The sequence below is a fragment of the Brevibacterium jeotgali genome (genome assembly GCF_900169175.1).
Lineage (GTDB): Bacteria > Actinomycetota > Actinomycetes > Actinomycetales > Brevibacteriaceae > Brevibacterium > Brevibacterium jeotgali.
Genome location: NZ_FXZM01000005.1, coordinates 56,564 through 169,450 on the forward strand (window position 1 = coordinate 56,564; position 112,887 = coordinate 169,450).

107 protein-coding genes, 2 tRNA genes and 1 pseudogene (2 of these 110 only partly in view) are annotated in these 112,887 nt (G+C 68.8%); 51 read left to right on the forward strand and 59 right to left on the reverse strand.

The features are described 5' to 3' along the window. From BJEO58_RS06255 to BJEO58_RS15330, 4 genes and pseudogenes are all read left to right on the forward strand, one after another. On the forward strand, positions 1–1,127 hold the final stretch of the coding sequence (locus tag BJEO58_RS06255; protein WP_101588628.1) for a helicase-associated domain-containing protein. Its footprint begins 1,198 nt before the window's first position; the window shows 1,127 of its 2,325 coding nt (coding positions 1,199–2,325); the start codon falls outside the window, past its left edge; the stop codon is at positions 1,125–1,127. After that, positions 1,124–2,797 carry a DNA repair helicase XPB gene (locus BJEO58_RS06260; protein WP_101588629.1) on the forward strand — a complete coding sequence of 558 codons (1,674 nt, stop codon included), beginning with the start codon at positions 1,124–1,126 and terminating at the stop codon, positions 2,795–2,797. Before BJEO58_RS06255 ends, BJEO58_RS06260 begins: the two co-directional genes overlap by 4 nt. A gap of 45 nt (positions 2,798–2,842) precedes the next feature. Next, positions 2,843–3,643: a MerR family transcriptional regulator gene (locus BJEO58_RS06265; protein WP_101588630.1), complete on the forward strand. Its 801-nt coding sequence runs from the start codon at positions 2,843–2,845 to the stop codon at positions 3,641–3,643. A 121-nt stretch (positions 3,644–3,764) separates the two neighbouring features. Beyond that, a pseudogene (locus BJEO58_RS15330) lies at positions 3,765–3,965 on the forward strand (MmcQ/YjbR family DNA-binding protein); the annotation flags it as partial. Between the two features lie 50 nt (positions 3,966–4,015). Here BJEO58_RS15330 and BJEO58_RS06275 read toward each other — a convergent pair. Then, positions 4,016–5,074, reverse strand: a complete 1,059-nt coding sequence (locus tag BJEO58_RS06275; RefSeq protein ID WP_308297855.1) for an EamA family transporter — start codon at positions 5,072–5,074, stop codon at positions 4,016–4,018. 119 nt (positions 5,075–5,193) lie between these two features. Between BJEO58_RS06275 and BJEO58_RS06280 the strand changes: the two genes are divergently transcribed. The 11 genes from BJEO58_RS06280 to BJEO58_RS06330 all read left to right on the forward strand — a co-directional run bounded on the left by BJEO58_RS06280 (position 5,194) and on the right by BJEO58_RS06330 (position 16,669). Beyond that, a complete protein-coding gene (locus tag BJEO58_RS06280; protein WP_101588631.1) occupies positions 5,194–5,742 on the forward strand; it encodes a CGNR zinc finger domain-containing protein in 549 nt (182 codons plus the stop codon). An 84-nt stretch (positions 5,743–5,826) separates the two neighbouring features. Further along, on the forward strand, positions 5,827–7,443 hold the full coding sequence (locus tag BJEO58_RS06285) for an FMN-binding glutamate synthase family protein (protein WP_101588632.1): 1,617 nt from the start codon (positions 5,827–5,829) through the stop codon (positions 7,441–7,443). Between the two features lie 66 nt (positions 7,444–7,509). Then, complete coding sequence (locus BJEO58_RS06290; RefSeq protein WP_101588633.1) at positions 7,510–8,274, forward strand: response regulator transcription factor; 765 nt, start codon at positions 7,510–7,512, stop codon at positions 8,272–8,274. 28 nt (positions 8,275–8,302) lie between these two features. Further along, positions 8,303–10,231, forward strand: coding sequence for a sensor histidine kinase (locus BJEO58_RS06295; RefSeq protein ID WP_101588634.1), 1,929 nt, complete (start codon positions 8,303–8,305; stop codon positions 10,229–10,231). Next, positions 10,228–11,940 carry a S1C family serine protease gene (locus tag BJEO58_RS06300; RefSeq protein WP_101588635.1) on the forward strand — a complete coding sequence of 571 codons (1,713 nt, stop codon included), beginning with the start codon at positions 10,228–10,230 and terminating at the stop codon, positions 11,938–11,940. The genes BJEO58_RS06295 and BJEO58_RS06300 overlap by 4 nt, the downstream gene beginning before the upstream one ends. 243 nt (positions 11,941–12,183) lie before the next feature. Further along, positions 12,184–12,474 (forward strand): WXG100 family type VII secretion target, encoded by a 291-nt coding sequence (locus BJEO58_RS06305; RefSeq protein ID WP_101588636.1) that lies wholly within the window; start codon positions 12,184–12,186, stop codon positions 12,472–12,474. A 124-nt stretch (positions 12,475–12,598) separates the two neighbouring features. Continuing rightward, positions 12,599–13,393 (forward strand): PspA/IM30 family protein, encoded by a 795-nt coding sequence (locus BJEO58_RS06310; RefSeq protein ID WP_101588637.1) that lies wholly within the window; start codon positions 12,599–12,601, stop codon positions 13,391–13,393. Further along, positions 13,390–13,674: a PspA-associated protein PspAA gene (gene pspAA / locus BJEO58_RS06315; RefSeq protein WP_101588638.1), complete on the forward strand. Its 285-nt coding sequence runs from the start codon at positions 13,390–13,392 to the stop codon at positions 13,672–13,674. Before BJEO58_RS06310 ends, pspAA begins: the two co-directional genes overlap by 4 nt. 153 nt (positions 13,675–13,827) lie before the next feature. Beyond that, on the forward strand, positions 13,828–14,712 hold the full coding sequence (htpX, locus tag BJEO58_RS06320) for a zinc metalloprotease HtpX (RefSeq protein ID WP_101588639.1): 885 nt from the start codon (positions 13,828–13,830) through the stop codon (positions 14,710–14,712). A gap of 12 nt (positions 14,713–14,724) precedes the next feature. After that, a complete protein-coding gene (gene pspAB / locus BJEO58_RS06325; protein WP_246076133.1) occupies positions 14,725–15,363 on the forward strand; it encodes a PspA-associated protein PspAB in 639 nt (212 codons plus the stop codon). A 187-nt stretch (positions 15,364–15,550) separates the two neighbouring features. After that, the gene (locus BJEO58_RS06330; RefSeq protein WP_101588640.1) at positions 15,551–16,669 is read left to right on the forward strand and encodes an alpha/beta fold hydrolase; all 1,119 of its coding nucleotides are present in this window, start codon (positions 15,551–15,553) and stop codon (positions 16,667–16,669) included. A gap of 95 nt (positions 16,670–16,764) precedes the next feature. Here the strand turns inward: BJEO58_RS06330 and BJEO58_RS06335 are convergent, their stop codons facing one another. The 3 genes from BJEO58_RS06335 to BJEO58_RS06345 all read right to left on the reverse strand — a co-directional run bounded on the left by BJEO58_RS06335 (position 16,765) and on the right by BJEO58_RS06345 (position 18,787). Next, the gene (locus BJEO58_RS06335; RefSeq protein ID WP_308297856.1) at positions 16,765–16,995 is read right to left on the reverse strand and encodes an RNA-binding S4 domain-containing protein; all 231 of its coding nucleotides are present in this window, start codon (positions 16,993–16,995) and stop codon (positions 16,765–16,767) included. A 69-nt stretch (positions 16,996–17,064) separates the two neighbouring features. Then, positions 17,065–17,895: a hypothetical protein gene (locus BJEO58_RS06340; protein ID WP_101588641.1), complete on the reverse strand. Its 831-nt coding sequence runs from the start codon at positions 17,893–17,895 to the stop codon at positions 17,065–17,067. A gap of 145 nt (positions 17,896–18,040) precedes the next feature. Continuing rightward, positions 18,041–18,787, reverse strand: a complete 747-nt coding sequence (locus tag BJEO58_RS06345; protein ID WP_101588642.1) for a sulfite exporter TauE/SafE family protein — start codon at positions 18,785–18,787, stop codon at positions 18,041–18,043. Positions 18,788–18,856: 69 nt separating this feature from the next. Between BJEO58_RS06345 and BJEO58_RS06350 the strand changes: the two genes are divergently transcribed. Next, positions 18,857–19,657: a DUF1707 SHOCT-like domain-containing protein gene (locus tag BJEO58_RS06350; protein WP_101588643.1), complete on the forward strand. Its 801-nt coding sequence runs from the start codon at positions 18,857–18,859 to the stop codon at positions 19,655–19,657. 126 nt (positions 19,658–19,783) lie between these two features. On the opposite strand, the gene groL is transcribed toward BJEO58_RS06350, so the two are convergent. The 4 genes from groL to BJEO58_RS06370 all read right to left on the reverse strand — a co-directional run bounded on the left by groL (position 19,784) and on the right by BJEO58_RS06370 (position 24,152). Next, positions 19,784–21,418, reverse strand: a complete 1,635-nt coding sequence (gene groL, locus BJEO58_RS06355; RefSeq protein WP_101588644.1) for a chaperonin GroEL — start codon at positions 21,416–21,418, stop codon at positions 19,784–19,786. 185 nt (positions 21,419–21,603) lie between these two features. Next, entirely contained in the window at positions 21,604–22,263 is a 660-nt protein-coding gene (locus BJEO58_RS06360; RefSeq protein ID WP_144573896.1) for a LytR C-terminal domain-containing protein, read from the reverse strand. An 11-nt stretch (positions 22,264–22,274) separates the two neighbouring features. Then, positions 22,275–22,565, reverse strand: coding sequence for a DUF3263 domain-containing protein (locus tag BJEO58_RS06365; RefSeq protein WP_101588646.1), 291 nt, complete (start codon positions 22,563–22,565; stop codon positions 22,275–22,277). Positions 22,566–22,685: 120 nt separating this feature from the next. Next, a complete protein-coding gene (locus tag BJEO58_RS06370; RefSeq protein WP_101588647.1) occupies positions 22,686–24,152 on the reverse strand; it encodes an aldehyde dehydrogenase family protein in 1,467 nt (488 codons plus the stop codon). A gap of 252 nt (positions 24,153–24,404) precedes the next feature. Here BJEO58_RS06370 and BJEO58_RS06375 point away from each other — a divergent pair, with 252 nt between their 5' ends. Then, complete coding sequence (locus tag BJEO58_RS06375; RefSeq protein ID WP_101588648.1) at positions 24,405–25,100, forward strand: uracil-DNA glycosylase; 696 nt, start codon at positions 24,405–24,407, stop codon at positions 25,098–25,100. 3 nt (positions 25,101–25,103) lie between these two features. On the opposite strand, the gene BJEO58_RS06380 is transcribed toward BJEO58_RS06375, so the two are convergent. Both BJEO58_RS06380 and BJEO58_RS06385 read right to left on the reverse strand, forming a co-directional pair. After that, positions 25,104–26,906: a threonine/serine exporter family protein gene (locus BJEO58_RS06380; protein WP_246076132.1), complete on the reverse strand. Its 1,803-nt coding sequence runs from the start codon at positions 26,904–26,906 to the stop codon at positions 25,104–25,106. Between the two features lie 41 nt (positions 26,907–26,947). Beyond that, positions 26,948–28,240, reverse strand: coding sequence for an amidohydrolase (locus tag BJEO58_RS06385; protein ID WP_179207187.1), 1,293 nt, complete (start codon positions 28,238–28,240; stop codon positions 26,948–26,950). 92 nt (positions 28,241–28,332) lie between these two features. On the opposite strand from BJEO58_RS06385, the gene BJEO58_RS06390 reads away from it, so the two are divergent. After that, positions 28,333–29,199: an SGNH/GDSL hydrolase family protein gene (locus tag BJEO58_RS06390; RefSeq protein WP_087008820.1), complete on the forward strand. Its 867-nt coding sequence runs from the start codon at positions 28,333–28,335 to the stop codon at positions 29,197–29,199. Positions 29,200–29,292: 93 nt separating this feature from the next. Here BJEO58_RS06390 and BJEO58_RS06395 read toward each other — a convergent pair whose 3' ends face one another. The 7 genes from BJEO58_RS06395 to BJEO58_RS06425 all read right to left on the reverse strand — a co-directional run bounded on the left by BJEO58_RS06395 (position 29,293) and on the right by BJEO58_RS06425 (position 36,672). Further along, complete coding sequence (locus BJEO58_RS06395) at positions 29,293–30,792, reverse strand: NCS2 family permease (protein WP_101588650.1); 1,500 nt, start codon at positions 30,790–30,792, stop codon at positions 29,293–29,295. A 41-nt stretch (positions 30,793–30,833) separates the two neighbouring features. Then, positions 30,834–31,283 carry a hypothetical protein gene (locus BJEO58_RS06400; protein WP_144573895.1) on the reverse strand — a complete coding sequence of 150 codons (450 nt, stop codon included), beginning with the start codon at positions 31,281–31,283 and terminating at the stop codon, positions 30,834–30,836. Positions 31,284–31,340: 57 nt separating this feature from the next. Then, a complete protein-coding gene (locus BJEO58_RS06405; RefSeq protein ID WP_101588652.1) occupies positions 31,341–32,033 on the reverse strand; it encodes a response regulator transcription factor in 693 nt (230 codons plus the stop codon). Further along, positions 32,030–33,580 (reverse strand): sensor histidine kinase, encoded by a 1,551-nt coding sequence (locus tag BJEO58_RS06410; RefSeq protein ID WP_101588799.1) that lies wholly within the window; start codon positions 33,578–33,580, stop codon positions 32,030–32,032. The genes BJEO58_RS06405 and BJEO58_RS06410 overlap by 4 nt, the downstream gene beginning before the upstream one ends. Positions 33,581–33,674: 94 nt before the next feature. After that, positions 33,675–33,748 (reverse strand) — tRNA-Thr (locus BJEO58_RS06415). A 95-nt stretch (positions 33,749–33,843) separates the two neighbouring features. Continuing rightward, the gene (locus BJEO58_RS06420; protein WP_101588653.1) at positions 33,844–34,719 is read right to left on the reverse strand and encodes a DsbA family protein; all 876 of its coding nucleotides are present in this window, start codon (positions 34,717–34,719) and stop codon (positions 33,844–33,846) included. 96 nt (positions 34,720–34,815) lie between these two features. After that, positions 34,816–36,672, reverse strand: coding sequence for a serine/threonine-protein kinase (locus tag BJEO58_RS06425; RefSeq protein ID WP_246076163.1), 1,857 nt, complete (start codon positions 36,670–36,672; stop codon positions 34,816–34,818). Positions 36,673–36,764: 92 nt separating this feature from the next. Here BJEO58_RS06425 and BJEO58_RS06430 point away from each other — a divergent pair, with 92 nt between their 5' ends. Both BJEO58_RS06430 and otsB read left to right on the forward strand, forming a co-directional pair. Then, positions 36,765–38,324: an alpha,alpha-trehalose-phosphate synthase (UDP-forming) gene (locus BJEO58_RS06430; RefSeq protein WP_219617082.1), complete on the forward strand. Its 1,560-nt coding sequence runs from the start codon at positions 36,765–36,767 to the stop codon at positions 38,322–38,324. Continuing rightward, positions 38,321–39,229 (forward strand): trehalose-phosphatase, encoded by a 909-nt coding sequence (gene otsB, locus BJEO58_RS06435; RefSeq protein WP_180951852.1) that lies wholly within the window; start codon positions 38,321–38,323, stop codon positions 39,227–39,229. The genes BJEO58_RS06430 and otsB overlap by 4 nt, the downstream gene beginning before the upstream one ends. Here otsB and BJEO58_RS06440 read toward each other — a convergent pair. Both BJEO58_RS06440 and BJEO58_RS06445 read right to left on the reverse strand, forming a co-directional pair. After that, positions 39,216–40,235: a LacI family DNA-binding transcriptional regulator gene (locus tag BJEO58_RS06440; protein ID WP_101588656.1), complete on the reverse strand. Its 1,020-nt coding sequence runs from the start codon at positions 40,233–40,235 to the stop codon at positions 39,216–39,218. The genes otsB and BJEO58_RS06440 overlap by 14 nt on opposite strands. Further along, positions 40,232–41,215 (reverse strand): LacI family DNA-binding transcriptional regulator, encoded by a 984-nt coding sequence (locus tag BJEO58_RS06445; protein WP_101588657.1) that lies wholly within the window; start codon positions 41,213–41,215, stop codon positions 40,232–40,234. Before BJEO58_RS06445 ends, BJEO58_RS06440 begins: the two co-directional genes overlap by 4 nt. A 125-nt stretch (positions 41,216–41,340) precedes the next feature. Between BJEO58_RS06445 and BJEO58_RS06450 the strand changes: the two genes are divergently transcribed. Beyond that, on the forward strand, positions 41,341–42,132 hold the full coding sequence (locus BJEO58_RS06450) for an SDR family NAD(P)-dependent oxidoreductase (RefSeq protein ID WP_101588658.1): 792 nt from the start codon (positions 41,341–41,343) through the stop codon (positions 42,130–42,132). Between the two features lie 142 nt (positions 42,133–42,274). Here BJEO58_RS06450 and BJEO58_RS06455 read toward each other — a convergent pair whose 3' ends face one another. The 3 genes from BJEO58_RS06455 to BJEO58_RS06465 all read right to left on the reverse strand — a co-directional run bounded on the left by BJEO58_RS06455 (position 42,275) and on the right by BJEO58_RS06465 (position 44,728). Further along, entirely contained in the window at positions 42,275–42,739 is a 465-nt protein-coding gene (locus tag BJEO58_RS06455; protein WP_101588659.1) for a Zn-ribbon domain-containing OB-fold protein, read from the reverse strand. Then, entirely contained in the window at positions 42,736–43,893 is a 1,158-nt protein-coding gene (locus BJEO58_RS06460; RefSeq protein WP_101588660.1) for a thiolase family protein, read from the reverse strand. Before BJEO58_RS06460 ends, BJEO58_RS06455 begins: the two co-directional genes overlap by 4 nt. 103 nt (positions 43,894–43,996) lie before the next feature. Further along, positions 43,997–44,728 (reverse strand): IclR family transcriptional regulator, encoded by a 732-nt coding sequence (locus tag BJEO58_RS06465; RefSeq protein ID WP_101588661.1) that lies wholly within the window; start codon positions 44,726–44,728, stop codon positions 43,997–43,999. Between the two features lie 270 nt (positions 44,729–44,998). Here BJEO58_RS06465 and BJEO58_RS06470 point away from each other — a divergent pair, with 270 nt between their 5' ends. Both BJEO58_RS06470 and BJEO58_RS06475 read left to right on the forward strand, forming a co-directional pair. Next, complete coding sequence (locus tag BJEO58_RS06470) at positions 44,999–47,023, forward strand: TRAP transporter permease (RefSeq protein WP_101588662.1); 2,025 nt, start codon at positions 44,999–45,001, stop codon at positions 47,021–47,023. Between the two features lie 22 nt (positions 47,024–47,045). Beyond that, on the forward strand, positions 47,046–48,176 hold the full coding sequence (locus BJEO58_RS06475; protein WP_180951853.1) for a TAXI family TRAP transporter solute-binding subunit: 1,131 nt from the start codon (positions 47,046–47,048) through the stop codon (positions 48,174–48,176). Between the two features lie 108 nt (positions 48,177–48,284). On the opposite strand, the gene rlmB is transcribed toward BJEO58_RS06475, so the two are convergent. Then, positions 48,285–49,241 (reverse strand): 23S rRNA (guanosine(2251)-2'-O)-methyltransferase RlmB, encoded by a 957-nt coding sequence (rlmB, locus tag BJEO58_RS06480; protein WP_101588664.1) that lies wholly within the window; start codon positions 49,239–49,241, stop codon positions 48,285–48,287. Positions 49,242–49,307: 66 nt separating this feature from the next. After that, a complete protein-coding gene (cysS, locus tag BJEO58_RS06485) occupies positions 49,308–50,804 on the reverse strand; it encodes a cysteine--tRNA ligase (protein WP_246076131.1) in 1,497 nt (498 codons plus the stop codon). A 213-nt stretch (positions 50,805–51,017) separates the two neighbouring features. Between cysS and BJEO58_RS06490 the strand changes: the two genes are divergently transcribed. The 5 genes from BJEO58_RS06490 to BJEO58_RS06510 all read left to right on the forward strand — a co-directional run bounded on the left by BJEO58_RS06490 (position 51,018) and on the right by BJEO58_RS06510 (position 56,324). After that, a complete protein-coding gene (locus BJEO58_RS06490; RefSeq protein ID WP_101588666.1) occupies positions 51,018–52,640 on the forward strand; it encodes a sodium-dependent transporter in 1,623 nt (540 codons plus the stop codon). Beyond that, positions 52,637–52,756 (forward strand): methionine/alanine import family NSS transporter small subunit, encoded by a 120-nt coding sequence (locus BJEO58_RS06495; RefSeq protein ID WP_101588667.1) that lies wholly within the window; start codon positions 52,637–52,639, stop codon positions 52,754–52,756. The genes BJEO58_RS06490 and BJEO58_RS06495 overlap by 4 nt, the downstream gene beginning before the upstream one ends. 227 nt (positions 52,757–52,983) lie before the next feature. Next, positions 52,984–54,078 (forward strand): S-(hydroxymethyl)mycothiol dehydrogenase, encoded by a 1,095-nt coding sequence (locus tag BJEO58_RS06500; RefSeq protein ID WP_101588668.1) that lies wholly within the window; start codon positions 52,984–52,986, stop codon positions 54,076–54,078. After that, on the forward strand, positions 54,078–54,758 hold the full coding sequence (locus tag BJEO58_RS06505) for an MBL fold metallo-hydrolase (protein ID WP_101588669.1): 681 nt from the start codon (positions 54,078–54,080) through the stop codon (positions 54,756–54,758). Before BJEO58_RS06500 ends, BJEO58_RS06505 begins: the two co-directional genes overlap by 1 nt. A 243-nt stretch (positions 54,759–55,001) precedes the next feature. Next, a complete protein-coding gene (locus tag BJEO58_RS06510; RefSeq protein ID WP_101588800.1) occupies positions 55,002–56,324 on the forward strand; it encodes an amino acid permease in 1,323 nt (440 codons plus the stop codon). 1 nt (position 56,325) lies between these two features. Here the strand turns inward: BJEO58_RS06510 and ispF are convergent, their stop codons facing one another. The 4 genes from ispF to BJEO58_RS06530 form a co-directional block, all read right to left on the reverse strand. Further along, positions 56,326–56,835, reverse strand: coding sequence for a 2-C-methyl-D-erythritol 2,4-cyclodiphosphate synthase (gene ispF, locus BJEO58_RS06515; RefSeq protein WP_101588670.1), 510 nt, complete (start codon positions 56,833–56,835; stop codon positions 56,326–56,328). Then, positions 56,832–57,668, reverse strand: coding sequence for an IspD/TarI family cytidylyltransferase (locus BJEO58_RS06520; protein WP_246076130.1), 837 nt, complete (start codon positions 57,666–57,668; stop codon positions 56,832–56,834). The genes ispF and BJEO58_RS06520 overlap by 4 nt, the downstream gene beginning before the upstream one ends. Before the next feature lie 4 nt (positions 57,669–57,672). Then, entirely contained in the window at positions 57,673–58,257 is a 585-nt protein-coding gene (locus tag BJEO58_RS06525) for a PaaI family thioesterase (RefSeq protein ID WP_180951854.1), read from the reverse strand. Between the two features lie 112 nt (positions 58,258–58,369). Beyond that, the gene (locus BJEO58_RS06530; protein WP_101588672.1) at positions 58,370–58,852 is read right to left on the reverse strand and encodes a CarD family transcriptional regulator; all 483 of its coding nucleotides are present in this window, start codon (positions 58,850–58,852) and stop codon (positions 58,370–58,372) included. Positions 58,853–59,121: 269 nt separating this feature from the next. On the opposite strand from BJEO58_RS06530, the gene BJEO58_RS06535 reads away from it, so the two are divergent. Continuing rightward, positions 59,122–59,733 carry a hypothetical protein gene (locus tag BJEO58_RS06535; RefSeq protein ID WP_101588673.1) on the forward strand — a complete coding sequence of 204 codons (612 nt, stop codon included), beginning with the start codon at positions 59,122–59,124 and terminating at the stop codon, positions 59,731–59,733. A 130-nt stretch (positions 59,734–59,863) separates the two neighbouring features. Here the strand turns inward: BJEO58_RS06535 and BJEO58_RS06540 are convergent, their stop codons facing one another. Both BJEO58_RS06540 and BJEO58_RS06545 read right to left on the reverse strand, forming a co-directional pair. Continuing rightward, positions 59,864–60,544, reverse strand: a complete 681-nt coding sequence (locus BJEO58_RS06540; protein WP_101588674.1) for a response regulator — start codon at positions 60,542–60,544, stop codon at positions 59,864–59,866. Then, on the reverse strand, positions 60,541–61,794 hold the full coding sequence (locus BJEO58_RS06545; protein ID WP_219617083.1) for a sensor histidine kinase: 1,254 nt from the start codon (positions 61,792–61,794) through the stop codon (positions 60,541–60,543). Before BJEO58_RS06545 ends, BJEO58_RS06540 begins: the two co-directional genes overlap by 4 nt. A gap of 172 nt (positions 61,795–61,966) precedes the next feature. Between BJEO58_RS06545 and phoU the strand changes: the two genes are divergently transcribed. After that, a complete protein-coding gene (phoU, locus tag BJEO58_RS06550) occupies positions 61,967–62,629 on the forward strand; it encodes a phosphate signaling complex protein PhoU (protein ID WP_101588675.1) in 663 nt (220 codons plus the stop codon). 153 nt (positions 62,630–62,782) lie between these two features. On the opposite strand, the gene BJEO58_RS06555 is transcribed toward phoU, so the two are convergent. The 6 genes from BJEO58_RS06555 to BJEO58_RS06580 all read right to left on the reverse strand — a co-directional run bounded on the left by BJEO58_RS06555 (position 62,783) and on the right by BJEO58_RS06580 (position 67,838). Continuing rightward, positions 62,783–63,529 (reverse strand): phosphoglyceromutase, encoded by a 747-nt coding sequence (locus BJEO58_RS06555; protein WP_101588676.1) that lies wholly within the window; start codon positions 63,527–63,529, stop codon positions 62,783–62,785. A gap of 87 nt (positions 63,530–63,616) precedes the next feature. Then, a complete protein-coding gene (locus BJEO58_RS06560) occupies positions 63,617–64,171 on the reverse strand; it encodes a dihydrofolate reductase family protein (protein WP_101588677.1) in 555 nt (184 codons plus the stop codon). 115 nt (positions 64,172–64,286) lie between these two features. Further along, entirely contained in the window at positions 64,287–64,841 is a 555-nt protein-coding gene (locus tag BJEO58_RS06565; protein WP_101588678.1) for a YbjN domain-containing protein, read from the reverse strand. Then, positions 64,838–66,226 (reverse strand): glycosyltransferase, encoded by a 1,389-nt coding sequence (locus BJEO58_RS06570; RefSeq protein ID WP_101588679.1) that lies wholly within the window; start codon positions 66,224–66,226, stop codon positions 64,838–64,840. Before BJEO58_RS06570 ends, BJEO58_RS06565 begins: the two co-directional genes overlap by 4 nt. Positions 66,227–66,235: 9 nt before the next feature. Further along, positions 66,236–66,982 carry a hypothetical protein gene (locus tag BJEO58_RS06575; RefSeq protein ID WP_101588680.1) on the reverse strand — a complete coding sequence of 249 codons (747 nt, stop codon included), beginning with the start codon at positions 66,980–66,982 and terminating at the stop codon, positions 66,236–66,238. 4 nt (positions 66,983–66,986) lie between these two features. Continuing rightward, complete coding sequence (locus tag BJEO58_RS06580; protein ID WP_101588681.1) at positions 66,987–67,838, reverse strand: alpha/beta fold hydrolase; 852 nt, start codon at positions 67,836–67,838, stop codon at positions 66,987–66,989. 252 nt (positions 67,839–68,090) lie between these two features. On the opposite strand from BJEO58_RS06580, the gene BJEO58_RS06585 reads away from it, so the two are divergent. Next, positions 68,091–68,648: a GNAT family N-acetyltransferase gene (locus BJEO58_RS06585; RefSeq protein ID WP_101588682.1), complete on the forward strand. Its 558-nt coding sequence runs from the start codon at positions 68,091–68,093 to the stop codon at positions 68,646–68,648. A gap of 7 nt (positions 68,649–68,655) precedes the next feature. Here BJEO58_RS06585 and BJEO58_RS06590 read toward each other — a convergent pair whose 3' ends face one another. The 3 genes from BJEO58_RS06590 to BJEO58_RS06600 form a co-directional block, all read right to left on the reverse strand. Next, complete coding sequence (locus tag BJEO58_RS06590; protein WP_101588683.1) at positions 68,656–68,970, reverse strand: DUF2516 family protein; 315 nt, start codon at positions 68,968–68,970, stop codon at positions 68,656–68,658. A gap of 100 nt (positions 68,971–69,070) precedes the next feature. Next, the gene (locus BJEO58_RS06595; protein WP_101588684.1) at positions 69,071–69,412 is read right to left on the reverse strand and encodes an AzlD domain-containing protein; all 342 of its coding nucleotides are present in this window, start codon (positions 69,410–69,412) and stop codon (positions 69,071–69,073) included. 1 nt (position 69,413) lies between these two features. After that, the gene (locus BJEO58_RS06600; protein ID WP_101588685.1) at positions 69,414–70,139 is read right to left on the reverse strand and encodes an AzlC family ABC transporter permease; all 726 of its coding nucleotides are present in this window, start codon (positions 70,137–70,139) and stop codon (positions 69,414–69,416) included. A gap of 81 nt (positions 70,140–70,220) precedes the next feature. On the opposite strand from BJEO58_RS06600, the gene BJEO58_RS06605 reads away from it, so the two are divergent. Further along, a complete protein-coding gene (locus BJEO58_RS06605; RefSeq protein ID WP_246076129.1) occupies positions 70,221–70,796 on the forward strand; it encodes a helix-turn-helix domain-containing protein in 576 nt (191 codons plus the stop codon). Positions 70,797–70,825: 29 nt separating this feature from the next. On the opposite strand, the gene BJEO58_RS06610 is transcribed toward BJEO58_RS06605, so the two are convergent. Next, positions 70,826–72,247: an FUSC family protein gene (locus BJEO58_RS06610; protein WP_246076128.1), complete on the reverse strand. Its 1,422-nt coding sequence runs from the start codon at positions 72,245–72,247 to the stop codon at positions 70,826–70,828. 194 nt (positions 72,248–72,441) lie between these two features. Between BJEO58_RS06610 and pepN the strand changes: the two genes are divergently transcribed. Continuing rightward, entirely contained in the window at positions 72,442–75,177 is a 2,736-nt protein-coding gene (gene pepN / locus BJEO58_RS06615) for an aminopeptidase N (RefSeq protein WP_101588686.1), read from the forward strand. A gap of 83 nt (positions 75,178–75,260) precedes the next feature. On the opposite strand, the gene BJEO58_RS06620 is transcribed toward pepN, so the two are convergent. Both BJEO58_RS06620 and BJEO58_RS06625 read right to left on the reverse strand, forming a co-directional pair. Next, positions 75,261–76,340, reverse strand: coding sequence for a C40 family peptidase (locus BJEO58_RS06620; protein WP_101588687.1), 1,080 nt, complete (start codon positions 76,338–76,340; stop codon positions 75,261–75,263). A 120-nt stretch (positions 76,341–76,460) separates the two neighbouring features. Next, positions 76,461–77,552, reverse strand: a complete 1,092-nt coding sequence (locus tag BJEO58_RS06625) for an LLM class flavin-dependent oxidoreductase (protein WP_101588688.1) — start codon at positions 77,550–77,552, stop codon at positions 76,461–76,463. 154 nt (positions 77,553–77,706) lie between these two features. Between BJEO58_RS06625 and BJEO58_RS06630 the strand changes: the two genes are divergently transcribed. After that, complete coding sequence (locus BJEO58_RS06630) at positions 77,707–78,723, forward strand: bile acid:sodium symporter family protein (RefSeq protein WP_373270409.1); 1,017 nt, start codon at positions 77,707–77,709, stop codon at positions 78,721–78,723. Between the two features lie 77 nt (positions 78,724–78,800). Here the strand turns inward: BJEO58_RS06630 and gabT are convergent, their stop codons facing one another. From gabT to BJEO58_RS06655, 5 genes are all read right to left on the reverse strand, one after another. Then, positions 78,801–80,165: a 4-aminobutyrate--2-oxoglutarate transaminase gene (gene gabT / locus BJEO58_RS06635; RefSeq protein WP_101588689.1), complete on the reverse strand. Its 1,365-nt coding sequence runs from the start codon at positions 80,163–80,165 to the stop codon at positions 78,801–78,803. A 96-nt stretch (positions 80,166–80,261) separates the two neighbouring features. Continuing rightward, positions 80,262–81,443, reverse strand: coding sequence for a CAF17-like 4Fe-4S cluster assembly/insertion protein YgfZ (gene ygfZ / locus BJEO58_RS06640; protein WP_101588690.1), 1,182 nt, complete (start codon positions 81,441–81,443; stop codon positions 80,262–80,264). 38 nt (positions 81,444–81,481) lie between these two features. After that, the gene (locus tag BJEO58_RS06645) at positions 81,482–82,264 is read right to left on the reverse strand and encodes a hypothetical protein (protein ID WP_144573894.1); all 783 of its coding nucleotides are present in this window, start codon (positions 82,262–82,264) and stop codon (positions 81,482–81,484) included. A 15-nt stretch (positions 82,265–82,279) separates the two neighbouring features. Next, on the reverse strand, positions 82,280–82,897 hold the full coding sequence (locus BJEO58_RS06650; RefSeq protein ID WP_101588692.1) for a heme-binding beta-barrel domain-containing protein: 618 nt from the start codon (positions 82,895–82,897) through the stop codon (positions 82,280–82,282). Positions 82,898–83,071: 174 nt separating this feature from the next. Further along, complete coding sequence (locus tag BJEO58_RS06655) at positions 83,072–83,869, reverse strand: ammonia permease (RefSeq protein ID WP_101588693.1); 798 nt, start codon at positions 83,867–83,869, stop codon at positions 83,072–83,074. Positions 83,870–84,272: 403 nt separating this feature from the next. Between BJEO58_RS06655 and mshD the strand changes: the two genes are divergently transcribed. The 7 genes from mshD (at position 84,273) to pstB (ending at position 92,888) form a co-directional block, all read left to right on the forward strand. Further along, complete coding sequence (gene mshD / locus BJEO58_RS06660) at positions 84,273–85,262, forward strand: mycothiol synthase (protein ID WP_180951855.1); 990 nt, start codon at positions 84,273–84,275, stop codon at positions 85,260–85,262. After that, positions 85,252–87,450: an RNA degradosome polyphosphate kinase gene (locus BJEO58_RS06665; RefSeq protein WP_101588694.1), complete on the forward strand. Its 2,199-nt coding sequence runs from the start codon at positions 85,252–85,254 to the stop codon at positions 87,448–87,450. Before mshD ends, BJEO58_RS06665 begins: the two co-directional genes overlap by 11 nt. A gap of 11 nt (positions 87,451–87,461) precedes the next feature. Then, positions 87,462–88,421, forward strand: a complete 960-nt coding sequence (locus tag BJEO58_RS06670) for an NUDIX hydrolase (RefSeq protein ID WP_308297858.1) — start codon at positions 87,462–87,464, stop codon at positions 88,419–88,421. 204 nt (positions 88,422–88,625) lie between these two features. Further along, positions 88,626–89,717, forward strand: coding sequence for a phosphate ABC transporter substrate-binding protein PstS (locus tag BJEO58_RS06675; protein WP_101588696.1), 1,092 nt, complete (start codon positions 88,626–88,628; stop codon positions 89,715–89,717). Between the two features lie 153 nt (positions 89,718–89,870). Beyond that, positions 89,871–90,842 carry a phosphate ABC transporter permease subunit PstC gene (gene pstC / locus BJEO58_RS06680; RefSeq protein WP_101588697.1) on the forward strand — a complete coding sequence of 324 codons (972 nt, stop codon included), beginning with the start codon at positions 89,871–89,873 and terminating at the stop codon, positions 90,840–90,842. Beyond that, entirely contained in the window at positions 90,842–92,047 is a 1,206-nt protein-coding gene (pstA, locus tag BJEO58_RS06685) for a phosphate ABC transporter permease PstA (protein WP_101588698.1), read from the forward strand. Before pstC ends, pstA begins: the two co-directional genes overlap by 1 nt. 61 nt (positions 92,048–92,108) lie before the next feature. Then, on the forward strand, positions 92,109–92,888 hold the full coding sequence (gene pstB / locus BJEO58_RS06690; protein ID WP_101588699.1) for a phosphate ABC transporter ATP-binding protein PstB: 780 nt from the start codon (positions 92,109–92,111) through the stop codon (positions 92,886–92,888). 182 nt (positions 92,889–93,070) lie between these two features. On the opposite strand, the gene BJEO58_RS06695 is transcribed toward pstB, so the two are convergent. The 3 genes from BJEO58_RS06695 to BJEO58_RS06705 all read right to left on the reverse strand — a co-directional run bounded on the left by BJEO58_RS06695 (position 93,071) and on the right by BJEO58_RS06705 (position 95,552). Continuing rightward, positions 93,071–94,081 carry an inorganic phosphate transporter gene (locus tag BJEO58_RS06695; RefSeq protein ID WP_101588700.1) on the reverse strand — a complete coding sequence of 337 codons (1,011 nt, stop codon included), beginning with the start codon at positions 94,079–94,081 and terminating at the stop codon, positions 93,071–93,073. A 9-nt stretch (positions 94,082–94,090) separates the two neighbouring features. Next, the gene (locus BJEO58_RS06700; RefSeq protein ID WP_101588701.1) at positions 94,091–94,711 is read right to left on the reverse strand and encodes a DUF47 family protein; all 621 of its coding nucleotides are present in this window, start codon (positions 94,709–94,711) and stop codon (positions 94,091–94,093) included. Positions 94,712–94,895: 184 nt separating this feature from the next. Further along, positions 94,896–95,552, reverse strand: a complete 657-nt coding sequence (locus BJEO58_RS06705; protein ID WP_246076126.1) for a hypothetical protein — start codon at positions 95,550–95,552, stop codon at positions 94,896–94,898. Positions 95,553–95,775: 223 nt separating this feature from the next. Here BJEO58_RS06705 and BJEO58_RS06710 point away from each other — a divergent pair, with 223 nt between their 5' ends. Continuing rightward, a complete protein-coding gene (locus BJEO58_RS06710) occupies positions 95,776–96,723 on the forward strand; it encodes a hypothetical protein (RefSeq protein WP_101588702.1) in 948 nt (315 codons plus the stop codon). A gap of 106 nt (positions 96,724–96,829) precedes the next feature. Here BJEO58_RS06710 and poxB read toward each other — a convergent pair whose 3' ends face one another. Continuing rightward, positions 96,830–98,545: a ubiquinone-dependent pyruvate dehydrogenase gene (poxB, locus tag BJEO58_RS06715; protein ID WP_101588703.1), complete on the reverse strand. Its 1,716-nt coding sequence runs from the start codon at positions 98,543–98,545 to the stop codon at positions 96,830–96,832. 208 nt (positions 98,546–98,753) lie between these two features. On the opposite strand from poxB, the gene BJEO58_RS06720 reads away from it, so the two are divergent. After that, complete coding sequence (locus BJEO58_RS06720) at positions 98,754–99,236, forward strand: VOC family protein (RefSeq protein ID WP_101588704.1); 483 nt, start codon at positions 98,754–98,756, stop codon at positions 99,234–99,236. A 116-nt stretch (positions 99,237–99,352) separates the two neighbouring features. After that, positions 99,353–99,428 (forward strand) — tRNA-Lys (locus tag BJEO58_RS06725). Positions 99,429–99,732: 304 nt separating this feature from the next. Here BJEO58_RS06725 and BJEO58_RS06730 read toward each other — a convergent pair. Then, positions 99,733–100,764, reverse strand: a complete 1,032-nt coding sequence (locus BJEO58_RS06730; protein WP_144573893.1) for a lipid II:glycine glycyltransferase FemX — start codon at positions 100,762–100,764, stop codon at positions 99,733–99,735. 314 nt (positions 100,765–101,078) lie between these two features. On the opposite strand from BJEO58_RS06730, the gene BJEO58_RS06735 reads away from it, so the two are divergent. Both BJEO58_RS06735 and BJEO58_RS06740 read left to right on the forward strand, forming a co-directional pair. Continuing rightward, positions 101,079–101,765 (forward strand): sugar transferase, encoded by a 687-nt coding sequence (locus BJEO58_RS06735; RefSeq protein ID WP_281284826.1) that lies wholly within the window; start codon positions 101,079–101,081, stop codon positions 101,763–101,765. Continuing rightward, entirely contained in the window at positions 101,762–102,598 is an 837-nt protein-coding gene (locus BJEO58_RS06740; protein WP_101588706.1) for a GNAT family N-acetyltransferase, read from the forward strand. Before BJEO58_RS06735 ends, BJEO58_RS06740 begins: the two co-directional genes overlap by 4 nt. On the opposite strand, the gene BJEO58_RS06745 is transcribed toward BJEO58_RS06740, so the two are convergent. Next, the gene (locus BJEO58_RS06745) at positions 102,589–103,533 is read right to left on the reverse strand and encodes an SDR family oxidoreductase (RefSeq protein ID WP_101588707.1); all 945 of its coding nucleotides are present in this window, start codon (positions 103,531–103,533) and stop codon (positions 102,589–102,591) included. The genes BJEO58_RS06740 and BJEO58_RS06745 overlap by 10 nt on opposite strands. A 90-nt stretch (positions 103,534–103,623) precedes the next feature. Between BJEO58_RS06745 and BJEO58_RS06750 the strand changes: the two genes are divergently transcribed. Next, positions 103,624–104,646 carry a helix-turn-helix transcriptional regulator gene (locus BJEO58_RS06750; protein ID WP_101588708.1) on the forward strand — a complete coding sequence of 341 codons (1,023 nt, stop codon included), beginning with the start codon at positions 103,624–103,626 and terminating at the stop codon, positions 104,644–104,646. 4 nt (positions 104,647–104,650) lie between these two features. Here BJEO58_RS06750 and BJEO58_RS06755 read toward each other — a convergent pair whose 3' ends face one another. The 3 genes from BJEO58_RS06755 to BJEO58_RS06765 are packed head-to-tail and all read right to left on the reverse strand — an operon-like array spanning position 104,651 to position 106,325. Continuing rightward, on the reverse strand, positions 104,651–105,112 hold the full coding sequence (locus tag BJEO58_RS06755; RefSeq protein WP_101588709.1) for a VOC family protein: 462 nt from the start codon (positions 105,110–105,112) through the stop codon (positions 104,651–104,653). Further along, a complete protein-coding gene (locus BJEO58_RS06760) occupies positions 105,109–105,705 on the reverse strand; it encodes a DinB family protein (protein WP_101588807.1) in 597 nt (198 codons plus the stop codon). The genes BJEO58_RS06755 and BJEO58_RS06760 overlap by 4 nt, the downstream gene beginning before the upstream one ends. Positions 105,706–105,737: 32 nt before the next feature. After that, complete coding sequence (locus tag BJEO58_RS06765) at positions 105,738–106,325, reverse strand: dihydrofolate reductase family protein (protein WP_101588710.1); 588 nt, start codon at positions 106,323–106,325, stop codon at positions 105,738–105,740. Positions 106,326–106,420: 95 nt separating this feature from the next. On the opposite strand from BJEO58_RS06765, the gene BJEO58_RS06770 reads away from it, so the two are divergent. Further along, on the forward strand, positions 106,421–107,617 hold the full coding sequence (locus tag BJEO58_RS06770) for a PQQ-dependent sugar dehydrogenase (RefSeq protein WP_101588711.1): 1,197 nt from the start codon (positions 106,421–106,423) through the stop codon (positions 107,615–107,617). A gap of 29 nt (positions 107,618–107,646) precedes the next feature. Here BJEO58_RS06770 and BJEO58_RS06775 read toward each other — a convergent pair whose 3' ends face one another. Then, positions 107,647–109,293 (reverse strand): SulP family inorganic anion transporter, encoded by a 1,647-nt coding sequence (locus BJEO58_RS06775; RefSeq protein WP_101588712.1) that lies wholly within the window; start codon positions 109,291–109,293, stop codon positions 107,647–107,649. A 41-nt stretch (positions 109,294–109,334) separates the two neighbouring features. Next, complete coding sequence (locus BJEO58_RS06780; RefSeq protein ID WP_101588713.1) at positions 109,335–109,823, reverse strand: ArsR/SmtB family transcription factor; 489 nt, start codon at positions 109,821–109,823, stop codon at positions 109,335–109,337. A 134-nt stretch (positions 109,824–109,957) separates the two neighbouring features. Between BJEO58_RS06780 and BJEO58_RS06785 the strand changes: the two genes are divergently transcribed. The 3 genes from BJEO58_RS06785 (at position 109,958) to BJEO58_RS06795 (ending at position 112,534) form a co-directional block, all read left to right on the forward strand. Then, complete coding sequence (locus tag BJEO58_RS06785; protein ID WP_101588714.1) at positions 109,958–110,911, forward strand: malate dehydrogenase; 954 nt, start codon at positions 109,958–109,960, stop codon at positions 110,909–110,911. A gap of 420 nt (positions 110,912–111,331) precedes the next feature. Continuing rightward, entirely contained in the window at positions 111,332–111,847 is a 516-nt protein-coding gene (locus BJEO58_RS06790; RefSeq protein ID WP_101588715.1) for a MarR family winged helix-turn-helix transcriptional regulator, read from the forward strand. Between the two features lie 225 nt (positions 111,848–112,072). Further along, the gene (locus BJEO58_RS06795; RefSeq protein WP_101588716.1) at positions 112,073–112,534 is read left to right on the forward strand and encodes a DoxX family protein; all 462 of its coding nucleotides are present in this window, start codon (positions 112,073–112,075) and stop codon (positions 112,532–112,534) included. Positions 112,535–112,574: 40 nt separating this feature from the next. Here BJEO58_RS06795 and BJEO58_RS06800 read toward each other — a convergent pair whose 3' ends face one another. Next, positions 112,575–112,887, reverse strand: the final stretch of a protein-coding gene (locus BJEO58_RS06800; RefSeq protein WP_101588717.1) for a threonine/serine dehydratase. 614 nt of this gene lie beyond the right edge of the window; 313 of the gene's 927 nt are visible here — the last part of the coding sequence; its start codon lies beyond the right edge, outside the window; its stop codon occupies positions 112,575–112,577.

The following is a 112,887-nucleotide window of genomic DNA, read 5'->3' on the forward strand; positions in this document are numbered from 1 at the left end:
GATCGAGCCCGGTGGATGCGCAGGGGCTGACGGCCGGTCCGCCCGCGGCCCTGCGCGAGCAGATCGCCGCACTGCTGCCCCCGCTGGAGGCCACTGTGACGCTCCAGTCCGATCTCACCGGCGTGGCGTTCGGGCCCCTCGACCAGAGGGTGCGACTGCGCCTCGAGCGGATCGCGGACGTCGACACCCGCGGGCAGGGCACCGTCTACCGCTTCACGGACGCCTCGGTGACCCGCGCGCTCCGCACGGGCGAATCGGTCGAGTCGATCCTCGCCGTCCTGCAGGAGACCTCTGCGACCGGCGTCCCCACGACGCTCGAGCATCTGGTGCACGCGGCCGGCGCCCGGCTGCACAGGATCCGCGTGGCACGCGCGCGGTCGGTCGTCGTCGTGGACGACCCGACCGATCTGGACGTCCTGCTCGACGACCCGGTGGCGTCCGCGATCGGTCTGCGCCGGCTCGCGCCCACGGTCGCGGTCGCCGACGCCTCCTCCGATCGGGTGAGCGCGCTGCTGGAGACGGAGGACCGTCCGATCCTCCGCATCGACCCCGACGCCGAGGACCCGGCCGGCGCGCGCGCTCCCGTCCCCAGCCGCGCCGCGCCTCCCACCACGCGGACGACGCGGGTGCCGGCGGCACGGATCGAGGCGCATATCAACGGCCTCGACGCCGCACGTGCGCAGTCCTCCCGCACCGGTTCCCCTGACCGGCGGAGGACCTCACGCGGCATGTCCGGGGCATCAGCCGCCGGACGTGGAGCGACCTCGGGATCGTCCGGCGGCGCGGGCGCCTCTGGGAACGCGACGGGGAACGCGACGGGGAACGCGGCAGGGAATACCGGCACGGGTGCGGCCGTTGGCCAGGAAGCCGCCGCGGGTGCGGACGGAGACGCGCAGACGGTGCTCGCGGAACTGGGCGAAGCAGCGGCTGTGTCGGCACCGATCGACGTGATCCTCACGACCACCGACGGGACCCAGCGGACTGTCCGCATGGTCCCGCAGTCGGTGAGCGGCGGACGCGTCCTGGGCCGCACGGATGCGGGGAAGGCTCTGCGGATATCGGTGGCGCGCATCGTGAGGGTGCGGCGCTCCGGCAGTCGGGACGACGAAGGGAACAGACACGGATGACGATCGACCGGCACGGCGAGGTGACGACGAGGGGACCCCTCATCGTGCAGTCCGACAGGACTGTGCTGCTCGAATCCGACCATCCGGACGCGGCGGAGGCCGCCATCGCGATCGCACCCTTCGCCCAGCTGTCGAAGACCCCGGAGCACGTCCACACGTACGCGATCACGCCGCTGGGACTGTGGAACGCACGTGCTTCGGGACACGACGCGGAATCCGTCGTCGACGTGCTGCTCGACTATGCGAAGCATCCCGTCCCGCACGAGCTGCTTCTCGACATCGTCGACGTCATGGACCGGTGGGGCGTCCTCTCGCTCAGTCGCTCCCCCGTCCACGGCCTGATCCTCGAGACCACGGACTCCGCACTGCTCGAGCACCTGCTGCAGCAGCCCGACCTCGCGGGGAAGACCGGGGCGCGGATCGACGCCTCGACGGTGGGAGTCCACCCGTCGGAGCGGGGCGAGCTCAAACACGTCCTGCTCAAGCTGGGACACCCCGTCGCCGACCGGGCGGGCTACGTCGACGGAGAGGCGCACGAGATCGCGCTGGCGCACGAGGCGCACGCGGAGCAGGAGTCCACGTGGTCGCTGCGGCCCTACCAGCAGCGGGCGGTCGACACGTACCTCGCCGGTGAATCCGGCGTCGTCGTCCTGCCCTGCGGTGCCGGGAAGACGATCGTCGGAGCGGCGGCCATGGCGAAGGTGTCGACGACGACGCTCATCCTCGTGACGAACTCCGTCGCCGCGAAGCAGTGGAAGGCAGAACTGCTGCGCCGCACCTCACTCACCGAGGACGAGATCGGTGAGTACTCCGGGACGGCCAAGGAGATCCGGCCGGTGACGATCGCGACGTACCAGATGCTCACCACCCGCAGGAAGGGCTCCTACCTGCACCTCGAGCTGCTGGACGCCCGCGATTGGGGACTCGTGATCTATGACGAGGTCCACCTGCTGCCGGCGCCCGTGTTCCGGCTGACGGCGAGTCTGCAGGCCAGGCGCCGCCTGGGGCTGACTGCGACTCTCGTGCGCGAGGACGGGCGCGAGGACGAGGTGTTCTCCCTGATCGGGCCGAAGAGCTTCGAGCTGCCGTGGAAGGAGATCGAGCGCGACGGCTTCATCGCCTCCGCCACCTGCCACGAGGTGCGAGTGCCGCTGGGCGCGGACATGCGCCGCGCATACGGCTCCTCCGAAGGCGAGGACAGGTACCGGCTGGCGGCGACCGCCGACACGAAGGTGCCCGTGGTCCGCAGTCTGGTGGAGGACCACCCGGACGCGCAGATCCTGGTCATCGGGCAGTACATCGACCAGCTCGAGGAGCTCGGTGAGGCACTGGACGCCCCCGTCCTCACCGGCAAGACACCGGAGAAGGAGCGCGAGGAGCTCTACGCCGGATTCCGCGACGGCTCCGTGCGCGTGCTCGTCGTGTCCAAGGTCGCGAACTTCTCCGTCGACCTCCCGGAGGCATCGGTGGCCGTGCAGGTGTCCGGCGCCTTCGGGTCGCGCCAGGAGGAGGCGCAGCGGCTGGGCCGGATCCTCAGGCCCAAGGCGCAGTCCCAGGCAGCGACCTTCTACACCGTCGTGACCGCCGACACCGTCGACGAGCGGTTCGCGGAGCACAGGCGCCGGTTCCTCACCGAACAGGGCTACTCGTACACGATCGAGACCCGGTGAGGCAGCGCTTGACCCTCCTGTGAGGGGAGGCCGGATTCTGGACCCATGATGAACATCGGAGAGTTCGCCGCCCTCACCGGGCTGAGCGTGAAGGCCCTGCACCATTACCACGAGCGCGGAGTGCTCTCGCCCGATTCGGTCGACCCCGTCACCGGGTACCGGAAGTTCGCCGAGGACCAGGTGCGCAGGGGAATCGTGCTGGGGACGCTGCGGGACGCGGGAGTGTCCGTTCCCGAGGCCGCAGTCGCGACCGCATCGCCCCAGCGAGCGCTGCGTGACCATCGCGCCCGGGTGCTCGCGGAGAGAGATGCGGAGGATCGGGCATTCGAGCGCGCGCAGTCCCTGCTGCGATCGCTTGACCAGCCGGTCGACGTAACCGAAGTGGCGAAGCCCGCCCAGCCCTACGTCGCCACAGTGCTCACCGCGGACCACGACACGTCGGACGAGCTGGTCGAGCAGGCGATGGCCGATCTCTGGCAGCTGCTCGCTGCAGACGGTGTCCAGCCGACCGGCCCTCTGTGGATCTCCATGCGCATCCATGACCGGGAGACCATCCAGCTCGCCTGCTGCCTGCCGACACCCCGTCGCCTTCCCCCGGGATGGGGCGGAGAGTCCGTCGAGGTGGGCGAACTCCCCGCGCGCACGGAGCTGTGCGCGGACTGGAGTCCCGCGCCCGGTGAGGATGTTCCCGACGGCGTGACCCACCCCGCCCTGGTCGGCCTGCTCGACGCCGTCGCAACGCATCCCTCTGCGGAGGGTTTCGCAGACTCTCGCGAGCTTCGCCAGACGGCGACCGGCACCTCGCCCGAGGACTGGAGGGTGGAGATCGCCGTTACCGTGGGGTGAACCCGACCGACGAGAGGAGCCGGACGTGAATGGTGACGAGCTGCACGGATTCGCACGCAGCCGTGCGCTGGAGCTGCCGGGGGCGTCGGCGGAGTGGCCGTTCGGACCGAACCACGAAGTGATGAAGGTCCGCGAGAAGGTCTTCCTCATGCTCACGACCGTGCCGGCGGCCAGCAGCGGATACGGCGTCGACGACACCCAGCGCGGTCAGCCCGTCATCACTCTCAAGGCGGAACCGGAGGACGGGGAGGCGCTGCAGAGGCAGCACCCTTCGATCGCGCCGGGCTATCACATGAACAAGCGCCACTGGGTCAGCGTGGCGACCGGCGCTTCGATCGATGCAGACCTCGTACGGGAGCTCGTGACGGATTCCTATCGGCTCGTCGTCGAATCCATGCCGCGGCACGTCCGACCGTTCGGCTGGGACGAGCCCGACGCGGTGTCCGCAGCGCGACCGTCGGGCTCCTCGATGATCGACAGGGGGCCCGTGGCGGGATCGGACAGCATCACTGCACGTCGTCGGATCCGGCGCTCCTGACGCACTTCGCCCCACTTGATGAACACGACGCCCCCGACGATGCCGATCCCGCCGTACAACTGGATCGCCGACGGCAGCTCTGCGACGACCAGCCACGCGACGATGACGGAGAACGGCACCTCGGTGAGGTTCACGAACGACCCGACGGTCGCGCCGACCATCCGCAGGCCGAGGATCCCGCACACGTAGGCGCCGACCGTGGTGAAGACGATGATGAGGAGCGGGACGACCCAGCTGTACGGCGACGCCCCCAGCGTCACGTCCGCCGTGGAGAAGTCTGCGGGGAGGACCCCGAACAGCAGGAGGCCTGCGACCACGAGTGTGCCGACGGTCATTCCCAGGCCGGTGAGCGCGACGGGCGGGACATCCACCTCGACTTTCGCGGAGACCATGAAATAGCTCGCCAGGCACACGGCCGCGCCCAGTGCGAACACGACGCCCGCCAGGGACAGCTCAGAACCGCCCGGATCCAGCACGAGCACCAGCCCGACGAGCGACACCGCCATTCCGATGAAGGTGACGGTCGCGGGACGTATCCGAGTCGTCCCCCACAGCCAGAACACGATGAGCAGGGGGGCCGTCATCTCGAGCAGCAGCGCGACGGCCACCGCCAGGTGCTCGACGGCGAGGAAGTACAGCAGCTGGACTCCCGCCATCGACACCACGCCGTACGAGACGACCGTCCGCCATCCCCGCACCACCTCGCGCCACCGGCCGCGCAGGCTGACGAGCGTCGGGACGAGAAGGACGAGCGCGCACCCCAGCAGGCGCAGCAGGACGACCGCACCGGGCGACCAGGCGGACGCGTACATGGCTTTCGCATACGGACCCGATGCGGCGAAGAAGAACGCGGAGAGGAGCACGAGCACGAAGCCCACGGCTGTGCGGTTCACGACGACGTCCTCCTCAGGCGACCAGCGGCGGTGCACCCATATCGAACACGAGGCGGCCGTCACGAGTCAAGCACGCGACGGTCATGACATCGACCACGTTCTGTGCCACCATCGTCGGCATGCCCCTCTCCGTCCACACACAGTCGATCCTGAGGCTGATCACCGCGCTCGCGAACTCCGACCTGGAGGGCGAGACGATCGCCACGCAGGCCGACGTCCGCACGTTCGCACTGGCCCACGACTTCTCTCCCCCCGTGCACATCACCGCTGATGACGTCCCCGGCCTGCAGTCCCTGCGACACCGCATCCGCGCCGTCTTCGCCGACGTGGACGGACCCGCAGACGCACGCGCCGCCGACCTGGCGAACGCACTCCTCCAGGAGACGCATGCCCTGCCGCAGCTGCAGCGCCACGACGGGTGGGGCTGGCACCTCCACGCCGTGCCGAACGAGGCGGGGATCGCCGTCCGCACGGCCGCGGACATCGCGATCGCCCTGGCGGACGCAGTGATCGACGAAGAGGTCTCCCGCATCGGCCGCTGCGCAGCCGATGACTGCGGCGCCCTCTTCGTGGACCTGTCGCGCAATCGGTCCAAGAGGTTCTGCGATCGCGGAAACTGCGCCAACCGCACCCACGTCGCCGCGTACCGCGCACGCCTCACGCCGTAGCGGCGACCGCCCCCACAGCGCGAAGAGCGCTCCGGATCCTCCGCCCCCACACCCATCCCGCACTCCGATCGCTACGCTGGACCCATGTCACCCCTGGGATTCGCAGCACTGCCGGCCATCCTCACCGTCGCAGGAGTGGTGCTCGCACTGACGATCAGCCCGTGGTGGTGGATCCTCGCAGCAGCGGGCGTCGCACTGGTCGTCGTCGCGATCGTCGACTACACGCAGGCGCAGAACTCGATCCTCAGGAACTTCCCGCTGCTGGGCCACGGCCGCTTCATGCTCGAGGAGCTGCGGCCGATGATCCAGCAGTACTTCATCGAGCGGAACTGGGACGGCAAGCCGTTCGATCGCGACGCCCGCGCGCTGGTCTACGACCGCGCAGACGGGAAGACATCGGTCAAGAGCTTCGGCACGGAGCTCGAGGTCCGCCAGCCCGGCTACGAATACCTCACTCACGCCACCCTCCCCGCGCCCGCCGCCTCGAGCGAGCACCGCGTGACGATCGGGGGCCCACAGTGCTCGCAGCCCTATGACGCCAGCCTCTTCAACATCTCCGCCATGAGCTACGGGTCGCTGTCCGTGAACGCGGTCCGCGCGATGAGCCACGGCGCCGCGAAGGGCGGCTTCCTCCACGAATCCGGAGAGGGCGGCCTCACCTCCTACCACCTGGACAGCGGGGCGGACATCCTCTGGGAGTTCGGCAGCGGCTACTTCGGATGCCGCACCCCTGAAGGCGACTTCTCCCCGGAGGAGTTCCGGAAGAAGGCCCTCCACCCCCACGTGAAGATGATCAACGTGAAGCTGTCACAGGGCGCCAAACCGGGCCTCGGCGGCGTCCTCCCCGCACCCAAGGTGACAGAGGAGATCGCACTGATCCGCGGAGTCCCCGCCTTCCAGGACTGCGTCTCGCCCCCGGGCCATACTGCGTTCTCCACGCCGCGACAGCTCATGGAGTTCATCGGCCGACTGCGGGAGCTGTCCGACGGCAAGCCCGTGGGCTTCAAGCTGTGCATCGGCACACGGGTGGACGTCCTCGCGATGTGCAAGGCGATGCACGAGACCGGCATCCGCCCGGACTTCATCATCGTCGACGGGTCCGAGGGCGGCACCGGGGCCGCCCCGCTCGAATACCAGGACCACATGGGCACACCGCTGATCGAGGGGCTGCACATCCTGCACAACGCGCTCGTGGGCGCGGGACTGCGCGACGGGATCAGGATCGGCGCCGCGGGCAAGATCGCCAGCGGCCACGACGTGGTGCGCAGGCTCATCCAGGGGGCTGACTTCTGCATGTCGGCGCGCGCGATGATGATGGCGGTCGGCTGCATCCAGGCGCAGAAGTGCCACACGGACCACTGCCCCACCGGCGTCGCGACGCAGAATCCCCGCTTCTACCGCGGCCTCGATCCGGTGTCCAAGGGCGAGCGCGTCTACCGCTTCCACCGAGCGACGATCACGGAAGTCGCACAGATGATCGCGACGCTCGGCGCCCATGGCCCGCAGGACCTGTCACCGACGATGCTGCGGAGGCGGATCTCACAGACGGAGGTCGTCTCCTACGCCTCCCTCTACAACTGGCTCGAGCCCGATCAGCTCCTCACCGACCCTCCGCGCGGATGGGCGGGCGACTGGGAGCGCGCGGACGCGGACAGCTTCGGTGCCACCCCAGAGCCCGTCACACCGACGGGCTTCATGTGAAGAAGCGCACACTCGCATCCAGCTTGGATCCAGCCGACTCCCAGACTCGGTCGTCACACTGAAGACATGAAGAGCCCACAGCAGAACGCACACGCAGACATCGAGGCAACACTCCTTGTCGTCGACGATGAACCGAACATCCGCGAACTCCTGTCCACCAGCCTCCGCTTCGCCGGTTTCGACGTGCTCTCCGCAGCGAACGGCACCGACGCCCTGCGCATAGCCGAGCAGAAGGAGCCGGACCTGCTGGTCCTCGACGTCATGCTTCCCGACATGGACGGGTTCGCCGTGACGCGCCGCCTCCGCCAGGCGGGCAAGCACATCCCCGTCGTGTTCCTCACGGCCCGCGACGACACCTCCGACAAGATCACCGGACTCACGGTGGGCGGCGACGACTACGTCACGAAGCCGTTCAGCCTCGAAGAGGTCGTCGCCCGCATCCGCGCCGTCCTCCGCCGCACCCACAGCGCAGAGGACGAGGAGACGGCCGTCATCGAGGTCAGCGAACTCGAACTCGACGACGACACCCACGAGGTGCGTCGCGGCGGCATCCTGATCGACCTGTCTCCGACGGAGTTCAAGCTGCTCCGCTACCTCATGCTCAATGCCAACCGCGTGCTGTCGAAGTCGCAGATCCTCGACCACGTGTGGGAATACGACTTCGGAGGCGACACCGGCATCGTCGAGTCCTACATCTCGTACCTGCGCCGCAAGATCGACGTCGCGCCCACATCGGATGAGGCGGGCAACCCGATCGACGTCGAGTGGACGCCGATGATCCAGACCAAGCGCGGCGTCGGCTACATGCTGCGCACTCCGGACTCCAAGTGATCACTGCTCTTCGCGAGCTCCCTGTCACGTGACCAGACACACCAAGCGCCGACGTCGGGTGATCTGGGAGGAGTGGTCGCTCACTGCGAAGCTCCTCACGATCATGATGACGCTCATGCTCGTCGTGCTGACCGGCACGAGCGCATGGGTGCTCGAGAACCTCCGGTCGAGCCTCATCGAGCGCACGGACGCCCAGCTCATCCAGGCGTCGGAGGCACTCGCGATCCAGGCGGCGGAGACCGTCCTCACGCCCTCTCCGCTGGCCAGCTCCGAAGACCGGTCCCCCACGGAGGACTCGCTGCGTCAGCTGCTGCCCGGAACGTACTACGTGCAGTTCTACGACGGCGAGGGCAGCGAGGTCTACAGCCCCGTCGCCCCGATCGACGGGAACGAACCGCAGCTCCCGGTCATCGACGAGCAGACCGTCTCGACGATGCAGGGCGCACCCTTCACCACGGACGGCTCGGAGTCCCAGTGGCGCGTCCGCGCCCTGCGCGTGGAGAACTCGCAGCTGCTCGTCGCGATCGCCGTCCCGTTCGACCAGGACATCGACGCGGTCGGCGAGCGCGCCCGCAACACCGTGCTGGGGATCGGCATGCTCGCCCTCGCCCTGGTCGCCGGCGTGGGCTACTTCGCGATCACCAACACCTTCCGCCCACTGCACGACATCGAGAACACGGCGTCGAAGATCGCCGCCGGCGACCTCTCCCAACGCGTGTCGACGTACCCGTCGAACACAGAGCTCGGCAGGCTCTCCGCGGCGCTCAACACGATGCTCGGCCATATCGAGGATTCCTTCGACGGCCGCAAGCAGTCGGAGAAGCGCATCCGGCAGTTCGTGTCCGACGCCTCCCACGAGCTGCGCACCCCGCTCGTGACCATCCGCGGGTACGCGGAGCTGTACCGACAGGGCGCGATCACGGACCCGGACCAGGTCGGGCAGGCGATGGAGCGCATGGAGTCCGAGGCGAAGCGGATGACCGTGCTCGTCGAGGACCTCGTGCAGCTGGCGCGACTGGACGAGCGCCGTCCCACGGAGATCGGTCCGGTCGACATGACGCGGCTGGTCCGCGACGGCGCCGCGGATGCACTCGCCCAGGCCCCGGACCGCGACATCAGCCTCATCGGACTCGACGGCGAGGATGCCCCGCAGACACCGATGGTCCTGGGGTCTGAAGCTCGCCTCCGACAGGTCATCGTGAACCTGGCGGGCAATGCCGTGAGGCACACGACGGAGGGCACCGAGATCGAGTTCGCAGTGGGCGTCGTCGATGTGCCCCACCAGCCTCAGATGCCACAGGCACCGGCGGACGCGCGCCGTCCGGAGGCACGGAAGAGGGGGCTCCCCGTCCCGAACTTCCTGCGCCTCACCGCCCCGTGGGGCCAGAAGCCCCCCGCCGAGGCCCCGCAGCAGGACGCCCCCTGGCCGGCCCAGTCCGCGAAGTCGGCTCCGACAGGTCCGCACGGACCCCACGCGGACGAGGGTCCGGCTGCGGGCGGGAGCACCCGCACCGACGGAAGCACCGCCTCGGCGTCGGTGCCGCCCGGCGACGCGCCGTCGCAGACGATCCCGACCAGCGGCCTCACGCATTCGAGTCCCTTCGTCACGGGCCCGCTGGAATTGGGCGAGGACCTGTCCGGTTTCCCCTACGGTCGCGTTCGGTTCGAACTGCGCGACCACGGCGAGGGCATCGCCCCCGACCAGGTCGCGCGGATCTTCGAGCGGTTCTACCGGCTCGATTCCTCGCGCGGACGCGACACGGGGGGATCCGGGCTGGGGCTGTCGATCGTCAAGGCGATCGTCGACTCCCACTCCGGTGCGATATCCGTCCACCCCACCCCCGGCGGCGGCGCGACATTCCGCGTCGACATGCCGATCCCCGGCCCTGACTCGGTCCGCCGACAGGCCAACCGGGCCCCTTCCCAGGCCACACCCCGAAAGGACGACATCCCATGAGTCAGCCCACGGACCCCGCGCGCCCCTCCGTCCCGCGCGATCCGAGCGCGCAGACGCCGCCGCCGGGTCGTCGGGTGAGCGACTCACGGCATACGTTCCCGGCGGACGCCCCCGCGCCGCCGTCTGCTCCTCCGCCGGCCGCGCCCCCGATGGGGAGCGGTGCCGCCGCGGGCGGCCCGCAGACTCAGCGCTCACCCCTCGTGCCGCAGATCGGCTCGCCGGCCGGCGACAGGGCCGGTGGCAGCGCGCAGAATCCGTACGGTGCTGCAGGCGCGCGCTACTCCTCGGAGACTCCTCCCCCGGCCGCCGGGCTGGCGACCGGAGCGATCCCGCGTGTGAACCCTGCACAGAGCGGCGGGGGGCAGAGCAGCGGCAGCGGTGAGCAGAGCAGTGCACAGTACGGCCCGGCACAGCCGCAGGCAGGTGCACCAGGAATGCAGCAGCCGGGTCAGGCTGGGCCTGGCGATCACCTGGGGCACGGAGCGCACGCTCCGGCGACGGGACCGATCCCCCACTCCGCGCACACCGGCCAGATGCCTCCGGGCGGACCCGACCAGCGCGCGTCGACGACCCGCCGCCGAGGCCCCGGCTGGGGCGCGCTCATCGCGGCCGCCGTCGCTGCGGCCGTCGTGGGCGGCGCACTCGGCGGAGGGGGCGCGTGGCTCCTGTCCGACGATGCGTCACCGGTCGCCTCCCAGCCCTCGGAGAACTCGCCGCAGCAGTCGGACCGCTCGATCAGCCAGTCGACGGAGACGCCCGACTGGGCGCAGATCGCCGACCAGACCGCCCCCGGGGTCACCGCGATCCAGGTGGGCGTGGACGGCGAGGTGGCGGGCCTCGGCTCCGGGTTCGTCTACGACGACCAGGGCCACGTCATCACGAACAACCACGTCGTGGCGCCCGCCGACACAGAGGGCGGCCAGGTGGAGGTCGTCATGACCGACGGCTCGATGATCAGTGCCGCGATCGTGGGGCGCGACCCGCAGACGGACGTGGCGGTCCTCGAACTCGAGACCATCCCGGACGACCTCACACCGCTGCCCGTCGGATCGTCCACGGACATGTTCGTGGGCGACCCGGTGATGGCGCTCGGCAATCCCCTGGGCCTCGCGGACAGTGTGACGACGGGCATCGTGTCCGCGCTCGATCGGCCCGTCTCCACGGAGAACATCGGCGATGTGAGCGAGCAGGAGATGGCGATGACGATCACCAACGCCATCCAGACCGATGCAGCCATCAACCCGGGCAACTCCGGCGGGCCGCTGGTCAACGGCAACGGTGAGGTCATCGGCGTCAACTCCTCCGCCGCCACTCTCTCCGACCCGTCATCCAGCGAGGCGCAGAGCGGTTCGATCGGCATCGGATTCGCCATCACCATCGAGCAGGCCACGAACATCGCCGACCAGCTCATCCAGACCGGTGAGGCGAGGCACCCGTTCCTCGGTGTGACGATGGTGAACTCCACCGTCGACGCCCAGGGCGTCACCCGGGGGTCCGCCCGGGTCGAGACGGTGGAGGACGGCTCGCCGGCCGCAGCCGCCGGATTCGAAGAGGGCGACGAGATCATCGCGATGGGCGAGAAGCCGGTGAACAACGGAGTGTCCCTGCAGGCGCTGGTCCGGTCCACTCCAACCGGCGACCCCGTCGAGTTCACCGTCATCCGCGATGGCCAGGAGCAGACGCTGCAGGCGTCCCTCGCCGCGCAGTGATGCGATGACGCGGTGGGTGACGTGCGGAGTCGGCCCCCGCGCGTCACAGGGGCGACGCAGCACGGGACTGTGATGCGCACGCGTGCCCTGTGGATTCGCATGCGACGTCCACAGGTGTGGAGCATCCCTTCCTCTGCAGACAGCCGGCTCCCAGCATGGTCACGACGGCGACCGTCGCCGTGGACCCGACCGGCCCTGCGAACAGACTGCGGCCGGGAGGTGCCCTGTCCTCGAGGAGGCCCCATGTCCCTGTTCCACGTCGACTCCGACCGGGTGCTCGCCACCGCGTCATCCGCCCAGACCAGGTCCGATGAGATCTCCACGAGCGTCGATGCGCTCATGCACGACCTCGCGTCGCTGGCGGACACCTGGCAGGGCACTGCGGCGTCGAGCTTCCAGGCGGCTGCGGAGGAATGGCGCAGTGTCCAGACGAGCGTCCATGACTCACTCCGCTCCATCAATGAAGCGCTCAGGATGGCCGGCCAGCAGTATCAGGAGGTCGAGGCGGCGAACACGCGGATGTTCTCACCCTGAGTGGTGGACAGGCCGCAGAAATTGCCAGACACACCGACTAGTGTGGGGGCCAAGAAGCATACGCGCTTGCACGCGGCTCCTCCGTCGCGGAGTTGCGAGACGTCAGAACGGAGACCCCACGCACATGAGCATCTTCCAGCGCATCAAGACAATATTCGGTGCGAAGACGGACAAGGCCCTCGACCGGATGGAGGACCCGAACGAGACTCTCGACTACTCGTACAAGAAGCAGCTCGAACTCCTCCAGAAGGTGCGCCGCGGTGTCGCGGACGTCGCGACGAGCCGCAAACGGCTCGAACTGCAGATGGGACAGCTGGAGCAGCAGCAGAACAAGCTGAAGGGCCAGGCGCAGAAGGCGATGGAGGTCAGCCGCGAGGACCTCGCCCGCGAAGCGCTGAGCCGCCGGTCGGGCCTCACACAGCAGATCAGCGATCTGCAGGCGCAGCACCAGAACCTCGTGCAGGAGGAGCAGAAGCTCACCACGGCTTCCCAGCGACTGCAGGCGAAGGTCGATTCGTTCCGGACCCGCAAGGAGACCCTCAAGGCGACGTACAACGCTGCAGAGGCGCAGACGAAGATCGGCGAGGCCTTCAGCGGCATCTCCGAGGAGTTCGGCGACGTGGGCATGGCGATCCAGCGGGCGGAGGACAAGACCGCGAACCTGCAGGCGCGTGCGGGCGCGGTCGACGAGCTGCTCGCCTCCGGTGCGCTGGACGACCTGTCCGGCACTCCGCGGGACGACATCGGCTCACAGCTGGATTCGCTGTCCTCCGAACAGGACGTCGAGATCGAGCTGCAGCGGATGCGCGAAGCGCTCCCCGGCGGCTCCGCAGGGGGCCCGCGGGCCGCGCTCGAGGCGGAGGACGCTGATGTCACCGAAGCAGGCGAGCAGACCGGCCGGGGAGGTGCGCAGGCATGATCATCCGCATCATGGGAGAAGGCCAGTTCGACCTGTCCGACGTCGAGCAGACCACTCTGCAGAGCTTCGACGACGAAGTGGAGCGGGCTGTTGAAGTGGGCGACGAGACCACGGTCCGCGACGCCCTGCACCGACTGCACGACTTCATCACCTCGAAGGGGGCGCCGGTGGCCGACGACTACCTCGGCGCGTCCGACGTCCTCGTCCCCGGCGAAGACGCGACGGTCGAGGAGATCCGAGAGATGCTGAGCGGTGAGGGCTTCATCCCCAACGGAGTCTGACGGACGCTGGGCCGAGCTCTTCGGAGCCCGGCCCAGCCGGTTCCGTCCGGCGGTCCCGCCGGAGTCGCCCGTCATCCGCGACCGGCAGCGGGACCACCGCCGCCCAGCACCCGCAGCAGAAGTTCTCACCGACACACGCGAAAGGAGCCGCTGATGGCGCGCACGCGCTTCACGAAGGACGCGGGGCTGTCCGCCCGCATGGGTCTCACGATGTTCTTGAACGGGCTCATCTACGTCGTCCTCATCGCGGCCATCTGGTGGATCCTCGGGGGCAGCACGGGCGGCGTCGTGCTCGCGGTCCTCCTGTCGGTCGGCATCTTCTGGTTCCAGTGGTACTTCTCCGACAAGGTCGCGATCAAGGCGATGGGAGCTCGTGTCGTCACCCCGGAGCAGGCACCGGAGCTGCACAGCCTCGTCGACCGGCTCTGCCAGCAGGCCGATATGCCGAAGCCGCAGGTCGCGTTCTCCGACACGCGGGTCCCGAACGCGTTCGCGACGGGCCGCTCGCCCGAACACTCCGTCATCGCGGTCACTCGCGGGCTGCTCGACGAACTGGAGCCCAAAGAGGTCGAAGCGGTGCTCGCCCATGAGCTCTCCCACGTCGCGCACCGCGACGTGACCGTCATGACCATCGCGGGTGTGACCGGCATCGTCGCGAGCCTCATGATGCGGTCGTTCCTCTTCGCCCGCGGCGGACGGAACAACAACGGCGTCCCGATCCAGCTGCTGCTCATGCTCGTCGGAGTCGTCGTCTATGCGCTCAGCTTCGTGCTGATCCGCGTTCTGTCGCGGTACCGGGAGCTCGCCGCGGACCGCGCGGCCGCGCTGCTGACCGGCAGCCCCTCGACGCTCGCCTCCGCTCTCGTGAAGATCAGCGGTCAGACGCAGAAGATGCCGCAGAAGGACCTCAGGCAGACCGCCGGCGCGTCCCATCTGGCGTTCTTCAACGTCGGCAGCATGTTCTCCACGCACCCCAGCCTGGAGAAGCGCCTCGCCCAGCTCGACAAGATCAGCAACCAGCTCTCCACCGAACTCTGACGTGAGCGGGCGGTGGCGCCACTGCATCTGCTCACCCCTGCTCGTTCCGCCGTCCTCGACATGAAAGCCTCCGCGATGGGATTCCTCGACGCCCTGTTCGGCCGTTCCAAGCCGAAGGAACCGAACCTCGACGACCTCTTCGCCGTGCCGTCCGCGGCGCTCACGCTCGAAGCCCGGTCAGGGATCACTCCCACCGGCGTGGGTGCGGTGGCGTTCCGCGAGGTCGAGGGCGGCGCGTTCGACCGCGCGGAGCAGGAGTCGCGAGCGCTGATCGCCGCAGACCCCAACACGGACGTCACGCAGGTGAACGACGGCTTCGGATACACCTGGCAGGTCGTCGAGCAGCAGGCTGCGAGCACCTCTGACCTCGTGACCAGCCTCCACGCGGTCAACGCCGCGCTCGAGTCCCAGGGGTTCGGGCCCATGCTGCTGTGCTCCAACGTGTACTTCCGTGCACCTGACGGGCGCACGATCGCAGTGGTGTACCTCTACAAGCGCGGAACGTTCTATCCCTTCGTCCAGCGCGGACGTCACCAGCGCGACAGCCCCTTCGAGATCCAGCTGCGCGGCGTGCTCGACGAGGACCTGCCGGTGGAAGAGGACATGACGAAGTGGTCCCCGCTGTGGGACGCCCCCGGCATGGACCGCTGACCACCGGTCTCCGCCCGACGACGGCTCCTTCGCGGCCGGGCTCGGGTCAGCGCCGACGTCTTGGGCAGCGAGGCCCCAGGGCCGATCCGGACCACCATCAGCACGCTGTTCCGCAGTGATCTGCACGGAGACGACAGGCCTGTGTGCGATAGCCTGGCCGTGAACGACCTCTCGTGAAGGGCACCGCATGCCGGCTGCAGACCGAACGACCCTGTCGATCCACCCCTCATCCCGACCGTCACCGCTCCACGCACTGGGAGCCACCGCGGGACTCCTCGCCGGAGCGGTCGTGGGCGCTGCGGCACTCTGGACCACGCGCAACGCCCTCCACTCCCGCCTTGCCCGCATGGCCTGCGACCGCGCCGGATTCGTCACCCGCACGACGATGGTGAATGGGCACGCCCTCCGCTTTGCCGAAGGGCCTGCGTCCGGGCCGCCGCTGCTCCTCATCCACGCCCAGAGCACGGACCTGTGGTCATGGGCACCCGTCATGCCCGCGCTCGCACGCGACTTCCACGTCTTCGCGATCGACGTCCCCGGGCACGGAGCCTCCGACTGGGATCCGGAGCTCTACAACGGCCCGGTGCTCGGAGAGCTGTTCGCCGACTTCATCGCAGGCGTGGTCGGTGAGCAGACGATCGTCGCCGGACACTCCTCGGGCGGCCTCATCGCCGCGTGGATCGCTGCCGCGCGGCCCGATGAGACGGTTGCGGCGATCCTCGAGGACCCGCCCTTCTTCTCCTCCGTTCCGCCCCGCTCCGAAGCGACGTGGAACCACGTCGAACTCGCACGGACGTGCCGCGACTTCCTCGCGTCGGACGCGGCTGACTTCACCGAGTTCCTCATCGAACGCAGCCGGCTCTTCGAGCTCCTCGGGCCCGCGGGGGAACGGATCCGCTCAGACGCGCTGCGCAGGCGGCGCGCACATCGTGACAGGCCACCGACGCTGCCGTACATGCCGCCGGCGATGAATGAGGCCTACCGCGCATTGGACTCATACGACCCGATGTTCGGCCTCGCGTTCTTCGACGGAGCATTCCACGACCTCTTCGACCACGCGGACACGCTCTCCGCGATCTCCCGTCCGACGCTGCTCTTCCACTGCGACTGGCAGACGCGGGACGGGGTCCTCCTGGGCGCGATGGACGATGCTGACGCGACGCGTGCAAAGATGCTGATCCCCGACGTCCGCGCGGAGAGAGTGGCAGCCGGTCATGGCTTCCACGTCGAGCGTCCCCGGGAGTTCGTGCAGCGCGTCCGCGCATTCGTGCGTGATGTGGTCGGCGAGGTCGACCTGCTCGAATAGGGTTCCGACCGACCAGGTCCTGCTCGACCAGGTACTCGTCGAGCAGTGCGGCACCGCGCCGGCAGGACGGTGCCGCCCCGGTGGAGCAGAGTGGCTCAGTCTTCGCGCGCCACCACGGTGAAGATCTCACCGGCAGCGTCGACGATGTCCCCGGGGCGCACCTTCGCGCCGCGTCTGGTCTCGAGCTCGTCGTTGACGCTCACAGCTTCCGCGGCGAGCATGTCCTTCGCCTCTGCGCCGGTTCCGGCGACTCCCTGGAGCTTGAGCAGCTGGCCCAGGGTGATGGCGTCGTCACTGATCTCGATGTGTTCCATATCGTCGTGCACACCCTCCAGGGTATCTCCCCACGACACTGCACGACGATCCGTCCGCAGCGAGGAGCGCGGCCGAGGCTCTCAGAAGTCGAAGCCGCCGAAATCGAAGCCCCCGCCGTCGCCTCCGCCGAAGTCACCGAATCCGCCGCCCATGTCGCCACCCATGTCACCGCCGGCGTCGGCTCCCTCCATGCCTCCGCCATCCATACCGCCGCCGTCCATACCGCCGTCCCAGCCTCCGCCGAAGCCGCCGAACATCATGGCGCCCATGAGGACTCCGGGAAGCAGACCGGAGCCCGCGTAGGAGTTGAAGTAGCCGCGGTTGTACTCCGCGTAGGCGGGACCGGCCTCCCAGTACGCACGCCGCTGCAGGCCGTTGCCCACCGGCACAGTGCGCACCGCGGGCTCAGCTCCGCAGCTGACGCGCTCTGCGTCGGCGGCACAGACCGGCACCGGACGCAGCTGGCCGCCGGCCGGCGCCCAGTCGACGTCTTCGACGGAGGGCCCGTGCTGGGGATTGAAGAAGCACGGGGGACGACGGACTGGGAGGGGGCGGCCCTCCACCCGGGCGCGCACGCACTTCGCCGCGTACCGACCGTCCTCGATCGCTTCGGTCACGTGGCTGATCTCGCCTGCGGACTGGATACGGTCCAACAGGTCCTTGGAGCGGTCGTACGCATCGATCGCACGGGAGTAGTCCTGGCGGCCGCCTTCGTCGAGCTCAACGCCGCCGGTGACGACGTCCAGGTCTGCGACCTCTTCGCCGAAGGCGACGACGTCCTCTTCGACGGTCGTCTTCACACGCTCGAGCTCCTCCGCCTTCTCCTCGATTTCGCGAGCTTTCTGCCTGCGGGAGCCGATGAGGAACGCCGCGGCGATCGCCGCCAGCAGCAGGAGGAACACGAAGGTCATGCTGACTCACCTTTCCGATGGTGTGCGCGATGGTCTCCAACGCCCCGAACGGGCGTGCGGACCGGCGTCATTCCGCGTTCAAGTATCGCAGTCCATCCTGGAAGCGCTCTGAGCAATGTCCCCGAAAAGACCTCCGTGAGTCGTCTCAGAGAACCCCGAGACCACGGCCGATCGTGAGCAGCCCGCCGAGGAACGCGAGCGTGAGCATCCCGACGCGCGCCGCCTGCACGGGCGTGATCGTCGACAGCCACTCCCCCAGCACCTGCCCACCGACCAGTGCGCCGAGCAGGAGTGCCCACGTCGCCCCGTCCAGGCTCGGCCATCCGGCCGGGTCGAACACCAGCTTCGAGACGACGGCAGCGGACGACGTCGCCACGAAGACCGGCTGGATCGTCGCAGCGAACGATCGCTGCTCCCATCGGGACAGCAGGGCGAGGGCCGACAGGGCAGGTCCGCCGACTCCAGCGGACGAGCTCATCGCACCCGAGACGAGACCGGTGATGCCCACGGCCGCCTTGTTGCGGGGCATGGGCGGCGCGAAGCGGTTGAGGACGAGAGAGCTCGTCAGCGACAGGACGATGAGCGAGCCGATGAAGATCTCCAGCGCGCGGGCCGGCATCACCACCGCGAACAGCGCACCGGGAACGGTCCCGAGCGCGGAGGTGACGATCAGACCCGCGGCGAGCTTCCAGTCGACCTCCCGGTACGTGCGCCACAGCACGATGAGGGAGGACGCCAGCCCGCAGAGGTTCACGAGGACGACACCGGAGAGCGGATCGAGGAGGAGGACCAGGAAGGGGCCGGACACCATCGCGAAACCCATGCCCGTCACCCGTTGTGCCAATGCACCGACGAAGACGGCGAGGAGGATGAGGATGATGACGATGCCCATGCCCTCAGGCTAGACGGCGAGCCGACCGGCCGTGTGCCCGTCCCACCCCATGCGGACTATGGTTCTACTATGTCGCAGGAAAACGTCTGGCCGCGCTTCCGCCTCGATCCACGACTGCATACACGCCTGCGCGCAGCGGACGAGGACCGCGACATCGTCCGAGAATGCCTGGGCGAGGCATTCGCAGACGGCCGCCTGAATCGCGAAGAGCTGGATGAGAGGCTCGCAGCTGTGGGCGATGCTCGTCTGCTGGGCGACCTGCTGGACGCTCTCGCAGACCTGTTCCTGGACGCGCACCCGATCGACCCGGACTCCGACGAGGCGAAGGCCCTGGGTGCAGACGCAGGACGTGGGCCCACGCCGGGGAACGGGATGGCGCGAACCGGCTCCGGCTCCGGCTCCGGCGAGGGCGGCACCCTCTCGCATCACGCGGACCGCGATCCGCTGTCGCCTCCTATGCCCCTGACGTACGACGAGATCGACACAGCCGCCCGCGAGCACTACGCGAAGCTCGTCCGCGCGAGCCTCGGCAGCTTCGTCGGAGCCAGCGCGATCACGACGCTCGTCTGGCTGGCGATCGGGCTCTACAGCGGAGGATTCTCCCTCTTCTGGCCGATCTTCGTCATGCTGGGCACTGGCATCAACGTGATCTCCACGATCAGTGCTCGGCAACGGACCATCGAGGACCGGCGGCGGAAGCTCACGCGGAAGGCCCGGGAGCGCAGAGCCCTCGACGGGGACCCCGGAGCGGACGGCGGCGGAAGCGGCCCGCGCTCACGCAGCGACGAGCGCCGTGAGATCCGCCGGAACAGGAACCGCGATCGCGGAGACGACCACGGCTCCGGCGACCCTGACGCACGCGACGTCTGAGCAGCACCCCCGCTGAGGAACGCTGAAGGGCGGGAGGGGTTCCGTGTGGAACCGCTCCCGCCCTTCATCCAGGCGCTCAGCTCTGCAGCCGTGCGACCCGGCGATCAGCCGGGCCGCTGCAGGGGATCAGAAGCCCATGCCGCCCATGTCGCCCATGCCGCCCGACGGGTCGGCCATCGGAGCAGCCGGCTCCGGCTTGTCCGCGACGACCGCTTCGGTCGTGAGGAACAGGCCCGCGATCGATCCGGCGTTCTCCAGTGCCGAACGAGTCACCTTGACCGGGTCGTTGATGCCCGCGGCCAGCAGGTCCTCGTACTCGCCGGTCGCGGCGTTGAGGCCGTGTCCGGCGGTGAGGCCGCGCACCTTCTCTGCCACGACGCCCGGCTCGAGCCCGGCGTTGAAGGCGATCTGCTTGAGCGGAGCGTCGATCGCAACCTTCACGATCGATGCGCCGGTCGCCTCATCGCCCTCGAGGGCCAGCGAGTCGAACGCGGAGAGGCCCGCCTGGATGAGCGCCACGCCGCCACCGGCGACGATGCCCTCGTCCACCGCTGCCTTCGCGTTGCGCACTGCGTCCTCGATGCGGTGCTTGCGCTCCTTGAGCTCGACCTCCGTCGCCGCGCCGGCCTTGATGACGGCCACGCCGCCGGCCAGCTTCGCGAGGCGCTCCTGGAGCTTCTCGCGATCGTAGTCGGAGTCCGAAGCCTCGATCTCCGCACGGATCTGCGAGACGCGGCCCGCGATCTCCTCGGAGTCACCGGCGCCCTCGACGATCGTGGTCTCGTCCTTCGTCACGACGACCTTGCGCGCCGTGCCCAGGAGATCGACCGTGGCGTTCTCGAGCTTGAGGCCCACCTCTTCCGCGATGACCTGGCCACCGGTCAGGATCGCGATGTCGGCCAGCTGCGCCTTGCGGCGGTCGCCGAAGCCCGGAGCCTTGACGGCGACGGACTTGAACGTGCCGCGCATCTTGTTGACGACCAGCACGGCCAGAGCCTCGCCCTCGACGTCCTCGGCGATGATGAACAGCGGCTTGCCCGACTGCTGCACCTTCTCGAGGACCGGGAGCAGGTCCTTCACGTTCGAGATCTTGGAGTTGGCGATGAGGATGTAGGGATCCTCGAGCACCGTCTCCTGGCGGTCCGTGTCAGTCACGAAGTACCCGGAGATGTAGCCCTTGTCGAAGCGCATGCCCTCCGTGAGCTCGAGCTCCAGGCCGAAGGTGTTCGACTCCTCGACGGTGACGACGCCTTCCTTGCCGACCTTGTCGATCGCTTTCGCGATGAGCTCGCCGATCGCAGGATCACCGGCGGAGATGCCGGCGGTCGCAGCGATCTGCTCCTTCGTCTCGACCTCGGTGGCCGTGGCCAGCAGCACGTCGGAGACGGCCCTGACAGCCTTCTCGATGCCGCGCTTGAGGCTCAGCGGATCCGCGCCGGCCGCGACATTGCGCAGGCCTTCGCGGACGAGTGCCTGTGCAAGCACGGTCGCCGTGGTGGTTCCGTCACCCGCGACGTCGTCCGTCTTCTTGGCGACCTCCTTGACGAGTTCCGCGCCGATCTTCTCGTACGCGTCGTCGAGTTCGATCTCCTTGGCGATGGAGACGCCGTCGTTCGTGATCGTGGGGGCGCCCCACTTCTTCTCCAGGACGACGTTGCGACCGCGCGGCCCCAGCGTCACCTTGACTGCGTCGGCCAGCGTGTTGAGGCCGGTTTCGAGGCCGCGACGGGCCTCTTCGTCGAATGCGATGAGCTTTGCCATAGTGGCTTGCTGCCTCCCTTTTCGGGGTGGATGTGCTCCTCAGATCGACATGCCCGCGACGGCGGGGCTCCGTCCACTGCTCCATTCCGCAGAGGCCGGGGCCCTCAGTGTCGAGCGAGGTTCACACCCTACTTTTAGCACTCGCCACCCGAGAGTGCAAAACACTTCCGCGGTCGGCGAACAGGTCAGGGCTGCGCGGGCGCAGCACCTGCGTTCGGATCCGCGATGCCCTCGTCCGGATCCGCCCCGTCACCTTCGGGCTCCGTCGCCCCACCGTCCGCACCGGGCGGTCCCTGTTCGGCGATGTCGGAAGTGATCACTGCGGTCACGTCGGCGGTGAAGTCCGCCGACTCCTCGACCTGCTCGATCCCCAGTTCGGCGGCCAGCGCCGCCGCATGGTCCTCGTGGTCAGAGCTCGCGTAGAAGACGGTGGAGGTCGTATCCGGCGTCGCGTAGGTCGCCGTCTCTTCGAGTGGCCACCCGTTCGCCTCGACTGCCTCGGAGAACCTGGCACCCGCGCCGTTCACACCGGAGCCGTTGTACACCGCGACGGAGACCTCGCTCTTGTCGACCTCCGGTGCGGCCTCGTCGGTCTCCTCCGCCGACTCCTCGCCGGGAGACTCGGTCTCCTCGGCCACCGGGGGCTCCGCGACCTGGTCCTCGGGATCCTTGAAGGACGTCCGGATGATGTTGAAGACACCGATGACCAGCAGGACCGCCACGACGGCGGCGACCGCGATGACCACATAGGCGCCGCGCATGCCCGCGCCGGTCTCCTTCCGGTGCGCACCCCGGCGTCCCGTGGGTGGGAGGCGGTCGAATTCGTCTTCAGGGTAAGAGGCCACGGGCCGGCTCCTCAGCGTGCGATGCGTGCGTCCGACCGGCTGCGCTGCCGGGAGTCGCGGATTCGGCGCAGACGCTTGATGAGAATGGGGTCGTGCGAATACGCGTGCGGGTCGTCCAAGAGGACGGCCAACCGCTGGAAGTAGGCGCCTGCGGACAGGTCGAAGCGCTCTCGGATCGCATGGTCCTTCGCGCCGCCATAGGTGTACCAGGTGCGCTCGAAGTCGAGGATCGCCGCATCGTGCTCGCTGAGCCCTCCGCCGTCACCACCGTGCGCGTCCTGCGCATCTGCCTTCTGAGTCAATGGACACCTCCTCCGTCGCAGAGTCTACCTGCGGAGAACACCGCTGTGATTCCCCCACTCCGATGCCGAGGCGCCGGTCACCCCGCAGGTGACCGGCGCCTCGGCGAGGGTGGGGAGTCGTCAGCGCAGCTTGACGTTCAGCTGCTTGATCTGCGTGAATCCCTCGAGCATGCCCTCGAGCGACGCCTCGCGGCCCAGGCCGGACTGCTTGAAGCCGCCGTAGGACTGGCCGACCATCTGAGCGCCGCCCTGGTTGATCTGGACCCAGCCGGACTGGATGCGGTTGCCGGTCGACAGCGCGCGATCGATGTCCTTCGAGAAGATGAAGGCCGCCAGTCCGTACTCGCTGTCGTTCGCCATCTCCACGACGTCGTCCACGTGCTTCCACGGGATGACGGAGAGGACGGGGCCGAAGATCTCCTCCTTGCTGGTCTGCCAGTCGTTGCGGGCCTTCGAGAAGATCACCGGCGCGTGGTAGAAGCCCGGCTCCCCCACCTCGAGGGTCTTGCGACCGTCGTAGGCGATCTCGACGCCGTCCATCGACTCACCGATCTCGATGTAGTCCTGGATCGTGTCCCACTGCTTCTTCGAGTTCACCGCACCGATGTCGCTGGCCTCGTCGCGCGGATCGCCCACCTTCATAGTCGAGACGCGGTCGACGATCTTCTGCAGGAACGAGTCGTAGATGTCCTCGTGGAGGAACAGACGCGAACCGGAGGTGCACGACTGGCCCTGGCGTGCGAAGCGGGTGGACAGCACGACCTGGTCCGCGACGTCGTCCAGATCCGAATCGGGGAAGACGATCGTGGGCGACTTGCCTCCCAGCTCCATCGAGGTGTGGGCCAGCCGGCGACCGGCGACCTCGTTGATGTGACGGCCCACCAGAGTGGAGCCGGTGAACGAGACCTTCGCGACGTCCGGGTGAACGGCCAGGCGCTCACCGATGACGGATCCCTTGCCGGTGACGATGTTGAGCGCACCTGCGGGGAGGACGTCCGCGATGATGCGACCCATCTCGAGGATGGTCAGCGGCGCGTCCTCCGCGCACTTGAGCACCAGCGTGTTGCCGGCCGCGAGCGAAGCCGGGGTCTTGTACCCGGCGATCATGAGCGGTGAGTTCCAGGGGAGGATGCCCGCGACGACGCCCAGCGGCTCGCGACGGGTGTACTGCAGCTGGTCGTCCCCGGCAGGCAGGACGACGCCCTTGACCTCACCGGCGATGCCGCCCATGTAGCGGAAGAGGTCGACGAGCGTCTGCGCTTCGGGCCGTGCCTGCGTGCGCAGCGCGTTGCCCGTGTCCAGAGCCGTGAGCTGCGCGAGGTCTTCGAGCTTCGCCTCGAGCGCATCCGCTGCTCGCAGGATGAGCTTCTGGCGCTCCTTGAAGTGCATGCCCGCCCATGCGGGGAATGCCTTCTGCGCGGCTTCGACGGCACGGTCCGCATCCGCTTCCTTGCCGCGCGGGATGGTCGCGATCACCACGTTGCGGTCGATGGGGGTGATGACGTCCGACGTCTCCCCGTCGATCGCGTCGACCCATTCGCCACCGATGAGCATCGGATAGTGCTTCGTCTCCGGGAACCCGGTCATTGCGCCTCCTTGAAAGCGATCGCTTCGAGCATTCGTCTCTGAACCAGTTCGAGCATATCGACGCGGGGGCGCAGACGCGATCCCCTCCCGGTGCACAGGGCCGCACACCGGGTGTGCGGCGGGGTCTTCTACCGTGCGCGGGGCGGGCCGCAGACCGACACAGAGCGGGCACCGGGTCGCCGACCCGACCAGGAGCCGCACCGCACTCCGGGTGATCGCATGCCGGCTGCGCCGTCGCCGTAGTCTGGTCGCATGAGCTCACCAGTATCCCTGGACACCCTCGTGGCCCCCGACTGGGCGCAGGCACTGGCCCCAGTCGAACCCACGATCCATCGCATGGGCGAGTTCCTGCGGGAAGAGGTGCGGGCCGGTCGCGGGTACCTCCCGGCAGGCGAAGACGTCCTCGCCGCGTTCCGCGAGCCCCTCGCCGAGGTCCGTGTCCTCATCGTCGGGCAGGACCCCTATCCGACTCCGGGCCACCCGATCGGGTTGTCGTTCTCCGTCGCCCCCGATGTCAGACCGCTGCCCCGGTCGCTCACGAACATCTACCGGGAACTGCACGAGGACCTCGGCATCCCACCCGCCGGGACCGGCGACCTCCGCCCCTGGTCGAGTCAGGGCGTCATGCTGCTCAACCGCTGCCTCACCGTCGCACCGGGCTCGCCCGCCTCCCACCGCCGCCGAGGCTGGGAAGAGGTGACCGACCGCGCCATCGAGGCGCTCGTGGCCAGGCGCACGGAGCAGGGGGCTCCGCTCCTCGCGATCCTCTGGGGCCGGGACGCCCAGTCCCTGGGACCGCGGCTTGCGGACATCCCCCGCATCGAGTCCGCGCACCCGTCCCCGCTGTCCGCCTCGCGCGGATTCTTCGGGTCACGGCCGTTCTCGCGTGCGAACGCGCTGCTCGAGGAGATGGGAGCACCGCCGGTCGACTGGCGGCTGGAGGCCTGAGGTTCAGTACCGGTTCTCGGTATCCGTGGGGGTGCTGCGGTCGAAGCTCGCGGTATCCGCGGTCTCCGCCTTGTCCACCGCCGTGTCGACGGCCTTCGCGCGCCGGCCCTGCCCGTACGGCATCCAGGTCGCGAGGAACGTGCCGAACACCGCGCCCACAGCGAGCGCAGCGTTCACGGTGAGGGCGGTGAACAGCGACGAGAGCCCCTGGGCGAGCCCGACAGACTCCTCCGGCTGCACGATGAGGAAGGCGGCGTTGAAGATCGACAGGCCGGACAGCAGCGGGTAGATGCCGGGGACCACGAGCGCGATCGCCGGTGCGCCGAACCGCAGGGCCACCGGACGGGCGAGGAGGCCCACGAGCGTCGCGGACACGAAGCTCGTGAGGATGCCGTTCATCCCGGCGACCAGGCAGGCGACCATGACCGCGAAGCCCGCGAGCCCGATCACCGCCGCGGGGATGATCAGACGCTTCTGCGCCTGCATGCCGATCGCACCGCCCGCGGCGACGAGCAGCGCGGCGACCAGCGACAGCAGGGTCGTGAGGAACTGGGTGCCGGTGCCGGGCAGGATCACCTCGATCGTGCGCAGGCCGGCGGCCCGTCCGATCATGATGCCCGCGGCGATGCCGGCGACGATCGCGGCGAACGTCAATCCCACGGAGATGGCCCGACCGGATGCGGTGAGGGGGAACTCCGTGAGCGCGTCCTGCACCGCGGACACCAGCGCCATGGTCGGCAGCAGGAGGATGATGCCCGCCGCGACCAGGAACTGCGGTCTGGCGATCACGTCGAGCGTCGCGGCCCCCATCGACAGGACCGTGATCGTCGTGGCCTGGATGACGGTGATGAAGAAGCCGGGCATCCCCGTGCGGTTCAGCAGTGCGCCGAACCGCTGATTGCCGATCGCGATGAAGAAGCCCAGCAGTGAGGACATGAGCGAGCCGCCCACCAGGTTCACGACCCCGGCGACCAGCGCGCCCCAGGCGATGTCGACCAGCCATTCCGGGTAGGGGCGCTTCTGCTTGCGGATCGCGTCGAGCCGTTCGCGGGCGCGCTCGTAGTCGATCTTGCCGTCGACCAGGTCGGTCACGAGCGCGTGGAAGGCGGACAGCTTCGCGAAGTGGACGGAGTCCTCGCGGTTGACGCGCATGACGGTGACCATCCGGCCCTCGGGGTCGGTGTAGTGCACCGTGAGCGAGTTCGAGGTCAGGTCCACCTCCGCCGTCGACAGTCCGCAGGCGGTGCACGTCGCGATGACCGACACCTCGACGTCCTGTGACGAAGCACCCGCGCGCAGCATCATCTGCCCCATGTCGACCGCGAGGTCGAGGATCATCCGCGCCTCGTCCTCGCTCTTGGCGGACGCCTGCACGGGTGCGGAGTACGGCGTGCCCCGCAGCACCGCGACAATCGGGATCGGCTGGGTCGTGGGTGACGGGTCCTCGACGATCTTCTCCACCGCCCGCCGCGCGATCCGCTGGGCGGCGCGCGCCGCGCTCGTGGCGTTCCCCGACCCCGACTGCTTCGATCGGCCCAGCAGTCCGCTGACCCGTGCCCGCTGCGACCCCTGCGCATCCGCGCCCGAGGTCCCGGACCGCGCCCGCTGCGAGCCCACCCTGCGCGTGGCTGCCGTCCCGGCCTCGGAGGGCGGGAGGTGACCGCCGGTGGGCGCCGTGCCGGCCTCCGACTGCGGCAGGCGCCCGCCCGTCGGAGCGGTGCCCGCCTCACCGCTGTGACCGGTGGGATCGATGGGGCCGGTGGGAGGAATCGCCTCAGGGGACCCTGAGCCCTGCTCAGGGTCCACGCGCCTCGAGTGTGAGGTGCTGCGGGGGCCGTCGTCCTCGATCACTGCGGTGTGCTGCCTCCTGGCTCTGCGATGCGAGTGGTGCCGAACGGGTCGGCGACCTCTCCCATCCCCGTCGATTCGTCGTAGTGGAAGACCTCGCGCCCGTCGACGAACACGCGTGCGGCACGCGCGTCCAGCTCGAGCGGGTCCTGCGTCCAGAGCGCGAAGTCCGCGTCGAGGCCCGGTGCCAGAGCGCCGACGCGATCATCCAGCCCCATCATGACAGCAGGATTGATCGTGAGGGATTCGAGTGCGACCACCGGGTCCAGGCCCTCCTTCACCGCCAGCGATGCCTCATGGATGAGGAAGTTGATGGGGATGACGGGATGGTCGGTCGTGAGCGCGATGCGCACGCCCGCATTCGCCAGTGCCGCCGGAGTCGCCAGGGTGCGCTCGCGCAGCTCCACCTTCGACCGGCTCGTCATGAGCGGCCCGACGATCACGTCGATCCCCTTCTCCGCCACGAAGTCCGCGAGGACGTGCCCCTCCGTGCCGTGGTTGATGACGAGGCGGTAGCCGAACTCCTCGGACAGCCGGATGGCCGTCGCCATGTCATCGGCACGGTGGCAGTGCTGGTCCCACACGAGGTCGCCCGCGAGCACTGCGGCGAGCGTCTCCTTGCCCAGATCGCGGTCGAAGGGCTTCCCCTCCGCCTCAGCATGGGCCCGCGCCGCCACGTAGTTCTGCGCGCCGACGAACGCCTCGCGCAGCGCCGCAGCCACCCCCATGCGGACGGACGGCAGACGGCCCTGGTCGCCGTGGACGCGCTTGGGGTTCTCCCCCAGCGCGGACTTCACGGACACGTCCTCACGGATCACCATCTCGTCGACCACGCGGCCCCATGTCTTGATCGCCGTCGTGCGACCGCCGATCGGGTTGCCCGAGCCCGGCTTGATGACAGCACTCGTCACTCCGCCGCGCAGCGCATCCTTGAAGCCGAGCTCCGCGGGATTGATCGCATCGAGCGCACGCAGCGCGGCACCATTGACGACCGTCATCTCGTTCGTGTCATCACCGGACCAGCCCTCGCCGTCCTCGTGCACGCCCAGGTGCCCGTGGGCCTCCACGAGGCCCGGGGTCAGCACCATCCCGGCACCGTCCACGACGTCGATGCCGTCCGGGACCGGGACCTCGGCGGCGGTGCCCACGGCAGCGATGCGGCCGGCGCGCACGATCAGCACGCCGTCGTCGATGGGCGCGGCCCGACGGCCCGCGGCATCCGCGACGGGAAGGATGCGGGCACCCACGACGGCCAGGTCTCGCACGGTCGGAACGGGTACGGATCGATACACGGCGCCTCCTGTGTGGCGATGCTGCGCTGGACTGGATCGGTGGTGACCCAACGATCCGGTGGTACCTCAACGGTATCGTCCGGAGTGGCCCGATGGCTCCCCTCACCACCTCGATCAGGAGGCAGATCACAGTGGCAGCACGCTTCTCACGCTACGTCGCGATCGGCGATTCCTTCACGGAAGGACTCATGGACTTCGCCGCCGATTCCGAACACACCGACCCCGGCGACGGGTTCCGCGGATGGGCGGACCGGCTCGCCGAGCAGCTCGTCACCTCGCCGGCTGGCTCACCCGACCTCGCATACGCGAACCTCGCGATCCGCGGCCGCCTGGCCGACCAGGTGCTGACCGAGCAGCTGCCGAGAGCCCTCGAACTGGCACCGGACCTCGTGAGCATCGTCGCCGGCGGCAACGACTGCCTGCGTCCATACACGGACATCGACGCGCTGGCGGGAGAGATCGAATCCGCTGTCGTCCGGCTGCGCGAGGCCGGGGTCGAGGTCCTCATGGCCACCGGCTACGACACGGAGACCGCGTCGCCCCTGCTGCGTGCGGTGCGGTCCCGCGTCGCCATCTTCAACAGCCACCTCTGGACGATCGCCCAGCGGCACGGCTGCCACATGCTCGACCTGTGGGGCCTGCGCGACCTCTACAGCTCTGAGATGTGGGCCGACGACCGCATCCACCTGAGCGCACTGGGGCACGAGCTCGTGTCACGGCAGGCACTCGCGACGCTCGAGGGCACGGCGGCCACGCGCCGCGGCTTCGCGATGCCGGAGCGGCCAGGGCGTCCCGTGCGGCAGGCGGTGGCCGAGGAGACGACGTGGGTGCGGACCCACCTCGCCCCTTGGGTATCGCGCCGGCTGCGTGGCGTGTCCAGCGGCGACGGGCTGGAACCGAAGCTGCCCACCCTCACGCGCGTGCGCGGCGCGGACGGGCAGGATCCGGGGCAGGACTGACCCGGGCGGGACTGGCTTGGGCGGTGTTGGCTGGGGCAGGGCTTGCCGGGGCAGGTCCGGCGTGGGTGGGACTGGCGTGGGCAGGGCTGGCCGTCAGGCCGCGCCCAGGAGGTCCTGCAGCGGGCCCGACACGAAGTAGACGAGGAAGAGCGCGCTCGTGAGCAGCATGAGGGGGTGCACCTCGCGGATCCGCCCGCGGACGATCTTGATGATCGCGTAGGTGAGGAACCCCGCCCCGATCCCGTTCGTGATCGAGTAGGAGAACGGCATCATGACGATCGTCATGTAGGCCGGGATCGCGAGCTCCAGATCCTTCCAGTCGATGTCCGTGATCTGCTGCATCATGAGGAAGCCCACGAGCACCAGGGTGGGCGCCGCCGCCTCCGTCGGGATGACCGCGGCCAGCGGGGCCAGGAGGATCGTCACGAGGAACAGCACGCCGGTGACGACGTTCGCCAGTCCGGTCCGCGCACCGTCGCCGGCACCCACGGTCGACTCGATGAAGCCGGAGTTCGACGACGTGCCGCCCATGCCGCCGCCGATCGCGCCCAGCGCGTCTGCGACCATGATCCGCCTGGAATGGGGGATCTCACCGTCCACGTCCTCGATCCCGCCGGTCTTCGCGACCGCCACCATCGTCCCGAGCAGGTCGAAGAAGTTCGCCAGCAGCATCGTGAAGACCGCGAGCGCCGCGGCGATGATGCCGATGTGCTGCCAGGATCCCAGGAGGTTGAAGGAGCCGAGGACGGAGAAGTCCGGCAGCGACAGCCACTGCTGGTCCAGCGTGGGGACGGAGAGTCCCCAGCCGTGCTCGTTCGCGGGCTCGCCGTCGTCGCCGGTCTGGGGCCCCACGTGGAAGATCGCCTCGAACACCAGGGCGAGGACCGTGGCGCCCACGATGGACAGCAGGATCGCACCGCGCAGTCCCGACGCCCACATGACGAAGAGCGCGAAGAGCGCGATGAGGAAGATGACCAACGGCCAGCCGGAGATGTAGCCGCCCATGCCCAGCTGGAATCCGGGCCCGCCCTCGTAGGAGATGAACCCGGCGTTGATCATGCCGATCATGGCGATGAAGAGACCGATGCCCACGCTGATCGCGGTCTTGAGCTCCGGCGGCACCGCGTTGAAGATCGCGGTGCGGAACCCGGTGAGCACGAGGATGAGCAGGATGATCCCCTCGATCACGACGAGCCCCATCGCGTCCGCCCACGTCATGCCCGGCAGCGCGACGATGCCGTAGGTGAGCAGAGCGGACAGGCCGAGGCTCGACGACACGGCCATCGGGAAGTTGCCCACGAGCCCCATGAGGATCGTCAGCAGGCCGGAGACCAGCGAGGTCGCTGCGGCGATCGCCGGCAGGTTCGGCACGTCGCCCCCGCCCAGGAACTCGCCCGCAGAATCCGCGACGGTGCCGAGGATCAGCGGGTTGAGCACCACGATGTACGCCATCGAGAAGAAGGTGGCGACACCGCCGCGGACCTCCCGACCCACGCTGGAACGGCGAGTGGAGATCTCGAAGAAGCGATCGAGGTATCCGTGGGTCTGCGTGCTGTCTGCCGCGTGCGCGCTGGGAGTGCTCTGTGGAATCACCGCTCTATGTTAGCGCCCGGCCACCTCCCGCGGAGAACCCCTCAGTCGTCATCATCATCGTCATCATCGTCGTCGTCGTCATCATCGTCGCACTCCCACTCGCCGTCGTCCCATTCGCAGACCTCACCGGATCCGCCCCCGGAACCTCCACCGTCCCCGGACTCGCTGTCTCCGGATTCACTGCTCCCGGACTCACTGCCGCCGGATCCACCGTCGCCTGCGGGGCGGGGCACGGGCTTCTCCTCGAGCGAGGCACTGCTCGTCGGCAGGTCTTCGGCGTCGCGACGGGTGACGGTGCCGTCCTCATTCCGGATGAGGACGGCACCCTCGCCGCTGGATTCGGATTCCACCGCTGCCGGTGCAGTCGTCTCGCCGACGCTGATGCCCGGGCTCGTAGCGCCGTTGTCATCGGTCAGGGGCACGATGACGAATACGGCGGCGGCGACCAGGCCGACGACACCGACCAGCAAGGGGACCTGCACCGACTTCATGGCATCCACTGTGTCAATCGTGTGTGAAGCGGCGGTGAAGCGGGGATGAGAAATCTCTCATCGCACGACGAGCCGGTACCCGGAGCCCCTGACGGTCGCGATCGATTCGGCACCCAGTTTTCTGCGCAGGTACCCGACGTAGACGTCGACGACGTTGGACGCGCCGTCGTAGTCGTAGCCCCACACGCGCGACAGCAGCTGCTCGCGGCTGAGCACCTGGCCGGGGTGCTCGAAGAACATGAGGGCCATCGAGTATTCGCGCGCACTCAGCTCGACCTGTCGAGTGCCGCCATCGGTGGCGACCGCGACGGTGCGGGTGCGCACGTCCAGCGACAGGTCGCCCGCCACCAGCGCGTCCGAGGAGGACTCCGCCGGCGCTGCGCCGTTCGCACCGGCAGGTCTGGCACGCAGCCGGATGCGCGCGAGGAGCTCCTCGAAGCGGAACGGCTTCGAGAGGTAGTCGTCCGCCCCGCCCTCCAGCCCGTGCACGGTGTCTTCGACGGAGTCCCTCGCCGTGACGATGATGACCGGGATCGTCGAACCGAGTTCGCGCAGGGTGCGCAGGACCGCGAAGCCGTCCATCCGCGGCAGGCCGACGTCGAGGACGAGCAGGTCGAACTCCCCGCTGCTCGCGTAGTCCAGGGCTGTGATGCCGTCGTCGACGACGGTCGGCGTGTAGCCGCTGGCCTTGAGTCCGCGGGAGACGAATCGCGAGATGCGCGGTTCGTCCTCGGCGACGAGGATCCTCATGCGTACCTCCTGGAGTCGGGTGGGGACGGGGCCGAGGGCCGGGGTGGGACGGATGGGACCGGCGGCACCTCGAACAGCGGGAGGATCAGGGAGAACTCCGAACCGACCCCGGGCTGGGAATCGACGTGGACGCGCCCGCCGTGACCTTCCGCGATCGCCCGGACGATCGACAGCCCCAATCCGCTTCCGGATACGGAGCTCCCGGAGTCCACCTGCACGAACCTCTCGAAGATCGTATCGAGCCTGTCGGTCGGCACCCCTGCACCCTCATCCCGCAGGCTGATGAGAATGCTGCGAGGTCCCGCATCGGCGATGCCTGGGAGCCGTCGGCGGCCGATAGTCGTGACGCGCAGGCGGATGGCTGAGCCCTCCGCGCTGAACCGCACGGCATTCGCCGCGAGCTGGACGACCGCCTGGATGAGGCGATCGCTATCGGCGAGCGCGGTGCCGTCCGCATCGGACTCCAGCGTCCAGACCCGCGCTCCCAGGTGTTCGATGCGGGCGAGGACACGCGGCCCGAACCGCTCCAGGTCGACGGGTGCGGTACGGATGAAATCGGGCCTCCGAGCCTTCGCCAGCGTCGACAGATCGGTCACCAGCTTATCCATCCGCTCGACCTCTTCGAGCGCGATCTGCCGGCTCTCAGACACGTCCTCGGGGTCCGTCGGGTCCGTGGTCTCGAAGGTCCCGCGGATGATGGTGAGAGGGGTGCGCAGCTCATGGCTCACATCGCTCATGAAGCGCCGCTGCTCGACGAATCCGTCGCCGATCCGGTCCAGCATCGTGTTGAACGTACGCGCCAGGGCGGCGACATCGTCATCGGCCTCCGGAACCGTGACCCGCATCTCGAGGTCGTCGGGGGTGATGGACTCCGTCGCCTCCCGCAGTTCGCCCAGCGGACGCATGAGCCGCCCGCTCACCAGATGTCCGGCGATCGCTGCGAGCAGCAGCACTCCGAAGGAGGTGGCCGCGAAGATCCCCGCAGACATCCAGATCGCATCCCGCTGGACGGAGATCCGGTTGGCGACGACGAACGTGCCCTCACGGTCATCTCCGGCGACAGTCACGGACGCCACCGCAGCACGATGGATCTCCCCGTCGACGGTGAGGTCGACGAAGACCGTCCGACCGGGCACGCGGAGCCCGCGGATCTGCTCGAGCACTGCCTGGTCCGACAGGGAGAAGGGCAGGTCGTCCGGCTGGTAGCGCGGTGCTCCGTCCACCAGCGCGAGGACGGATTCGTACTGGCCGGGGACGACCGCGGCCGTCGCGGACTTCAGGAGCTGGTCAAGACCTGCGGGCGACTGGTCCATCGACTGCTGGGCGAGGAGGGTGAGCTCGTCGATCTCCTGCCGCAGCTCCAGATCGACGCGGTCCTCGAGCGTCTCGAACTGCGATGTGTAGGTGACCGTGCCTGCGGCGGTGAGTCCGACGAGCATGAACGCGAGCATCATCGCGAGGACCCGTCCACGGACGGTGCGGCGCCCGGGCAGCACCGCCGACGATGAACGGTGCGGGCGCTCCGGTCCGCCCCTCTCATGGGTCATGCGCATCAGCATCGCCGATCGGTTCGAGAACGACAACCTCCGCCGACGCACAGAGCGCCCCACCCTGCACGGGTGAGGCGCTCTGCGGAAGCGGAGCCTCCTATCGGATTCGAACCGATGACCCTCTGTTTACAAGACAGATGCTCTGGCCAGCTGAGCTAAGGAGGCGTACGGCGACTCAGTCTAGACGATGGCGCGCTGCGGCGCATACCGCGACGGTCGGAGGGCGCACCCTCCGACCGTCGCAGAGATGAGCCGGAGCCTCAGTTCTGGCCGGAGGCGCGGATGAGGTCCCCCGCGAATGCCTCGCGGTTCGACCAGTCGCCCTCGTAGGGCTCTCCGTCGACTGTGATGTGCGGGGTGCCCTGCACGCCCTCGCTGTTCAGCGCATCCTGCGTGCTGTTCTCGACGTAGCGGTCGAAGGCGACCTCCGTCACGCAGTCGCGGACCGTCGCGGCATCCTCGTGGGCGACGTCGGCGTCGACGTCCACGCCTGCCGATTCCGCGATCGACAGCAGCTGGTCGTCTTCCATCCCCGACTGGCCCTCGCCCGGCTGCTGAGCGAAGAGCTCGAGCATCACGTCGGGGAGCAGCGCGGACTGACCGGAGTCCGCGATGCAGGCTGCCATGTTCGCCGAGCGCGTCGAGTACTGGTTGCCGGCCGACATGCGGTCGAGGATCGCAACGGGCTCGTACTCGAGGACGATCGAGCCGTCTTCGGCCAGGCTGGTGAGCGTCTCACCGTTCGCCTCCTCGAAGGCCTTGCAGCCGGGGCACTGGAAGTCGAGGTACACCTTGACGACGGACGCCCCCTCTGCCGCACCGGAGTCCGCGACGGTGGGCAGGTCGGACACGTCCGCCCCCTCCTCCTCGCCGGCGGGCTGCACGGCCTGGATCCCGTCATCTGCGGCGGCGAAGGCGAGGGTGCCGGAGACCATCGCCTGCGGCGGCGCCACGGGACGCGAGGACTGCCAGACCAGCGTTCCGACGACGGCCATCACGGCTACGACCACCACGGCGATGCCGGCGTAGAGAATGGTCTTGACCGTCTTCTCCTTCTTCGCCTGCGCTGCGGCGATCTGGCGCGCCTGCTCCCTCGCGGCGTTGCGTCGGTCCTTGGATGACGGATGATTCGCCATGGCCCCTCATGATCGTTGATGTTTGAATCTTTGCAGTACGAGGCTACATCCCGGGTTCAGTCGTCCGCTGTCAGCTTGTTCACAGAACATGTGAGCTCACAGCCCGGGCTCCGGGAGGATCTCGAAGGGGCTCTCCGGCGACGGCCACCACACGGCCGATGCCCCGCCCAGCACCGTGGTGAACGCGAGACCAGCGAGGACGACGAGCGCGATCGCCCCCGTCCACTCCGCTCGCGGACTCCGCACCAGGGGCGACACGAGCACCCGTGAGCCCAGACGCAGGTTCTGCGATCCGGGCCCCAGCCACAGGACCACGCCGAACACCAGTGCCGCGCACCAGAGGCTCCACTCCGCATTGCGCCCCTCCGGCACGATCCCCACGACGTCCAGCCAGGCCAGGACGGCTGCGGCGACCGCCGCAGTGGTCGGGAGGATGAGACTGAGCGTCGATGTGAGGATCGATGCGAGGGCTGAACCGGGGGCGCGAGCGACTGCCGACCAGCCTGTGGCCGCCTGGGGTCCGTACTCCACGAATCTGCGCCGGCGCGCCGCACGGAGGCGCCCGGCGGTTCTGGCCACGACCTGCCACAGCAGCATGACGGCGGCGACGAGCAGCGGCCCCAGCGCGGTGAACGCGATCGCGAAGAGATTGAGTGCCAGCAGGAACCACGCGGCACCGGGCAGTCGGCGCCCCTGGGCGGAGTAGGGCGAATAGGCCGGCGCGTCGAGCGGCTGGCCCTGGCCGTACGGCTGCATCTGTCCCTGCGGCCCCGGCTGTCCGGGCCCGTAGGGTCCACCGGCGTAGGCAGCCCCTGCGTATCCGTTGGGCGATGACTGTCCGCGCTGCTGCCGTGCGGCCTCGTCGAGCGTGAGAGCACCGTAGGGGCGCTCACCCGGATGCTGTGCAGGACCCTGCCCGTTCGCCGACGGAACGGGCGGTGCGTCTGCCGGCGCACCTGCCATCGGCGCACCAGCCATCGGCGCGCCGCGTGAGCTGACCGCGGCTCCACCGTGCTGTCCGGCGCTCTGCTGGGCGACCGCCGGCATGCCGACGGCGGTCTGCGGTGGCCCGTTCTGCGCGCGCGGCTGCCCGGGGTAGGGGCCGGCTGACCCCACCCCGTCCGCCCGGGGGATCTGCGCGCTGGTGCCGCCGCCGAGCTCCGGCACGCGTCCGGATTCGATGTCGACGAGGGCCTGCAGGATCATCGCTCCCGACGGGCGGCGTTCCGGCTTGGGCTCCAAGCAGGCGCGCAGGAGCGGCACGAACCGCGCCGGCACGTCCTCCAGGTCTGCTCTGCCCATCGCCACGCGGCCCAGCACCGCTTCGAGCGGACCGGAGCCGAACGGGTTGCGACCCGTCGCGGCGAACACCATCGTCGCCGCCCATCCCCACCAGTCGGTCTTCTCGCTGGAGGGCTTGCCGTCGGCGATCTCCGGACTGAGGTAGCCCGGCGTTCCCATGACGAGACCCGTCGCCGTGACCTTCACCTCGTCCGCGACCTGGGCGATGCCGAAGTCGATGACCATCGGCTCGCCGTCCATGATCATGACGTTCGCGGGCTTGAGGTCGCGGTGGATGACGCCGGCGTCGTGCACCGCATTGAGGGCGTCCAGCAGGGCATGGCCGAAGTGGACGAGTTCGTCCTCCTGGAACGGCCCGTTCCCCCGCACATCCTCGGACAGCGTCGTGCCGTCGACGAACTCGGTGATGATGAAGGGACGGTCGGAGTCGAGTTCTGCGTCCAGCACCTCCGCGATCCGCGGGTGCTTGATGCGCCGCAGTGTCCTCACCTCGCGGGCGAGTCTGCGACGTGCCGTCTCATCGCTGGAGATGTGCGGGTGGAGCACTTTGACGGCGACGGGGCTGTTGCCGCCGTCGATGCCCAGGTGCACGACGCCCATGCCGCCCGCACCGAGCTCCTCGATCAGGCGGTATCCGCCCAGTTCCTCCATTCCCACGCGGCTAAGCTTAGGGGAGAGACCTGAAAGTGCCCGGCCGGGCCGTTCGGCCGTCGTTCAGAAGGAGCTCGGGAGGAGTGCACAGCATGACCATCGACGGGACTCACGATGAGACATTCGACTTCGTCGTCATCGCCAACCGCCTCCCCGTCGACAGAGACATGTCGACCGAGCCCCCCACCTGGCGCACGTCGCCGGGCGGGCTCGTCACCGCAGTCGCCCCGGTCATGCAGCAGAACCGCGGCGCATGGGTGGGCTGGGCCGGTGCGACCGACCAGGAGTTCGATCCGTTCGACCTCGACGGAATGCACCTGGTGCCCGTCCCGCTGTCCTCCGAGGAGATCGTGCGGTATTACGAGGGGTTCTCCAACGCCACGCTCTGGCCGCTGTACCACGACCTCATCGTGCACCCGGAGTTCCACCGCACCTGGTGGGACGACTATGTGCGGGTGAACGAGCGGTTCGCGGAGCGCGCCGCCCGCGTCGCCTCACCGGGCGCGACGGTGTGGGTGCATGACTACCAGCTCCAGCTGGTGCCGGCGCTGCTGCGCGACGCCCGCCCGGACCTCGCGATCGGGTTCTTCAACCACATCCCGTTCCCCGGCTGGGAGCTCTTCGCACAGCTGCCGTGGCGATCCCAGGTCCTCGAGGGCCTGCTGGGCGCAGACCTCATCGGCTTCCAACGCGCCGCAGATGCCGCGAACTTCCGCCGTGCCGTGCGCATCAACCTCAATCGCTCCACGAAGGACACCGCGATCACGGTGCCGACCGCTGACGGCGAGCGCGAATCGCATGTCGCCCATGCCCGCGCCTTCCCGATCTCGATCGACACGGAGGAGCTGGACCGGCTCGCACGGGAGGACCGGATCGTGGCGCGGGCGCGGGAGATCCGGTCCGAACTGGGCGATCCCGAGGTGCTCATGCTCGGCGTCGACCGGCTCGACTACACGAAGGGCATCCGCCATCGCATCAAGGCGTTCGGGGAGCTGCTCAACGACGGAAGCATCCTGCCCGGCGAGGCCACACTCGTGCAGATCGCGACCCCCAGCCGTGAACGGATCGAGCAGTACCGGCAGATCCGTGACGACGTCGAGCTGGCGGTCGGCCGCATCAACGGCGAGTACTCGACACTCGATCACCAGGCGGTGCACTACTTCCACCATTCCTATCCCCGCGACGAGATGGCGGCCTACTATCTCGCGGCGGACGTCATGCTGGTGACAGCGCTGCGCGACGGCATGAACCTCGTCGCGAAGGAGTACGTCGCATGCCGAACGCACGACGATGGGGTCCTCGTCCTCAGCGAGTTCGCCGGTGCCGCCGAACAGCTCACCCAAGCCGTCACCGTGAATCCCTACGACATCTCCGGGCTCAAGGCCCGCATCCTCATGGCGGTGCGCATGCCCGATGCGGAGCGCCGTCGCCGCATGCGCGCGATGCGCCGCAAGCTGCGCACCGATGATGTGCGACGCTGGTCCGCGGACTTCCTGGGCACACTCCGCGGCCTGGCCGCAGCACGCCAGGGAACCGCGCCGGCCGTCATGCACCGACCGGCCATGCCGGAATCACCCGACGTGCTGGAACCGCCCGCCTCGGCGCCGCCCGCAGTTCCGAAACCCCCCGCAGCCTCGGAGACCACTCAGTGACCCGCGATATCCAGCCGCCCGTCATTCCCCCGGACGCGCTCGACATCACGGCCATCGCCTCGGCGAGAACCCTGCTGATCGCGCTCGACTTCGACGGGGTCATCGCCCCGCTGCAGGACGACCCGGGTTCGTCCGCGCCACTGCCGGCCTCCGCTGACGCGGTCGCCGCACTCGCGGCGCTGCCGCACACTCCCGTCGGGTACATCTCGGGGCGGAGCATCGCCGTGCTGCAGGACCTGTCGGACGCCCCCGCCGGCGCGATCTTCATCGGCTCCCACGGCCTGGAGACGGACTTCTCCGCACTCGACCCGGCACACGAGTCGCTCGCCACGGCTCGTCGCCGCGAGTACTCCACGCCCCTCACCGCGGCAGAGACGGCGACGCTCGCGCAGCTCGACGCCGCATTCGAGGAGGTCCGCGCCCGCACTCCCGCAGCCGGACACGGCGAGCTGCGGATCGAGCGGAAGCCACTGGGCCGCACGGCGCACACCCGCGGGACGAGTGCGGAGCGCGCAGCCTTCTTCACAGCGGAACTCACCGCACTCGCGGAGCGGATGCCTCAGCTGCGGAGCTTCGCGGGGCACGCGATGACCGAATTCGCGGTCCGCATGGAGACGAAGGGCCACGGCCTGGCACGCATGCTCGAGGCGACGAGTGCGGACGCCGTCGTCTTCCTGGGCGACGACACGACCGACGAGGACGCGTTCGCCTACCTGAACGAACGCGGCGACATCGCGTCGCTGCCGGTCAAGGTGGGCACGCAGGACACCTGCGCGCCGTTCCGCATCGCCGATCCCGAAGCCGTCTCCACCATCCTGGCCCGGCTCGCAGCGGAACGCGGCCTGCACCTCGGCGGCGGTTCCACCGGTGCCACCGGCACAGCCGGGGCCGTCAGCGCTTCGTGACCGGACGCACGGACGCCCGGAGCACGAGGTCCGGCACCACCCGGTAGTGCGCGGGCGCGGACGGTGCGTGCCCCGCATCGCGCTGGTCGATGATCCGTCGCAGCTCGGAGACCGCGGACTCCGCGAGCTGGGTCCAGTCGTACGTGACCTGGGACATCGGCGGGTCGAGCACATCGGCGTCCGGCAGGTCGCCCACCGTGAGCAGCGACAGGTCCTCCGGCATGTGGAGCCGCGCACGCGCGGTCGCCTCGAGGAAGCCCAGCGTGATCGCGGGCGACGAGCTGATGGCGGCGGTGATGCCCTGGGCGAGCAGGACCTCGGCCGCGTGGGCCCCTGCGAGCTGTCCTTCGCGCGTGACCTCGACGGGCGCCTCGGCACGGCTCGCCTGCACGTGGAGGGTCTGCGCGACCGCCTGCCGGAACACGTTCGCGCGCGATTCGGCCGCAGAGTTCTGGACGACGGCGAATCCGATCCGGCGATGGCCCATGTGCGCGAGGTGGCGCACAGCGGTCTCGATGCCGCTCGACGCATCCAGCACGAACTGCGGCAGTCCGGAGTGCGGGGCGTTGGAGATGCGTACGACGGGCATCCCCGCTGCGGCGAGCCGCTGCGATTCGCCGCCGGCGTCAGCCCCGCCCAGGACGATCGCTCCGGCGACTCCGCGCGACGCGAACGCCGCAGCAGGGTCCAGTCCGTCGCCCGCCGCCGCGGTCACCGCGATCTCCCCCAGCGCGAAGATGCGGCGGTTGAGGGCGAGCGCGAGTGTGCCGTAGGGATCGACGTCCGGCCCCACCAGCGCATTGGAGACGACAGCGATGAGCCGGGCGCCGCTGGACGTGCCCGGGTTCGTCGCCGGGGGCGGCTCCACGCCCAGGCTGCGCAGCGCGATCGACACGGCTCTGCGCGCATCCGCCGACACTTCGGGTCGATCGCGCAGCACGCGCGACACCGTGGACAGGGAGAGCCCGGAGGCCTCCGCGATGCGGGCGAGGGTGGGGCGGCTCATCGCAGCACCGCTGTCGTCGAGCGACGGGCCACGAGCATCGGCCGGACCGTGGGCGGGACGGCGGGGAGTCCGTCGCCCGGCAGACCCAGCACGGTCCGGGCGCCGGCGGTCAGCGCCTCCGCCATGACTTCTGCGTCGAAGCCCAGCACCGTGGCGGGCGGACGGGTGAAGCGGACCGTGAGCGAATCGCCCAGGCCCACCGCGGACAGGTCGCGGGGCACGGCGAGACCCCGCTGACGGATGCCCTGGAACACCCCGTAGAGCTGGAGTCCGGACTGCACGATGACCGCCGTGCACGTGAGGTCCTTGAGGCGCAGCGCGGCGTCCGCGCCGCCGGACACCGATTTGGGGACCGGTGCGATCCAGTCGTCGAGCTCGTCGTTGAACCGCGCCATCGGATGCTCCGCGAGGAAGCGGGCCTGCAGCTGGTCCGCGAGCACACCCGAATCGTTGCAGATGAGGCCGATCCGCCGGTGCCCGATGGCAGACAGGTGGTCGAACGCGAGCGACAGCGCGCCGGTGAGATCGATGCGGGCCGCGACGAGCTCGTTGGGGTGGGGCAGCCGATCGTCCGTGTGGCTGGCGCCGGCGAATCGCACCACCGGGATGTCCATCTCCAGCGGGGTGAGCATGGGGGTGATGACGAGCGCCGCGCCGGCGTCGACGACCGCCATGACCTCCGACAGATCCGCACCGATCGCCGGGGTCGCGGTGAGGACTCCGCGCTGCTGCAGTGCGGAGTCGACACGACTGAGCACATCGAGCTGCCAGTGCTCGGGGCGTGCGGGGACGCACACCGCTGCGAGGGGATGCTCCGTGCTGCGCAGCAGGGTCGAGCGCGAGTAGCCCAGGTCGGCCATCGCGGTGCGGACGCGCTGAGCCGTGGACTCCGCGACCGGACCGCGGTCGTTGAGGACGCGCGACACGGTCGACAGGGAGACCCCCGCCCGCTCCGCGATGTCCTCGACCGTGACGTTCATACCATCATCCTAGAGCGCGGAGCAGTCCTACCGGCATGCGGACCGGACTCGCGCGGGTGGTCCGGGATGACGGATGATCGAGGTGTCCGCACCCCGGACGCATCCGTTCAGAAAGGGCCCCACCCGTGTCAGATCTGCCGAACATCCCGTCCCTCTTCGACCTCGCCGAACGCACAGCCGTCGTGGTCGGCTCCGCGTCCGGCCTGGGCCGTGCGACCGCGGTGGGACTCGCCGACGCGGGTGCGCACGTCGTGTGCGCCGACCTCAACACGGACGGCGCCCGGGAGACGGCGCAGATCATCGCCGATCGCGGCGGTCGGGGCGAGGCGGTCGCCCTCGACATCACGTCGACGGAGAACGTCGAAGCCGTCGCGGAGCAGTTCGCCGACGCCCACGTGCTGGTCATGACCCCGGGCTTCAACGTGCGGAAGACGATGGCTGCGACGACGGACGCGGAGTTCGACCGCGTCATCGACATCAACCTCAAGGGCACCTACCGGCTCATGCGCGCCTTCGGCACGCGGATGGCGGAGCGGGGACGGGGATCGATCGTCACGTTCGCCAGCTTCCGCGCACTCGTCATCGAGCCGGGCCAGGGTCTCTACGCCGCGGCGAAGGCGGGTGTCGTCCAGCTGACGAAGACGCTGGCCAGCGAACTGGGCGGATCAGGCGTGCGCGTGAACTCCATCCTGCCCGGCCCCTTCGAGACGCCGCTCACCGAACAGATCAAGGCCGACCGCGAATGGTGGGACGCCTACGCGGAGAAGGGCACCCTGGGCCGCTGGGGAGTCCTGCACGAGATCGCGGGACCGGTCCTGTTCCTCGCGTCGGACGCGTCGTCGTACGTGACGGGCCATTCGCTGCTGGTGGACGGCGGCTGGATGGCGCAGGACGGGCGGTTCACCCCGCGGGTGTGAGTGGGGAGGCGCCCTGACGCGATCCACCCCGACTTTCATCACACCGCATATGAAAGAAGGTGTGCGGACTGATGAAAGTCGGGGTGACCGTGAAGGCCCCGGGGATCGCGGGCTGCGAACAGGGCCTGCGTCACAGCCTGCGTCAGGTCCCTGCCGGAGCGAACCTCGGCAGCGCCGCGTCGCCGTCCGTCTCGTGGAAGACGACGGTGACGGGCAGTCCGATCCGCAGGTCGACCTCATCGACGTCGACGATGTTCGTCATCATCCGCACGCCCTCCTCGAGCTCGACGTACGCAAGCACGTAGGGCGGGCCGCCGGCGTAGGCGCCCAGTCCGCCGCGGCGCACGACGGTGAAGCTGTGGATCTCTCCCCTGCCGGAGGCCTCCTCCCACGTCACGTCGAGCGTGCCGCAGTGGGGGCAGAACTCGCGCGGGTACCAGGTGGGCTCGCTGCACGCGTCGCAGCGCGTGAAGAGGAGCCGCCCCTCCGTCGTCGCCTTCCAGAAGCCCGCGGTCTCCGCGCTGATGGGCGGAGTGGGCGCCGGCAGCTCGCTGCCGATCCGTGCGGCAGCCCCCGCCGCCGAGGTCGTCGTCGCGTCGGCCATCATGCCTCCCGTCCGAGGATGAGCGTCGCAGAGCCCATCCGGGTTCCCAATGATCCGCCCGTGCCGTGTGCCAGTGCGATGTCGCAGTCGGGGACCTGCACTGCGGGGTGAGCCTCTCCGCGCAGCTGGCGGACGGCTTCGAGGATCTTCGTCATGCCACCGCGGTTGACCGGGTGGTTGTTGCACAGTCCACCGCCGTCCGTGTTGAACGGCAGACCGCCGTCGGGGGCGCGCAGAGCGCCGGAGGCGACGAACGCGCCTCCCTGCCCCTTGGGGCAGAAGCCCAGGTCCTCGAGCGTCTCGATGACGGTGATCGTGAACGAGTCGTAGATCGAGGCGTAGTCGATGTCCGCGTGGCTGACCCCGGCCTCGGCGAAGGCCGCCGGTCCGGACCACACGGCTCCGGTGTGCGTGAGGTCGATCCTGCCGCCGGCCGCCGTCTTGGGCGCCTCGCCGTGGCCCAGCACCGGGACGGACTGCCGTTCCAGCCGCTTCGCGACCTCCGGACTCACGACGACCACGGCCCCGCCTCCGTCGGTGATGACGCAGCAGTCCAGTCGGTGCAGCGGGTCTGCGATGAGCGGCGAGTCCACGACGTCCTCGACCGTGACGACCTTCTGCAGCAGTGCGTTCGGATTGTGCTGCGCGTGGAGGGAGGCCGCGACCTTGACCTCCGCGAGCTGCTCCGCCGTCGTGCCGTACTCGTGCATGTGCCGCTGGGCGGCGAGCGCGTACATCGCAGGCGTCGTCGTGCCGAAGACGTTCTCGAATGCGAACTCCGGCGCACGGTCGGTCACCGCGCCCCCTGCGAGCCCCTGGAGCGGAAGACCCGCGAGCGTCACGAGCGCGACCTCGCACTTGCCCGCCGCGATCGCCGCAGCCGCGTGACCGATGTGCGCCACGTAGGACGACCCGCCGATGTCCGTCGAGTCGACGTACGTGAGGTTCAGTCCCATGTAGTCGGCCATCGACAGAGGACCGAAGCCGGGGGCGTCACCTGCGCAGAAGTACGCGTCGACGTCTGCGAACGTGAGGCCCGCATCGGCGAGTGCGCCTGCGGCGACCTCCGCATGGACGCGTTGGACGGACGTATCGGGGATCTTCCGCAGGGGGTGTTCGAACGCCCCCGCGATCATGGCCTGGCCGCGGATGCTCACGCACGGACTCCTAGTGATCGATCGTTCAGTTATACGGAATAGTACGGCACGCCGCACTCAGCGCGGAACCTCATGGGCCCACGGCCCGCACCGAGCGAGCCCCTCAGACGCTCTGCTCGATCACACGGGCATGCCTGGCCAGCAGCTCACCTGCACTGCACGGAGAGAACTCCGGGACCCTGCTGAGCGGGTACGAGATGGCGATGGCACCCACGGGGCGCCCCGCACCATCCCGGATCGGGGCGGCGACTCCGCCGATCCCCGGTCGCCACCGCCCCTGGATCACGGCGAATCCGCGATCGACTGCACGGTCGATGATCCGATGCAGATGTGCAAGGTCACCCGCCCGCTCGAGAAGAGCCTCCGGGTCGCCGAGGATCTGCTCGCGCTCAGCCGGCGGCACGGACGCCAGATAGGCTGCGCCGCTGGATGACGCATCCCACGGCACCCTCGTCCCTATCGACAGGGTCGTCCGGAGGTCCTGCCTGCTCTCTGCACGGAAGACGACCATGAGAGCCGCTCCCGACGGCACGAGCACATGCGTCGTCTCGCCCGTCTCATCACGGACCGCGTTGACAGCCTGCTGAGCCGCCTCGGAGAAGCTTCCCGATGGTCGCACGAAGGACACACCGAAGGTCGCGGCCACCTTCCAGCGCCTGGAGTCCGGGAACTCCTCCTCCAACCACCCCGAGTCCGCGAGCGTGTGGATGATCCGAAACGTCGATGCCTTGGGAAGCTCCAGTCTCCTGGCCACGTCCGAGATCCCCAGCAGCGGCTCCTCCGCGAGCAGCTCCATGATGCGCACTGCCGATCGCACGCTCTGCACGTTCGTCATCTCGCGCCCCCTCCGCTCTTCCCGACCTCGACACTCGCGCCTTCGACAGGAGCGCCGCAACCGCACGGGTGTGACGCACTTGGCAGTGGGCGATCCATCTTGCTAGTATCCCATTCGTTGAAACAGTGTTTCACGCCTGACACGGGGCAGAGATGCCACTGGATCCATGACGCGAACACCAGACACAGGACAGCGCTGCGGACACGCCCGTGGCACGCACCCTCACCGGTGGCCGACGTCCTTGCCCCGCAACCTCGATCGGACCCCTCCATGACTGCACGAACCGCCTCCCCTGCCGCAGAGGAGATCACCGATGCGGATGCGACAGACGGCCGTGTGACACTGCCGTGGAAGGTCGTCATCGTCGGCCTCACCCTCGCGGGCGTGCTCGTGGCCATGAATCAGATCTTCTTCTGGAATCCGGGGGGACTCTCCCTGCTGAGGAACGCGTACCTCTACTACGTCCTGGCGGCGTTCCTGCCGATCGTCTTCCTCGTCTTCCCCGCGGCGAGGCGGCAGCGGGGACGACCCCTGCCGCTGTACGACATCGCCCTGGCCGCGGTTGCGCTCGTGGTCTGCGTCTTCTTCGGGTACAACGGCGAGAACATCGTGAACCTGGGCTGGGACTACGCGTCACCCGCCCTCGGCACAGTCGCATCCTTCGTCCTGTGGGCGCTCGTGCTCGACGCGCTGCGCCGCACCGCGGGCCTCGTGGTGACGATCATCGCGCTGGCGTTCTCGCTGTACCCACTGGTCGCAGATGTCATTCCGATCGGCTTCCTGCGCGGTATCCCGTTCGATCTCAGGACTGCGGCGCAGGTCCACGCGATGGGGGCGGACTCGATCATGGGACTGCCGCTGCAGACTGCTGGTTCTCTGCTCATCGGCTTCCTCGTCTTCGGTGTGGCGCTCCAGCAGACTGGCGGAGGAAGGTTCTTCTACGACCTCGCGCAGTCGGTCTTCGGCCGCTTCCGCGGTGGCTCCGCCAAGGTCTCCGTCATCTCGTCGGGCTTCATGGGCATGATGTCCGGTTCCGCCGTGTCGAACGTGCTCACCACAGGACCGATGACCATCCCCGCCATGAAGCGGAGCGGCTTCCCGGGCCGGTACGCCGCGGGCGTCGAGGCGACCGCCGCGACCGGTGGCACGATCACTCCACCCATCATGGGCGCCGCGGCCTTCCTCATGGTCTCCTTCGTCGGCGTCCCCTATGCGGAAGTCGCCCTGGCCGCTGCGATCCCTGCACTGCTGTACTTCTTGGGGATCTTCATCCAGGTCGACGCCTTCTCAGCGAAGACGGGGCTGCGCGGCATGCGCCGTGACCTGCTCCCACGGGTCGGTCGAGTCCTCTTCGACGGATGGCCATACCTCACAGCTCTCATCGGACTCATCGTCCTGATGGTCGTCTCCCGCAATGAGACTCAGGCCCCGTACTTCGTCATCGCGTTCCTCCTCGTCGTGGAGTGCACGAAGTTCGTCCTCGCCGGTGATGTGAAGCGGCTGCCGGGCATGCTCTTCGACTTCGTCTATGCCTCGGGCCGGACGATCGCGGAGATCATCGGGATCATCGCAGGAGTCGGCCTGATCGTCGGTGGCCTGTCGATGACAGGCGTCTCCCTGTCGCTGGCACGCGAACTCGTCGCGCTCGTCGACGGCAACCTCATCCTCATCCTCATAGCCGGCGCTGTCACATCGTTCGTCCTCGGCATGGGCATGACGGTCTCTGCCGTCTACGTCTTCCTTGCGATCGTGATGGCCCCGGCGCTGACAGAGCTCGGCATCAACCCCATCGCCGCACACCTGTTCGTCATCTACTGGGCAACCGTCTCCTACATCACCCCACCGGTGGCACTCGCCTCGTTCGCCGCGGCGAACATCGCACGAACGCCACCGATGGCGACATCGCTCACAGCCATGCGCCTGGGATCGGTGAAGTACATCATCCCCTTCGCCTTCGTGCTCAACCCGGCTCTCGTCGCTCAGGACTCGAGCGTCGCGGAGATCCTGTACACCGCCGGCTTCGCGACAGCTGGAGTCTTCTTCCTGGGATGTGCTTTCGAGGGCTGGATGACGGGGGTCGGACGACGACTCCCGATGATCTCGCGCGTTCTGCTCGTGGTCTCAGGACTGGCGACCCTGGCGCCGGAACTCCTGTCGAGCACCCTCGGGCTGGCGTGTTCAGTCCTGATCATGAGCGTCACCCGCTTCTACAACGCGGGCGGTGCACTCGATCAGCCGGCTGAGCCTGTGCCCGCCCCCGCAGTACACCCCGAACCGGGCGCGCAGCGCCCCTGAGAAAACGGAGCAAGCAATGGTCATGAAGAAATCCACACTCACCGCGACAGCCGTGCTGGCGACGGCAGCCTTCACCCTCTCCGCATGCGGGGGCGGCTCGGCGAGCACGTCCGCCTCGGGAGACGACGGCCTCCCCGACACCATGGTGTGGTCCACCTACCCGGTGGGCACCACCACCTACAACGATCTCGCCGCAGTCGCAGAGATGGTCACGAGCGACATGGAGAAGCAGGTCCGCATCACTCCGTCCGATACAGCGATCGGCCGCATGACCCCCCTCCTCGAGGGCCAGGCCCAGTTCTCGCGCACGGGCGACGAGTACATCTTCTCCTTCGAGGCCGACCACGACTTCGCCCAGGAGGGGCAGGGGCCTCACGACACCCGCGTCGCGTACCCCGTGGAGGCACGACAGGGCTTCACCGTCCTCGACGACTCCGATGTCGAGACGTTCGCCGACCTCGAGGGCATGCGGGTGCCGAATGTCACGGCGAATCCATCGGTCAACCAGAAGATCGATGCACTCCTGGCCTACGGCGGTCTCACCCGTGACGACGTGGAAGAGGTCGATGTCGCCTACGGTGACCAGCCGAACGCCCTCGACAACGGCCAGGTCGATGTCATCTTCTACGGGCTGTACGGCTCGCCCCTCTTCGAGCTCGCGGAGTCGAAGGGCGTCCGCGTGCTCTCGATGGACGACGACTCCGAGGAAGCCCTCGAGCGCCTCGAGAACGTCTCGCCCGTGCTGCGGATCGGTGAGTTCGAGAACGGGCCCGGGATGGAAGAGGGAGAGATGGTCCAGACTCTCATGTACCCCCTCCCCGTGGTCGCGATGGAGGACACCTCCGCGGAGGCGGTCGAAGAGCTCGTCACCGGATTCGTCGACAATTTCGAAAGCTACGAGACGACGACACCCACGACGCCTGACTGGGCACTGGACGCGGTGCCGAAGGTTCCGTCGGTCGTCCCCTACCATGAGGGCCTCATCGCGTACCTCGAGAGCGTCGGCGAGTGGTCCGAGGAGAGCCAGGCCGCCAACGACGAGCTCCTGGAGCGAGGCGAGGAGCTCGACGAGCTGTGGGAGCGCTACGTCGCGGAAGCCGACGAGGTGGATCACGAGTCCTGGAACGAGTTCAAGGACTCAGAACTCGGCTGATCGGCGAGGTGATCCGTCAGGGGTGCGGGGACGAGTTCTGCCCCACACCCCTGACGGCTGCCTCCGCCGTCACGTCCGCAGCGATCTGCAGACGCACAGCCTCGCGGCTCAGCGCTTCTTCTCTCCCCGCGCCCGCGCGATCTCGTACAGGCTCACCGCAGCCGCGACGCCGGCATTGAGCGATTCCGTGGACGACACGATCGGGATGGACACGACCTGATCGCAGGCTTCGCGCACCAGGCGGGACAGCCCCTTGCCCTCTGACCCGACGACGACGCAGACGGGCGAGTCCGCCAGCCCCAGCCCGGGCAGGGACACGTCACCGTCCATGTCGAGTCCCAGCACGAACACGCCCTGCTTCTTGAGCTCCTGCAGCGAGCGGGTCAGGTTGACGACCTGTGCCACAGGGATGCGAGCCGCGGCTCCTGCGGATGTCTTCCACGCTGCGGCCGTCATGGAGGCGGCTCTGCGTTCCGGGACGATGACGCCGTGCCCGCCGAACGCAGCGGCCGAACGCACGATCGCGCCCAGGTTCCGCGGGTCCGTGATCCCGTCGAGCGCGACCAGCAGCGGCGTCTCCAGTCGGCCGGCGGCGCGCGACAGCAGATCATTCGGATCCGCGTACTCGTAGGGAGGCACCTGCAGTGCGATGCTCTGGTGGATCGCGTTGTCCGTGAGCCGGTCGAGGTCCGCCCTGCTCGCCTCGAGCATCACGATCCCGCGGTCTGCTGCGAGCGCGACCGCTTCCGTCATCCGGTCGTCCGCGTCCGGCCGCCCCACGATGTAGAGCGCGGTGGCAGGCACGCCCTCACGCAGAGCTTCGAGGACGGCATTGCGGCCTGCGACGGTGTCCTTGCCGGCTTCCTTCTTCCGCCGCTGCGACTGCTGCTTCCGCTGCTCCTTCTCCTTCTCGTGATCGTTCTTATAGGCCTTGTGGTAGACCCGGTCCTCCGCCTTCGGAGTGGGCCCCTTCCCCTCGAGCTTGCGGCGGCCCAGGCCGCCGGTCCCCTTCTGAGGGCCCTTCTTGGTCTTGCGGACTGCTCCGCTGCGTGGTTTAGGTGGCATGGTGTCTCCTCTTCCGAGGGTTGATGGAGAGAATCGTCGTGGTGGCTCGACCGGCGCGTGTGCGCGTCAGTCCCGAGTGAGGTCGTAGCGGTATCCGTCCGGGGTGTCCTCGATGATGACGCCCGCCGCCCGAAGCCGGTCCCGCAGCGCGTCCGCTGTCGCGAAGTCCTTCGCCGCCTTCGCATCGAGTCGCTGGTGCGCGACGAGGTCGACCAGGCTGTCGAGCGCCGCCCGCACCGGGTCGTCGCCGGATCCCTCCGTCGCCGAGGCCCCGGCCGCCTGGCCGGCCCACGCCCGGTCGGTGGGGTTCACCCCGAGCAGGTCGAGCATCAGCTCGACCTGAGCGAGCAGCTGCACCAGCCGCGTCCGATCGGCCTCGCCGAGTCCGTCGGCCGTCGCGGCCGCGACCAGCTTCGACCCGTCGCGCACGGTCGAGAAGACGACGGACAGGGCCCGCGGGATCGAGAGATCCTCGTCCATCGCGACCGCGAACTCGTCGGGCACGTCCGCGGCGCGATCGCGATAGCCGACCACTGCGTCGGGCACGGCGGGGGCTTCCGCACCCAGCACCTCCCGCGCACGCGTGACGAATCCGGTGAGCTTGTCGAAGGCCGTCCGCTGCGTCTCCACGAGGTCAGCAGAGAATTCGAGCGTGGACCGGTAGTGGGCGGTGGACAGGAAGAAGCGCAGAACGGCAGGGGGGAACTGCGCGATCAGGTCGTGTGCGAACACGGAGTTGCCCAGCGACTTCGACATCTTGTCACCGCCCACGTTGAGCAGCCCTGAATGCATCCAGATGCGGGCGAAGGCATCACCGGCGGCATGGGACTGGGCCATCTCGTTCTCGTGGTGCGGGAAGCGCAGGTCGAGCCCGCCTCCGTGGATGTCGAACTCCGCACCCAGGTACTTCGTCGACATCGCGGAGCACTCGATGTGCCACCCCGGTCGGCCGCGTCCCCACGGCGCGGTCCAGGCTGCGGTGTCCGGTTCGCCCGCCTTATGGCCCTTCCACAGCGCGAAGTCGCGGACGTCGCGCTTGCCGCGCGGATCGGCGTCCGCCGCATCCGCCATGTCGTCGACGCTCTGGTGGGTGAGCGCGCCGTAGTCGGCCCACGACCGCACGTCGAAGTACACGTCCCCGGACTCGTCATCCGCCGCGTAGGCGTGCCCCGCCTCGATGAGCCGACCGATCAGCGCGATCATCTCCGTGATGTGCCCCGTCGCCCGCGGTTCGTACGTGGGCGGCAGGACGTTCATCGCCTCGTACGCCCGGGTGAAGACCTGCTCGTAGTGATAGGCGTGGGCCCACCACTCGCGGTCCTCGTCGACGGACTTCGTGAGGATCTTGTCGTCGATGTCCGTCGTGTTGCGCACCAGTGTCACCCGCAGGCCCCGGTACGTGAGCCAGCGGCGCAGCTGGTCGAAGACGACCGCAGAGCGCATATGCCCGATGTGGGGCGCGCCCTGCACAGTGGCACCGCAGACGTAGATGCCCACTTCGCCGTCGCGGACGGGCTCGAGGGGGATCAGGTCTCCGGTGGCGGTGCTGTGCAGTCGTATCACGCCCGCAAGTGTACCGAGAGGAGGAGGCGCGCGGCCCCCGAACAGCAGACCCGTCGGCGTCGCGGATGTCACCACGGTCACGGGCGCGCGTAAGCTACACGACATGCAGTGAGAGGTGACACACTTGAGAAGGTATTCACAGCGACTGCTCGGTTGCGACTTACACTTCACACCTCAGTGCAGAGTCGCACCCTGACGAAAGGACTCCACTTCATGTCGTCGGCACAGCAGGCACCTGAACGCCAGGTGTTCGTCAGCCGCACCGCCTTCATCTTGGCCGCGATCGGATCCGCGATCGGCTTGGGGAACATCTGGCGCTTCCCGTACGTGGCCTACGACAGCGGCGGCGGCGCCTTCATCATCCCCTACCTCATCGCACTCCTGACAGCAGGGATCCCGCTGCTGTTCGTGGTCTACGCGATCGGCCATCGCGCGCGTTCGTCGGCGCCGCTGGCGTATCGCTCGCTGCACCGGGCCGCAGAGCCGATCGGCTGGTTCAAGACCGGCATCGCGACCCTCATCGGCATCTACTACGCCGTCATCGTCGGCTGGGCGGTGTCGTACACCGGCTTCTCGTTCACGCAGGCGTGGGGCGACGACGCCGAAGGCTTCTTCATCGGCGAGTACCTCCAGCAGAACGGCGAGGCCGGACTCTCCGGCGACTTCGTGCCCGGAGTGATGATCCCACTCATCATCATCTGGGTCGTGTGCCTCGCCATCCTCTATGCCGGCGTGCAGAGGGGCATCGCACGGTTCTCCAGGATCTTCGTGCCGCTCCTGATCGTCGTCTTCGCGATCATGGTGGTCCGCGCGCTGTTCCTCCCGGGCGCCGCCGCCGGACTCGACGCACTGTTCACCCCGGACTGGTCCGCGCTGACGGACCCGTCGGTCTGGGTCAACGCCTACGGCCAGATCTTCTTCTCCCTGTCGATCATGTTCGGCATCATGCTCACCTACGCCTCGTACCTGAAGCGGAAGACGAATCTCACGGGCTCCGGCCTGGTCGTGGGCTTCGCGAACTCCAGCTTCGAGATGCTCGCCGGCGTCGGAGTCTTCGCCGCACTCGGGTTCATGGCCCACACTGCGGGCACGGGCGTCGACGAGGTCGTCAGCAACGGCGTGGGCCTGGCGTTCATCGCGTTCCCGACGATCATCAGCCAGATGCCCGGCGGCACGATCTTCGGCGTGCTGTTCTTCCTCACCCTGATCTTCGCCGGACTCACATCACTCGTCTCGATCATCCAGGTGCCCGTCGCCGCGATCGCGGACAAGACGGGCATCAGTGAGAGGACCTCGACGGTGATCGTGGGCGGCCTCATGGCCGTCGTCTCGATCCTCATCATGCCGACGGCCACCGGCCTGAGCGTGCTCGACACCATCGATGCATTCACCAACAACATCGGCATCGTCGGCGTCGCGCTCACCGCCATCATCACGGTGGGCTGGCTGCTGGTCGGACTCCCGCAGCTGCGGGATCACCTCAACGGCGTCTCGTCGTTCAAGGTCGGCCGCACGTGGATCATCTTCGTCTCCGTCGTCACTCCGATCGTCCTGGGCTTCATGCTCATCCAGCAGATGATCACGTTCGCGCAGGAGGGCTACGAGGGATACCCGACCTGGCACCTGCTGCTGTTCGGCTGGGGCCTCATCGCCGCACTCGCGTACGTGTCCTTCCTCGTCAGCATCATCCCGTGGCCGAAGAAGAGCCTGGATCGCGTCGACGAGGCGCGGGCGAATTTCGAGGCTGAAGCCGCAGCCGAATCCGGGGCCGGGACTGACACCACTGCGGCCCGCCCCCGCACCCGAACACTGACCTCTGGAGGTGACAAGGCATGAGCGCAGCAGCCGTCGTCATGATGGTCGTTTCACTCGGCACCGTCTGGGGAGGTCTGGTCTGGTCGATCCTGCACCTGCGCCGCCACCCGGACACCACCACGGGCAAGGCCGACTGACCTCACCCGCACTGGACCGGCACCACAGCCGGACCACCGTTCCCGAGGCCGGGGCCCGGTGCCGCATGCGCGGCACGTGGCCCCGGCCTCGTCGGCGTCCGGCCCCGGCCTCAGGTGAGTCCGGACCGGGACGCTCCGCCCCGCGCTGTCCAACGCCCGTCACCGTCGATAGGCTTGCGGTGACCCGTTCCCGCACACCCACCTGGGGTGTGATCGAAAGGAGCCTCATGCCGTCAACGGTCAAGGGAGTCATCTCCCGTTCGAAGGGCGATCCCGTGGAGCTCGTCGACATCGTCATCCCGGACCCCGGTCCCGGTGAAGTCGTCGTCGACGTGAAGTCCTGCGGAGTGTGCCACACCGACCTGCTCTTCCGCGATGGCGGAGTGAATGACAAGTTCCCGTTCCTGCTCGGGCACGAATCCGCAGGCATCGTCTCCGAGATCGGCGAAGGCGTCACCGACGTCGAAGTCGGTGATTTCGTCATCCTCAACTGGCGCGCCATCTGCGGCATCTGCCGCGCGTGCAAGCGCGGTGAGCCCTGGTACTGCTTCGACACCCACAATGCCACGCAGAAGATGACCCTGGCCGAGGACGGCACGGAGCTGGAGGCGGCCCTGGGCATCGGATCGTTCGCAGAGAAGACGCTGGTCGCCGCCGGCCAGTGCACGAAGGTGCGCGAATCCGATCCTGCCGTCGTGGGCCTGCTGGGCTGCGGCGTCATGGCGGGCATCGGCGCGGCGATCAACACCGGCGGCGTCACGCGCGGCCAGTCGGTCGCAGTGATCGGCTGCGGCGGAGTGGGCATGGCGTCGATCGTCGGCTCGAAGCTCGCAGGCGCCGGCACGATCATCGCGATCGACCGCGATCCGACGAAGCTCGACTGGGCGAAGGAGCGCGGGGCGACGCACACGATCGATTCGTCGGACCTCGACGAGGACGGCGTGGTGAGCGCGGTCCAGGAGCTCACGGGCGGGTTCGGCGCGGACGTCGTCATCGACGCCGTCGGTCGACCGGAGACCTGGCGCCAGGCGTTCTACGCGCGTGACCTCGCGGGCACCGTGGTGCTCGTGGGCGTGCCGACCCCGGACATGGAGCTGTCCGTCCCGCTGCTCGACGTGTTCGGCCGCGGCGGAAGCCTCAAGTCGTCCTGGTACGGCGACTGCCTGCCCGAGCGCGACTTCCCGATGCTCGTCGATCTGTTCGAGCAGGGCAGACTGCCCCTGGAGGGCTTCGTGACGGAGAGGATCGGGAGCGACGGCGTGGAAGAGGCGTTCGAGAAGATGAAGCGGGGAGAAGTCCTGCGATCGGTGGTGGAGTTCTGATGAGTGCACGCATCGAGCGGATCGTCACGTCGGGCACGTTCTCCCTGGACGGGGGCACATTCGACGTCGACAACAACGTGTGGATCATCGGTGACGACGACGAGGTCATCGTCATCGATCCGGCGCACGACGCGCAGGCCGTCGCGGCCGCTGTGGGTGAGCGGAAGGTCAAGGCCATCCTCCTGACCCACGGGCACGACGACCACATCCGCGCGGTCTACGAGACGCAGGAGGCGCTGGGCGGACCGCCGATCCACCTCAACTCCGACGACCGCGTGCTGTGGGACATGGTCTTCCCCGACCGGAGCCCCGACAAGGTCATCGAGTCGGGCGCGGAGTTCGTCGTGGCGGGTGTGCACCTCAATGCGCTCCACACCCCGGGGCACTCCCCCGGGTCCACCTGCTTCTACGTGGGCGAATCCCTGCGCATCCCGGAGGACGTCCTGCCGCAGGGCGCAGCGGACTCGAGCCCCGTCCTGTTCTCCGGCGACACGCTGTTCCAGGGAGGCCCCGGGGCGACGGGCCGTTCGTACTCGAGCTTCGAGACGATCGTGGCGTCGATCTCCGAGACGCTCTTCGAACTGCCCGGCACCACAGTGGTCCTCACCGGTCACGGTGACGCGACGACGATCGGCGGCGAGAGGCCGCATCTGCAGGAATGGCTGGACCGCGGGGAGTGACCTGCCGGCACTGACCTGCTGCTTCCGCTCAGCGGACACTGCGCCCCCTTCTCCGGTGGATCCGTCCACTGGAGGAGGGGGCGCGGTGATCCACAGGGCGCCGGGAAGCTCCCCTGCTCTAGGATCAGGGCTGTGAAGAACCAGCCTTCGAACAGCGAGTCGATCGGCTCCTCGGCGTCCTCGGCGCCGGCGGACGACCAGGCGTCGTCAGTCCACACGTCGGTCGGCGGACTCCGCGCCGTGATGCGGCCTCGTCACCTCATCATGATGAGCCTGGGGTCCGCGATCGGTGCGGGACTCTTCGTCGGATCCGGCGCCGGCATCGCCGCGGCGGGCCCCGCCGTGCTCGTGTCCTATGCCATCGCCGGGCTCATCGTCATCGCGGTGATGCGGATGCTCGGCGAGATGGTCGCCGCGGACCCGAACCCCGGTGCGTTCTCCTACTACGTGGGCAAGGCACTGGGTCCGTCCGCCGCATTCGCCGTCGGCTGGCTGTGGTGGATCACCCTCTGCCTCGTCGTCGCCGCGGAGGCGACCGCCGCAGCGCAGATCATGGCGGGCGTCGTGCCCCTGTTCCCGCAGTGGGGCTACGCGCTCGCTTTCATGGTGCTCTTCACGTGGATCAACCTGTGGGGAGTCAGGAGCTTCGGCGAGTTCGAGTTCTGGTTCTCCTTCATCAAGGTCGCGTTCGTCTTCCTGTTCCTAGCCTTGGGAGTCGCGTTCCTGCTGGGGTGGACGCCGGCGGACAGCCCCGGCCTCACGCACATCACGGAGACCTCGTTCATGCCCAACGGGATGGGTGGGATCGCTGCGGGCCTGCTGGTGGTCGTGTTCGCGTTCGGCGGCATCGAGATCGTCGCCGTCGCCGCCGCAGAGACTGCGGAGCCCCAGCGATCCGTCAGGTCCGCCACCCGCACGATCCTCTGGCGGATCCTGCTCTTCTACATGGGCTCGGTGAGCATCATGGTGCTCGCACTGCCCTGGGACGACCCGTCGCTGCTCGAGAGCCCGTTCGTCGCGGTCCTCAACCGGGCCGGTCTCCCCGTGCTCGCCGCGATCATCGGCATGATCATCGTCGCCGCACTGCTGAGCTCGCTCAACGCCAACGTGTACGGCGCCTCGCGTATGTTCTACTCGCTGGCGCAGCGCGGGATGGCACCTCGCGGCATGGGCGGCGTCAACGAGCGCGCGGTGCCATCCCTGGGCGTGTGGATGTCCGTGGCGTTCGGCTTCGTCGCGGTGCTGCTGAACTACTTCTGGGCCGAGGAGGTCCTGGGGCTGCTCCTCAACATCGTCGGCTCCACCCTCATCGTCACGTGGTCGTCTGCGATCATCGCCCACCTGGTCCTGCGCACCCGGGCAGAGAAGGCCGGCGAGCAGCTCCCCCTGACGATGTGGCTGTTCCCGTACCTGTCGTGGGCGACGCTCGTGGGGCTCGTGGGGATCATCGTGCTGGGCTTCACGGTCCCCGACGTCCGCACGCAGCTGCTCCTCACGTTCGGCCTCTTCGGCGCACTCCTGGTCGTCGGAGTCATCACCACGCGTCGAGACGCGCAGAGGGCGTAGGTCAGTCCACCGGAACGACGAGTGCCGTCGCGATCGCAGCGGCGCCCTCTCCCCTGCCGGTGAGTCCCAGCCCGTCGGACGTGGTGCCGGAGACGGACACCGGCGCCCCCACGGCCTCGCTCAGCACTCGCTGGGACTCGTCGCGGCGGATCCCGATCTTCGGCCGCGCGCAGACGGCCTGGACGGACACGTTGCCGATCTCGAAGCCGGCCTCGCGGACCAGCCGGGCCGCCTCGGCGAGGAGCACCGCGCCCGAGGCCTCCGACAGCTCCGGCCGATCCGTCCCGAAGTGCGCGCCCAGGTCGCCGATGCCGGCAGCCGCGAACAGTGCATCACAGCACGCGTGGGCCACGACGTCGGAATCGGAGTGACCGGCCAGCCCCGTCTGCCCCTCCCAGAGCAGGCCGGCCATCCACATCGGCCGCTGCCGGTCGGTGGAGAACGCGTGGACGTCCACGCCCGTGCCCACACGGGGAAGCCGACTGGGTGACGGGAGAGGTGCATCAGTCATTCGGATCTCCTGTGCGCATCGTGGCCGTCGCTCACGTAGAGCTCCGCGACGCGCAGGTCGATGGGGTGCGTGATCTTCAGCGCCGCTTCGTCTCCGGGCACTCCGACGACCGCGATGTCGAGGCGCTCGACCAGCCCCGCGTCATCGGTCGCGGACCGATCCGGATCTGTGCGCTGGAGGCCGTGTGCGGCGATCAGCGCCTCCCGCACGAAGCCCTGCGGCGTCTGGACGCGTCGCAGGGCGGTGCGATCGAGGTCGCCGACGACGGTCCCCGCATCCGTCGTGGTCTTCACGGTGTCGGTCATCGGGAGCACGGGGACGACGGCGGAGGCGCCCGCCTTCAGCGCAGCGACGACGCGGTGGTAGACGGAGGCCGGGGTGAGGCAGCGCGCAGCATCGTGGACGAGCACCAGGTCCGCCTGCGGGACGGCCGCCAGTGCTGCGGCGACGGACACCACGCGGTCAGCGCCGCCCTCGACGACGGTGATCGGAACCGGGGCTGGGCGTGCGGGCGCGCCAGGGACGTCCGGGTCGCCAGGGCGAACCGAGTCGACAGGGCCGTCCGGATCGACAGGGCCGTCCAGGCCGACCGGCGACCCGACCGGAGCCTCGGCGGCGGTCTCCGCGATCCGTCGCGCGTCCTCGAGCAGCGAGGACGGGGCGGCGATGACGATCGCATCGATCACCCCCGAGCGCACTGCGCCCTCGACCGCGTGTGCGAGCAGTGGCCGCCCGGCGAGGTGCACGAACGCCTTGGGCGCACCGGCGGCCAGCCGAGTGCCCGACCCGGCGGCCGGGAGGAGGAGCACCGTCGACATGTCGTCGGGCCTCACGTCTTCAGGCCTCACGCGGCGAGAGCCAGAGACCCTCCGCTCGCACGCGCACGACGTCGTCACAGATGATCTCCGCTTCCATGAACCGCTTGCGGCCCTCCACCCGGGCGATGCGGCCCCGCACGGTGAGTGGTTCCCCGATCGGGGTGCCCGCGTCGTAGTTCAGTGTCAGCGAGCGGGTGAACGAGCGCTTCTCCGCGCCCCAGTTCGCAGCATGGCCCAGGATGTGATCGATGAGCAGTGCGACGATCCCGCCGTGCACACGGCCCGGGGGCCCCTGGTACTGGAGCGGGAGTGTGAGGTCGCACCGGTAGTCGTCCCCGTCCGGCACGATGCTCATGGGCGGCGCGATCGGATTGCGCGGCGACGAGGCGGGTGTGATGTCGCCCGCGATGTGGTTGGGAGTGGTGTGCGGATCCCCGACACTGACCGTGTGCGGGGCTGCGGCAGCACGCGAGAGCTGCTCTGCGATGCCGGCGACCTGCTGGGCCAGCGCGTCCGCATCGTCTTCGGTGACGAGTGCGGTCATGAGCTCACGGCCGAGTCGCGTGGTGAGCTCCGTGAACGGGGCGATGGGTGACGACGTCATGTGGTTGTGGTCCTCGGTGTCAGGGCGAGCGGTTCTCATCAGGGCGGCATGCGAACGGCCGATCACCTGGTGAGGTGACCGGCCGGTGCGCTCCGCCAGGGGCAGAGGGGGATCAGGAGGCGAGGACTTCATCGAGCATCGCCTCTGCTTCCTCCTCCTCCTTCTTCTCCGCCAGTGCGAGTTCGGACACGAGCACCTGACGTGCCTTCGCGAGCATGCGCTTCTCACCGGTGGACAGTCCGCGGTCCTGCTCACGGCGCCAGAGATCGCGGACGACCTCTGCAACCTTGATGACATCGCCCGACTGGAACTTCTCCAGGTTCGCCTTGTAGCGGCGGGACCAGTTCGTGGGCTCTTCCGTGACTTCTGCGCGAAGGATCTGGAACACCTTCTCGAGACCCTCCTCACCGACGACGTCCCGCACACCCACGAGGTCGCAGTTCTCGGCGGGGACCTCGATCACGAGATCGCCGTGTGACACCTGCAGCTTCAGATAGAGCTTATCCACTCCCTTGATCGCGCGAGTCTTGATCTCCTGGACAGTCGCAGCCCCGTGATGGGGGTAGACGACGGTGTCGCCGACATGAAATGCCATATTCTGTGAACCCCTTTCGCAGGACCCAAGTCTAACATGTGACGCGCCGCAGAAATGATGCGGGACACATGGGCAGAGTGATAAGGTCCAGGGTTTCTCGCCATGCGGACACGCGCCCGGCAGGCGCGCACCCCGCGCCGCGGTGCACTCGTGACCTGCGGAATTCATGGTCCTGCCAGCGGAATCGGAGCGAGTTCTACGTCAGGTCGAAAGAACGATAGGATGACTGCGAAGTTCCGTGTCGTCGTACCGTCCAAGGAGCCCGGATCGTGAAGAAGAGGACCGCGCGCCTGGCTGTGGCCGCAGCCGCGATCGCAGCCATCGCACCCCTCAGCGGTTGTGCCAGTATGCTGTCCGCAGATCAGACTGCGGAGTATGAGTACCACGGAGGTGACGGCGCATGGTCCCGCGAGGACCTCGACGGCGTCGACATCCGCGGACTGCTCATCATCCAGAGCGAAGAGGGCGATGCCCAGGTCTTCTACACGGTCATCAACGGCGCCGATGAGCCCCGTGACGTGTCGATCGAGATCGGCCCGGAGACGTACGACCACACGGTCGAGCCCGACGCCGTCGTGAGTCAGAATCCGGAGAACCCCGCATCGGACGCGGAGCCTGCCATCATCAGCGGGTTCGACGAAGAGATCGGGTCCCTGTTCGACGTCGAGGTGACGGTCGGCGGCGAATCGGAGACGATCGCCACGCAGGTGCTCGACGGCACGCTCCCGGAGTACGCGGACCTCGTGCCCACGAGCGGTGCGGGTGACCCCACCTCGGATCCGACGGAGGAGACCGCGGCGGCAGAGGGCACCGACCCGGCCGCAGAAGGTGCGGAGGGTGCCGGCACTGCAGCGGATGCCGGAGCAGCGGCGCAGGGCTGACGCGGCTTCCACTGACGGGCGCTCCTCGCCTCGAGGAACCCGCCCCCTCGCCTGACCGATCGAAGGGCCCGGAAGGATCACTCCTTCCGGGCCCTTCGCCGTCCGGCCGCGAACGCCGGATCGGCCAGGCTCACGCCTCGAACTTGTACCCGAGTCCGCGAACGGTGACGAGCAGGCTCGGCGAGGACGGCTCCTGCTCGACCTTCGCCCGCAGACGCTTGATGTGCACGTCCAGCGTCTTCGTGTCGCCCACGTAGTCCTGCCCCCAGATGCGGTCGATGAGCTGCCCGCGCGTCATGACGCGGCCGACGTTGCGCACGAGGATCTCCAGCAGCTCGAACTCCTTGAGCGGGAGCGACATCTCCTCCCCGCGGACGGACGCGACGTGCCGGTCGACGTCGATGCGGACCCCACCGGCCTCGATCACGGAATCGGCGAGGTCGGTCTGCTCCGCGTTGCGGCGCATCACGGCGCGCACGCGGGCGAGCAGCTCACGCGACGAATAGGGCTTCGTCACGTAGTCGTCGGCGCCCAGCTCCAGCCCCACGACCTTGTCGATCTCCGAATCCTTCGCGGTCAGCATGATGATCGGCACGGTCGACTTCGCCCGCAGCTGTCGGCACACCTCCGTCCCGGACGCTCCCGGCAGCATGAGGTCGAGCAGGACGAGGTCCGCTCCCGCCCGGTCGAACTCGCTGATCGCCTGCAGCCCGTCAGCCGCGACGGTCACCTCGTACCCTTCCTTGTCCAGCAGGTACGACAGCGGGTCGGAGAACGATTCCTCGTCCTCGACTAGCAGAATGCGCGTCACGATGCTCCTCTTCCATGTGTATGCTCTCCGTCCACGGTAGGGGCGACGGCCGGCTGCGCTGCGTCGTCCCCCGTGGAATCGATCAGGATCCCCTGTCGCGCGGCTTCCGCGAGACCCGGGGTGATGTCGTCTGCGTGCGCCTGCGGGAGGAGGATCGTGAAGGTCGATCCCTGACCCAGTCTCGACCACACGCGCACCTCCCCGCCATGCGTGGCGACGATGTGCTTGACGATGCTGAGCCCCAGTCCGGTCCCGCCGGTCATGCGGGAGCGGGCCGGGTCGACTCGGTAGAAGCGCTCGAACACGCGCTCCGTGTCCTCGGTGCTGAGTCCGATGCCCTGGTCCGTCACGGCGATCGCGACGCGCTCGTCCTCGAGCTTCGCGCCCACGCCCACTCGCGTGCCCTCATTGGAATAGTGGATCGCGTTGTCGACCAGATTGCGCACGGCATTGACCAGCAGCTCGAAGCTGCCCTCGATGTACCAGTCGCCCCCGTGCAGGGCGGACAGCTCGATGTGCTTCCCGTCGGCCACCGTGCGGGCCCGGTCCACAGCCTCTTCGACGACTCTGGCGACGGGGACCCGCTCCGGGCTCGCCGGCACCTCGTGGTCCTGCACCCGTGAGAGGTCGATGATCTCCTTGACGAGCTGGGTGAGTCTGGTCGACTCGCGCTGCATCTTCTGACCGAACCGGGCCACTGCCTCGGGGTCGTCCGCGAAATCAGTGACGGCCTCCGCGAGGAGCGCGACCGCACCGATCGGCGTCTTGAGCTCGTGGGAGACGTTCGCGATGAAGTCGCGGCGCACCGCGTCGACGCGGCGGGCCTCGGTCTGGTCATCGCAGAGCACCAGGACGAACGCGGAGCCCAGCGCTGCCACCCGGGCGTGCAGGAAGCGCGGCGTCGCGGACGACGCGATCGCGTGCTCGAAATCGACCTCTTCGATGAGCCCTCGTGCACGGACGCGCTCGACGACCTCGGCGAGGGTGTCGGCCGCGAGCGAATGCCCGCGGACAAGTCCGAAGGTGTACGCAGCGGGTGAGGCCTTCACGACATCGTCCCCCGCGTCCACGACGATCGCGGCGCTGGGCAGCACGGCGAGCACTTCCGCGATGCCGTCCGGGAGCTCGTTGTCCGAATGGAGGTCCGCGGCGCTGCGACTGTGCTCGGAGAAGCGGAAGGCCAGGATCCCGGCGATGCCGAGCCCCAGCCCCACGGTTCCCGTGAGTACGGCGACGATGAGCAGGTCCACGCTCCCAGCCTAGACCGATGGCGGGGGCAGAAGCGTCATGGGAGCGACGAACGCCTAGGATGATGGCAAAGGTTCACCGACAGGACAGAGGCGGTTCACGCAGCGGTGCGAGAGTAACCGATGGATCTGTGCCCGCCCCGGCGCGAACCCTGTGGAAAGGAAATCCCCCCGAATGCGCGAAGTCTTCCAGAACGAACTCGACTCACTCGCCGACATGCTCGTCGAGATGACCGAGAAGGTCAGCGCCGCCATGGAGAATTCCAAGGAGGCGCTGAGGACCAACGACCTCGAGCTTGCAGAGGAGGTCATCGCCGGCGACGTGGAGATCGACCGCCTGCAGCTGCAGCTCGACAAGTCGGCTGCAGAGATCCTCGCCCTCCAGGCCCCCGTCGCACACGACCTGCGCGTGGTCATCTCGTCGCTGCGCATGAGCGCCTCGATCGAGCGGATGGGCGACCTCGCCCGCCACGTCGCACAGCAGGTGCGCATCCGCTTCCCCGAATCGGCTGTGCCCGAGGGCTTCGAGCAGATCTTCAAGGACATGACCACGGCAGCGGTGCGCATCTCGCATGCGATCCGTGAACTCGTGTCCGAGCCCGGGCTCGAGGCCGTCCCGACGATCGACGACCTCGACGAATCGATCGACACGCTGCACCTCGCGGTGTTCACCAAGATCGCCGGCTCCAGCCTCAACCCCTCGCAGGTCGCGGACGTCACGCTGCTGTCGCGCTACCTCGAGCGGTTCGGCGACCACGCGGTGTCGATCGCCCAGCGCATCGAATACCTGCTCACGGGCGAATGGCAGTCGGAGCTCATCCCCGGCGATCACGGCTGAGTCGCGCTCTCGTCACCCGCGCGGCCGCGGCTGCGCGCATGAGGCCCCTCCCCGGAACTCTCCGGAGAGGGGCCTCACGGCATGTCACGTCGTTCCGCGGAGTTCGCCCGTCGTTCCGCGGCGGCGGTCACCTCGCGGAGGGCGGGTCAGCCGTCAGCGGCCCTGGTTCGCCACAGCGCCGATCGCGGTCTCTGCGGCCGCGGGGTCGAGGTAGCGGCCCCTGCCGCCGACCGGAACGAGCGTCTGCTCGTCCAGCTCGTAGTGCAGCGGAATGCCGGTGGGCACGTTGAGCCCGGTGATCGCGTCATCGGAGATGCCCTCGAGGTGCTTGATGAGCGCGCGCAGCGAGTTGCCGTGCGCGGCGATCAGCACGGTCCGCCGCAGCTGCAGATCCGGAACGATCGAGTCGTACCAGTACGGCAGGAGCCGCACGATGACGTCGGCCAGGCATTCTGTGCGCGGCAGCGCCGCACCCAGGTTGCCGTAGCGGGCATCGCCCACCTGCGACCACTCGGACGAGTCGTCCAGCGGCGGGGGCGGGGTGTCGAAGGAGCGTCGCCACTCCATGAACTGCTCCTCGCCGTACTCGTCGCGGATCGCCTTCTTGTCCTTGCCCTGGAGCGCACCGTAGTGGCGTTCGTTGAGGCGCCACGACCGGACCGTGTCGACCCACGGACGATCAGCCGTCTCCATCGCGATCTGTGCGGTGAGGATCGCGCGCTTGAGCAGCGACGTGTGGAGCACGTCGGGCAGGAGGTCGTTCTCCCGCAGGAGTTCGCCCGCGCGCACGCCCTCTGCCCGGCCCTTCTCCGTGAGAGGCACATCGACCCACCCGGTGAAGAGGTTCTTCTGGTTCCATTCGCTCTCCCCGTGACGGAGCAGCACAAGGTTGTACGTCATGCTCACATTCTGGCACGGCCCCGTTCAGCGCCCGCAGCGCGTCTCACCGCGCGGCCGGCGGACATACGCGGCGCGCACCGGCCGCGCTCACCGCAGCGAGTACACGAGCTCCACGGTGCCGCTCGCGAACGACCGCTCGCTGCGCAGCGTGAGATCGGTGCGGGAACCGGGCCAGAAGGGCAGCCCGCTTCCCAGCACGAGCGGCTGCACCCAGACGTGCACGGCGTCCACGAGGCCCTCGCGCAGAGCGTGCGACGCGAGCGTGGGCCCCTCGATCGTCACATCACCCGGCGCAGCGTCGACCAGCGCCCGGACCTCCGCCGGGTCGAACGACCGTCGCAGCTGCGTCCGCTCCGTCCGCACCTGGTCGAGCGTCGTGGAGTAGACGATCTTCTCGGCTCGCTTCCAGATCGTCGCGAACTCCGCAGACTGCGGCGACTGGCCGGCTGCGGCGGGGTCCGTCTCCCACACGTGCATGAGCTCGTAGATGCGCCGACCGTAGAGATACGTCCCCGCGCCGGCGGTCGCCTCATTGATGGCCGCCAGCACTTCCTCGTCCGGCTCTCCCCAATCGAAGACCCCGTCGTCGTCCCTCACGAATCCGTCTGCGGACGTGATCATCGAATACACGAGTCGCCCCATTGCGATCTCCCCCTCCGGCCCCACAGGACCACCGTTCGCCGGGGCCCGACGGTCGGACCCCGGCCCGTCAGCGGGAACCGGCCACCGGAGGTCACCGGTGGCCGATCACCGGTCGTCAGCTGTCCGAAGCGTCCTGCGGCTCCACCTCTGTGAAGGTGCCGATGAACTCGTTGTCGTCCCCGGACAGCAGGTGCTCGAAGGCGGAGAGATTGCGCGTCGACTCCCCGCGCGCGATCCTCCACGCCCATTCGCGCTTCATGCTTGTGAGGAACCCCAGCACCAGCAGCTCGTTGAACGACCTGTCCGCGATCCCGAGGAACCGGCCCAGGTAGGCATCCAGCACGTCTTCCGCGCTGTCGACTGAGAACGCCTCAGGCGGCAGGCTCGCGTTGAGGTAGATGTCATCGTGCCCGTCGACGGAGAACGACAGCCCGCCCAGCCTCCCGTTCTGCTGGAGGAGCCACTGGAAGAAGCGCTCCCGGTTCTCATCCGGCTTCCGCACGATGAAGGCCTGGAAGTCGACCGCGTGCGCGCCTGCCCGGATCGACACGTTCGTCTTGAGCTTCTTCTCCCCCGGCAGAATGACCACGGCCTGGTCAGCGCTCACCGATTCGACCTCGACGTCGTTGTCGTCCGCCCAGCGGCGGACGAGTTCGATGACCTCCGTCATGCGCTTCTCCCTTCGTCGCCGCCCCTCGCACGGGGCGGGCCTGCGAACTCCATCAGCACCTCCAGCATGACGTCCTCCGCTGTCTCCCAGCTGAGTTCGTCGCGCAGCGCGGTGGCTCCGGTCGACAGCTGCGCGCGTCCGGCCGGATCCTCGAGCAGCGTCACGATCGCCTGTGCCCAGGTGTACCGGCTGCGATCAGCGACGAGGACGCCCGACGCCCCCGGCCGCACGATATGGGTGAGCCCGCCCACCTGGGACGCGAGGACGGGGGTGCCGCTGGCGACGGCCTCGGCGGCGACGAATCCGAAGGATTCGGATCGGGACGGGACGACGACGAGGTCCGCCGCCCGGTACCAGTCGGCGAGCACGCGTGCCGGGACCGGTCCGCGGAATTCGACGAGGCCGCCCGCCGGCGAAGTCCTGGCCGCCTCCCGCATCCCGGCCTCGTCGGCCTCGCCCGAGGCTCCGCCCAGCATCACGACGCGGGTGCGCCCGGCGAGGACGGGCTCGGTCACGGCGATCTCGGACAGTGCGTCGAAGAGGACGTCCGTGCCCTTGACGTACTGCATGCGGCCGACGCACAGGACGAGGAGATCGGCGGCCTCCATCCCGATCGCGCGCCGCGCCTCCTGGACCCGCCCCGGGCGGAACGTATCGGTGTCGACGCCGGGCGCGACGATCCTGACGCGGTCGGGGGCCGCGTCCAGGAGTGAGCCCATGTCGTGCGCCTCGGACGCGGTGTTGGCCAGCAGGACATCCGCGGTCGCGGCGATCCGCTTCTCCGCGGCGAGACGCTCAGCCGACTCCCTGGCCTCCCCCAGATCACGGTCCTTCACCGCTGCGATCGTGTGGAACGACATCGCCAGCGCAGGCCGTGTCTGCTCCGGGCCCGTAGTGGGGTCCGAGGTGGGGCCCGAGGTGGGGCTCCTGGTGGGGCCCGTGGTGGGGCTCTCGGTGGGGCCCGTGGTGGGGCTCTCGGTGGTGACCGCGGCGCGTCCCGCGGCATCGCCCGCTGCGATCTCGCGCAGTTCGCACGCGACGAGCCCTGACACCCAGTAGTGGGCCCACACGACGTCGGCGTGCCGGAGCAGACCACTCAGGTGCGGATCGTCGGCGATCCTGCAGGCGATCTGTGCGGCCTCGGCACCCATCTCGTCCTTGGACGTCGCCTGCACCGCGACGGTGTGGAGGCGCACGCCCTTTCCGAGGTCGACCGCGGCAGGGTCCTCGGCGATGGCGGAGTCCGCGGTGAGGATGTCCACGGTGTGCCCCGCGCGGACCAGGTGGGCAGCGGTGTGGGCCACGTAGACGTTCAGCCCACCGGCATCCCCGGTGCCCGGCTGCGCCGCCGGTGAGGTGTGGAGGGAGAGGACGACGATACGCACGGCCGAAGTCTATCCGGCAGGACGACGGGACGGGCCCGGCGCATCCGCCGCCGCGCGCTGCGCGCGGACGACCCGCCTCGCGAACCGGTGGGCCCGGGAGCGGCGCAGACGATGGCTGGGCGAGCCTGCGGACGCCTCGGCGCCCGTCTCCTCCAGCACCCGAGAGAGGCGGTGCTGATAGCGGAGCAGGGCCTCGGCGACGGACAGTCCGCTGGTGTCGACGAGGGTGCAGAGGAACTCATCGGCGGTGAGCAGCGCGTACCCCCGTTCTTCGGCGGGGAGCGGAGCGAACGCGTGGACGTCATCGGTGACGAGCAGGTCTGCGCCCCACGCCAGCGCTGCGGCGTCCAGGTGGGCGTCGTCCGGGTCGAGGACGTGGGGGCGGGCCGGCTGGTGGGCGGTCTTCCGCACTGACGGGCGGACGGCTGCATCCGTCCGCTGGTGCGCTGCATGGCCTGCGGGTTCTTCGTCGAGGCGGGTGAGCGAGTCCGTGCGCAGACGCGCCGCACGATCCGCCTGCGCACGGGTGAGCCGCGGGTCGATGCGGCGCAGGGCGTGCCGCAGTTCTCGCGTGACGCCCCGGGAGACGCCCAGGAGCGGGCGGGTGGCGTCCGGGGCGCCGTCGGTGAGTGCGAGCATCCAGAGCCAGAGCGGCTCCGGCGCCAGCACACTCGTGTCGATGAGCACGCGCGGGGCGTCGCTCGGCAGCTGCGGGGCGGAGGCGGCAGGTATGGGATCAGGCTGAGTGTCAGGCATGGGATCAGCCGTTGAAGAAGTCGGTCAGGAGCCGGCGGATGCGGGTGCGACCGCGCCACAGGATCGACCCGGGCGCAAGGACCTCGAGCCGGGCGCGAGGGAAGGCCGCCGCATAGTCGCGGGCGATCTCCACGGGGTGGGAGGCGTCCTCCTCCTGCGTCAGGACGAGGACGTCGCCCGCGAAGTCAGCTGCGGCCTCCGGCTGGTCGACAGCGATCTCCGCCGCGAGTCCGACCCCGTCGGACATGTCCGTATCGACCAGCGCGTCGACCTTCTGGCGGGTCCAGGCGCGGGCAGGTTCCAGGGCCCGGACCTCGGCGGGCTCGCGGGAGAGGAAGTGGTCGACGAGGCCGTCGCGGTCGCCGTCGGCGAGCAGTCTGCGGATACGGGTCAGGCTGTCGTCGAGCGCGTCACTGAGTGTCGGGGAGAAGCCTGCCCAGGACGCGGGGAGGACGAACGCGACCTTCGTGAGCGCTGTGGCGCGGGGGTCACCTGACGTGATGAGGCGGGCGAGACCGCCCGCGCTCATGGAGACGCCCAGTGCACGGGTGGCCCCCGTCGCGGCGAGCGCGTCGGACAGCTGGGCGGCGATCGTGCCGTAGCCCCACCCCGCGCCCGGCGACGGCCGACCGCCGTGCCCACCCAGGTGCATGAGAGCGCGAGTGCCGTCGATCCCTGCGGCGAACGGGCGGGTGTCGCGGATCTGGCCGGAGAAGCCGTGTGCGAAGAGCGTGATGGGATCGCCGGAGCCGAACGTCGAGATCCAGCCGGTCTCCTCACCCGGACGGTTGCGGTCGGCAGCGGGAGTGCGTCCGGGACCGTCGCTCGCGGCGCCCGACGAAGAGGGATCCGTCATGGCACACAGTCTAGAGAGCCGCCGCCGACCCAGGGATCCGCCACCCAGGGATCCGCCACCCACCAACTTTCATCAGTCCGCACATGAAAGAAGGTGTGCGGTCTGACGAAAGCTGGTGGGTACGGGCAACGCGCTGGTGCAACCGCTATGTTCCGGTCCGCGCAGCGCAGTATGTTGAGTGCGCGATGGTGAGTCCGCAGCCGCCCGGTCAGAGACCGGCTGCTCCATACTTTCGACGATTTCGGAGCAACGATGCAGTGTGAAGTCCGCTCGCCGCGCCCTCCGCATATCGGCGGGTCAGAGATCGCCCTCGACGATCCACTCGTCGAGGCACTCGCGCACGTCCATGTGACCGGGTGGCGGCAGGCGTACGGCGATCTCATCCCGAAGCACTTCTACGATGAGGCCGCACGTGCCGAGCGAGCGCACATGTGGCGGTCGACGCTCATGCACGACCACGCGTCGGATCGCGTGCGCATCGCAACGAGAACTGACCGCACGATCGGTCAGTCAGACAGGACGTTCGCTGGTGTTGTCATCGGATTCAGCATCCACGGCCCAGCACGGGATGCCGACAGGACCGGAACGGAGCTCTACGCGCTCTACGTCCTGCAGGAGCACTACGGCAGCGGGGCCGGACAAGGGCTCCTCGACTCGGCGATCGGCGACTCACCCGCATGCCTGTGGGTGGCGGCGGAGAACCCGCGAGCAATCCGCTTCTACGAGAAGAACGGGTTCCGATCCGACGGGATGCGCAGAACCGACGCCGACGTGGAGGGGCTGGAGGAGATCCGCATGGTCCGCGAATAAGGCGGGCTCAGCGCTTGCGGCGGCGGCGCGGATCGACGCTGCGCAGCGCGGGGCGCACGTCCACCCAGTACACGGCCACGGCGATGAGCGCGACGATCGTCACGAACATGGGCATCGCGCTCAGCGGCGGGAGCGCCAAGAAGCCCACGAGCGTCGCCGCCCCGAGGATCAGGCACCAGAACTTCTTCGTCCGCTTGTCGGCGGCCCGGTACATCTCATCCGAGTACAGCAGGGACGAGATGAGGCCCACCACTGTGAACACGAAGATCGCCACGACGATGACGAGGAAGAGGATGCTCTGAATCGATCCGAGGGCCTGCATGCACTCCAGCGTAACGGGTGCGCCTGAAACCGACACTCAGACGGACTGCACTCCGTTCCCAGGCAGACCAGCGACACTCCAGACGCCCCGGCAGTCGCCTCTACCAGCCGAAGCCGGTCGCGCGCACGACAGCACAGACGGCCATCCCGATCAGCACGCACACGAGCATCGGCACACGCAGCACTCCTGCCACCATGCCGGCAGACACCCCCAGGACACGACCAGGATCCGCGACCTCCTGCCCGTCGAAGAAGCCTCCTGTCACCGCGACGGCGAGCACCAGCACGACGACCGCGCGGTCCATCCAGAGCCGTCCGCCCGAAGCCTCGGTCGATTCGCCTCCCGCACGGGCGCGCGCGCCCAGACGCACACCCAGCAAACGCATGACGTACGTGCCGCCGGCCAGTCCGGCGAGCGCCAGGAGGAACGGGACCGTCTCCATCTCAGACCCCCTCTCCATCGTTCGCCGGCCGCACATCCGGCGCCGCGTCGGCAGGTCTCCTGCGCATGTGCAGGTACCCCGCGGCCGGCAGCAGTGCCACCAGTGCCACGACGGACGCCAGTCCCAGGGGCGCAACCGGCGTGAGGGCGAGCGCCAGCACCGCTCCGCCCACCGCCGTGATGCCGAGGAACCGTTCCTTCAGATCGCGAACGACCAGGCAGAACAGCAGGATCGGCAGTGCAGTGTCCAGACCCAGGGAGTTCGCGTCGACCACGGCACCCAGCAGCTGGCCCAGAGTGGCACCGCCTACCCAGGCGATGAAGAGCATGACCGCGGAGATCGAGAACCGCGACCACTTCTCGCGGTCGGTGCGACCGGCGCGCCCGAACGCCGTCGCCTCGTCGTTCGCAAGATGCGCAGCCAGATACGTCCTCCATCCCGCTGGCGCATACTGGCCGATGCTCAGGCCGAACGCGAAGTTCCGCGCGTTCACCAGGAGGCCGCCCATGACAGCGAAGACGGGAAGCCCGCCGGCAGCGATGACGCCCACGAAGGTGAGTTCGGCTGCGCCGCCGGTGGCCACCGCCGCGAGCAGCACGGTCTGCCAGAGCGGGAACCCCGCAGCATGGGCGATCGCACCGTACGAGATCCCCACGAGGAGGATCATGACGTTCATGAGGACGGCGTCGCGCCAGACAGTCCCGGAGACCCCTCTCAGCGCGCGCATGCACCCATCCTGCCCAGCAACTACACGTTCCGTCAACAGAACGATCGGGCTGTGTGTGGAACGGAGGGTAGGATGGTCGGCATGGACGGAGGCACGGAGACGCTGCACGGGGGCTCCCCCATGAGCCGGCTCGCCCACGCGCTGAAGCGCGAGCGGGAGCGACACGGCCTCAGCCTGTCGGAGACCGCCAAGCGCGCCGGCATCGGCAAGTCGACCCTGTCGCAGCTGGAGAGCGGCGACGGCAACCCCAGTGTGGAGACGCTCTGGGCGATCGCGACCGCGCTGGACGTCCAGATCTCGCGACTCCTCGAGACGGATCGCCCGCCCCTGTCCGTGATACGCAGAGGTGAGGCGATGCCCCTGCCGTCGACGGATGCGGAGTATTCCGCGGCCCTGCTGTCCGCCTGCCCGCCGCATGCACGCCGCGATGTCTTCCTCGTGCAGATGGAGCCCGGCGCCGCCCGCGTCGCCCAGCCGCACCCCGTCGGCACGATCGAGCACCTCGTCGTCTCCACCGGCGCGCTGCGCCTCACCGTAGACGACGATTCGATCGACCTGACCGCCGGCGACTACGCGCGCCACGCCGGTGACGGGGTCCACGCGTACGAGGCGCTGGCCCCGGGCACGATGGCCGTGTGCATCGTCGAATCATCCTGAGGCGGTCGCCCTCAGTCAGTCGCCCTCAGTCAGTAGTCCTCACGGTCGGTCCCCGTCTCATCCGCACGGCCCTCTTCGGCCCCTGCCCGACCCCGCCGGGAGGGGTCGGGGACGACGGGCAGGACTGCGACCTCGGGCCCAGGGTCGTCGGCATCCGGCGTCTGCGCCTGCCTGCGGTGGTTCCCGGCGAGGCGAGCCTGCTGTGCCTCCGACCCTTCCGCCGCCTCGAGCGCGGGCCCGTCCGCGCCCAATGCACCGGACGTGTCCGCGATCGCCTCTGCCGCGGCCGTGCCCGCCGCACCCCGCGGCTTCGCATCGTCCTCGACGACACGGAGGGTGCCGGTCTCCGGCTCGACCTCGAGTGTCGGCAGCGCCGCGTTCGCCTCCGCCGCGGATGCACCGGCCGCCTGGAGGAGGTCGACCACCAGGGGGCGCAGGAGCAGGAGCATCGTGGTCTGCTCGATGTCCTCGTGCATGGCGACGGTGGGCCGCAGGGTGCCGGCGACCTCCGTGTAGATCCGTTCGGCCTCGGCCCGGTCCTTCCCCTCCAGCAGCGCTGTCCGCAGCACCCGGGAGGCATCCGCCATCTGCGACATCGCCTCCGACAGGGTCGGGTCCGACTCCCCGTTCTCCGACACGGAGACGGCCCTGCGGAGGACCACGCGGATCATACGCATCGACCTGTCCGCGAACTCGCACGCGCGGGCGAGGCGGGAGACCTCGGCGACATAGCGACGCGACCGGGCGTTGATGCGCGCCGCCTCCTCGGAGATGCGCAGGGCGGCCCGCCACGAGTCGACGTACTGCTGGGAATCCCTGGCGCGGGACAGCGCGCGGCGGGCGGCATCCGCATCCGCGTTCCGCAGTGAATCCGCGGCCTCCCGCAGGAGGATCGTGATCTCCTCGAGCAGATTCGCGGCCTGGTCACGAGGACGCTTGCGCGCGTCGGACGGGGTGATGAACGCCAGGAGCACCGCGGTCGACGCGCCCACGAGGGCATCCGTCGTCCGGGAGAACGCCCCCGCGGACAACTCCGCCGGAACGGTGACGATGTAGATCGACTGGACACCCAGCTGGGTGACGAAGATGGCACCGGAGTTCATGAACATGCCCAGGCACACGGCGGTGAACAGCATGACGGCCAGCTGCCAGAGTCCGCCTCCGAAGATGTGGACGAACAGGTCGCCGAACAGCACTCCCAGAACCGCGCCGAAGCCGATCTCCATCGAGCGGCGCAGCCGCCGATCCATCATCGGGCCGATCCCCACGACCGCCGCGACGGCTGCGAAGAACGGGGCGCTGTGGCCGAGGACGTAGACGCAGAATCCGTAGGCGAACGTCGCGGCGACCGTCAGCTGGAGCACCTGACTGATGTTCAGGCGCAGACGACGCGTCCCCATGCGCACACGGTTGCGCAGGACCAGCCCCGTTGTGGCGGTCCATCTGCGCATACGCCCTTTCGCACCCACGCGGCCACTCTATCCAGGTCGGCATCGTCCAGCACGCATCGAAGCCCGTTCCCCTGCGCACCTTCGGCTCGTGCGGAGCGGATACCAGACACCTCGTCCCGGTGCAGGAACGGCGGAGGGGGTGTGGCATGCTTTCGGCACCGGGGAGGAGAGGGGAACACGCCACCGTGACGACTATGACGACCAACCTGACCAGGGCCGAAGCCGAGGCTCGCAGCACGCTGCTCACCGTCGAGCACTACGCCGTCGACCTCGACCTCTCCGGCGCCGCCGACCCACGGGTCACGACATTCGGCAGCCGCACGACCGTGGACCTCACCGCCCGTGCGAACGGCTCCACGTTCATCGATCTCATCGCCCCGTCCGTGCGCGCGGTGTCGATCAACGGTACGGCGCTCGACCCCGCCGAGGTCTTCGACGGCACCCGCATCCGCTTCTCCGTCCAGGAGGGGCCCAACCGGCTGATCGTCCTGGCCGATGCCGCCTACTCCCGGTCCGGCGAGGGGATGCACCGATTCGTCGACCCCGCCGACGGTCTCACCTACCTGTACACCCAGTACGAGCCCACGGACGCCCGCCGCGTCGCGGCCGTCTTCGACCAGCCCGACCTCAAGGCCGCGTACACCTTCCAGGTGCTCGCGCCCGCCGCGTGGACGGTGCTGAACAACACCGCCGCGGAATCGGTCACAGACCTGTCCGCCGAGGCCGCGGGCACCCGCCCCGCCCACGGCCCCGTCCGCATGCACCGGTTCGCCCGCACCCTGCCGATGTCGTCCTACCTCACCTGCGTGTGCGCCGGCCCCTATGCAGAGGTCACGGGGGAGCACCGGGTCGCACGGACGGGCGAGGTCATCCCGCTGGGCGTCCACGTCCGGAAGTCGCTCGCCCCGTACGTCGACGCGGAAGACATCCTGCGCGTCACGGGGCAGGGGCTGGACTTCTTCCACAGCATCTTCCGCACGGCGTACCCGTGGGGGAAGTACGACCAGATCTTCGTGCCGGAGTACAACCTCGGTGCGATGGAGAACCCCGGTCTCGTGACGTTCACAGACCACTACATCCACCGCGATCGCGCCACCCGTGCAGATCGCGAGGCCCGCGCGAACACGATCCTCCACGAGATGGCGCACATGTGGTTCGGCGACCTCGTCACCATGACGTGGTGGGACGATCTGTGGCTCAAGGAGTCGTTCGCGGACTTCATGGGCGGCCACGCGCTGGCATCGGCCACGGAGTACTCCGACGGCTGGGTGAGCTTCGCTCTGCGCCGCAAGGACTGGGCCTACCGGCAGGACCAGTACCCCACATCGCATCCGATCGTCGCGGAGATCCCCGACGTCGAGGCCGCGAAGCTGAACTTCGACGGCATCACGTATGCGAAGGGGGCGTCCGTCCTCAAGGCGCTCGTCGAGTACGTCGGCGAGGAGGCGTTCCTCGCTGGTTCGAACGCGTACTTCGACGCGCACGCCTACGGCAGCGCGCGGCTGGAGGACTTCCTGGCGGCTCTCGATGAGGCGGCGCCGGACCGCGATGTCCGGGCATGGGCGGCCGCGTGGCTGCAGACCCGCGGCACCTCGGAGCTGCGGCTGGAGATCGAGGACCAGGAGGGGACGATCTCCTCGGCGCACCTCGTGCAGCGTGACGGGTTCGCCCCGCACGGCGAGCCGGGCGTCCTGCGACCGCACCGCCTCACACTCGCTGCGTTCGACGCGGGGTCGAGCGCCGATCCGACCGATACCGAGGTGGAGGGTGCCGACGTCGCAGGTGCCCGGAGCGCGGGAGGCGGCGACGACCTCGGCGGCGGTCTTCGTCTCACGCGGACATGGGACGTCGAAGCGGCGGACGAGTCGACTGAGCTGCCGGACCTCGTCGGACTGCACCGGCCGGTACTGCTCCTGCTCAACCACGGCGATCAGGACTACGCGAAGGTGCGGCTGGACGAGGTCTCGGAGCAGACGGCCGCCCGTCGCGCAGCAGACCTCGATCCGCTGGACCGGGCGATCGTCATCTCTGCGTTCGCGAATGCTGTGCGCGACGGCGTCATGCCCGTCCCCGCCTACCTCCGAGCGGCCACTGGACTGCTCATGACGGAGGACCATCCCGGGATCCTGTCCTCCGTCATGGGGACACTCAGCACCGCACTCGATCGCTGGCTGCCCGCCGCAGAGAGGATCGACGCGGTCGCGGCAGTGCTCGATGCCGTCCTCGAGGCTCTGGAGACGGAGCCGGCGGGCTCGGACCGGCAGCTGAGCCTCGCGCGGTTCGCCATGGGGCTGTGCGCGCGGACGGCCGGCGCCCGTGGATCGGACCGCACCGTGGCCGCGGGGCGCGGATTCGCCTCGCTCGTGCTGCAGACCCAGCCCGGCGCGGCACTCACGGATATCGCGCCCGGACTGGTCGTCGATCACGCACTCCGGTGGATGGCGCTGCGTGCCCTCGTCGTGCTGGGGTGGGCGGACATCGAGGACATCGACGCGGAGGCGGGGCTGGACCGCACCGGCTCCGGCGCCGTGAACGCGGCGATGGTGCGAGCCGCGCGCCCCCTGGCCATCGCCCGCCGGACGGCATGGGGCGAGGCGACACGGGACACGTCGCTCAGCAACGACATGCTGTCGGCCCGGATCGGCGGACTCAATGCGCCGGCGCCGCACCCCATGATGGAAGACTGCGTCGACGACTACTTCTCACTGCTCGAGGAGTTCTGGTCGACACGTCCCATCGAGATCTCCCGCCGCCTGGTCGTCGGCCTGTACCCCGACTGGTCATCACGGCCGCGTCGCGTGGCATCGCGCACTGAGGACTGGCTGCAGCAGCACCCCGACGCTCCCGCGGCACAGCGTCGACTGCTCATCGAAGCGCTGGACGACCTGCAGCGCGCGATGCGGCTGCACGGTGAGGCCAGCGCCGGCTGAACGCTGCGGCGGTGCACTGCTGGACGCGACGACGAAGCTCCGACCCTTCGAGAGGTCGGAGCTTCGTCAGCTGCGGAGGACTGTCAGAGGTAGCGGCGGGACTCGACGAACTGGCCGCCGCTGTCCCACGACTTCCAGTCGACGACCTCGACGGACTTCGCCGCATTCGGAGCGTGGATCATCTTGCCGTCGCCCACGTACATCCCGACGTGGTGGGCGCGTCCTGATCCGCCCGAGGCGAAGAAGAGGAGGTCGCCCTTCTTCAGGTTCGACTGCTTCACGGCATCGCCCTGCTTCTGCTGGTCGCCTGCATCGCGTGCGATGTCGATGCCGTGCGCGCGGAACACCGTGTGGGTGAAGCCCGAGCAGTCGAAGCCGTACGGGCTCACACCGCCCCACAGGTAGCGCAGGCCCTCGAACTGCTCCGCCGTCCTCACGAGGTCGGACCGCGAGGGCTCCGGGACGGTGAAGTCGTGGTCAGGGTCGTCGATGCGGACGTCGTCGTAGTCGATCCACGCGGCGCCGCCGCCCGGCAGCGCCACACGGACGTCCTCGACATCCTGCGAGAGGAGGGGCAGCTCGACATTGATCGTCGCCTCCGGCGTCTCATCGCCCGGCAGGTCGGCGTACTGGACGCCGTCGAGGTCTGCGGTGCGAGCGGTGACGACGGCTGTGGGCTGGTCCTCGCTGAGTTCGACGAATCGGTCGTTCTCCACGATCTGCGCCTTCGGCACCCAGCCCGGGTATCCGCGGTCCTCCTTGGGGCTGGACTGGTCCGCGACAGCGACCTTCGCCCATGTGCCCTGCACAGCGAGCACAGTCAGTTCTGCGCCGTAGGGGGCCTGGGTCTGCACGAGGCCGGTGAGTCCGCGTCGGTTCTCCGTCGACGACAGCGCCCTGTTCCAGGCGTCGAGGTCGACAGGGGCCGTCGTCGCGGGGGCGTCGACGGAGCGAGGAGAGTCGGGCGACGTCCAGACTGTCGCGGATGTGACGTTGACGAACGCCGTGTCGCCCTTTCCGATCTCTCCGCTGGATTCGGCACGCAGGGCGACGCCGTCATCGGCGGCGCCGGACATGTCCGGTCCGGTGCTTGCAAGGGCGGGCTGTGCGATGAGCGCTGTCGCGCACAGCCCGAGGACGGGCAGAAGTGCTTTCGCTTTCACAGGATTCTCTTTTCGGTCAGCACCGACCGCACAGCGGTCGGTCCAGGTGCATGGGGGAAGACACCGTCTCACCGTCGAGAGTAGCGGCTGGGCTCCCGCCGCGTAAACCGTTCGACGACCTCAGGAGCGCTCGAGGCCGAACTCGGCGGCAAGCGCCTCCACCGTCCGCACACGAGCAGGCACCCTGTCGATCGGATCGTCAGGGCCGGCTCCGGCGATCGGCTGGATCATGATCTCGTCCACACCGAACTCCTGGGCGATCCCGCGCAGGCGATCGGCGACCTCGGCGGCGGTGCCCACCGCCCAGGAGTCCCACATCGATTCACCGATCCGGCGGTGCCCCTCCGTCATGACGGACTCGACGTCGTCCCCGACGAGGCGCTGCGCCTGGAGCTCAGGACCGATCCGCAGCTGCCCCATCTGATAGACGAACGGCTGGACGAGGTCCCACGCCTCCTGGGTGGTCGCGCCGACGGCGGCGTTGACCGTCACGAACGTCCGCGGCTCCTCGCCGTGCTCTGTCGGCGTGAACGATTCGCGGTAGAGGTCCATCGCGGCGGAGGTGCCGCGGCCGGCGAAGTGATTGGCGAAGACGTACGGCAGCCCGAGTGCGGCGGCGAGCTGGGCCGAATAGCCGCTGGAGCCCAGCAGCCACACCTGCGCCGCCTCGTCGACGCGCGGGGATGCGTGCATGACGTGCTGTCTGCCGCCGTGCACGGGGAACGCGGCACCGGCAGGCGACAGCAGTGCCTGGATGTCGACGATGTGCTGCGGGAACTGCTCGACCGGATCGATGCGGTTCCCCTCGCGATCGACGAGCTGCCCCTCGCCCAGGTGCCCGCGCATCGCGGCCGAGGTGTACGGATCCGTGCCGGGCGCGCGCCCCAGGCCCAGGTCGATGCGATCGCCGTAGACGGCGGTGAGCAGCGCGAACTGCTCCGCCACTGCGAGCGGTGCGTGGTTGGGCAGCATCACGCCGCCGGACCCCAGCCGGATGCGCGAGGTGCCCTGCCCCAGGTGCATGAGTTCCGTCGCGGGGCTGGTCGAGGCCACGGCCGGCATATTGTGGTGCTCCGCCACCCAGTAGCGGGTGAAGCCCAGCCTGTCCGCGGACTCGACCAGTTCCTTCGACGCGGCGAGGGCTTGGCCGGTCGTCTGGCCCTGTCTGACGGAGATGAGGTCGAGGAGCGAGAGGGCAGGCGAAGTCGTCATGCCCGTGGCAACACCGAGGCAGGTGGGGTTCATCCCGACGCGGAGTCCGCGTATCGCCCGTTGGAATCCGTCCGCGAGTGCAGTGGGCACTGCTATAACCTGTGCGCGCCGTGCGCGATCTGGTCGTGCAGCAGACGTCGATGGAGGAGGCAGCGTGGAGGACGAGAGCAGGGAGTCGGCCGTCGGAAGAGATGCGGACGTCGGCCAGAGCGGTCCGGTGGACCCCGAGGCGCAGAAGCTCACGGAGCGGAACGCGCGGATCGCGGTGACGGTGTTCCCGCTGCTCGTCATCGCCGGCGGGATCGTCGGCTTCTTCGGATCCGACTCGATCAGCCCACTGGCACCGACGATCCCGTGGGGCCTCGGCGTCATCATGTTCTTCATGGGCGTCACGCTCACGCTGCCCGACTTCACGCGCATCGCGAAGCGCCCCTGGGTCATCCTGCTGGGCACCGGCAGCCAGTTCATCGCCATGCCGCTGGCCGGGTGGCTCATCGCGCAGGCGCTGGGGCTGCCGCCCGCCCTGGCGATCGGTGTCATCCTCGTCGGATGCGCTCCGGGCGGGACCGCCTCGAACGTCGTCACCTATCTGGCGAAGGGCGACGTCGCCCTCTCCGTCTCCGTCACGACCGTGTCGACGCTGCTCGCGCCTCTCCTCACCCCGATCCTCACACTGTGGCTCGCGGGTTCGTACATGGACGTGTCGGCCGGCTCCATGATGGTGTCCATCGTCCAGACCGTGCTGCTGCCGGTGATCGGCGGCGTCGTCGTGCGGGCGCTCTTCTCCCGCCTCATCGATCTGCTGGGGCCGGTCCTGCCGTGGCTGTCGACGATCGCGATCGCCTACGTCGTGGCCGTCGTGGTGGCAGGATCCGCGGGATCGCTGCTGCAGGCCGGCGCGCTGGTGCTCCTGGCAGTCGTGCTGCACAACGGAGTCGGACTGCTGCTGGGCTACGTCGCGGCGCGGGCCGCAGGCCTGGACGCGGCGGGCCGCCGTGCACTGTCGTTCGAGGTCGGACTCCAGAACTCCGGGCTGGCCTCGTCCCTCGCGCAGACCCACTTCCCGACCGAGCCCACAGCGGCGCTGCCCGGCGCGGTCTTCTCCGTGTGGCACAACGTGTCCGGTGCGGTCCTCGCGGCGTACTACGCCCGTCGCCCGCTGAAAGGCTGAGGTCGCTCGGGCCGTCGCCAGCCGTCGCCAGTCGTGGGCAACCGTCGCCCGCCCTGCGCAGTCAGCCGGCGCGAACGTCAGGCCAGGGCGTTCGCGAAGCCCTCCTCGAGCACGTCGAACGCCTCATTCAGCAGCTCATCGCTGATGGACAGCGGCGGGAGGAAGCGCAGGACGTTGCCGAACGTGCCGGTCACCAGCACGAGCACCGCATTCGCCGCGGCATGATCGGCGATCGCCTTCGCGAGGCCGGGGTGCGGATCGATCGAGTCGCGCTGCACCAGCTCGATGGCCTGCATCGCGCCCCGGCCGCGCACGTCCCCGATCTCCGGGTGCTTCGCCTGCAGCGCCTCGATACGGCGGACGAGGATCTCACCGATCTCGACGGCTCGCTCGACCAGCCCGTCCTGCTCATAGGATTCGAGGGCGCCCAGCGCTGCGGCGACCGCCGCAGGATTGCCGCCGTACGTACCGCCCAGGCCGCCGCCGCCCACCGCGTCCATGATCTCCGCGCGTCCGGTCACCGCGGCGAGCGGCAGTCCGCCCGCGATGCCCTTCGCCGTCGTGACGATGTCCGGGACGATGTCCTCGTGCTCCGACGCGAACATCCTCCCCGTCCGCGCGAAGCCCGCCTGGACCTCATCCGCGACGAAGACGATGCCGTTCTCACGCGCGTACTCGACGATCGCGGGCAGGAAGCCGTCGGCCGGCACGATGAAGCCGCCCTCGCCCTGGATCGGCTCGATGACGATCGCGGCGACGTCGTCCGCCCCGACCTGCTTGTCGATCATGCTGATCACCCGCTGCGCCGCGTCCTCGCCGGACACCTTCGTACCCGCTGCCGCATCATCGCGGTACGGGTACGACATGGGCGCGCGGTAGACCTCGCCCGCGAACGGCCCGAATCCCTTCTTGTAGGGCGCGACCTTCGACGTCATCGCCATCGTGAGGTTCGTGCGGCCGTGGTAGGCGTGGTCGAACACGACGACGGCGTTCCGCTTCGTGTGGACGCGTGCGATCTTCACCGCGTTCTCCACCGCCTCCGCACCTGAGTTCAGCAGCACGGTCCGCTTCTCGTGGTCACCGGGGGTCAGACGATTGAGGGCTTCTGCGACCTCGATGTACGACTCGTACGGGTTCACCATGAAGCACGTGTGCGTGAAGGCGTCGAGCTGCTCCTTCGCATGTGCCACCACCCGCTCGTTCGAGTTGCCGACGGTCGTGACCGCGATGCCGGAGCCCAGATCGACGATCTGGTTGCCGTCCGCGTCCTTGAGGATGCCGCCGCCGGCTGCGACGACGTAGGCGGGCATTCCCGAGGCCACGCCGGGTGCGACCGCCTTCTTCCGCCGCTCCTCGATCTCCTGCGACCGGGGTCCTGGGATGGCTGTGACGATCTTGCGTTCCTGCGGCAGCGAAGGGCCGCCCTTCTCCAGCTGAGTCATACGACGAACATATCCCCCGCCCGAGGCCCCTGTCACCACTTTCCGACCGCCGGCCCCCGCCGCGCACGGGCGTCCGGCGGCACTCCCCGCCGGGGGTCAGAGACGACGCTGGTCGACGGCAGGGTTCCTCTGCACACGCGGGCCCGACGGCTCCCTCTTCGACACGACGATCTGGTCCTGCGCGGCCACGACCAGCTCCTCCGGCTCCGCGGGCTCGTGCTGCCCTGCGGTCGCGGCACCCTGACCCTCGGCACCCTTCACCACGACGTGCAGCGGGGCCTCCGGGTCCACGCCGCGCTTGATGACGGCCAGGGCGACGGGCCCCAGCTCCCAGTGGAGCGCCGATGTCGTCACGTGGCCCACGGACCGCATGGCACCGCGCACCTCGGCCCGGACCTCGGAGCCGGAATCCGGCACGATGTGCCCCGACCCGTCGAGGTGGAGGAAGACGATCCGGCGGGGCGGCTGCCCCAGATTGTGCACGCGGGCGACGGCCTCCTGCCCGCGATAGCAGCCCTTCTCGAGGTGGACGGCTGTCCGCAGCACGTCGAGCTCACCGACGAGCGCGCGGTGGTCGACCTCCGGTGCGGCCGGGCGCCACGCCTCGACGCGCAGCGCATCCCACGACTCACGGCCGGCGACGGCAAGCCCGTCGTGTCGCCAGTCGCGCAGCACAGCGCGGTCGACGACGGCGATGCGGAAGTCGATGTCAGCACCCGGATGGTCATCGGAGGCGACCCGCGCGCCCAGGTCGATCGCGGCATAGGAGGTGGATCCCGCACCGATCGCCGGCCAGGGGTCGTTCCACACGACCGCGGTCGCGAGCTCCTCCGGCGGTGCGCCGATGAAGCCCACCGCCTGGAAGGAGTCGGTCACGTCGATGATCTCGACGCGCATCATGAACCGCATGCGGTCGAGGAAGTCGATCGCCTCGTCGGTGCGGACGTCGGAGAGCGCCCACAGGACCTCTCCGTCGTCGATCAGCCGCAGCCAGCCCTCGATGTGCCCGGTGGGTGAGAGCACGAGCGTCTCCGTCGAGACATGCGGCTCGAGCGCGTCGACCTTCTGCGACGTGAGCGTGTTGAGGAAGGTGAGGCGGTCGGCCCCCTCGAAGCGGAAGACGCGCGTGGCGGACAGGTCCGCGATCGCCGCGCCGTCGGCCAGCTGTCGCTGCTCGCGCAGGGGCATCCCGAAGTGCGCCACCTCGCCCGCGTGCTCCCCCGCGCCGTAGACCGCGGAGGACCGCGGGAAGATCAGAGAATTCTTGGGTGTGCTCATAGTGCGGCTCCTTCGTCGTGGCGGCGAGGTCCGCCCCGTCATCCGATGATGTCGCGGAGGGCGTCCTCGAGCCCCGACACGTCATCCCTCATGTCATCGACCAGCTGTGTCAGCAGGTCTCCCCCTGAGTCCAATGCCTCGAGCACCGGCCCGTATTCCGACGCGTCGTCACAGGCATCGCGCACCGAGGTGCGGAAGTCGTCGATCGAGTGGGAGACGGCGTCCATCACTCCGGACAGATCGACCGCATCGAGGGAGTCCGCGGCAGCGCACAGCGAGTCGAGCGCCTCTGCTCCCTCCGTCGCGATGTCGCCGATCGAGCCGAACGACGCTCCCCACCCCACGGTGGCAGGGTTCCGCAGGGAACCCGTCTCGAGATCGACGACCGTGGCGACGTCGATGAGAGTGGGCGCCACCTCGTCGACCAGCGTGTCCGCGACTGTGAGTGCTTCATCCGCGGCGTCGAGGTCGTCGCGCAGACCCGGGACCCAGCCCAGCTGGGGCATCGGGAAGGCGGCGAACTCGTCCTGTGCGTCATCCAGAGCGGAGCGCACCGCCACGAGCTCCGCCTCTGCCGTCGCGGGGTCGGTGAGCAGTGTTGCGAAGAGGGTCTCGGAGCTCTCCGTCGCCGCATCCAGAGCGGTCGAGAGGCGGTCGACGCGCTTCATCACGGTGACGGCGCATGCGGCGGCGACCAGTCCCAGCGTCAGGACGATGATCACCGCGGACACGAGCAGTCCGGGCCGGCGGCGACGACCATCTGCAGGAGGGGCGGCCCCCGGGCCGGCGGCCCACCCGTTCACCGCAGTCCACCCGTTCACGGGAGCACCGGTGCGTCAGTCCAGGACTGAAGGCGAGGTGCGCTGCAGGTCAGCAGAGACGTGGGAAGCGGGGTCGTGGCCGTTCGCGGCCATCTCCCACACCCACATGAGGCGGCCCTCGACCAGCCCGTACATGCGGCTGGACGCCCGGTAGTCCAGTGCGTTCGGGGTCTTCACCCCACCGTCGGAGACGAGGTCGACGCGCGGTCCCGCGATCCGCCCCGCGTAGTGCTCCATGAGCCCGTGGGGATAGGCGAGCGCCACTTCGATGTCGAAGTCGTCGCGCTCCGTGCGGAGCTCCTCGACCGCCGCGGCGGTGGTGTAGGGGGTGTCAGCGCTGGGTGGCATGAGCCCGGGGCCGGTGTCGTGGTCCCCGCGGGGACGGGCCAGCTGCCAGATGCCGGTCTCCACGCCCAGCAGCGCGCCGGGGGTGGGATCAGCCTCGTCGAACCACGTGCGGCAGGTGTAGAGCAGGTACGGCTGGTCGCCCTCGATCGAGAATTCGGCGCGCTGGAACACGCGCCGCTCCTCGGCATCGGTGTAGACGACTGCGCCGTGGCCCTCCCACGTGCCGATCAGCCATGCGAGCGGGACGAGCTCAGGCTGCAGGTCGACCGGGATCTCGACGGGCATGGGTCAGCGCTTCACCTTGAACAGGCTGGCCACGACCTTGACGCCCACGGCCATGGCACCCAGGCCGGCGAGCACGACGAGAGATTCAAAGAACAGGACAAGTCCGGTGTATTCCTCCATGCGCGGCAGTCTATCCCAGCGCGGGGACGCGCTCACACCGGGAGGGCGCTCCCCTCAGACGGGGCCGGCGACGCGGGTGAGGACGTAGACGACCACACCGCCCAGGGCGATGGGCGCGGCCCCCAGAGAGGCGTGGACCGCAAAGAGCCTCGCCTTGTCCCGACGACGCGCCTCGGTCAGAGCCGCAGCCTGGTACTTCGATTCCGCGATGAGTCCCAGGAGTCGGTCCACAGCTGCCGCGAGGACGCCCATGACCGCGCCCAGACCGCCGGCCAGCACGAGCGCCGCCGAATCCCCGCCGACGGCGACGGCCGCGACCAGACCACCCAGGGTGCCTGCGACGACCGCGAGCGGCGACGTGTAGCGGGCCGGCCAGGGAAGTGCCGTCGCGGCGAGCGCGAGGACGACCGCGACGAGCCCCGACAGGATCGTCGTGTGGTCGTTCGTGAGCCGGAACGCCGCCACCCACGTGGCGGCGGACAGTGTGATGGCGAGTCCGGCGACTTGAGCCGACACGTTCACCGTCGCGTGGGAGGCTCCGATTCCGCGCGTCAGGTTCTGCACGAACGCCCACAGGAGCCCCATCCCGACCAGGATGGGCAGCCATTCGAGGAAGGGCCCCTCGTCAGCGAGCACGGTCGCGACGACGCCCGCCCCGCCGAAGACAGCCAGCATGATCGACGTCGCCCGCGGCTGCGGCGAGTCCGTCAGGCGGGGCCAGCCGTAGGCGAAGACCAGCATGACGAGCACCGCCCCCGGGGCGAAGGCCATCGACGGCTTCAGCAGGAACTCGCCCACGAAGGTCGAGGCGCCGAGCACCAGGGTCAGGCACACGGCGATCGCGACTCGCATCCATCTCAACACCCCTCCATCCTGCAACACCCGGCGCTCAACGTCGCATCGGCGCGCACCGGGCACAGGGAATCCGCACGTCGGGCACGACTACACTCGTGACATCCGACACGGACGGAATCCCACTGCCCATCGGCTCGTCTGCCCGCGGACAGGTCAGACGCCCCACCTGGCTGCCCACCCATCGACCGGCCCACCCGGCAGGCGGCCCACCGGTCGACGTGCATATCCGGCGACGGAGGGCCACGCTGGGAACAGAGCAGAGCAGGGCGGACCCGAGCCGACCCCGCGCTCGGAATCGAGCCCGATCCGAGGTTCCGCACGGTGCACCGCCTCGGATGCCGCTTCTCGCCGCGGCACATCCCGCGCAGCGTGCGCGAGCACGACGACTTGGAGGACGCAGATGACTGACACCAACGCCCCGACGCCCGCCGGTTCACCCCGCACGATCGCCCTGTCGTCCCTGGACGCCGCACAGGCGGTGCTGGCCGCCGCGACGCAGTCCGACGGCATCCCGCCGATCTCCGACGGGCTCCTCGAGGCAGCGGCCGACGGCACTGCCGTGATCCTCGGGATCGCCGAGGCCACCGACGATGAGACGACCGGAGGCAAGGCCGCCGCAGGCGACTCGGGCTCACCCGACGCCCCCCTGGCGGGCGTCGGAGTCGCGGCTCTGCAGGGCGAGCGCTGGGCGGCCGAGGCCGCTGTGGCTCCAGAGCACCGCCGCCGAGGCCTGGGCCGCGCTCTCGTCACCGCTCTCGCCGAAGCGGCCCGCGCCTCGGGCGGTGACCCCTGGTTCTGGTCGCACGGCGACCATCCAGCTGCGTACCGCCTCGCGGAGGAGTCCGGACGCCGCCGAGCTCGTGAGCTGCTGCAGCTCACGACCGAGGGAGTGCCCGAGCTGCCCGCGCTGAATGCACCGGAGGGGGTGGTGCTGCGCGACGTACGAGCCGATGACGCGGAGGCCTGGGCCGCGGTGAACAACGCCGCGTTCAGCTGGCATCCCGAACAGGGGGGTCAGGATCCCGCGGACTACCGCCGACGGACCGGGGAACCGGACTTCGACCCCAGCACTGTCGTCATCGCCGAGCGGACCGCCGACGGCAGGGTCCTGGGCTTCCACGAGACGAAGCGGCATGCCACTCACCCGTCCGGCCTCGCGATGGGCGAGGTTCACGTCATCGGCGTCGACCCCGAGGTGCATGCGCGCGGGCTGGGCCGGGCCCTGCTCGTCGAGGGCATGGCGCGGATGATCGCGGACGGCGCGGAGGCGATCGAACTGTACGTCGAGAGCGACAACGAGAAGGCCCTGCCGCTGTACAGGGATGTCGGGTTCTCACGTACGGTTGTCCACGTGAGCTACGAGCCGCCGGAGCGCCCCCATGAACCATGAGACGTATGACGTGACGACCTTCGGCGTGGAGCACGATCTCCCCGCCGCCGCAGACCGGTTCCTGGATCGCGAGCTGTCCTGGCTGGCCTTCAACGAGCGTGTCCTGGACATGGCCGCAGACACGACTCTGCCGCTGCTCGAGCGCGCCAATTTCCTGTCGATCTTCGCCTCCAACCTCGACGAGTTCTTCATGGTCCGCGTCGCGGGGCTCAAGCGGCGGATCTCGACCGGGCTCGCCGTGGCGTCGGTCACGGGAACGCAGCCGCGCACCGCGATGCGCTCGATCACGAAGACCGCCCGCGGCCTCGTGCGTCGCCACGCGGAGCTCTACCGCGACGACATCACCCCCCGCCTCGAGGCGGAGGGGATCTTCGTCGTCGGCCTCGACGACCTCACGGCCTCGGAGCTCGACGGGGTCTCGGAGCTCTTCAGCGAACGGGTGTTCCCGGTCCTCACGCCTCTGGCGGTGGATCCCGCCCACCCCTTCCCGTACGTGTCGGGGCTCTCCCTCAACCTGGGCGTGGTGCTGCGGCATCCGCGATCCGGCGCGGAGCACTTCGCCCGCGTCAAGGTGCCTCCGGTCCTGCCGCGGTTCATCAACGTGTCCGAGTTCGAGGGCACCGGTTCCTCGACTGCGCACACGCCCGGCGCAGAGGCTCCCGTGAGCCCGGAGACGCCCGCCCGGTACCTGCCGATCGAGGACGTCATCACCGCGCACCTCGACTCCCTGTTCGAAGGTATGGAGATCGTGTCCGCCGCGTGCTTCCGGATCACGCGCAACGAGGACCTCGAAGTCGAGGAGGACGACGCGGAGAACCTCCTCAAGGCACTCGAGAAGGAACTGGAGAGGCGCCGCTTCGGGCCCGCCGTCCGCCTTGAGATCACCGAGGACATGCACCCGCGCGTGCGCGAGCTGCTCGTGAACGAGCTGGCGATCGACGAATCGGAGATCTACGAGCTGCCGACCCCGCTCGACCTGCGCGGGCTCGCCATCATCGCCGACGTCCCGCGGGACGACCTCCACTTCGGGAAGGCCGTGCCGATCGTCAGCCGCGACCTGGCCGAGGCCGAATCGTCCGAGCAGCCCGATGTCTTCGGCGCCCTGAGGGAGCGCGAGATCCTCGTGCAGCACCCCTATGAGTCCTTCTCCACGAGCGTGCAGGCCTTCATCGAGCAGGCGGCGCAGGATCCGCACGTCGTCGCGATCAAGCAGTCGCTCTACCGCACCAGCGGAGACTCCCCGATCGTCGACGCCCTGATCGAGGCGGCACAGGCCGGCAAGCAGGTTCTGGCGGTCGTGGAGATCAAGGCCCGGTTCGACGAGGCCAACAACATCACGTGGGCCCGCAAGCTCGAACGGGCCGGGGTCCACGTCGTGTACGGCATCGTGGGGCTCAAGACGCACGCGAAGCTCTGCCTGGTCGTCCGCCACGAAGCGGGCGGGCTGCGCCGCTACGGCCACGTGGGCACCGGCAACTACCACCCGAAGACCGCGCGCGGCTACGAGGACATGGGTCTGCTCACCGCTGATCCGCAGCTGGGCGAAGACATCGCGAAGCTGTTCAATCAGCTGTCCGGCCTGGCACCCGGCACCACCTACTCCCGCCTGCTCGTGGCGCCTGCGCGTGTGCGCGACGGCCTGCTCGAGCACATCATCGAGGCCACGACGCGCGCACGCGCCGGTGAGCGCGCCCGCATCCGCATCAAGGTGAACTCGATCGTCGACGAGCAGATCATCGATCACCTCTACCTCGCATCCCGCGCGGGAGTGAGCGTCCAGCTGTTCGTCCGGGGGATCTGCGCGATCCGCCCCGGCATCCCGGGACTCAGCGAAAACATCCGGGTGCGGTCGATCCTGGGCCGGTTCCTCGAGCACTCGCGGGTGTACGTCTTCGAGTACGGCGACGACTACGAGCGCACGGAGGCGTACATCGGCTCCGCGGACCTCATGCATCGCAATCTGGACCGACGCGTCGAGGCCCTCGTGCACCTGCAGGACCCGCGGCACATCGATGAGGCACGGCAGCTCTTCGAACTCGCGTTCACCGAAGACACCGCACGCTTCGACCTCGATGGCGACGGCCTGTGGACCCGTTCGTCCCTCGATGCGCACGGCGCACCGCTCGCCGACTATCAGACCGCTCTCCACCGAGTCCACCGTCACCGCTGGTCGAGGCAGCGCGGATGAGCCCCTCACCGGTGAGCAACGCCGGAGAGTCTGCGCATCTGCATGCGGACGTCCTCGCCGCCGGATGCGTCCTGTGGCGGGACCGGGCCGGGGAGCTCGAGGTGCTGCTGGTCCACCGTCCCCGCTACCGGGACTGGTCCTGGCCCAAGGGCAAGGTCGACAAGGGCGAGACCCTGCCCGAGGCCGCTGTCCGCGAGGTGCTCGAGGAGACCGGGTACTCGGTCACCCTCGGTCTGCCGCTGCCCAGCGCCCGCTACACCGTGGGCAAGGCGCTGCGCAAGCACGTGTCCTACTGGGCCGCGGAGGTCACCGGGAAGCCCACCGGCACCGTGCAGAATCCCCGAGAGATCGACGAGATCCGCTGGGTGACCGCGGCTCGGGCGAAGGCCATGCTCACACGCTTCGACGATCGGGAGCAGCTCGACAAGGTCGTCCACGCGCATTCCACGGGGACCCTGCGGGCATGGCCCTTCATCATCGTGCGGCACGGGAAGGCATTCCCCCGCGCCAAGTGGCACGAGATCGAGCATGAGCGACCCCTGCTGGCGATCGGCACGCGCCAGTCGCTGGCGCTCACGGGACTGCTGTCCGCGTGGCACCTCAAGAGGCTCGTCTCCAGCCCGTGGAAGCGGTGCGTGGCCACGCTCGCACCGCTGTCCGCCGCGACGGGGAAGAGCATCCGCAAGCGCACGACGCTCAGTGAGAAGGCGAACGCGCAGAACCCGCAGAAGACCCGCGCGGTGCTGGAGAAGATCCTCGTGAAGGGCGTCCCGACCGCGCTGTGCACGCACCGCCCGGTCCTGCCGACCGTCCTCGAGGTTCTCGCAGATCACTCGCCGGCAGGGCTCGCTGAACGCCTCCCGCCGCGCGATCCCTTCATGAATCCCGGCGAGATCCTGGTCGCGTACGTGCGCCCCGGCGCGGTCCCCCGCATCGTCGAGTTCGAGCGCTACCGGCCGATCGACACATGACCTGCGTCACGCGTGACCACGGCGACGATCCCCTGGTGTGACGAGGATCCCAGACGCCGGGCACCTCGTTCACCGGCCGTTCACATTCGACTCCCTTTCGAGTCATACTGCACTCGTAGCGTAGAGACCGCACTCAGAGGGGTATCCCCTGCACCTGGGAACTCTCCCCGGATGCCCCTTACACATGGAGCGAAAGGCACCCACGTGAAGCTCAAGCGTTTCAGTACCGCTGCAGCAGTCCTCGCAGCTGGCGCACTCACCCTCTCCGCCTGCGGCGGAGGATCCGGCAACGGCGAAGGCGGCGAGCCCGCAGCGGACGCCGGTTCCGTCTCCGGCACTCTGATCGGCGGCGGCGCGTCGTCGCAGGAGGCCGCGATGACCGCGTGGACCCAGGGCGTCACCGAGGTCTCCCCCGATCTCACCGTGAACTACGACCCGGTCGGCTCCGGCGCCGGCCGCGAGGGCTTCCTCGCGGGCCAGTACTCGTTCGCCGGTTCAGACGCCGCGATGGACGAGGATGAGCAGGAGCAGGCCGCATCGGTCTGCGGTCCTGAGGGCATCTTCCACGTCCCGTCCTACATCTCCCCCGTCGCGGTCGCCTTCAACCTCGAGGGCGTCGACACCGTGAACATGGATGCGGAGACCATCGCTCAGGTCTTCGCCGGTGAGATCACCGAGTGGAACGACGACGCGATCGCGGAGCAGAACGAGGGCACCGAGCTGCCCGACACGCCGATCACCGTCGTGCACCGCTCCGACGACTCCGGCACCACGGAGAACTTCACCGCGTACCTCAACGAAGCGGCCGGAGACGCCTGGGAGTACGACGAGGTCGAGACCTGGCCGTCCGACATCGCCGCGGAATCCGCTCAGCAGACGTCCGGCGTCGTGTCGCTGGCGGGCAGCACCGACGGCGCGATCACCTACGCGGACGCCTCGCAGGTCGGCGATCTGGGCACCGTCGCGGTGGGCGTGGGCGGCGAGTACGTCGAGTACTCCGCTGACGCCGCCTCGCAGGCCGTCGAGGCCTCGGAGACGAAGGAAGACGGATCGGTCGAGCTCGACCGCGCGACGGAGGAGGCCGGCGTCTACCCGATCGTCCTCGTCTCCTACCACATCTTCTGCCAGCAGTACCAGGACCAGGAGACCGCTGACCTCGCGCAGGCGTTCGGCCAGTACATCATCTCCGAGGAGGGCCAGACGGCCGCCGAGGATTCGGCCGGCTCCGCGCCGATCTCCGACGAGACGCGCACCGCCGCAGCCGAGCGCATCGACAGCATCGCAGTCCAGGGCTGATATAGGCTCCGAACTGGCATCGGCACTGCCGCCGGTTCACTCACACAGTGGACCGGCGGCAGCGTCGTGTCCGTTGCTCGATGCCCATGATTCACAGTTCCACCATGGTTCCGGAGCTCCGTTCCGGACTGCCGAACTCCGAGGGGAGTCATCGTGACTGAGCAGGTCACCGAAGCGAGGGACCCCAAGTCCTCACCCATCACGAAGTCATCGGGGAATGCCTCCGGGGACAAGATCTTCGCCGGTCTGTCGTACGGCGCCGGCGCACTCATCCTCGTGGTGCTCGCGTTCGTCGCGATCTTCCTCGTCACCGAATCGCTGCCCGCGCTGGCGCCCACGCTGTTCTCCGACCAGGACTCGATCAGCAGCGCGGACAACTTCTGGGTCTACGTCGTCCCGCTCATCGGTGGCACGATCATGGCCTCGTTCATCGCCATCCTCATCGCGACGCCGGTCGCCATCGGGATCGCGCTGTACATCTCGCACTACGCACCGCGGCGCATCTCGACGCCGGTCGGCTACGTGATCGACCTGCTGGCCGCGATCCCCTCGGTCGTCTACGGCGCGTGGGGCATGCTCACGCTCTCCACCGCGCTCGTGCCGGTCTACGGCTGGCTGCACGACGTGCTCGGCTTCATCCCCTTCTTCTCCGGCGATCCGTCCACGACGGGGCGTACGCTGCTCACCTCCGGAGTCGTACTCGCCGTGATGATCCTGCCGATCATCACGGCGCTCTGCCGTGAGATCTTCCTCCAGACCCCCAAGCTGCACGAAGAGGCGGCTCTGGCACTGGGGGCGACGCAGTGGGAGATGATCAGGATGACCGTCTTCCCCTTCGCCCGCGCGGGCATCATCTCCTCCGTCATGCTGGGACTGGGCCGCGCGCTGGGTGAGACCATGGCCGTCACCCTCGTCCTGTCCGGCGGCGTCTTCACGCTCAGCCTCATCTCGTCGGGCAATCAGACCATCCCGTCGGAGATCGCGCTCAACTTCCCTGAGGCGTTCGGCATGCGCCAGTCCGAACTCGTCGCGGCCGGCCTCATGCTCTTCATCATCACGCTTGCGGTGAACATGGTCGCCCGCGCGATCGTCAACCGCAACAAGGAATTCTCGGGAGCCAACTGATGTCGACAGCAGTGAAGAAGACAGTCGAGGGGGCCTCCCCCGACCCGAAGGCGTCGAAGAACGGCAAGTCCTCGAGGAACGGCAACGCCTTCACCGCGGGTCAGAAGCCGCGCTGGGTGTGGGCCGTCGTGCTCGCCGGTGCCCTCGTCGTCGGTGCGGGCATCACCGTCGTGCTCGGAGGTGAGGGCTTCTCCGTCACGGGGTGGCTCATCTTCTCCGCCATCCTGTACGTCATCGGCATGTACGTGACGACCCGCGTGATGGAGAACAGGCGCCGTGCGACGGACGGCCTGTGGCGCAACCTGGTGTGGGCGGCATTCGTCGTCGCACTCATCCCGCTGGTGTCCCTCCTCTGGACGGTGTTCGCGCAGGGACTGCCCACGCTCATCGCCAATCCGAGCCTGTTGACAGAGGACATGAGCACGACCAACGGGGCCACGGACCAGGCCACGGTGGATGAGGGAGAATCACTCGCCGGCGGGTTCGTCCACGGTCTCATCGGCACGCTCATGATCACCGTGCTCGCCACGCTCATCTCCGTGCCGATCGGTCTCATGGCCTCGATCTATCTGACCGAATACAGCCGGGGCGGCCTGTTCGCGCGCTCCATCACCTTCTTCGTCGACGTCATGACGGGCATCCCGTCGATCGTCGCCGGTCTCTTCGCGTTCGCAGCCGTCCAGCTGTTCGTCACGACGTTCATCGGAACCGGTCCTGCCCAGCTCCAGATGGTCAAGATGGGACTCACCGCGTCGATCGCCCTGTCCGTGCTCATGATTCCGGTCGTCGTCCGGTCGACGGAGGAGATGCTCCGCGTCGTGCCGAACGAGCTGCGCGAGGCATCGTACGCCCTGGGCGTCCGCAAGTGGCAGACGATCATGAAGGTCGTCCTCCCCACATCGATCTCCGGCATCGCCTCCGGCGTGACCCTCGCGATCGCCCGCGTCGCAGGTGAGACCGCTCCGATCCTCGTCACCGCGGGCTTCCTCGCCACGACGACCTGGAACCCGTTCAACGGCTGGATGACGGCGCTGCCCGTCTACATCTATCGTCAGCTCATCAACCCGACAGCTCCCGGCGCTCCGCTGCCGTCGGAGCTGCGTGCATGGGCCGCCGCGCTCGTGCTCATCGTCATCGTGATGCTGCTCAACCTCATCGCCCGCATCGTCGCCAAGGCATTCGCGCCGACGAAGACCGGGCGCTGACCCAGGCGCGAGCAGGCACGAGCAGGCACGAGCAGGCACAGAAGCAAAGGAACGAAGACCCATGGCAAAGCGCATCGACGCAGTCGACCTCAACGTCTACTACGGCAGCTTCCTCGCCGTCCAGGATGTGAACATCCGCATCGAGCCGCGGGCCGTCACGGCCTTCATCGGTCCGTCCGGGTGCGGTAAGACAACCTTCCTCCGCACGATCAACCGCATGCATGAGGTGCTGCCCGGCGCATACGCCGACGGCAAGATCCTCCTGGACGGTGACAACATCTACGACGCCGGCGTGGACCCGGTGACCATCCGCGCGGAAGTGGGCATGGTCTTCCAGCGCCCCAATCCGTTCCCCACGATGTCCATCCGTGAGAACGTGCTCGCCGGCTACAAGCTCAACGGCACGCGCCTGTCGAAGTCCGACGCGGATGCGATCCTGGAGAAGTCGCTGCGCGGCGCGAACCTGTGGAACGAGGTCAAGGACCGCCTCGACAAGCCGGGCTCCGGGCTGTCGGGCGGCCAGCAGCAGCGCCTCTGCATCGCCCGCACGGTGGCCGTCGAACCGTCCGTCATCCTCATGGACGAGCCGTGCTCTGCGCTCGACCCGATCTCCACTCTGGCCGTCGAGGACCTCATCAACCAGCTCAAGGAGGACTACACGGTCGTCATCGTCACGCACAACATGCAGCAGGCCGCACGCGTGGCGGACAAGACCGCGTTCTTCAACATCCAGGGGACCGGTCAGCCGGGCCAGCTCATCGAGTACGCGGACACCAAGACGATCTTCCAGAACCCGGAGAACGAGCAGACGCTCAACTACATCTCCGGCCGCTTCGGATGATCCGACGGGACAGCTGACCCGACGGGCCGAATGAGGGAGACGGGGCCGGACCCAGCGTCCGGTCCCGTCTCCGTCATTCAGCACGACTCCCTGTCGTTCAGCACGACTGTGCAGCCCAGCAGGGCGGCCACGCGGTCAGGTGCACCCGTCTGAGCCGGCCGCACCTCTGTGACCCGACCTGCTCAGACGCCCATGAGGATGAGCAGTCCTGCGAGCGCCGCGCCCAGGACCGCCGGCACGGGGATCCCCAGCAGTGCGGCGCCGATGACCGGGTAGAGGAACCGTGTGCGGATGTGGCCCCGCCTGCCGGAGAACTGCGTGCCGACGTTCGCCGCGGACACGGTGTAGACGATCGAGACGGGCACCGCGACGGCGAAGGCCGACACGAGTGTGGTGGTCGCTGCGACGCCGTTCGCGATGACGGACTTGAGCGGATCGAGCTTCACCATCCGCACCGCGACCGTACGAGCGACCCGCCAGCCTGAGGTGACGGTGCCGACAGCCAGTGCCGTCGCGATGAGGAGCCGGACCGGCCAGCCGACCGTCGTGTCCTCCCCCGCCGCGAAGTCGATCCCCTCATAGGCGAGGACCGCCATCGCGAGCACGGCAGCGGACTTCTGCGCGTCCTGCACTCCGTGACCCAAGGACAGGAGCCCCGTCATCACCGCGTCCGCCGCCCGCGCAGTGCGGAACAGCGGCTTGGGCGCAGACGTCGCTGCGAGACGGGTGACGACGGCAGTGACCAGAGCGGACAGGCCCAGCACGACGAGCGGTGCGGTCAGAAGCGGCAGGATGAGCCGCATGAGCATGCCCTCGAAGTCGGCGACGGCTCCGTACACCAGGCCCGCTCCCAGCACCCCGCCCACCAGGCTGTAGGAGGACGACACGGGCACGGCCAGCAGATAGGTCACGATCCCCCACGCCGTCGCCGCGGTCATGCCCGCGACGATGACGGAGAGGATGCCGTGCGGGTCGTGAGGCAGCGACACCGTGTTCTCCGCGACTGCCAGGGCGACTCCCTGGCCCAGGAGTGCACCGATGAAGTTGAAGGCTCCTGACAGCCACAGTGCGATGCGGGGACTCAGCGCACGGTTCGCGACGGCGTTGCCGACTGTGGCACCCGCATCATGGAAGCCGTTGACGAAGGCGAACGCGGTGACGGAGACGACCGCGACGACGAAGAGGAGCTCCACGTTCCCCGCTCAGGATTCGCGGACGGCGATTTCGGCCACGACTGTGCCGATGGAGGTGAAGGAACGGGCCGACTCGTAGAACGTCTGCCCCAGCAGGGTCGCCGCAGCCAGGTACGCCAGCCCCCTCCGCGCCGCGGGCACCGCGTCGGACACCTGCAGGTGCAGGGCCTCCGCCCGGTAGAAGAGCCGTGACATCGCTTCCACGTACTGCCACTGATCCGGCTTGCCCGGCAGCCGCTTGAGCATGCTGTGCGTCTGGTCCGTCGCATTCGACAGCAGGGCGAGCATCTCGAGCACACCCACGGGGAGATCTTCGAAGGCGGAGGACGACAGAGCGAAGCCCACGGATTCGAGCCGGTGCGTCGACTGGCACAGCGAGTTGGTGAGGCGATAGAGGGCGTCGCGGTCGATCGGCGTCGCGTAGTTCTCCCGCAGAGCCCGCAGCACCGCCGCTTCCGCCGCATCCGCCTCATCGGAGACGGCTGCCAGTCGACCGGCTGCCTCGCGGCGCTCCTCGACGGGGATGCCGGACAGCTCCGCGAGGATCAGGCTGCTCTGCCGCAGGCTGGAGGAGATGGCGGTGAGGTGCGTGAAGTACTCCGCCTCGTGAGACGTACGGCGCAGGCGCACAGGAAGACCATCCTCGCTGATTCGGAAAATGGGGTGGGTGCCGGACTGAGAGCGCCTCTCGGCGTTAGGCCGCTCGAAGCGGCGTGTGTTGGAGCCCGGGGCTTCAGCAGCCCGACACCCGGTGTGGCCCGAAGGCCACGGCACCAGTCTAACGACTCGTGCCGCAGACATCACGCCAGTGGTCTCACGCCAGTTCGTGCGCGCGATGCGAGCGCGCTGAGGAGGTGAGGTCGGTCGCAAGCTGCTCGAACGCCCGCGAGTCGTCCTGCCTGCCCAGCTCCCAGCGGCCGGCGGCGGCGACCTCGGCGAAGGCGGCGGCCCGCAGCAGGGCCATGGTGAAGTCGCCGCGGAAGGCCCCGGCGAGGATCTCGTCCGCAGCGCGGACGACCTCATCGGGGCCGGGAGGATCCTCGATCCCCGCCACCAGCTCCGCCAGATACGCGTCGACGCGGATGCGACCGCCCAGGCCCTCGGCCCGGGACACAGTGCGTCCGGTCATGTACTCCTCTGCCGATCGCCGAGGATTGCGGATGATCCATTCGCGCAGGGCATAGAGCCGCCAGAGGACGCCGGGCAGCGACACGGCGGGCGCTGAGGCCCAGATCTCCGCGATCGCCTCGAGGCCGATCTCGTCGGCCAGGTGGACGAAGCGGCTCGTCGCCGCATCGTCACGGGCGGCGCGGTCGGCGTCGTCGGCAGCGGCGGGCGCGCCCTCGGTGTTCCCGTAGACCAGGAGCGAGGCCGCAGCGTGCGCGAGTTCGGCCAGCTGGGCGGGATCCGGGTGGGTGGCGTACCCCTCGAGATCCGCCTTCGGAAGGGGCTTATGGTGTCTGCGCATCATGCCTCAGGCTACTCCTCGAGCCTGGACAGCAGCGCGATCCCGCAGTTCCCGAGCGTCACTCCAGTGGTCTCTGAGCCTCCCTCCGCTTCTCACCTGGGTCGCCTCCGGGAACTCACAGGAATGCGGACATGTCCAGGTTGTGTTTGTACTGTCGTGGGAGTCTCCCCGCCACAGCGCTCCTGCCGCTGGAGACGAATGCTTCGAAGGCCCTTGAGGAGGACCTATGACATCGCAGACCACCGCTTCGAGGGGACTGGGCGCAGCTCACACGTTCGCGTTCACGAAGGACGGGGAGCTCCGCCCCCAGGCGCAGACTCTGCTGGGCAGGGCGCTGTCCGTCCAGCGGCCGGTCGTGCTCGCCTACATCCGCAGCGTCCGCCGGCGCCATCCGCACGCCTCCCCGAGCGAGATCGCAGAGCTCCTCCGCAGGCACTACGTGAACCTCGCCATGGGGGGCGGCGCAGCAGTGGGCGCGACCGCTGTCGTCCCCGGCATCGGCACCGGGGCGGCGCTCGGTCTTGCCGCTGTCGAGACGGGCGGCTTCCTGGAGTTGTCCGCCCTGTACTCCCAGTCGCTCGCAGAGCTGCACGGCATGCAGGTGCGCGAACCCAAGCGCGCGAATGCGCTCGTCATGGGACTCATGCTGGGCGGATCCGGCAAGGACCTCGTCCGTCAGTTCTCCGACCAGATCGAGGGCGGCCCGCCCGTCCACTCGAACTTCGGTGCGCTCGTGACGACGCAGATCCCCTCCGTCGTGATGGACACGGTCGTGCGGAAGCTGCGCAAGAAGCTCATCCGCACCTACGCCGCACGCACCGGCGGATCGATCGTGGGGCGCGCGCTGCCGTTCGGCGTGGGCGCCGTCGTCGGCGGCACCGCCAATCGCATCATGGCCAACACCGTCGTGAAGAATGCGCGGAACGCCTTCGGCGACATGCCGAACCACTTCTCGCCGGACCTCGACCCGTCATCCAGCAGCCCGCTGCGCGACGCGGACATCACCGCAGGGCTGCGCCATCTCATGGCGGTCGCGTCCCGGCGGAGGGGGAAGCAGGACATCGAGGGAGAAGCCGTCGACCAGCTGGGACTGCCCGGCATCGACGAGGCGACGGGCGAAGACGGCGACGCGCCCGAGGTCCCCCGCACCTGGCGGCCGGACCCTCGCCTCTGAGAGACGATGACGCTCCGTCGGGCAGGTGCACCTGCATCTGCACCTGAGACTGCACCTGCACCGAGGGTCGTCCGGCCTACGGCGCGGCTCCACCGCGACCTCAGATTCAGAGCAGCTGGCGCAGATTCGCCTTCGCGAGGTCGATGAGCTCGTCGCCGCGCCCGGACAGGACGGTGCGGACAGCGAAGAGTGCGAAGCCGGCCGCCTGCTGTGCCTTGATCGACGGGGGCATGGAGAGCTCCTGCCGCTCCACCACGACGTCCAGCAGCGCGGGGCCGTCATGCGCGAGGAACGCTTTCACCGTCTCCTCGAGCTCCTGGGGCTTCTCGACTCGGAACCCCTTGATGCCGACCGCATCCGCGATCGCCGCGAAGTCGGTGCTGCCGAGGTCCGTCGCATGGGTGACGAAGCCGGCGGCCTTCATCTCCAGTTCGACGAAGTTGAGCGAGTCGTTGTTGTAGACGACGGTCTTCACCGGCAGATCGTACTGGTGGACGGTCAGCAGCTCGCCCATGAGCATCGACAGTCCGCCGTCGCCGGCCATCGCGATCACCTGACGGTCCGGGTAGGCGGACTGCGCACCGATCGCCTGCGACAGCGCGTTCGCCATCGACCCGTGGCTGAAGGACCCGATGAGGCGCCTCTTCCCGTTCATCGTGAGGTGACGGGCGGCCCACATGACGGGTGAGCCGACGTCGGGCAGGAAGACCGCATCGTCCGTCGCCCCTTCGTCGAGCAGCCGTGTGAGGTACTGCGGGTGGATCCGCCGGCGTGCCGGGGTCGCGAGGTCGTCGAGCTCCTTCCGGGTCCTGCCGTAGTGCTTCACCATCCGGGCGAGGTGCTTCGCGTCCTCCTGCTGGGTGAGCATCGGCAGGAGCGCTGCGACGGTCGAGCGGACGTCACCGACGAGCGGGTGGTCGACGCGTGTCCGCCGACCGATCTGGCCGCCGCGGATGTCCACCTGGATGACCGTCGCGTCCTGCGGGAGGAACTGCGGGTAGGGGAAGTCGGTGCCGAGCATGACGAGCGTCTCCGCCTGCATCATCGCGTGGTAGCCGGACGCGAAGCCCAGCAGCCCCGACATCCCCACGTCGTAGGGATTGTCATGCTCGATGAACTCCTTGCCGCGCAGCGCGTGGACGATGGGGGCCTGCAGCCTCTCCGCCAGCTCGATGACCTGATCGCGCGCCCCGTCGACGCCCGCACCGGCGAGGATCGTCACCTTCGTGCAGTCGTTGAGCGCCTGCGCGGCGCCTGCCAGCGCCGGCCCGGCCGGGACGGTGGCGGATGCGGTGGGGAGGACGGCCTCGGCGGCGGTGTCGATCCGCGTGAGCAGCACATCGCCGGGGATGACGAGGACTGCCGGGCCGCGCTGGGACAGTGCCTCCCGCAGTGCGATGCGCAGCAGTCGCGGCAGCTGCTCCGCACTGCTGACGTGCTCGATGTAGACACTGGACTCGCGGAAGAGCTCCTGCGGGTGCGTCTCCTGGAAGTAGCCGGTGCCGATCTCCTCGCTGGGGATCTGAGCGGCGATCGCCAGCACCGGCACACGCGAGCGCATCGCGTCGTACAGCCCGTTCACGAGGTGCGTGTTGCCCGGGCCGCAGGAGCCTGCGCAGGCGGCGAGTGCACCGGTGAGTCCGGCTTCAGCGGAGGCGGCGAAGGCGGCTGCCTCCTCGTGACGAGTGCTGAACCAGCTGATCCCGTCCGTGCCGCGCAGGGCATCCGTGAAGCCGTTGAGGGAATCGCCTGCGATCCCGTAGACGCGGCTCACGCCGCTCGCTGCGAGTGTGTCCACGATGTGCTGCGCGGCGGTGGGCATGGCGTTCTCCTGACGGATCTGCGACGTGTGTCCATCCACGAGCCTAGCCCCGCGCACCGCTGGAAGGCAGGGAGGCTGTGGGCCATGCGCCCGGGCAGGTCGGTACGAGGGCACGCCCCGTCAGCGGCAGATCACCGCCCGGTGTGAATCGTCTTCGGAGCGCGGCGGCCCCCTTCCCTGAGTGGACGGGAGCAACCAGGCTGGGGCCATGACTGGAGAAACGGATCCTCGGAACCCCTCGGACATCGACCGCGCCGGGATCGGCGCGCATGAACAGGCGGCGGGCGCGGGCCGGGGAGCCGCGACCCCCACCGTGTGGGTGACCCTGCAGGCTCAGGACGCCGAAGCTCTCATCATCTACCTGACAGAGTCATTCGGCTTCCGGCTCACCGCGCGCCATGACGACGGAGACACCGTCGCCCACGCAGAGCTGCTGTGGCCCGAGGGTGCGGGCGGCCTGATGCTCGGGTCGTACCGGGAGGGCCGCGAGTGGTCGCGGAGGCCCGGCACAGCAGGCACGTACGTCGTCGTGCAGGATGTCGACGCGCTGCACGAACGGGCGCAGCGGGCGGGGGCTGAGGTCGTCAGTCCGCTCGTCGACACCGACTACGGCAGCCGTGAGTTCACGGTGAAGGACCCGGAAGGGAATCTCTGGTCCTTCGGCACGTATGCGGGTGTGCCGATGCCCTGAGGGAAGGCAGGACCTGTGAGGACAGGGCGGCGCCGCGCACGCACCGGTGCTGTGCACTGGCCGGTTCTGTGGACTCACCGGTTCTGTGGACCGTGCCGGTTCTGTAGACTCTGCGTGGGCCTATAGCTCAGTTGGCAGAGCAACGGACTTTTAATCCGTGGGTCGTGGGTTCGATCCCCACTGGGCCCACCAACGTCGGGGCGCTGATCACGGAGGGCCCCACCGGCCGGCGCTCCACCATCGGCAGGAGCAGTCCCGGTCGCAGGTGACGACAACGGGGTTCACACCCGGCATCCATGCTCCTCGCTCTGAGAGTGCGCGCCACCGGTTCCCGCCATCCACCACGGGCATCGTGCCGTGGTGGATGGCGGGAACCATCATCGTCAGCGATGCGATCGTGGCGGTGGTCGCAAGCCGGTCGGCGCTGGAATGCACGACGACGCCCCGAAGGCGAGGGGTGGGGCGGCAGCTCCTCCCCGGACTCGGCCTCCGGGGCCTACCTGTCAGCGCCCCGCGTCTCTGAGCCTGCCGGCACCGGCTGCGGACCCTCCGGCAGCGGCCGCCGATACAGCGGGAAGAACTCCGCGTCGTCGTCCCACTGCATACCCGCCGCGTCGAACTCACGCCGCCGCTCTCCCACGAGCGCCTCGAATGCGACCGGGTCGAGGACCCTCTCACCGGTGTGGAACATCACTCCGCCATCCGGCGCGAAACGTCGCTTGTACCGTTCCAGGCCGTCGCCCGGCGTCACCCCGCCGCCGAGCACGTACCTCCGGCAGCCGATCTCTCTCGCCCAGTTCATGGAGTGGTACTCCATGAACTCCGTAGGCCGCAGTCCGAGCGCCGCCTCCTCTGTTCCGCCGAGGAATGCGTACGCCGTGTCGGCGCCCAGCAGCATCAGATTCGCAGCGACGGCTCGACCGTCGTGGATCGCGAAGACCAGCGCGGCCCGATCCCCCAGCGCGGACGTCAGCCGTGCGAAGAACGCACGGTCGAATCGATACCAGTCGTCGCTCGCACGGCGCTCCATCGTGCCGCGGTATATCCGTGCGAAGTCGTCGAGGCGCGAGCAGTCGGTATCGATCTCCACCCTCATCTCGCCGCGCAGTGCTCTCCTGAAGGCCTGCCTCACCTTCTTGTGGAGGCCCGCCCAGAGCTCTTCTTCGTCAGCCGGCAGCTCACTGACGGAATTGAGATTCCGCGGTCGCCGAGTGCCCGGGTATGGCAGGACGTCGTCGAACAGAGAGAACCTGATGAACTCTGCGACCACGCCGTGGTCCCCTGCCCACCGGTCGAACTCCTCCCAGAAGCGCCAGGCGAGCTCAGCGTCACTGTCCGGCCCCCAGCGCAGGGGTCCTCCATAGCCGTACGGGGAGCTGATGTCGCTCTTCGGGCCTCCGTCGATCGAACGCATCACGAACGGATAGAGGACTGTCGAGCGGTCGAGGTCCATGACCGCCGCCAGCAGCCTGCCGTCCGGTGGGCAGACCAGATCGCCGTATCCCGGGTGGGCGTAGGGGAGCTGCATGGGTGACCTCTCCCAGACCGCTACCCACTCGCTCCGATCCTCCACCGAATCCAGCACTCGAAAACCCACCACGCATCAGCCCCCTTCTCGTTCGACCGCAGAGATCCCTCGCCGCAGATATTTCCCTTTTCGAAATCAATGACGACCGACACGCTACCGACAGCACCCGCACTGCAGGCTCGCTCCACGGGCGTGATGCGGGACTCCGCAGGTGGAGGGCGGGAGCCCGCACAACCCGCGCGCAGTCCGTGGCCTTCGGCTGATACAAGCGATAGAAGTGACGGAGCGGCGCCAACGGACGGAAGGGAACAGGCATGCACACTGAGCTCTCTCTGCGGGAGGCAATGGGTCAGCACTGCCCTCCTGCCCACCGGAGGCTCACCCCGGCCCGCCTCCTGCTGAAGCGAGCGCTGGACGTCGTCGGGGCTCTGACCGCTCTCGTGCTCCTGGGCCCGGTGATCATCGGGGTCGGCATCGCCGTGCGGATCCGACTGGGCAGGCCGATCGTCTTCTCGCAGTCGCGCCCCGGACGCCACGGCGCACTGTTCCGCATGATCAAGTTCCGCACGATGAGCACTGCGGTGGACTCTGCGGGCGCGCCCCTCCCCGACGGCCAGCGACTCACCGCCTTCGGACGGGCCCTGCGCCGCACCAGCCTCGATGAGCTGCCCGAGCTGTTCAATGTCCTCACCGGCGACATGTCCCTCGTCGGCCCGCGCCCTCTGCTGGAGGAATACACCGCGTACTTCACCGATGCTGAGGCGAAGCGCCTCCTGGTGCGCCCGGGGATCACGGGCCTTGCTCAGGTGCACGGCCGCAACACAGTGGGCTGGGACGATCGGCTGGCCCTCGACGTCGAGTATGTGGAGAACCTGTCCATCCGCGGGGACACCCGCCTCGTCCTCGCCACGGCCTGCGCAGTGCTCCGACGCGACGGGGTGGTGGAGGACCCGTCCGCCGCCATGGAGGACCTCGATGTCGAGAGGGCCCGGCGTCTATGATCTGCCCGCCGCGGGGCGACCTGCAGTTCAGGGGCCTGGCCGAGGAACACCTCACCTTCTTCGGAGACGCCCTCCAGGCCTCCGTGGAGCCGGAGCACCGTCCCTACGTCGTCGACAACCAGCACGGGTACCTCGACTACCTGCGGCTGGTCATCGACTTTCCCGTGTCGTTCCCCCACCACCGCCTGCGCGTCCTCGCTGATGCTCACGGCCGCCCAGCGGCATTCGCCGACTTCCGCGTGCATCCTCCCGCTCGCGGCTTCCTGTCCTCACTCGTCGTGTTCCCACCGTTCCGGGGCCGAGGGCTCGGGAAGCGCATCCTCCGCGCGTTCGCCGACGAGTTCCCCGCTGTGACAGAGCTCGGCCTGGATGTCTTCGCCGACAACTCTCCGGCGATCGGGCTCTACACGGCGATCGGATTCCACCGGGTCGCCTCCCACCACTGGCTGGTCAGAGAAGTCCGACCCGGCCCGCACCCCGTCGCCCTCACGGACCTGCCCCAGGGGCTCGGCATGCATGCGGCCCACGGTTTCGCGAGCTTCACCGCCGAGCACAGGGGATCACACACCAGGGTCGGACTGATCGGCGATCACGTGATCAACTGCTTCGAGGAGGCCACGTTCACGGACCACGCACTCCTCTCAGCCATCGCACGGACCTTCACGAGCAGACGGACATCCGCGGGCGGGATGACTGCGTTCCACTCCACGACGAACCGCGACCTGAGCGGATCGCCGCGGGTCGCACACGTGAACACCTCGGAGCGGATGGTGCTGACCGACATGTCGCGACTGCGCGGATCAGCCGCCCGGCCCGGTCAGACTCAGCGGTAGTCGGCGATGTCGATCTCATCCGCAGACGACGAGTCCAGAGCCGCGATGAACGACCACGCGTCAGGGCGGGACCCGTCCACGTCGGAGAGCCCGTAGTGCTGCGCGAGCTCGAAGGAGCTCGTCGATCGGGTGTTCCACTCTTCACGCTGCGGATCGGCGGCCAGAGCCGTGATCCCTCGGGCCAGCAGCGCGGGAGTCTCGGAGATGACGAAGTCATACGGCGGCACGGCGTCCTCGCGGCCACGGTTCGCCTCGGCCGCCGCCCGCCAGTTCTCTTCAGTGACGCCGAAGCCGTCGAGCATCATCTCGGAACGCAGCCATCCCGGCGTCACGGAGACCGCCGTCCCACCACGGTCCTTCAGGTCGTGCCCCTCGGCGAACGCCAGCCGGTCCACGGCGGTCTTGGTGAGGTCGAGGAAGACCGTCGATCGGTACTGCCGGGCGTTGAACTCCCGCGTGCCATCGGTGATCTCGATGACGAGGCCTCCCGGGGTCCTGCTGAGCAGGCCCAGAGCGGCATGACTGGTGATGAGGTGGGTCACGAATCCGGTGTCGAACAGCTTCATCCCCTGCTCCCAGTCGTAGTCCCACAGGGGGACGTCGAAGTCGACGTAGGCCTCTCCCCCGATGTCGTTCACGAGTATGTCGAGCCGCCCCTGCGCGGACTCGATCCGGGCGATGAGCGACTCGACCTGCGAGCGGTACCGGTGATCCACGGCCACGGCAGTGGCTGTTCCACCGGCCTCTGCGATGAGCTCTGCAGTTCCCTCGATCGTCTCCGTCCGGTCATAGTCCGAGCCCTGGGTCCGGGTGGAGCGTCCGGTGCAGTACACATGGGCACCGGCGGCGGCGAGTTCCCGGGCGATCGCTCGGCCTGCGCCGCGCGTCGCGCCCGTCACCAGTGCGATCCGGCCGGTGAGTGGCGATGCATCCACAGTGCGTCCCTTCAGGTCGATTCCTTCTGCGTCATTCCACCCTTGCAGGGATTCCGGACATCCTCTGTCGGGATTGCGTAGGATTCCTCCATGAGGACCTCACGCATGCTGGCGGTCCTGCTGGAGCTCGGGAACGCGCGGCCCACCACTGCACAGGCACTCGCGGAGCGACACCACGTGTCCACTCGCACGATCCAGCGCGACATCGCCGCCCTGCAGCAGATCGGCGTGCCGGTGTGGACCCGCACAGGGCCGGCAGGAGGTGTCGGACTGGTGGACGGATGGCGATCCCCCGTCACCGGCATGACAGCCGTCGAACTGCAGACGCTGATCATCGGAGAGGCAGGCTCACGGGACCTCGGACTGCATGACGACTTCACAGCCGCACGGCTCAAGATGCTGTCCGCCGCCTCGCAGCTCGGGCCGAGCCCCGAACGCACCCACGAGCGCTTCCTCCTCGACAACGAAGCGTGGTTCGCTCCCTCAGATCGACCTGCGGCCCTGGCGGAGGTGGCGCGGAGTGTCTGGGAGGGCCGGCGCCTCTCGTTCGACTACGCCTTCCGTTCACACGTCGAGGCGGCTGCGAGCGGGTCCGCCGCAGCGCAGAGCCCCCTACGACGAGGACGTCGTTCCGTCGATCCGCTCGGCCTCGTCCTCAAGACCGATCGCTGGTACCTCGTCGCCGCACGGCAGGGCACTCTGCGCACGTATCGTCTCTCGCGGATGTCCCACGTGGAGATCCTGACGGAGCAGTGTGCAAGGCCGGCGGAGTTCTCTCTGGCTGAGTACTGGCGAGAATCCCGCGGGACCTTGGAGGCGTCCCTCGCCTCGCTTCCGGTACGCCTGTCGCTGCCGATGGCTTCCGCTGAGGTACTGGTCGCCGCCGTGCCCGGCCCTGGCACCCGAACGGCGATCAGCGAAGCAGACTGCGACGGCGACCGCCTGGAGATCCGTCTGCATATGGAGTCTGTGGACATCGCGAGTTCCCAGCTCATGGGAGTACCGGGAGTCGAGGTGCTCGAACCTGCGGAGCTGCGTCGGGAGATCCACGAACGAGCAGAGGCGCTGCGAGTCCGCAATCAGCCGGTCGAATCGGAGAGCACCGCCGTGTGAGACCTCAGTCCAGGCAGAACTCATTGCCCTCGGGATCGGCCATGACGATGAAGCCGTGGCTGAACGGCGGTTCGGGATCGAAGCGTTCCAGCCTCGTCGCACCAAGCGACACCAGACGAGCGCACTCGTCCTCGAACGCCTCCATCCGCTGGTCGCCCTCGAGCCCGGGTGCGGCACGCACGTCCAGGTGCACCCGGTTCTTCGCAGCCTTTCCCTCCGGCACCTGCTGGAAGAAGATCCGCGGGCCCTGGCCGTCCGGGTCCTCCAGCGCGGACGAGCTGTTCCACTGCTCCTGCGGGATGCCGGCTCGTTCGAGGAACACATCCCACGCCGCCATCGCGTCGGCGCCGGGAGCAAGCTCCACTCCCGGCGGCGCCGGATGCACATACCCCAGCACCTCGCGCCAGAAGGCGGAGAGCCCGCGCGGGTCGTGCGCGTCGAACGTGATCTGGAGGGTCGCACTCATGCCCCGACCCCTCCAGCCGCGGCACCGCAGTCGTGCGAGTGCAGGTAGAGGTCCCTCAGCACGCACACCTCGGACAGGTGATGGATGAGCTCGCGATGGATGTGGAGCACCAGACGAGACATCGGGTCCTCCGCGAACGGACCCTCCGCCTCCCCGCACGGTCGGGCCAGCCCGTCCTCGCCCAGCGCCTCAACACCGGCCAACCACGTCGCGAGCTCCTCATCGAGCTGCGCGAGTGCTTCCTCCGCGGTCGCCGCATAGTCGAAGGTGAAGTAGTCGACGGGCTCACGCCCGAAGTGAGAAGCGTTCCGCACAGCAAGAACTCCCACGATCACGTGGCCCAGTCGCCAGGCGATGGTCGTGAACGGGGCGGGCACGGGCTCCGGGAACGCGAAGTCGATGGTCATCGCTCCCGAACCGGCCTGAACCGGTGCGATGCCGGCTCCACGGGGCCGAACGCTCCACGACTCCGCCACAGGCTCCCAGAAGTACTCGTCGTCCGTGAGTCCGCTCAACCGCTCACGGAGCAGGTGATCCCAATGCCACGTGAACTGATCACGCAGCTCCTCATTCCGCTGCAGTCGCTCACTCATGGTGCGCACCTTCCCGTCGACGGACGCGGCCCTCATCCACCCGGCCGCACTCGATACTCCACGTGCGTCACGCCCGGACCTTCCGCGACGCGCAGGATCTCGAGCCCCACCGGCGACTCGACCACGTCGTCGAACAGCCTGCGCCCGCGCCCCAGCAGCACCGGCACGAGGTGCAGCTGCAGCTCATCCAGGTGACCACCGCGCAGACCCTGGCGGATCACGCCTCCGCCGTGCAGTCCGACCGCTCGGTCGTCGGCCGCGTACTGCGCGAGAGCCCACGCGTCCTCGAAGGATTCGACGAAGTGGAACGTCGAACCCTCCCGCACATCGTCCGCTCGCGGCCTGTGCGTCACGACGAACAGCGGCATTTCGAACGGCGGGCGAGCGCCCCAGAGCGCCTGCCCGTGCTCGTAGCTGTCGCGCCCCATCACCAGCGCACCCGTCCTCTCGAATTCGGGGCGCAGGATGTCATCGGCAGTGAGCTGAGCGCGATCGGCGACGTCGTGCCCGAACCAGCCGTGCAGCACCGCCCCCTCGTCGCCCAGGGGGTTCTTCGAGCTGGGATCCGCGCCGGTGTAGAACCCGTCGAGCGAGACGCTCAGGTTCGCGATCGTGGTCATATGCACCTTCCGTGGCGGAGCCGGTCCTCACCCACGATGTTACGCGCGTCACGTTTTCGGGGTCTACAGTCCGTCCGACCCCGTACGCTGAGGCCATGGTCCGTGCACAGGTCCCGCCGCTCAGGTCGTTGCCGATACCGACTCCGAGGCCCCGCGCGGCCGCCGCTGCGCTCGCCGCCTTGGTACTGCTCGCCACAGGCTGCGCGATACCCGGCGACTCCGGCACCGACGAGGAGCCTCAGGCCGACACCACCGCCTCGGACCAGACCACCGCCTCGAGCCCCGGACCGACCGGCGCCGCCGAGGATGCGACCGGCCCGACGCCCGGGGGCGCCCCCGACTTCTCGGACCCGACCGACGTCGCGACCGATCTGGAGGCGCCCTGGTCGATCGCGTTCCACGGACGCACCGCCCTGGTGAGCGAGCGCGACAGCGGCCGCGTCATCGCACTCGACGACTCCGGCCAGACGCGGGAGGTGACGACGATCGACGAGGTCGCACCACGTGGCGAGGGCGGCCTGCTGGGACTCGCCGTCCACGACGACCACCTGTACGCGTACTACACGACGGCGAGCGACAACCGGGTGGTGAGGTTCCCTCTCACGGGCAGCCCCGGGGACCTCGGCGTCGGTGCACCGGAGACCGTCCTCGACGGGATCCCGGCGGCCGGCAACCACAATGGCGGCCGGATCGCGTTCGGGCCGGACGACATGCTCTACGTGACCACAGGGGACGCCGGGGACGGCAGCAGTGCTCAGGACCAGGATTCGCCGGCCGGAAAGATCCTGCGCGTCACTCCGGACGGCGGCGTCCCGGACGACAACCCGTTCGCAGACTCCCCCGTCTTCAGCCTGGGACACCGCAATCCACAGGGACTCGACTGGACGGACGACGGCACCCTCTACGCGAGCGAGTTCGGGCAGGACACGTGGGACGAGCTCAATGTCATCGAGCCGGGCGGCAACTACGGGTGGCCGGACGTCGAGGGGATCGGCGGCGACGACGAGTTCATCGACCCCGTCCAGCAGTGGGACCCGGCCGACGCGAGCCCGTCCGGCCTCGCAGTCGTGGGCGACTCCGTCGTCATCGCCAACCTGCGCGGGGAGCGCGTGTGGGAGGTGCCGGTGGATGATCCCGAGCAGTCGACGGACCATCTCGCCGGTGACCACGGCCGCCTGCGCGCCGTCACCGAGGCCCCCGACGGCTCGCTCTGGATCCTCACCAACAACACGGACGGCCGTGGTGACCCGGCCGAGGGCGACGACCGGATCCTGCGCGTGCCGGTGGAGTGAGGGCGCTCAGGGCTCCGCATCCTCGCAGACTACGTCCGCAGCCCCTCCCGCTCGATATGACTGCGTGCGTGCTCGACTGCCTCGTCCAGGTCGTCGAACAGGTGGCGGACGTGCCGCAGCGCCGGCAGGACTCCCACGGTGCGGAACAGCTCTTCATGCCGGGCCTGCACGCCCTTGATGAGCACCGTGACCCCGCGCCTCTCCAGTGATGTCACGATGTCCTCCAGCACATGCGCCCCCGTCGCGTCGATGACCTCGACGGACGACATGCGCAGGACCACGACGCGGATGCCATCGAAGGCCATCACCTCGTCGAAGACCCTGTCTCCGGACGCGAAGATCAGCGGGCCGTCGAACCGGACGACCGCGATCCGCTCATCACCGGGCTCCGGCTCGCCGGGCACGGCCTCGCGCGTCACCCGCGTCTCCCGCGCCAGATTCCTGATCGCGAAGAACCCCGCGACGACGACCCCGATGATGACGGCGACGATCAGGTCGAACGCCACTGTCACGATCGCGGTCAGCAGGAAGGCGGCCGCATCCGCCCGGGTCGATCGCATGATCGATCGGACCGTCGCCCAGTTCACCATCCGCCACGCGGTGAGCATGAGGATGCCCGCCAGAGCAGCCAGCGGGATCATGCCGACGGGCCCGGCGGCGAAGAGCACGACGCAGAGCAGGACGACGGCGTGCACGACTGACGCGAGCCGCGTGCGAGCGCCGGCGCGGACGTTGACGGCGGTGCGGGCGATCGCACCTGTCGCGGGCATGCCGCCGAACAGCCCGGACCCCATTGATGCGATGCCCTGGCCCACGAGTTCCCGGTCCGGGCTGTAGGGGCCGGTGTTCGCCATCGAAGCGGCGACGCGGGCGGACAGCAGCGACTCGATCGCGGCCAGCGCCGCTACGGCGACGACCGGACCCATGAGGTCCGGCAGGTCCGCGACGGCGACCGTCGGCAGCGACGGCGCGGGCAGACCCGACGGCAGCGCACCGATGACGGCCAGCGGCGCGGGAAGCACGACGCACAGGATCGTCGCCACGACGATGCCCAGCAGCGACCCCGGAACCGACGGGTGGATCCGCCCCGCCACGAGCATGCTCACGACGACGACCACTGTGATGCCCAGCGCCCAGACGACGTAGTCCCACTCCGCCTGCGCGATCGACTGCAGAGCCGCGATGAGCGCGTTCGTGCTGAGCCCACCGCCTCCCACACCGCCGGGCGACATGACGGAGGGGACCTGCTGCAGGAAGATGATGACACCGATCCCCAGCGTGAAGCCTTCGATGACGGGCCACGGGATGACGCCCACGGTCCGCCCCAGCTTCAGGAGGCCCGCGAGTGCCACGAGCAGGCCGGCGAGGATCGCCACGACCGCGACCGCCCCTGCTCCGTGCGAGGCGACGATGGGAAGGAGGACGACGACCATCGCGCCGGTCGGGCCCGACACCTGAACGTTCGACCCGCCGAAGACCGCAGCCAGGAACCCTGCGACGATCGCGGTGATGAGTCCTTCACTCGCACTGAGCCCCGAACTCACCCCGAAGCCCAGCGCCAAGGGCAGCGCGACGATTCCGACGGTCACGCCGGCGGCCACGTCTGCCCACCAGGTCGTGCGCAGCTTCGCATAGTCTCGCGGGTCCGGGCAGAGGCTGCGGAGGTGCCCCCACATGCGAGTCAATGCTGAGGCCCCCGCTGGCGTGGCCTGAGTGGTCAACCGTCCACCTGCTCGCCGCTGTCATCGGAGCGGGACTCCAGGGCCTGCACCGCGGGGAGGGCCCCGGCGTCGGAGAGCAGCTTCTCGTCCGCTGCGAGGGTGTCGAGGAGCAGCTGCCGTGCGACCGCGAGCATGCGCGCGACGCGCACGTGCGCGAGCCGGTAATAGACACGGCTGCCGCGGCGCTGTGACTCGACGAGCCGGTGCCGCCTGAGGACAGCGAGGTGCTGGGACAGATGAGAGGCCTCGAGCTCGGTCTCGCGGAGGAGGTCGGACACGCTCAGCTCTCCATACGCTTCGCTCGCACCATCGACGATCGCGCCGTCGACGGCTCGCCCCTCGACAGTCGACCCGTCCTGTCGCGCGGCGTCGTGGTGGGCCTCGGAGAGCAGTTCGAGGATGCGGATGCGGAACGGGTGAGCGAGGCCCTTGAAGAGATTCGCCTTGATCTCATAGAGGGGGCGCTGAGAGTCTATTGACGGCATGATGGATTCATCATATCAGCGCTCGGCGGCTTTCACCCCTCGTTCCACTAGGCAGAACTGGCTGTTCGCGCACTGGAGTGCGTTCCGTAGGGTGGCCCCAGCACAACCATCCCCGACGACGAGGAGCCAACCCCATGAAGCGCATCGGCATCATCGGCGCAGGAGCCGTCACGGCTGCGACCGTCGCCTCCCTCATCGCACCGACGGGCCTGGACCCGGAGATCATCCTCGTGAATCGCACCCATGCGAAGGCCGTGGGACTCGCGGAGGACTTCACATACGCAGCCGCGGCGACCTCCCGTGCTCGCGTGCGCGCCGGAGGCTACGCGGACCTGAAGGGCGCGGACCTCGTCATCATCACCGCGGGGGTGAACGAGAAGGACGGTGGAGCCACCGACCGCTCCGACGACGCGGGACGCCGTGTCCTCATACCCGCCAACGCGCGCGCGTATGCAGACATGATCGGGCAGCTGCGAGAGGTCGACCCGACCGCGACGGTCCTCGTCGTCACGGATCCGCCGGACCCGCTGGCCGCTCTGGCCCGGCGCCTCGCCCCGGAGATGACGGTCCTGTCGTCCGGAACGACGATCGACACCATCCGGTTCCGCTATCGGGTCGGGCAGGAGCTCGGTGTACCCGCCAGCGAGGTCGATGCAGTGGTGCTGGGAGAGCACGGCACCTCGGCGGTGTACGCCTGGTCGACCGCCCGGGTGGGCGGACGGCGGGTGCTCGACCTCATCGGGGAGTCCGGTCAGGACATCGCAGCGGTCCAGGACCGCGTCCGGGAAGCCGTGAAGTACTCGAACATCTCCATCATCGAGGGCATCGGAGCCAGCCAGCACGGCATCGGCGCGATCGTCGCTCAGATCGCAGAGGCGATCGTCGACGACAGCCGCGCGATCATGGCCGTCGCGTCCTACCGGGAGGACTACGACACGTTCATGGGACTGCCGACAGTGCTGGGCCGCGAGGGGGCCGTACGCATCCTCGAACCGGAACTCACCGACGAGGAGCGGTCACTCCTGGACGAGAGCGCCCGCATCCTGCGGGAAGCCGACCAGATCGCGTTCGACGCCGCCGGGGTGTGAGGAGCGGCCGGGCGGCGGGGTGTGAGGAGCGGCACGGGCCCGCCCCCGCAGCGAATCCTCAGCGACGGGCCGCCCAACTCGCCGGCGACTCATCATCGTCCGCTGAGCTTCGAGCACATCCCCTCATCAGACGGCCATCGACGCTCCTCAAACCGCAGATGGTCCGCAACCGACCACTGACCACTCATCCTGAACACGAGTCGCCCGTGGCGATCCGAGACTTGTCGCCATCGGGTGGCGAGTCCAGCCCAGCAGGACCGACGACTGCGCGCTCTCACGGTTGTGTGACGGCCAGGTTGTTCAGCAGACCCATGCTCACTCGAGATGAACCCGCGACCACTCACCAGCAGGCTCTTGACTGCCACTGCAAGCCACATGCCGTGCATTGGTTGTACGTGCAAGCATTGATAGGGTCGGGGCATGACCGACACCAGATGGCTCTCCGAAGAGGAGCACGTCGCATGGGTCCGCTTCACAGCGGTCCTGGAGCTGCTCCCGTCAGCCCTTGACCTCCAGCTCGAGACGGATGCGGGACTCTCACACTTCGAGTACTTCACTCTTGCCATGCTCTCCGAGGCCCCCGATCACACGCTGCGCACCAGCGCTCTGGCAGCTCGCACGAATGCGACGCTGCCGCGGCTCTCCCGAGTGGTGTCCCGCCTCGAGGCGGCGGGCTATGCGGAAAGGTCGACCTGCGCAGAGGACCGCCGCGCCACGAACGTCAGCCTCACCGAAGCGGGGCGACAGAAGCTTGTCCGGTCGGCGCCGGGCCACGTGGGAGCAGTGCGTCGCTTCGTGGTGGATCAGCTGACCCCTGAGCAGATCCACGAGCTTTCAGCCATCTCTGCGGCGATGCTGAGGCAGCTGGACCCCGAGGGGCGCATGCACGCCACCGGGAACCCACCCCAGGACCCCTCTGGGAGCGCACCGGATTGACGCGACCCCGGATGCACGTGAGCCGCGATGAGCCTCCAGGCGCCGACGGCGCCGCTCGATCGAACTCACAGACCCTCCCGCGAGACGCCGGAGCATCCGACCCCAGACCCGCCGATTCATGGAGTGACCTTCGGCACACTCGCAGCCTTTAGGTTGTCGCGACAACAAATCTGACACTAGATTAGTTTTTGTTTCAACTACTTCCCTCGATCGCTAAGGACTCCCATGCTGACCCTGCTGCACCCTGCCGCAAAGTTCCCGCTCCTCACTGACCTCGCCCTCCTGGTCGCTCGGCTCGTTCTGGGCGTGGTCCTGATTGCTCACGGTTGGCAGAAGTACAGCGAGTGGACCGTTGCCGGCACGGGGCAGTCCTTCGCCGAGATGGGCATCCTGGCCCCCGATTTCTCCGCCGCCCTGGTGACGGGAGCTGAGATCATCGGCGGAGTGGCCTTGATTCTCGGGGTGCTCACTCCCGTCTTCGCCGTTGTCAACGGAGTCAGCATGATCGTGGCCGCCCTGGTGGTCCACGCAGAGGCGGGGATCTTCGTAGAAGACGGCGGGTATGAGCTCGTGGCAGCCATCTTCGCCGGATTGATCATCCTCGCCGCCACCGGAGGAGGGCGCTTCAGCGTCGATCGGCTGCTCGCTCCTCGCTCCAAGAGCGCTCGTCAGACTGCGGCAGCCTGAGGCGAAGGGACTGCAGGCACAGCGCCTGACTGGCACAGGATCACAGCGTCGACGTGTCCGTGTTCGCTCCGCACACGACGACGGCGACTCGCTCGCCGGCCGCGGGAACGTAGGCACCGGAGAGGAAGGCCGCGTACGCCGTGGCGGCTCCGTGCTCCGCGGCGATCCGAAAGTCCTCCCACAGTGCCGCTCTGGCTGAGGCGATGGAATCATCCTCGACCAGCAGGCTCGTCACACCGACCCGACGCGCGGCGTCGAAGCCGATGTCACCGATCCGACGCGCACCGAGTGAATCGGCAGCGATGCCGGACACGTCGATGTCGACCGGTGCACCGTGGGCGAGGGCAGTCGAG

Excerpts from the sequence above, each read along its gene's own strand:
- BJEO58_RS06605 (WP_246076129.1), top strand. The coding sequence starts at position 70,221 with ATGGACGGAGGCACGGAGACGCTGCACGGGGGCTCCCCCATGAGCCGG.
- BJEO58_RS06585 (WP_101588682.1), top strand. The coding sequence starts at position 68,091 with ATGCAGTGTGAAGTCCGCTCGCCGCGCCCTCCGCATATCGGCGGGTCA.
- BJEO58_RS06475 (WP_180951853.1), top strand. The coding sequence starts at position 47,046 with ATGAAGAAATCCACACTCACCGCGACAGCCGTGCTGGCGACGGCAGCC.
- BJEO58_RS06420 (WP_101588653.1), bottom strand. The coding sequence starts at position 34,719 with ATGGCGAATCATCCGTCATCCAAGGACCGACGCAACGCCGCGAGGGAG.
- BJEO58_RS06345 (WP_101588642.1), bottom strand. The coding sequence starts at position 18,787 with ATGGGCATCGTCATCATCCTCATCCTCCTCGCCGTCTTCGTCGGTGCA.
- BJEO58_RS06705 (WP_246076126.1), bottom strand. The coding sequence starts at position 95,552 with ATGATGCGCAGACACCATAAGCCCCTTCCGAAGGCGGATCTCGAGGGG.
- BJEO58_RS06750 (WP_101588708.1), top strand. The coding sequence starts at position 103,624 with ATGAGGACCTCACGCATGCTGGCGGTCCTGCTGGAGCTCGGGAACGCG.
- pspAA (WP_101588638.1), top strand. The coding sequence starts at position 13,390 with ATGATCATCCGCATCATGGGAGAAGGCCAGTTCGACCTGTCCGACGTC.
- BJEO58_RS06755 (WP_101588709.1), bottom strand. The coding sequence starts at position 105,112 with ATGAGTGCGACCCTCCAGATCACGTTCGACGCGCACGACCCGCGCGGG.
- BJEO58_RS06770 (WP_101588711.1), top strand. The coding sequence starts at position 106,421 with ATGGTCCGTGCACAGGTCCCGCCGCTCAGGTCGTTGCCGATACCGACT.
- BJEO58_RS06595 (WP_101588684.1), bottom strand. The coding sequence starts at position 69,412 with ATGGAGACGGTCCCGTTCCTCCTGGCGCTCGCCGGACTGGCCGGCGGC.
- BJEO58_RS06490 (WP_101588666.1), top strand. The coding sequence starts at position 51,018 with ATGTCGTCGGCACAGCAGGCACCTGAACGCCAGGTGTTCGTCAGCCGC.
- BJEO58_RS06495 (WP_101588667.1), top strand. The coding sequence starts at position 52,637 with ATGAGCGCAGCAGCCGTCGTCATGATGGTCGTTTCACTCGGCACCGTC.
- BJEO58_RS06340 (WP_101588641.1), bottom strand. The coding sequence starts at position 17,895 with ATGACCTTCGTGTTCCTCCTGCTGCTGGCGGCGATCGCCGCGGCGTTC.
- BJEO58_RS06280 (WP_101588631.1), top strand. The coding sequence starts at position 5,194 with ATGCCCCTCTCCGTCCACACACAGTCGATCCTGAGGCTGATCACCGCG.
- BJEO58_RS06370 (WP_101588647.1), bottom strand. The coding sequence starts at position 24,152 with ATGACCGGGTTCCCGGAGACGAAGCACTATCCGATGCTCATCGGTGGC.
- BJEO58_RS06780 (WP_101588713.1), bottom strand. The coding sequence starts at position 109,823 with ATGCCGTCAATAGACTCTCAGCGCCCCCTCTATGAGATCAAGGCGAAT.
- BJEO58_RS06350 (WP_101588643.1), top strand. The coding sequence starts at position 18,857 with ATGTCGCAGGAAAACGTCTGGCCGCGCTTCCGCCTCGATCCACGACTG.
- BJEO58_RS06600 (WP_101588685.1), bottom strand. The coding sequence starts at position 70,139 with ATGCGCGCGCTGAGAGGGGTCTCCGGGACTGTCTGGCGCGACGCCGTC.
- BJEO58_RS06795 (WP_101588716.1), top strand. The coding sequence starts at position 112,073 with ATGCTGACCCTGCTGCACCCTGCCGCAAAGTTCCCGCTCCTCACTGAC.
- BJEO58_RS06260 (WP_101588629.1), top strand. The coding sequence starts at position 1,124 with ATGACGATCGACCGGCACGGCGAGGTGACGACGAGGGGACCCCTCATC.
- BJEO58_RS06735 (WP_281284826.1), top strand. The coding sequence starts at position 101,079 with ATGCACACTGAGCTCTCTCTGCGGGAGGCAATGGGTCAGCACTGCCCT.
- BJEO58_RS06400 (WP_144573895.1), bottom strand. The coding sequence starts at position 31,283 with ATGAAGTCGGTGCAGGTCCCCTTGCTGGTCGGTGTCGTCGGCCTGGTC.
- BJEO58_RS06650 (WP_101588692.1), bottom strand. The coding sequence starts at position 82,897 with ATGCCCGTCGAGATCCCGGTCGACCTGCAGCCTGAGCTCGTCCCGCTC.
- ispF (WP_101588670.1), bottom strand. The coding sequence starts at position 56,835 with ATGACTGATGCACCTCTCCCGTCACCCAGTCGGCTTCCCCGTGTGGGC.
- BJEO58_RS06580 (WP_101588681.1), bottom strand. The coding sequence starts at position 67,838 with ATGACGGATCCCTCTTCGTCGGGCGCCGCGAGCGACGGTCCCGGACGC.
- BJEO58_RS06500 (WP_101588668.1), top strand. The coding sequence starts at position 52,984 with ATGCCGTCAACGGTCAAGGGAGTCATCTCCCGTTCGAAGGGCGATCCC.
- BJEO58_RS06440 (WP_101588656.1), bottom strand. The coding sequence starts at position 40,235 with ATGAGCCGCCCCACCCTCGCCCGCATCGCGGAGGCCTCCGGGCTCTCC.
- BJEO58_RS06285 (WP_101588632.1), top strand. The coding sequence starts at position 5,827 with ATGTCACCCCTGGGATTCGCAGCACTGCCGGCCATCCTCACCGTCGCA.
- pstB (WP_101588699.1), top strand. The coding sequence starts at position 92,109 with ATGGCAAAGCGCATCGACGCAGTCGACCTCAACGTCTACTACGGCAGC.
- BJEO58_RS06410 (WP_101588799.1), bottom strand. The coding sequence starts at position 33,580 with ATGACCCATGAGAGGGGCGGACCGGAGCGCCCGCACCGTTCATCGTCG.
- BJEO58_RS06775 (WP_101588712.1), bottom strand. The coding sequence starts at position 109,293 with ATGTGGGGGCACCTCCGCAGCCTCTGCCCGGACCCGCGAGACTATGCG.
- BJEO58_RS06565 (WP_101588678.1), bottom strand. The coding sequence starts at position 64,841 with ATGACGGAGGTCATCGAACTCGTCCGCCGCTGGGCGGACGACAACGAC.
- phoU (WP_101588675.1), top strand. The coding sequence starts at position 61,967 with ATGCGCGAAGTCTTCCAGAACGAACTCGACTCACTCGCCGACATGCTC.
- BJEO58_RS06300 (WP_101588635.1), top strand. The coding sequence starts at position 10,228 with ATGAGTCAGCCCACGGACCCCGCGCGCCCCTCCGTCCCGCGCGATCCG.
- rlmB (WP_101588664.1), bottom strand. The coding sequence starts at position 49,241 with ATGCCACCTAAACCACGCAGCGGAGCAGTCCGCAAGACCAAGAAGGGC.
- BJEO58_RS06530 (WP_101588672.1), bottom strand. The coding sequence starts at position 58,852 with ATGGCATTTCATGTCGGCGACACCGTCGTCTACCCCCATCACGGGGCT.
- groL (WP_101588644.1), bottom strand. The coding sequence starts at position 21,418 with ATGGCAAAGCTCATCGCATTCGACGAAGAGGCCCGTCGCGGCCTCGAA.
- BJEO58_RS06560 (WP_101588677.1), bottom strand. The coding sequence starts at position 64,171 with ATGGGGCGACTCGTGTATTCGATGATCACGTCCGCAGACGGATTCGTG.
- BJEO58_RS06760 (WP_101588807.1), bottom strand. The coding sequence starts at position 105,705 with ATGAGTGAGCGACTGCAGCGGAATGAGGAGCTGCGTGATCAGTTCACG.
- BJEO58_RS06465 (WP_101588661.1), bottom strand. The coding sequence starts at position 44,728 with ATGACGAACGTGCAGAGCGTGCGATCGGCAGTGCGCATCATGGAGCTG.
- BJEO58_RS06470 (WP_101588662.1), top strand. The coding sequence starts at position 44,999 with ATGACTGCACGAACCGCCTCCCCTGCCGCAGAGGAGATCACCGATGCG.
- BJEO58_RS06405 (WP_101588652.1), bottom strand. The coding sequence starts at position 32,033 with ATGAGGATCCTCGTCGCCGAGGACGAACCGCGCATCTCGCGATTCGTC.
- BJEO58_RS06740 (WP_101588706.1), top strand. The coding sequence starts at position 101,762 with ATGATCTGCCCGCCGCGGGGCGACCTGCAGTTCAGGGGCCTGGCCGAG.
- htpX (WP_101588639.1), top strand. The coding sequence starts at position 13,828 with ATGGCGCGCACGCGCTTCACGAAGGACGCGGGGCTGTCCGCCCGCATG.
- BJEO58_RS06655 (WP_101588693.1), bottom strand. The coding sequence starts at position 83,869 with ATGCGAGTCGCGATCGCCGTGTGCCTGACCCTGGTGCTCGGCGCCTCG.
- BJEO58_RS06590 (WP_101588683.1), bottom strand. The coding sequence starts at position 68,970 with ATGCAGGCCCTCGGATCGATTCAGAGCATCCTCTTCCTCGTCATCGTC.
- BJEO58_RS06425 (WP_246076163.1), bottom strand. The coding sequence starts at position 36,672 with ATGGAGGAACTGGGCGGATACCGCCTGATCGAGGAGCTCGGTGCGGGC.
- poxB (WP_101588703.1), bottom strand. The coding sequence starts at position 98,545 with ATGCCCACCGCCGCGCAGCACATCGTGGACACACTCGCAGCGAGCGGC.
- BJEO58_RS06790 (WP_101588715.1), top strand. The coding sequence starts at position 111,332 with ATGACCGACACCAGATGGCTCTCCGAAGAGGAGCACGTCGCATGGGTC.
- BJEO58_RS06375 (WP_101588648.1), top strand. The coding sequence starts at position 24,405 with ATGAGCTCACCAGTATCCCTGGACACCCTCGTGGCCCCCGACTGGGCG.
- BJEO58_RS06720 (WP_101588704.1), top strand. The coding sequence starts at position 98,754 with ATGACTGGAGAAACGGATCCTCGGAACCCCTCGGACATCGACCGCGCC.
- BJEO58_RS06555 (WP_101588676.1), bottom strand. The coding sequence starts at position 63,529 with ATGACGTACAACCTTGTGCTGCTCCGTCACGGGGAGAGCGAATGGAAC.
- BJEO58_RS06785 (WP_101588714.1), top strand. The coding sequence starts at position 109,958 with ATGAAGCGCATCGGCATCATCGGCGCAGGAGCCGTCACGGCTGCGACC.
- BJEO58_RS06445 (WP_101588657.1), bottom strand. The coding sequence starts at position 41,215 with ATGAACGTCACGGTCGAGGACATCGCGGAGCGGGCGGGGGTCTCCCTG.
- BJEO58_RS06710 (WP_101588702.1), top strand. The coding sequence starts at position 95,776 with ATGACATCGCAGACCACCGCTTCGAGGGGACTGGGCGCAGCTCACACG.
- BJEO58_RS06390 (WP_087008820.1), top strand. The coding sequence starts at position 28,333 with ATGGCTCCCCTCACCACCTCGATCAGGAGGCAGATCACAGTGGCAGCA.
- pepN (WP_101588686.1), top strand. The coding sequence starts at position 72,442 with ATGACGACCAACCTGACCAGGGCCGAAGCCGAGGCTCGCAGCACGCTG.
- BJEO58_RS06575 (WP_101588680.1), bottom strand. The coding sequence starts at position 66,982 with ATGCCTGACACTCAGCCTGATCCCATACCTGCCGCCTCCGCCCCGCAG.
- BJEO58_RS06330 (WP_101588640.1), top strand. The coding sequence starts at position 15,551 with ATGCCGGCTGCAGACCGAACGACCCTGTCGATCCACCCCTCATCCCGA.
- BJEO58_RS06610 (WP_246076128.1), bottom strand. The coding sequence starts at position 72,247 with ATGCGCAGATGGACCGCCACAACGGGGCTGGTCCTGCGCAACCGTGTG.
- BJEO58_RS06430 (WP_219617082.1), top strand. The coding sequence starts at position 36,765 with ATGACCATCGACGGGACTCACGATGAGACATTCGACTTCGTCGTCATC.
- BJEO58_RS06765 (WP_101588710.1), bottom strand. The coding sequence starts at position 106,325 with ATGACCACGATCGCGAACCTGAGCGTCTCGCTCGACGGGTTCTACACC.
- BJEO58_RS06265 (WP_101588630.1), top strand. The coding sequence starts at position 2,843 with ATGATGAACATCGGAGAGTTCGCCGCCCTCACCGGGCTGAGCGTGAAG.
- BJEO58_RS06730 (WP_144573893.1), bottom strand. The coding sequence starts at position 100,764 with ATGCAGCTCCCCTACGCCCACCCGGGATACGGCGATCTGGTCTGCCCA.
- BJEO58_RS06525 (WP_180951854.1), bottom strand. The coding sequence starts at position 58,257 with ATGACGTCGTCACCCATCGCCCCGTTCACGGAGCTCACCACGCGACTC.
- BJEO58_RS06665 (WP_101588694.1), top strand. The coding sequence starts at position 85,252 with ATGAACCATGAGACGTATGACGTGACGACCTTCGGCGTGGAGCACGAT.
- BJEO58_RS06305 (WP_101588636.1), top strand. The coding sequence starts at position 12,184 with ATGTCCCTGTTCCACGTCGACTCCGACCGGGTGCTCGCCACCGCGTCA.
- ygfZ (WP_101588690.1), bottom strand. The coding sequence starts at position 81,443 with ATGAGCACACCCAAGAATTCTCTGATCTTCCCGCGGTCCTCCGCGGTC.
- BJEO58_RS06290 (WP_101588633.1), top strand. The coding sequence starts at position 7,510 with ATGAAGAGCCCACAGCAGAACGCACACGCAGACATCGAGGCAACACTC.
- mshD (WP_180951855.1), top strand. The coding sequence starts at position 84,273 with ATGACTGACACCAACGCCCCGACGCCCGCCGGTTCACCCCGCACGATC.
- BJEO58_RS06455 (WP_101588659.1), bottom strand. The coding sequence starts at position 42,739 with ATGATGGCCGACGCGACGACGACCTCGGCGGCGGGGGCTGCCGCACGG.
- BJEO58_RS06510 (WP_101588800.1), top strand. The coding sequence starts at position 55,002 with ATGCGGCCTCGTCACCTCATCATGATGAGCCTGGGGTCCGCGATCGGT.
- gabT (WP_101588689.1), bottom strand. The coding sequence starts at position 80,165 with ATGACTCAGCTGGAGAAGGGCGGCCCTTCGCTGCCGCAGGAACGCAAG.
- BJEO58_RS06625 (WP_101588688.1), bottom strand. The coding sequence starts at position 77,552 with ATGACGACTTCGCCTGCCCTCTCGCTCCTCGACCTCATCTCCGTCAGA.
- BJEO58_RS06310 (WP_101588637.1), top strand. The coding sequence starts at position 12,599 with ATGAGCATCTTCCAGCGCATCAAGACAATATTCGGTGCGAAGACGGAC.
- pstA (WP_101588698.1), top strand. The coding sequence starts at position 90,842 with ATGTCGACAGCAGTGAAGAAGACAGTCGAGGGGGCCTCCCCCGACCCG.
- BJEO58_RS06505 (WP_101588669.1), top strand. The coding sequence starts at position 54,078 with ATGAGTGCACGCATCGAGCGGATCGTCACGTCGGGCACGTTCTCCCTG.